The sequence below is a fragment of the Treponema pectinovorum genome (assembly GCF_900497595.1).
In the GTDB taxonomy this organism is placed as follows: domain Bacteria; phylum Spirochaetota; class Spirochaetia; order Treponematales; family Treponemataceae; genus Treponema_D; species Treponema_D pectinovorum.
Genome location: NZ_UFQO01000006.1, coordinates 1 through 94061 on the forward strand (window position 1 = coordinate 1; position 94061 = coordinate 94061).

General features: G+C 38.1%; 79 protein-coding genes and 5 tRNA genes. 22 read left to right on the forward strand and 62 right to left on the reverse strand.

What is annotated here, in order from left to right:
- Positions 1-181 precede the first annotated feature (181 nt).
- The gene (locus tag FXX65_RS08595) at positions 182-2752 is read left to right on the forward strand and encodes a penicillin-binding protein 1A (RefSeq protein ID WP_147615929.1); all 2571 of its coding nucleotides are present in this window, start codon (positions 182-184) and stop codon (positions 2750-2752) included.
- Between the two features lie 228 nt (positions 2753-2980).
- Here the strand turns inward: FXX65_RS08595 and tyrS are convergent, their stop codons facing one another.
- Positions 2981-4225: a tyrosine--tRNA ligase gene (gene tyrS, locus FXX65_RS08600; protein ID WP_147615930.1), complete on the reverse strand. Its 1245-nt coding sequence runs from the start codon at positions 4223-4225 to the stop codon at positions 2981-2983.
- Positions 4226-4443: 218 nt separating this feature from the next.
- Here tyrS and rlmJ point away from each other — a divergent pair, with 218 nt between their 5' ends.
- A complete protein-coding gene (gene rlmJ / locus FXX65_RS08605) occupies positions 4444-5304 on the forward strand; it encodes a 23S rRNA (adenine(2030)-N(6))-methyltransferase RlmJ (protein ID WP_147615931.1) in 861 nt (286 codons plus the stop codon).
- A 2-nt stretch (positions 5305-5306) separates the two neighbouring features.
- On the opposite strand, the gene FXX65_RS08610 is transcribed toward rlmJ, so the two are convergent.
- From FXX65_RS08610 to FXX65_RS08660, 11 genes are all read right to left on the reverse strand, one after another.
- A complete protein-coding gene (locus tag FXX65_RS08610; protein ID WP_147615932.1) occupies positions 5307-5804 on the reverse strand; it encodes a hypothetical protein in 498 nt (165 codons plus the stop codon).
- 19 nt (positions 5805-5823) lie between these two features.
- Positions 5824-8412, reverse strand: a complete 2589-nt coding sequence (gene clpB / locus FXX65_RS08615) for an ATP-dependent chaperone ClpB (protein ID WP_147615933.1) — start codon at positions 8410-8412, stop codon at positions 5824-5826.
- 85 nt (positions 8413-8497) lie between these two features.
- Positions 8498-9667, reverse strand: a complete 1170-nt coding sequence (locus FXX65_RS08620) for a hypothetical protein (protein WP_147615934.1) — start codon at positions 9665-9667, stop codon at positions 8498-8500.
- 72 nt (positions 9668-9739) lie between these two features.
- The gene (locus FXX65_RS08625) at positions 9740-9958 is read right to left on the reverse strand and encodes a hypothetical protein (RefSeq protein ID WP_147612716.1); all 219 of its coding nucleotides are present in this window, start codon (positions 9956-9958) and stop codon (positions 9740-9742) included.
- Between the two features lie 44 nt (positions 9959-10002).
- Positions 10003-13053: an insulinase family protein gene (locus FXX65_RS08630; RefSeq protein WP_187116249.1), complete on the reverse strand. Its 3051-nt coding sequence runs from the start codon at positions 13051-13053 to the stop codon at positions 10003-10005.
- Positions 13034-14251: a flagellar motor switch protein FliG gene (locus tag FXX65_RS08635; RefSeq protein ID WP_147615936.1), complete on the reverse strand. Its 1218-nt coding sequence runs from the start codon at positions 14249-14251 to the stop codon at positions 13034-13036. The genes FXX65_RS08630 and FXX65_RS08635 overlap by 20 nt, the downstream gene beginning before the upstream one ends.
- Complete coding sequence (locus tag FXX65_RS08640) at positions 14248-14964, reverse strand: ABC transporter ATP-binding protein (RefSeq protein ID WP_147615937.1); 717 nt, start codon at positions 14962-14964, stop codon at positions 14248-14250. Before FXX65_RS08640 ends, FXX65_RS08635 begins: the two co-directional genes overlap by 4 nt.
- A complete protein-coding gene (locus FXX65_RS08645; protein WP_147615938.1) occupies positions 14958-15806 on the reverse strand; it encodes an ABC transporter ATP-binding protein in 849 nt (282 codons plus the stop codon). The genes FXX65_RS08640 and FXX65_RS08645 overlap by 7 nt, the downstream gene beginning before the upstream one ends.
- Positions 15796-16926, reverse strand: a complete 1131-nt coding sequence (locus tag FXX65_RS08650) for a branched-chain amino acid ABC transporter permease (protein ID WP_147615939.1) — start codon at positions 16924-16926, stop codon at positions 15796-15798. The genes FXX65_RS08645 and FXX65_RS08650 overlap by 11 nt, the downstream gene beginning before the upstream one ends.
- A gap of 8 nt (positions 16927-16934) precedes the next feature.
- Positions 16935-17819, reverse strand: a complete 885-nt coding sequence (locus tag FXX65_RS08655) for a branched-chain amino acid ABC transporter permease (protein WP_147615940.1) — start codon at positions 17817-17819, stop codon at positions 16935-16937.
- A gap of 61 nt (positions 17820-17880) precedes the next feature.
- Positions 17881-19053 carry an ABC transporter substrate-binding protein gene (locus tag FXX65_RS08660; RefSeq protein ID WP_147615941.1) on the reverse strand — a complete coding sequence of 391 codons (1173 nt, stop codon included), beginning with the start codon at positions 19051-19053 and terminating at the stop codon, positions 17881-17883.
- 307 nt (positions 19054-19360) lie between these two features.
- Between FXX65_RS08660 and FXX65_RS08665 the strand changes: the two genes are divergently transcribed.
- Positions 19361-21361 carry a S1 family peptidase gene (locus tag FXX65_RS08665; protein WP_187116250.1) on the forward strand — a complete coding sequence of 667 codons (2001 nt, stop codon included), beginning with the start codon at positions 19361-19363 and terminating at the stop codon, positions 21359-21361.
- 161 nt (positions 21362-21522) lie between these two features.
- On the opposite strand, the gene FXX65_RS09660 is transcribed toward FXX65_RS08665, so the two are convergent.
- The 13 genes from FXX65_RS09660 to FXX65_RS08725 all read right to left on the reverse strand — a co-directional run bounded on the left by FXX65_RS09660 (position 21523) and on the right by FXX65_RS08725 (position 35841).
- Positions 21523-21663 (reverse strand): hypothetical protein, encoded by a 141-nt coding sequence (locus FXX65_RS09660; RefSeq protein ID WP_187116251.1) that lies wholly within the window; start codon positions 21661-21663, stop codon positions 21523-21525.
- A gap of 213 nt (positions 21664-21876) precedes the next feature.
- Positions 21877-22257 (reverse strand): hypothetical protein, encoded by a 381-nt coding sequence (locus FXX65_RS08670; protein WP_147612725.1) that lies wholly within the window; start codon positions 22255-22257, stop codon positions 21877-21879.
- 75 nt (positions 22258-22332) lie between these two features.
- Positions 22333-23805: a sodium ion-translocating decarboxylase subunit beta gene (locus FXX65_RS08675; RefSeq protein WP_147615943.1), complete on the reverse strand. Its 1473-nt coding sequence runs from the start codon at positions 23803-23805 to the stop codon at positions 22333-22335.
- A 73-nt stretch (positions 23806-23878) separates the two neighbouring features.
- Positions 23879-25933: a sodium-extruding oxaloacetate decarboxylase subunit alpha gene (oadA, locus tag FXX65_RS08680; RefSeq protein WP_147615944.1), complete on the reverse strand. Its 2055-nt coding sequence runs from the start codon at positions 25931-25933 to the stop codon at positions 23879-23881.
- Positions 25934-25953: 20 nt separating this feature from the next.
- Positions 25954-26196, reverse strand: a complete 243-nt coding sequence (locus FXX65_RS08685) for an OadG family protein (protein WP_147612728.1) — start codon at positions 26194-26196, stop codon at positions 25954-25956.
- Positions 26197-26403: 207 nt separating this feature from the next.
- Entirely contained in the window at positions 26404-27183 is a 780-nt protein-coding gene (gene dapB / locus FXX65_RS08690) for a 4-hydroxy-tetrahydrodipicolinate reductase (protein ID WP_147615945.1), read from the reverse strand.
- A gap of 172 nt (positions 27184-27355) precedes the next feature.
- Positions 27356-28684: an aspartate kinase gene (locus FXX65_RS08695; RefSeq protein WP_147615946.1), complete on the reverse strand. Its 1329-nt coding sequence runs from the start codon at positions 28682-28684 to the stop codon at positions 27356-27358.
- 63 nt (positions 28685-28747) lie between these two features.
- Complete coding sequence (locus FXX65_RS08700; RefSeq protein WP_147615947.1) at positions 28748-30679, reverse strand: ribonuclease catalytic domain-containing protein; 1932 nt, start codon at positions 30677-30679, stop codon at positions 28748-28750.
- Between the two features lie 127 nt (positions 30680-30806).
- Complete coding sequence (locus tag FXX65_RS08705) at positions 30807-31925, reverse strand: ABC transporter ATP-binding protein (RefSeq protein ID WP_147615948.1); 1119 nt, start codon at positions 31923-31925, stop codon at positions 30807-30809.
- 66 nt (positions 31926-31991) lie between these two features.
- The gene (locus tag FXX65_RS08710) at positions 31992-32792 is read right to left on the reverse strand and encodes a DUF554 domain-containing protein (RefSeq protein WP_147615949.1); all 801 of its coding nucleotides are present in this window, start codon (positions 32790-32792) and stop codon (positions 31992-31994) included.
- Between the two features lie 64 nt (positions 32793-32856).
- A tRNA-Leu gene (locus FXX65_RS08715) sits at positions 32857-32938 on the reverse strand.
- Between the two features lie 101 nt (positions 32939-33039).
- A complete protein-coding gene (gene fusA / locus FXX65_RS08720) occupies positions 33040-35106 on the reverse strand; it encodes an elongation factor G (RefSeq protein WP_147615950.1) in 2067 nt (688 codons plus the stop codon).
- Between the two features lie 54 nt (positions 35107-35160).
- The gene (locus FXX65_RS08725) at positions 35161-35841 is read right to left on the reverse strand and encodes an HAD family hydrolase (RefSeq protein ID WP_147615951.1); all 681 of its coding nucleotides are present in this window, start codon (positions 35839-35841) and stop codon (positions 35161-35163) included.
- An 87-nt stretch (positions 35842-35928) separates the two neighbouring features.
- On the opposite strand from FXX65_RS08725, the gene FXX65_RS08730 reads away from it, so the two are divergent.
- The 6 genes from FXX65_RS08730 to FXX65_RS08755 all read left to right on the forward strand — a co-directional run bounded on the left by FXX65_RS08730 (position 35929) and on the right by FXX65_RS08755 (position 42405).
- Positions 35929-35999, forward strand: a tRNA-Gln gene (locus tag FXX65_RS08730).
- 35 nt (positions 36000-36034) lie between these two features.
- Positions 36035-36107 (forward strand) — tRNA-Glu (locus FXX65_RS08735).
- A gap of 435 nt (positions 36108-36542) precedes the next feature.
- Complete coding sequence (gene rsgA / locus FXX65_RS08740; RefSeq protein WP_147615952.1) at positions 36543-37529, forward strand: ribosome small subunit-dependent GTPase A; 987 nt, start codon at positions 36543-36545, stop codon at positions 37527-37529.
- A 3-nt stretch (positions 37530-37532) separates the two neighbouring features.
- Positions 37533-40106, forward strand: coding sequence for an endonuclease MutS2 (locus FXX65_RS08745; RefSeq protein WP_147615953.1), 2574 nt, complete (start codon positions 37533-37535; stop codon positions 40104-40106).
- A gap of 167 nt (positions 40107-40273) precedes the next feature.
- The gene (argR, locus tag FXX65_RS08750) at positions 40274-40744 is read left to right on the forward strand and encodes an arginine repressor (RefSeq protein ID WP_147613696.1); all 471 of its coding nucleotides are present in this window, start codon (positions 40274-40276) and stop codon (positions 40742-40744) included.
- A 20-nt stretch (positions 40745-40764) separates the two neighbouring features.
- The gene (locus FXX65_RS08755) at positions 40765-42405 is read left to right on the forward strand and encodes a nucleoside kinase (protein WP_147615954.1); all 1641 of its coding nucleotides are present in this window, start codon (positions 40765-40767) and stop codon (positions 42403-42405) included.
- Positions 42406-42441: 36 nt separating this feature from the next.
- On the opposite strand, the gene fliJ is transcribed toward FXX65_RS08755, so the two are convergent.
- The 10 genes from fliJ to ilvD all read right to left on the reverse strand — a co-directional run bounded on the left by fliJ (position 42442) and on the right by ilvD (position 52684).
- On the reverse strand, positions 42442-42870 hold the full coding sequence (fliJ, locus tag FXX65_RS08760) for a flagellar export protein FliJ (protein ID WP_147615955.1): 429 nt from the start codon (positions 42868-42870) through the stop codon (positions 42442-42444).
- Positions 42871-42882: 12 nt separating this feature from the next.
- The gene (locus FXX65_RS08765; RefSeq protein ID WP_147615956.1) at positions 42883-44406 is read right to left on the reverse strand and encodes a FliI/YscN family ATPase; all 1524 of its coding nucleotides are present in this window, start codon (positions 44404-44406) and stop codon (positions 42883-42885) included.
- Between the two features lie 23 nt (positions 44407-44429).
- Entirely contained in the window at positions 44430-45356 is a 927-nt protein-coding gene (fliH, locus tag FXX65_RS08770) for a flagellar assembly protein FliH (RefSeq protein WP_147615957.1), read from the reverse strand.
- Positions 45357-45388: 32 nt separating this feature from the next.
- The gene (fliG, locus tag FXX65_RS08775; protein ID WP_147612742.1) at positions 45389-46483 is read right to left on the reverse strand and encodes a flagellar motor switch protein FliG; all 1095 of its coding nucleotides are present in this window, start codon (positions 46481-46483) and stop codon (positions 45389-45391) included.
- Positions 46484-46487: 4 nt separating this feature from the next.
- Positions 46488-48269 carry a flagellar basal-body MS-ring/collar protein FliF gene (gene fliF, locus FXX65_RS08780; protein WP_147612743.1) on the reverse strand — a complete coding sequence of 594 codons (1782 nt, stop codon included), beginning with the start codon at positions 48267-48269 and terminating at the stop codon, positions 46488-46490.
- A 205-nt stretch (positions 48270-48474) separates the two neighbouring features.
- On the reverse strand, positions 48475-48819 hold the full coding sequence (gene fliE, locus FXX65_RS08785) for a flagellar hook-basal body complex protein FliE (protein WP_246104370.1): 345 nt from the start codon (positions 48817-48819) through the stop codon (positions 48475-48477).
- Positions 48820-48906: 87 nt separating this feature from the next.
- A complete protein-coding gene (gene flgC / locus FXX65_RS08790; protein WP_147615958.1) occupies positions 48907-49368 on the reverse strand; it encodes a flagellar basal body rod protein FlgC in 462 nt (153 codons plus the stop codon).
- 52 nt (positions 49369-49420) lie between these two features.
- Complete coding sequence (gene flgB, locus FXX65_RS08795) at positions 49421-49837, reverse strand: flagellar basal body rod protein FlgB (protein WP_147612745.1); 417 nt, start codon at positions 49835-49837, stop codon at positions 49421-49423.
- 233 nt (positions 49838-50070) lie between these two features.
- Positions 50071-50940, reverse strand: a complete 870-nt coding sequence (locus FXX65_RS08800; RefSeq protein ID WP_147615959.1) for a YitT family protein — start codon at positions 50938-50940, stop codon at positions 50071-50073.
- Positions 50941-50992: 52 nt separating this feature from the next.
- Positions 50993-52684: a dihydroxy-acid dehydratase gene (gene ilvD, locus FXX65_RS08805; protein ID WP_147615960.1), complete on the reverse strand. Its 1692-nt coding sequence runs from the start codon at positions 52682-52684 to the stop codon at positions 50993-50995.
- A gap of 495 nt (positions 52685-53179) precedes the next feature.
- Here ilvD and ilvB point away from each other — a divergent pair, with 495 nt between their 5' ends.
- A complete protein-coding gene (ilvB, locus tag FXX65_RS08810; RefSeq protein ID WP_147615961.1) occupies positions 53180-54940 on the forward strand; it encodes a biosynthetic-type acetolactate synthase large subunit in 1761 nt (586 codons plus the stop codon).
- A 26-nt stretch (positions 54941-54966) separates the two neighbouring features.
- Here the strand turns inward: ilvB and hslU are convergent, their stop codons facing one another.
- The 15 genes from hslU to mraZ all read right to left on the reverse strand — a co-directional run bounded on the left by hslU (position 54967) and on the right by mraZ (position 70643).
- Positions 54967-56364: an ATP-dependent protease ATPase subunit HslU gene (gene hslU, locus FXX65_RS08815; protein ID WP_147615962.1), complete on the reverse strand. Its 1398-nt coding sequence runs from the start codon at positions 56362-56364 to the stop codon at positions 54967-54969.
- Positions 56365-56379: 15 nt separating this feature from the next.
- Positions 56380-56922: an ATP-dependent protease subunit HslV gene (hslV, locus tag FXX65_RS08820; protein ID WP_147612750.1), complete on the reverse strand. Its 543-nt coding sequence runs from the start codon at positions 56920-56922 to the stop codon at positions 56380-56382.
- Between the two features lie 43 nt (positions 56923-56965).
- The gene (locus tag FXX65_RS08825) at positions 56966-57883 is read right to left on the reverse strand and encodes a tyrosine-type recombinase/integrase (RefSeq protein ID WP_246104371.1); all 918 of its coding nucleotides are present in this window, start codon (positions 57881-57883) and stop codon (positions 56966-56968) included.
- 2 nt (positions 57884-57885) lie between these two features.
- Positions 57886-60024 (reverse strand): type I DNA topoisomerase, encoded by a 2139-nt coding sequence (gene topA / locus FXX65_RS08830; protein WP_147615964.1) that lies wholly within the window; start codon positions 60022-60024, stop codon positions 57886-57888.
- Positions 60025-60038: 14 nt separating this feature from the next.
- A complete protein-coding gene (gene dprA, locus FXX65_RS08835) occupies positions 60039-61019 on the reverse strand; it encodes a DNA-processing protein DprA (protein ID WP_187116252.1) in 981 nt (326 codons plus the stop codon).
- A gap of 10 nt (positions 61020-61029) precedes the next feature.
- Positions 61030-61785, reverse strand: a complete 756-nt coding sequence (locus tag FXX65_RS08840; RefSeq protein ID WP_147615966.1) for a tetratricopeptide repeat protein — start codon at positions 61783-61785, stop codon at positions 61030-61032.
- Between the two features lie 26 nt (positions 61786-61811).
- Positions 61812-62702, reverse strand: coding sequence for a tyrosine-type recombinase/integrase (locus tag FXX65_RS08845; RefSeq protein ID WP_147615967.1), 891 nt, complete (start codon positions 62700-62702; stop codon positions 61812-61814).
- Between the two features lie 6 nt (positions 62703-62708).
- The gene (gene ftsZ / locus FXX65_RS08850; protein ID WP_147615968.1) at positions 62709-64052 is read right to left on the reverse strand and encodes a cell division protein FtsZ; all 1344 of its coding nucleotides are present in this window, start codon (positions 64050-64052) and stop codon (positions 62709-62711) included.
- Positions 64053-64114: 62 nt separating this feature from the next.
- Entirely contained in the window at positions 64115-65365 is a 1251-nt protein-coding gene (gene ftsA, locus FXX65_RS08855; RefSeq protein WP_147615969.1) for a cell division protein FtsA, read from the reverse strand.
- The gene (locus FXX65_RS08860) at positions 65358-66212 is read right to left on the reverse strand and encodes a cell division protein FtsQ/DivIB (RefSeq protein ID WP_147615970.1); all 855 of its coding nucleotides are present in this window, start codon (positions 66210-66212) and stop codon (positions 65358-65360) included. Before FXX65_RS08860 ends, ftsA begins: the two co-directional genes overlap by 8 nt.
- On the reverse strand, positions 66209-67378 hold the full coding sequence (locus FXX65_RS08865) for an FtsW/RodA/SpoVE family cell cycle protein (RefSeq protein ID WP_147615971.1): 1170 nt from the start codon (positions 67376-67378) through the stop codon (positions 66209-66211). Before FXX65_RS08865 ends, FXX65_RS08860 begins: the two co-directional genes overlap by 4 nt.
- The gene (locus tag FXX65_RS08870) at positions 67371-68846 is read right to left on the reverse strand and encodes a UDP-N-acetylmuramoyl-tripeptide--D-alanyl-D-alanine ligase (RefSeq protein WP_147615972.1); all 1476 of its coding nucleotides are present in this window, start codon (positions 68844-68846) and stop codon (positions 67371-67373) included. Before FXX65_RS08870 ends, FXX65_RS08865 begins: the two co-directional genes overlap by 8 nt.
- 8 nt (positions 68847-68854) lie before the next feature.
- The gene (gene ftsL / locus FXX65_RS08875; protein WP_147615973.1) at positions 68855-69151 is read right to left on the reverse strand and encodes a cell division protein FtsL; all 297 of its coding nucleotides are present in this window, start codon (positions 69149-69151) and stop codon (positions 68855-68857) included.
- Positions 69152-69163: 12 nt separating this feature from the next.
- Positions 69164-70144 carry a 16S rRNA (cytosine(1402)-N(4))-methyltransferase RsmH gene (gene rsmH / locus FXX65_RS08880; RefSeq protein WP_147615974.1) on the reverse strand — a complete coding sequence of 327 codons (981 nt, stop codon included), beginning with the start codon at positions 70142-70144 and terminating at the stop codon, positions 69164-69166.
- A gap of 43 nt (positions 70145-70187) precedes the next feature.
- On the reverse strand, positions 70188-70643 hold the full coding sequence (mraZ, locus tag FXX65_RS08885; protein ID WP_147612763.1) for a division/cell wall cluster transcriptional repressor MraZ: 456 nt from the start codon (positions 70641-70643) through the stop codon (positions 70188-70190).
- A gap of 189 nt (positions 70644-70832) precedes the next feature.
- On the opposite strand from mraZ, the gene FXX65_RS08890 reads away from it, so the two are divergent.
- Positions 70833-71594 (forward strand): hypothetical protein, encoded by a 762-nt coding sequence (locus tag FXX65_RS08890; protein WP_147615975.1) that lies wholly within the window; start codon positions 70833-70835, stop codon positions 71592-71594.
- A 57-nt stretch (positions 71595-71651) separates the two neighbouring features.
- A complete protein-coding gene (gene pyk / locus FXX65_RS08895; RefSeq protein ID WP_147615976.1) occupies positions 71652-73478 on the forward strand; it encodes a pyruvate kinase in 1827 nt (608 codons plus the stop codon).
- Between the two features lie 142 nt (positions 73479-73620).
- Here the strand turns inward: pyk and FXX65_RS08900 are convergent, their stop codons facing one another.
- Both FXX65_RS08900 and FXX65_RS08905 read right to left on the reverse strand, forming a co-directional pair.
- Entirely contained in the window at positions 73621-74334 is a 714-nt protein-coding gene (locus tag FXX65_RS08900) for a flagellar filament outer layer protein FlaA (protein WP_147615977.1), read from the reverse strand.
- A complete protein-coding gene (locus tag FXX65_RS08905; RefSeq protein ID WP_147612767.1) occupies positions 74334-75104 on the reverse strand; it encodes a flagellar filament outer layer protein FlaA in 771 nt (256 codons plus the stop codon). Before FXX65_RS08905 ends, FXX65_RS08900 begins: the two co-directional genes overlap by 1 nt.
- A gap of 454 nt (positions 75105-75558) precedes the next feature.
- Between FXX65_RS08905 and FXX65_RS08910 the strand changes: the two genes are divergently transcribed.
- Positions 75559-76551, forward strand: coding sequence for a class II fructose-bisphosphate aldolase (locus FXX65_RS08910; protein ID WP_147612768.1), 993 nt, complete (start codon positions 75559-75561; stop codon positions 76549-76551).
- A 366-nt stretch (positions 76552-76917) separates the two neighbouring features.
- Here the strand turns inward: FXX65_RS08910 and FXX65_RS08915 are convergent, their stop codons facing one another.
- Complete coding sequence (locus FXX65_RS08915; protein WP_147615978.1) at positions 76918-77511, reverse strand: hypothetical protein; 594 nt, start codon at positions 77509-77511, stop codon at positions 76918-76920.
- Between the two features lie 343 nt (positions 77512-77854).
- Here FXX65_RS08915 and infC point away from each other — a divergent pair, with 343 nt between their 5' ends.
- From infC to FXX65_RS08945, 6 genes are read left to right on the forward strand one after another with little or no spacing between them, the layout of a single operon-like run.
- On the forward strand, positions 77855-78388 hold the full coding sequence (gene infC, locus FXX65_RS08920) for a translation initiation factor IF-3 (protein WP_147612770.1): 534 nt from the start codon (positions 77855-77857) through the stop codon (positions 78386-78388).
- A gap of 10 nt (positions 78389-78398) precedes the next feature.
- A complete protein-coding gene (gene rpmI / locus FXX65_RS08925; RefSeq protein ID WP_147612771.1) occupies positions 78399-78599 on the forward strand; it encodes a 50S ribosomal protein L35 in 201 nt (66 codons plus the stop codon).
- Between the two features lie 25 nt (positions 78600-78624).
- Complete coding sequence (gene rplT / locus FXX65_RS08930; protein ID WP_147612772.1) at positions 78625-78984, forward strand: 50S ribosomal protein L20; 360 nt, start codon at positions 78625-78627, stop codon at positions 78982-78984.
- A 17-nt stretch (positions 78985-79001) separates the two neighbouring features.
- Positions 79002-79460 (forward strand): cell division protein ZapB, encoded by a 459-nt coding sequence (locus FXX65_RS08935; RefSeq protein ID WP_147615979.1) that lies wholly within the window; start codon positions 79002-79004, stop codon positions 79458-79460.
- 20 nt (positions 79461-79480) lie between these two features.
- A complete protein-coding gene (locus FXX65_RS08940) occupies positions 79481-79786 on the forward strand; it encodes a cell division protein ZapA (protein WP_147612774.1) in 306 nt (101 codons plus the stop codon).
- Positions 79787-79789: 3 nt separating this feature from the next.
- Positions 79790-80272, forward strand: a complete 483-nt coding sequence (locus tag FXX65_RS08945) for a DUF188 domain-containing protein (RefSeq protein WP_147615980.1) — start codon at positions 79790-79792, stop codon at positions 80270-80272.
- 111 nt (positions 80273-80383) lie between these two features.
- Here FXX65_RS08945 and FXX65_RS08950 read toward each other — a convergent pair whose 3' ends face one another.
- The 5 genes from FXX65_RS08950 to FXX65_RS08970 all read right to left on the reverse strand — a co-directional run bounded on the left by FXX65_RS08950 (position 80384) and on the right by FXX65_RS08970 (position 86406).
- On the reverse strand, positions 80384-81625 hold the full coding sequence (locus tag FXX65_RS08950) for an HD domain-containing phosphohydrolase (RefSeq protein WP_147615981.1): 1242 nt from the start codon (positions 81623-81625) through the stop codon (positions 80384-80386).
- Between the two features lie 65 nt (positions 81626-81690).
- The gene (locus FXX65_RS08955; protein WP_246104372.1) at positions 81691-82521 is read right to left on the reverse strand and encodes an RsmB/NOP family class I SAM-dependent RNA methyltransferase; all 831 of its coding nucleotides are present in this window, start codon (positions 82519-82521) and stop codon (positions 81691-81693) included.
- Positions 82518-83834 carry a glycoside hydrolase family 3 N-terminal domain-containing protein gene (locus FXX65_RS08960; RefSeq protein ID WP_147615982.1) on the reverse strand — a complete coding sequence of 439 codons (1317 nt, stop codon included), beginning with the start codon at positions 83832-83834 and terminating at the stop codon, positions 82518-82520. The genes FXX65_RS08955 and FXX65_RS08960 overlap by 4 nt, the downstream gene beginning before the upstream one ends.
- 135 nt (positions 83835-83969) lie before the next feature.
- Positions 83970-86000, reverse strand: coding sequence for a methyl-accepting chemotaxis protein (locus FXX65_RS08965; RefSeq protein WP_147615983.1), 2031 nt, complete (start codon positions 85998-86000; stop codon positions 83970-83972).
- An 85-nt stretch (positions 86001-86085) separates the two neighbouring features.
- Positions 86086-86406, reverse strand: coding sequence for a glutaredoxin domain-containing protein (locus tag FXX65_RS08970; RefSeq protein ID WP_147615984.1), 321 nt, complete (start codon positions 86404-86406; stop codon positions 86086-86088).
- A 191-nt stretch (positions 86407-86597) separates the two neighbouring features.
- Here FXX65_RS08970 and FXX65_RS08975 point away from each other — a divergent pair, with 191 nt between their 5' ends.
- A complete protein-coding gene (locus tag FXX65_RS08975; RefSeq protein ID WP_147612780.1) occupies positions 86598-86948 on the forward strand; it encodes a metal-sensing transcriptional repressor in 351 nt (116 codons plus the stop codon).
- A 33-nt stretch (positions 86949-86981) separates the two neighbouring features.
- A complete protein-coding gene (locus FXX65_RS08980) occupies positions 86982-89564 on the forward strand; it encodes a heavy metal translocating P-type ATPase (RefSeq protein ID WP_147615985.1) in 2583 nt (860 codons plus the stop codon).
- A 78-nt stretch (positions 89565-89642) separates the two neighbouring features.
- Here the strand turns inward: FXX65_RS08980 and FXX65_RS08985 are convergent, their stop codons facing one another.
- Positions 89643-90032 (reverse strand): C-GCAxxG-C-C family protein, encoded by a 390-nt coding sequence (locus tag FXX65_RS08985; protein ID WP_147615986.1) that lies wholly within the window; start codon positions 90030-90032, stop codon positions 89643-89645.
- A gap of 369 nt (positions 90033-90401) precedes the next feature.
- Here FXX65_RS08985 and FXX65_RS08990 point away from each other — a divergent pair, with 369 nt between their 5' ends.
- A complete protein-coding gene (locus FXX65_RS08990; protein ID WP_147615987.1) occupies positions 90402-91865 on the forward strand; it encodes a nicotinate phosphoribosyltransferase in 1464 nt (487 codons plus the stop codon).
- 81 nt (positions 91866-91946) lie between these two features.
- Here FXX65_RS08990 and FXX65_RS08995 read toward each other — a convergent pair whose 3' ends face one another.
- The 3 genes from FXX65_RS08995 to FXX65_RS09005 all read right to left on the reverse strand — a co-directional run bounded on the left by FXX65_RS08995 (position 91947) and on the right by FXX65_RS09005 (position 93896).
- Positions 91947-92669 (reverse strand): helix-turn-helix domain-containing protein, encoded by a 723-nt coding sequence (locus tag FXX65_RS08995; protein WP_147615988.1) that lies wholly within the window; start codon positions 92667-92669, stop codon positions 91947-91949.
- Positions 92670-93715: 1046 nt separating this feature from the next.
- Positions 93716-93788 (reverse strand) — tRNA-Pro (locus tag FXX65_RS09000).
- 34 nt (positions 93789-93822) lie between these two features.
- Positions 93823-93896 (reverse strand) — tRNA-Asp (locus tag FXX65_RS09005).
- Positions 93897-94061: the final 165 nt, after the last annotated feature.

The following is a 94061-nucleotide window of genomic DNA, read 5'->3' on the forward strand; positions in this document are numbered from 1 at the left end:
TTATAATGTCGGGCGTTCAATTATCCCCTCCCACCCATTGGCGCCCGATTGCCTGATGGGCATAGACCGGTGCAAGCCGGTCTTTTTTTTTGTAATTGTATTTTTTCCCGACACAAACACTCATAAATCAAAAATACAAAACATTGACTTAAAGCCCTTAATTTTTTATTCTGTAAAGAATATGAATAAAATCAAAAAGTCTACCCGCGTCGCTGTTTACAGCCTTTTTTTATGTGCGGTTTTATTTGGAGCAGGGCTTGGACTTGCACTTGCAAGCACAAAATTCATAATAGATAACGAACAATTTACTCAATTCAACACCGCTTTACCAACAAAACTTCTCGATATAAATGGCGAATTGATTACAGAACTCGCCTCGGAAGAAAAAAGAGAGATAATAAGCATCAAAGAACTTCCTCAATGTATGCTAGATGCGCTTATATCGCGAGAAGACAGGCTCTTCTATGAGCACAGGGGATATTCGACAAAGGCAGTTTTTCGCGCTGTTGTAGGAAAATTGACAGGAATGTCGCTTGGTGGCGGCTCAACTTTAACACAGCAGATTGCAGGAACTCTTTATTGTGACCGCTCTGATATGTCTATAAAAAGAAAGTTAAAAGAGCTTTGGTGGGCAATCCAGATGGAACGACGCTACACAAAGGATGAAATTCTTGAACTTTATTTGAACAAAATTTACTTTGGTGGCGGAACTTATGGAGTAAACGCTGCATCAAAATACTATTTTAATCACGATGCAAGGGCGATTACACCGGCAGAAGCGGCTATTCTGGTTATTCAACTTTCAAACCCAGCATTTTACAATCCTTTTGAATATCCAAATCGTGCAATGGACAGGCAAAAAGATGTTTTAAACACGATGGTAAGCTCTGGCTACATAACTAGAGAACAGGCAGATGAAAGTTTCGATTCCTACTGGGCGAATTTTGACTACACCCGAACTTCAAACGCAACAGTATTCAATCAAGATGATAAAGCCCCTTGGTTTTCTGAATACGTAAGACGTGAACTTGGAAAATTGGTATACGGAACAGAAGACATCTACACTTCTGGTTTTACTGTAAACACAACTTTAAATTTGAAAAATCAGCTTGCAGCACAAGATGTTATGGACCGCTACATAAGCTACGCAAACAGGACTTACCAGCGTTCTACAGGAGAGCGCACGAATCAGGCATTTTCTGTTTACACTCCAATGACAGAACTTTTAGCGTTGACTTTTAACCTTGGCGGTTTAAAGGTTAGCGAACAGAGAAACGAAGCGATTTCTAAAGCAACATACACAAGCCAGTTAAACCCAGTTTTAGACGTTATGTCGTTGATGTTTTCGATGGACGAATTAAAACTTGCCGCAATAAACAAGGCAAATCAGCAGGCAAAAGTAAAAGTCAGCAAAACAACAATCGAAGGCACAATGGTTGCCCTAGAAAACGAAACTGGCTATATAACCGCACTAGTCGGTGGAAGCAAATTCGACAGCGAAAATCAATTTATTCGCGCAGTGCAGGCAAAAATTCAACCTGGCTCCTCGTTTAAACCTCTATATTATTCTGCCGCAATAGATTCCAGGAATTTTACACCTACTACAATAATTTCAGATACACCTGTGGTTTTCCACACGGCAGACGGAAAACCATACATTCCGCAAAATTTCCGTGGGGAATGGAAAGGCGATGTTCAACTTTGGTATGCACTCGCACACTCAATGAACGTTCCTTCTCTAAAAGTTTTAGACGGAATTGGATTCGATGCTGCCATAAACCGAGCAATTTCGCTTTTGGGAATTCCAAAAGATGAAGTTCCAAGCAGAGGCTTTGTTCCAGGCTATCCTATAGGGCTTGGAGTTTGTTCAGTGCGTCCTATAGAAATGGCACGCGCATATTCTGTTTTTGCAGGAGGCGGAAAAGAAGTAACGCCAATCGCGATTCGCTCTGTAGAAGACAGAAATGGAAATGTTTTCTTAAATCCAGAAAAAGAAGTTAGAGCAGCTCAACAGCAAAAAGGAAGGCAAGCACAAGTTATTTCAGAGCAAAATGCTTTTGTTATGACAGAATTGCTCAAAAACACAGTAAAATCTGGAACTTTGGCAGGACCAAGTGCAAACGGAACTAAATTTCGCTATACAGATTCAAAAGGAAAGCAATATCAAATTCCAGCTGCTGGGAAAACTGGAACAACACAAAACTGGGCAGACGCTTGGACTGTTGGATTCACACCTTATTACACTTCTGCGTTTTGGTTTGGGTTTGACAAGCCAGGTCAGTCATTAGGGCTTCAATTAACAGGCTCAACGCTTGCAGGTTACGCTTGGACGGACTTTATGAGAAAAGTACACACAGGTCTTGCAATGAAAGAGTTTCCAAAACCGGCAACAGGTGTAATTCAAGCGACAGTATGCTCTGTAAGCGGCGGAATTTTAACAGAAGAATGTGGAAATCATAAAGTTACAGCGTGGTATTTGGAAGGAACTCAGCCAACAGAAGTCTGCACAGTTCATTCAAGAACAAATTCCAGCCGCACGATTGGAATGTATCGCCTCGAAAAAGAGCTTTACGGTGCAGGTTTTGCAAGCGATTTGATAATCCGTGAAAACACAAATGCACCTTTGACCTTTGACCTTACAAAAACTCAGCAGGCAAATGACCGCAATAGTTTTGACAATTTTGCAGATTACCAAAACGACACCTTAGATGAAAATGGCACAGCTCCAGCCTACAACTATTTAATGGACTAAAAAAAATGCCTTCGTTTTATTGAAGGCATTTTAACATTCATATTTTTTTATGATTTTATGGGCGGCTTTTTGCTCCACTTGCGTTTCGCAAAAAACGGGCTTTGCGCCCTTCGCTAACGCTCATCGTCCTCGTCGCTTTGCTCCTGCGGTCGACGGCTTCGCCGCCACTCCAGGCCCTGCCGCATTGTCGCACAAGGATATACAACCTACAAGCAGTGTCGGCTGTTTTTATTTAAACAAAACTCTGCAAAACTTTTTCTTTCCTGCGCGCAAAACGAGTTCTCCGTCCGCATCCAAATCCTTTGAAGTTACAGTGTATTTTACGTCTGTTATAAGATTTGAGTTTACAGAAGCCCCATTTTGCTGAACAAGCCTTCTCGCATCCGCATTTGAAGCTGTCAATTTTACAGTTGTAAAGAGATTTAAAAGTCCTATGCCATTTTCCAAATCCGCTTTTAAAAGTTCCACTGTTGGCATCTGATTTTTATCACCTTCGCCACTAAAAGCCGCTTTTGCGCCAGCAAGTGCTTTATCCGCTTCGTCTTTTCCATGAATCAAAGCGGTTACTTCATAAGCAAGCCTCTGTTTTGCCTCGTTTATATCGAGCGAACAGATTTTTGAAATTTCACCGAGTGGAAGGAAAGTAAACAATTTAAAGAATTTTTCAACATCTGGGTCTGCAACATTTCTCCAATACTGGAAAAAGTCGAATACAGATGTAAGCTGTGGATCCAAAAAAATTGCACCCTTTTCTGTCTTACCCATTTTCTTTCCGTCTGAGCGAGTTATAAGAGGAAAAGTAAGACCGTAAACCTGATGTTCAGCATTCAATTCTGTTGTGCCGCCGAGTTTTCGCCTTATCAAATCAACTCCAGCAGTTATATTTCCCCACTGGTCATCGCCACCAATCTGCAAAGCACAGCCATGCCTTTGGTGAAGCATATAAAAATCGTAAGCCTGCAAAAGCTGATAGTTAAATTCAATGAACGAAAGCCCCTTTTCAAGACGCTGTTTGTATGCTTCAAAAGTGAGCATTTTATTTACAGAAAAACACGAACCAATATCACGCAAAAAATCTATATAGTTCAAGTCCGCAAGCCAGTTTTTATTGTTATCGCTAAATGCAGTTTTTTCGTCAAAACCGATAAACCTGTCGAGTTGTGCCTTTATCTTTTCCACATTTGAATCTATTTGCTCGTAGGTTATCATCTTGCGCATTTCAGTTTTCCCTGACGGATCGCCAATTCTTGCAGTTCCGCCACCAATCAATGCAATTCCGTGGTGTCCTGCATCTCTTAAATGACGGAGCGCAAAAAACGGAACCATGTGCCCAATATGAAGCGAAGGACCCGTCGGATCGCAACCTACATAAAAAGTTATAGAACCTTTATCCATCAAATCTGAAAGCCCCTGCACATCCGTGCATTGAGCAAAAAATCCTCTCTCTTTTAGAGTTTCAAGTGCTTTGTTCATATTTTATTCCCCTTAAAAATTTCGATACGATATAAAATTGATATACAAAATAGATGTTCGCAATAAAAAATTGCACAAAATGAATGCAATTCAATCTTTAAAATTGTAGATTTTTCTGTAGCAAATCTGATAATCCAATTTATTCATGCTTTAATTTTACTGAAAAAATAGAGGCTATTCAATTACGAGCATTTTTGCAGTATCATTGAAAAAGAAATATGCTAAGTTATATACACGCCTACCACGCAGGAAATTTTGCAGACATCTTAAAGCACACGGTATTTGCATACACATTGGAACACCTGCTAAAAAAAGAAAAACCTTTTACAGTTATAGATTGCCACAGCGCTTCAGGAAAATACGCTTTTGATGATGACAGGCTTGAAAAAACTGGAGAAGCAAAAAACGGAATAAAAAAACTTCTCAACAAAAACGAAAAAAATCTTCAAACGATGTTTGGAAATTCTTTTTCGAAAATTCTCGTTTCGTATGCAGAAAAAGGATTTTATCCTGGAAGTCCAGAAATCGCCCGCTGTTATTTAAGAAAAAATGATCAACTTATTTTAAATGAACTTCACCCAAAGATAAAAATTGAACTTGAAAAAAATTTAAGTCAAAAAATTCTGATTCAAAAAGATGAACTGCCCCACATTCAAGTTCTTTCAAAAGATGCGGCAAAAATGTTGAATGCTGTTTTGCCACCAAAAATAAAACGAGGATGCGTTATTATTGACCCAAGTTACGAAGATTCTGACGATTTTTATTCAACAGCGCAGTATTTTATCGCCTCGTATAAAAAATGGATGACAGGAACTTTTTTGCTTTGGTATCCTCTTTTAAAAGACAGAGAAAACGAAGCGGAATTTTTAAAACAGACGATTTATTCAAATGTAGAAAAACAAAATAAAACAGATGACGAAAAATGTATTTTTTTTGAATTGCAAGCAAAAAATGCGGAAGATGTGGAAGGGTTTTCTAAAATGTATGGTTCTGGAATGCTGGTAGTAAATCCGCCCTTTGATTTAAAAGAGCGGATTCAATTTTCTCTCAACGCAATGGAAGATGCATTAAAGGAATAAAACTATCTAAACCACCAGCGAGCACCTAATTCGATAGGAAAGTGGAATGGGCGAATCATCGCACTCACTCCATTTCTATCCTCGACCCCAAGATATGGATTCCACGACATCTGCCAATAAAGTTCGAGTTGTCGTTTCTTGAGTAAAAATAAATCAAGGCCAGCTCCCAACCTCGGTCCTGCGGCAATCGCAAATTTGTTGAACCCAAGCCTTGCACTCACTCCCCAAAATAAAAAATACCTTAAAGGAGCGGACAGAGTTTTGTTTACAACCCAATTATCAGCATTTGCAACAAATTGCGAATCAAATGGGAAGAAATTCACAGAAAAGCACCAAGGAATTTCATTACTTCGGAAAGTTGCACTTACAAAGCCTCTTGAATAAGGCTTATAAAATACATCGCTTTCAAAACCCAATTCTGCACCCAAGCCAATATCTGCACTTGCAGAAAAAATCGTGAATGCAAAGAATGCACATACAATCAATATTTTCTTTTTCATAGGACTATACTACTGTTTTTTAGGCGAAATGTAAGCCTGTTTTATCTCCTGTAACTACAATTTTTGAATTTTCACCAAATTTTCCAGCAAGGATTTCCTTTGCAAGCGGATTTTCAAGATAATTCTGAATTGCGCGCTTTACAGGTCTTGCACCAAAATTAGGGTCGTAGCCAATATCCGAAAGGAAATCGATTGCACTTTTTTCAAATGTAAGCGTGATTCTCCTGCCTTCCAAACGTTTTTGAACGCGTTCAAGTTGATTTTTAACTATTCCGCCAATCACATCTTTTGAAAGCCTGTTAAACATGACGATTTCATCAATTCTGTTTAAAAACTCAGGTCTAAAAGTTGATTTTAAAAGCGAATTCAACTCCCCTTTTAATTTTTTTAAATCAAAATTCTTATCATCGCCAGCAGCAAGAATCAAATCGCTTCCAATGTTAGAAGTCATTATTATTATCGTATTTTTAAAATCGACAACTCTTCCCTGCCCATCTGTAAGTCTTCCGTCATCCAAAACCTGTAACAAAACATTGAATACATCTGGATGCGCTTTTTCAACTTCATCAAAAAGGATTACGCTGTAAGGTCTTCTTCTAACCGCTTCTGTAAGCTGACCTCCCTCGTCGTAACCAACATATCCTGGAGGCGCTCCAATAAGACGCGATACGCTATATTTTTCCATATACTCGGACATATCGATTCTCGTAAGAGCTTTTTCATCGTTAAAAAGAAAATCTGCAAGCGTTTTTGCTAATTCCGTCTTTCCAACTCCTGTAGGCCCAATAAACATAAAACTACCCAAAGGTCTGTTTGGATCATTTAAACCTGCTTTATTTCGCCTTATCGCATCGCTTACAACCTTTACCGCTTCGTCTTGGCCGATAACACGCTTGTGCAATACGCTTTCCAGCTCAATATATTTTTGTTTTTCGCTTGTCATCATTTTGCTTACAGGAATTCCTGTCCAAACGCTTACGACGCGAGCGATGTCTTCTTCTGTAACTTCCTGTCGCAAAAGAGATTGAACATCTTCGTTGAGATTTTTCTGATTTGAAGCTTCGCTTGCAGCAAGGCTTTTTTCCAATTCAGGAATTATTGAATACTTGTATTCTGCTGCCTTTGCAAGATTGCCTTCTCGGCTGAATTTTTCCTGTTCAAATCGTGCATTTTCAAGCTGTTCCTTTAACTTTCGCGATTTGTCGATTTTGGCTTTTTCGTTTTGCCATTCCATCTTCATCGCATCGCGGCTCGCAGTTATTTCTGCAAGCTCTTGTTCCAGTTTTTTTAAACGTTCAAGGCTTGCCTTATCGTCTTCTTTTGAAAGAGACTGCTTTTCAATTTGAAGTTGAAGAATTTTTCTTTCAAGTTGATCCAAGGCTGTAGGCTCGCTTTCAATTTCCATCTTGAGTCTGCTTGCCGCTTCATCGACCAGGTCAATCGCCTTGTCGGGCAAAAATCTATTTGTGATATATCGATTTGAAAGTTCAGCCGCACTTACCAGAGCTTCGTCGTTTATCTTTACACCGTGATGAATTTCGTATTTATCGCGCAAGCCACGCAAAATCGCAATCGTGTCTTCAACCGTAGGCTCTGCACACAAAACCTGCTGAAAACGCCTTTCCAATGCAGAATCCTTTTCGATATATTTGCGATATTCGTTTAGAGTTGTCGCTCCTATAACATGCAATTCGCCCCTTGAAAGAGCAGGCTTTAAAAGGTTCGAAGCGTCCATGCTGCCTTCGCTTGCACCTGCACCTACAATAGTATGCAATTCATCGATGAATAAAATTATCTGACCTTCGCTTTTTGAAACTTCGGTTATAACGCCCTTGAGCCTTTCTTCAAATTCGCCTCTAAATTTTGCACCTGCAACGAGGCTTCCCATGTCAAGACTTAAAAGCCGCTTGTTTTTTAAGCTCTCTGGAACATCGCCACTTGCAATACGACGCGCAAGTCCTTCGACAATCGCTGTTTTTCCAACTCCTGGCTCACCAATTAAAACAGGATTGTTCTTTGTGCGACGAACCAAAACCTGCATAACACGCCTGATTTCTTCATCACGACCGATTACAGGATCGATTTTATCCTGTCTTGCCCTTGCAGTTAAATCTGTACAATATTTTTCCAACGAACGCATTTTGCTTTCTGGATCTTGGCTATCGACAGTTTGATTTCCCCGAACCATTTTAATGCTTTCAAGAATTGCTTCGCGTGTTATTCCATTTTTTCTCAGGAGTTCACCGATTTTATCTTCGCTTTCGCTCATGGCAAGAAGCAAATGTTCAACAGAAACATACTGGTCTTTTAGAAAAGCCATCTCTTTTTCTGCACGTGCCAAAACTTTTTGCGCAGAAGATGAAAGAGTTAAATTCACGTTTCCAGAAACCTTAACTTCACCCTGCAAAATGTCGTTTACACTTCGAATCAAATCCTGCACATTTACTCCAATCCTTTCTACGATTGGGCGAACAAGACCGTCTTCTTGCTGGAGCAAAGCGATTAAAATATGACCAACAGAAATTTCAGAATTATCGTTTTGAGATGCTAGCGAGGAAGCTTCCTGCAACGCATCTTGAGATTTTAATGTAAATCGTTCTAAATTCATTTTTTACCTCTCTTTCCACTCTATAAATTCAAGATAATCACAAAAAAAGAAAAGGTAAAATTTAATCAAACAATTTTAATGATTTTTATTCGTCGCCTTTGTCAACAGAACCGTATTCGCAAATGCAATCCAGAACATTTGCGTGCTCAATGAGTTCAAGGTTTTTTTTGACTTTTCTGAAAATCTTAATTTCGCCAAAACCACTTCCGCCGCCTAAAACCTTTAACAAAGACCTTTCGCCCTGAGGAATTTCATAATCGCGGACAAACATTTCGGAAGTTTTGCAGTAGAGGTCTAAATCGATTACATATTTTTTTCTGTGAATGCTGATTGTCCAATGCAATTTTTCGCCGTCAGCATCAACAGGCATCTGCGACCAGGTGTGGATTTCAGAATATTTATCAAAAAATGAATTTGCATTTAAAGCGATTCTCTGCCCTTCAAATTTTATAAAAACGCTGAGTTTTTTATCAAATTCTCCTTCAAGCGAAAAACAAGATTTTGTCAAAGGCTTGCCAGAAATCAAACTCGTAAGATTTGAAGAAGAAAGATGATAAAACGGATTTGCAGGGCTCACACCCCAGGATTTATCTATGTAGCCTGAAGAATTCCGTGGAACAACAGAATATTCTTGACCGTCAAGCTCTACAGTTCCAGCAAAAACGGTTTTTGCACCAATAGGAATCCAAAAATTTGTTTTATTAGCGCAAAGTGGCGGAGATTCAATATTTTTTTCAAAGTGAAGATTCCATTTCATCCTACCAGAAGCACAAAGGTATTCAGGATGCTCCCTTACTTCTTGTGGCAAAAGTTCAACTTCGCCCAGTAATACATCTGCTCCAAAGATACAAGAGCCAACTTTAAAATTTTTTTCATTTTTTTGATGCACAAGCGAAGAAGCTGGATTAAAAGAATTGAATTGTCTTCCGTCTTTTCCGTATGCACCGGCTTTTACAAGTGCATAACTTGGAAGCAAAGCGACTTCTTGAGATACATTTTCAGCAGAAATAGTGCCTGCCAAAGCGTATTGCAAATCCGAATCTGAAATTTTTAATTGAGATTTTTGAGAAAGCACAGGTTCTTTTGGAGAAACAAGCGGGTTTACATAATAGAGTTCTACAAAAAAGGCTCGCTGTTCTCCTGTTGATTTATTTATTCCTGTAAAAACATATCGCCAGTGTTCAAATCCGTTGCGCTTTAATTTTCCTTTTAACAAATAAGTATCAAAGCGATTATATTTTTTTGATGATAACATCAACGCATCCCACCTTGCCAGATAAAAATCCCTCTCGTATGATTTTCGGCATACGGTGGATTTCTTTAAACATTATCTGAACATCCCATTAAGAGTTTTATCAAAATCTTCCTTCTCTCCAGGGAAATTTTCATCAAGGTATTCAAAACAGTCAACTGCCGCTTTTTGAACATGCTCATACCAAATTTTATAGAGCTCGAGTTCAAATTGTTCACTTGGATAAGGAGCTCCCTGTATATCGGAAACAAGTTGTCTCATCATCTTTACACATGTATCAATTTTCTTGTTCATAATATCGCTTCCTTGTCAAAACTAAAACATTATAGCGTAGATAATTATAGTGGCAAATATATTTTTTTTCCACTTACTCCATCTTTTTCAGAGCCTATTATAACACGATATTTCCTTTGCATAGAGAAATCAGAGAGTTTTTTTAAGGTTGATTTAAAGTCTTCGTTTGAGCAATTCAAAATTTCAAAGAGTTTATTTTCCCTATCTCGCTCATCAATCGCATATAGAGTTCTTAAAAGTTCGATATATCCCCTTGCTTGCGGAGTTTTAGGCGCTACAAACTGAGAATAAGTTCCCATCACCGCTTTTTCAACCTCGCTTTGGGAAAATTCCATTTGAGAAGCATCTTTTAAACAGGAATCAAAAACATCGTTTGATTTTTCTGGCGAAGGATCTCTATAAGTTGCAAAAAGAATTCTTCCAGAGATTGAGTCCGTTTCACAATATGCCCCATAAGCACCACCAACTGTGCGAATTCTTTCCCACAAAAGAATATTTGAAAGCCAATGAGTGCATACGTCGATTACGGCATTCCCTTTTTGCCCATAAGCAATTCCTGAAAACGCTTGCGCTGCAAAACCGATTTGTCCTGGAATTACAAAATATTCATCGCCTTCAAAATCGCCAACACCTTGGATTTCTGTAAGCGAAACAAAGTCTTCCAAAGTTGATTTTTTCGCCTCTTTAAGTTTTGTAAGCGAAATATCTTTTACAAATTTTTTTATGAGTGGCTCAACTTTTTTTAAAGTTTGCTCTTCTGCTGTTATGTGAACAAAGCCTCCACCTTGTTTTATTTCCTTAAATATTCTATTAAATATTTGCGCATTTTGTGTTTGAGAATTTTCCGCCTGAGTGTGCAGATTATAAAAAAGCGTAAGTCCATTCCAAATTTCATCGACGGCCGCAACTTTTGAAAATTTTCTTGCAGCTCTTAAAATCGCATACTGGTGTCCGCCGGGAATTATGCTTGAATCGATATCGTTTCTTGCTTCAATTGCAATATCTTTTAGGCGTTTTGTGTCTTTAAAATCCACCAAATTTATGTTATCACTCAATAATTTTAGACCTTGTTCGATTTTTTCATCTATAACTTTCAATTTAAAAACAAGCCAATCGCGACCGCAAAAATTATGTTCGTTTATAAACGAAAGTGAATTTTGAGTTTTGCAAAGTTCACCTGGTAAAAGATTTGCCGAAATTCCGCCTGTATTTAACGCCGTTATGGACGCCGCTTTTATCCAATCCAAATTTCCCCAACCACAATCTGTAATTGTATCTGCTAAAAGCGGAAGCCAGACGTAATCTTTTGCATCCAAAACATCAACTGGAAAACCAACTTCAAAATAAGTTATTCCATTTGTATTTTCTGAACTCACAAAAAAATCGACAGGTTTTGAATCGCTTCCTTCAAGAGTTTTTATCTTTAAAGCGTAATTGTCAGAAAGTCGTTTTCCGTCCTTTATAAAATCTTGTGGTTTTAAATGAGGCAAACAGGAAGAATCATCTTTTTTTGTTTGAAATGATTTAAGAGCGGCATTTTGTTCTTTTATTTTTTCTACAGAAGTTTTTTTGAGCAAGTTTTCTATCAATTTTTTTTCACATTTTTCTCGATTTCGATTGTATTTTTTTGAAGGAATAACTTCTGTAATGATGTAATTATCGTTATTCAAAAAAAATTTATTTATCAGTTGCTCAAGATAGCCTTTTTCAGACTGAATTTTTATCCTTACTTCTTCAATAATGCTTCTAAGCCTAAAACTTTTTTCTATATCATTTCCAAAAGCCCAAGCGTTGATTGGCGACTGCATAAGCGAAATCGCATAAGGTCCATGACTTCGCCGTATTTCTCGGTGCGAAAATTCTAAGGCCATCAAGGTTGAATCTATATCGTCTTTTTCTATTCCTTTTTCAACGATTTCCCTTAGAGTTTTAAAAACGACATCTTTAACTTTTTCTACCGCATTTTTTTTGACACCGCGTAAGCCAACAGTAAACAAGACAGAATAAAAAGTATTTAAGCCCATGCCTGGAGCGGTATCTTCTCCAAGACCAGATTCAATCAAAGCTTTTTGCAATGGAGAACCGTCGTGATTTAAAAGAATGCCTGTAACTAAAACTTTTTCCATCGTTTCAAACGCATTACAAGAAGGTCCAAGATTCCATGTAAGTAAAACAGTGCTTCCCTTTTCATTTTCTTCGCCTGAAGGTCCATATTCTTTTACAAACAGTGGAGCTTCCAGATTTTGAGGGGTAACGAATCCAAAATGATTTTTTAATATTTGAGATTTCACATTTGGATTCCATGGGATAAAATCTTTTTTTTGCTGTAAGCGATTCAAAAAATTTTCCTGCAAAAAATCTAATTGCTTTTGAGTGGGAATATTTCCATACAAAAACACAAAGCAATTTTCTGCTCTATACCATTTTTTGTGAAATTCCAGATATTCTTCGTAGGTCAAGGTTGGAATTTCAACAGGGTCTCCTCCAGAATCTTTCTCGTAAATTGTTCCTTTTAAAAGATTTTTTGATGGCACTCCACTTGCAACTTCTTCAAAAGACGAATAGACCCCTTTCATTTCGTTGTATACAACGCCTTGTATAGATGGCTTTTTTTCATCTGCAAAATCCAATCTATACGCTTCTTGTGCAAAAATCTCTGGAGAAAGTTTTGGAAAAAATACTGCGTCTCCATAAACGCTCATCAGGTTAAAATAATCTGCTTCGACAGTTGAACTTGCAGGATAAACCGTCTTGTCTGCATAGGTAGCAGCGTTTAAATAGGTTTTTACGCTTTGGTTTGAAAGTTGAGTAAACGGGTCTTTTAACGGATATTTTTCTGAGCCGCAAAGAACAGAATGTTCCATTATGTGAGCAAGTCCGTTTCCTTTAAAATTTGGAGTTCTAAACGAAAATGAAAAAAGATTTTCAGTTTCGTCATTCAATAGATGCAAAACCTCTAAGCCTGTTTTTTCGTGCCTAAGATAAAAAGCCGTTGAATGAAAATCGTTCAATTCAAATACATTCAAAACGCTAAATCCGTTATAAGTGCTCCCCTTTTGTAAAATTTTATTTTTTTCAGACATAAACTTCGTCATTCCTTCCATTTATAATGAGTTTCCCTTCTTCAAAAGCATGACGGAGTTTAGAAAAAAACAACGCGGTAACTTTTTCACACTCCTGTTTGCTCAAAGGTTTTCGATTTTCTTCTTCATCGATTATCATATTTTTTCGATTCATAGAAACGTTTTTTAAAATTTTATTGCGGAACTCTTCTTTTTTTCCAAAAATCAAATATGCGATTTCTTTTGTTTCCATCTTTGAAAGCATAGTTTGAATGAATCTGTCATCTGCAAAAATCACATCGTCCAAAGTGAATAAGCGCTCTCGTAAATCTACGCTCAAATCTGGCTCTTTTTCCGCAATCCTATTTAAAAGCTCTTCTTCTGTTTTTCCGTCCATGCATTTAAGGATATGCGCAAGGATATTTTTGCCGTCTATCGAATCCGATTTTTGAATCACTAGAGAGTTCATTTTTTTTTGAATAGCCTCATCGGTCTTTGCTACTATAAATGGATTCATCTCTTTTAATTTTGCAAGTCGAAGTACGAGTTCTTTTTTTTCATTTTCTGGCAAATTTTGCATAAAAAAAGCCGCTTTTTTTGGTGGCAGATGAGAGCATACCAATGCACGAACAGGCGCAGATTCGTCTTTTAAAAGAGCAAAAATCTTTTCGTTTTCTGCATCTGCAAGATATTCAAAAGGTTTCCCGTTTTTAAAAGGAACCGCTTTTTCTAAAACTTCGTTTGCTTTATCTTTTCCAAACGCTTTTTCCAAGATATTTTTTGCTGTGCTTACTCCGCCGTTTTCGCGGGCTTTTGCAGTAAGATTTTTAAATTCTTCAAGAATCTGGCTTGCTTCTTCGCTATCTATAGAAGTGATTTTTGCAAATTCTGGGATTATCTTTTCTGTCTGCACTTCGCTAAGGTGAGGAAGAATTTTTGCCGCTTCTTCAACTCCTATGAGCATTAAAAATTTTGCAACACGCCTGTAAACGCTGTCCTGACTAACCTGCTTTTTTAAACCTGCTGTATTTTTTTCAACAGGATAAGGAACTTTTAAAAGCCCCTGATTTTTTAGCGAAGATGCAACAGCAGAAGAAGATGATAGTAATGATGATGAAGGTTTAGCGCTAGAAAAAACTGCGTCCGCAGAATCTTCGCTTTGACTGGAAGATTTGGAAAGAGGTTCCTGAGATTTTTTATAAGCATTTAAAGTAAAATCTGTAAACTTCATTTAACGCTTTTCTTTCCCAAATACGCTTCTTTTACAGTGTCGTTTTCCAAAAGGTCTTTTCCGCTTCCGCTTAGCACTATTGAACCGGTTTCCAATACATAAGCCTGATTGCAAATCTTTAAAGCGAGGTTAGCATTTTGTTCAATCAAAAGAATTGTAACACCCGCTTTATTTATTTCGCCGATTATGTCAAAAATTTGCTGAACTATCAGAGGCGCAAGTCCCAAAGAAGGCTCGTCGAGCATTAAAAGTTTGGGGCGGCTCATCAAAGCCCTTCCAACCGCAAGCATCTGCTGCTCTCCACCAGATAATGTTCCTGCATATTGCCAGCTTCGCTCTTTTAATCGAGGAAAAAGTTCATAAACCCAATGCAAGTCTTTTTCTATCTGAACTTTATCTTTACGTAAATAGGCACCTATCCGCAAATTTTCAACAACTGTCAAATCCGCAAAAACTTTCCTACCCTCTGGGCTTAACGCTATAGCATGCTCACATATTTTGTTTACAGAAAGTCCCAAAAGTTCTTTTCCATCAAAGATGACTGAACCGCTTTCTGCCTTTACAAGTCCGCTTATTGTCCTTAAAAGTGTGGATTTTCCAGCACCATTTGCACCAATCAAAGTTATGATTTTTCCATCTGGAACTTCAAAATCAATTCCGCGCAGAGCCTTTATTCCGTCATAAGAAACAGTTAAATTTTTTACAACTAGCAATTTTCATCCTCCGTTTCTCCAAGATATGCACTTATGACTTCTGGATTGTTTTGAATTTCTGCTGGAGTTCCACTTGCAATCAGCGAACCAAAATTTAAAACATAAATTCTATCAGAAATATCCATAACTAAATCCATGTGGTGCTCTATCATAAGAACTGTAAGCGAAAAATCTTTTTGAATCTGCTTTATAAAAGAAGTAAGTTCAAGAGTTTCCTGAGGATTCATTCCTGCAGCAGGCTCATCGAGCAAAAGGAGTGAGGGTTTTGTTGCAAGCGCACGCGCAATTTCCAACCTGCGTTGCAAACCATACGGAAGCGAAGTGCAAATTTCGTCCTTTACCTCATATAAACCTAAAATTTTTAAAAGCCGTTCAACTTCTTGAATTTGCTTTTTCTCTTCTTCAAAATTCAGTCTAAATGTTGCCGTAAAGATGTTGCTCGTTCTTCTCAAGTGCATCGCCGTTAAAACATTAAAAAAAACAGACTGGCTCTTCCAAAGCCTTATGTTCTGAAAAGTACGCGCAATACCGAGTTTTGTTATCTTGTCTGGAGACGGCTCTAAATGCTTTGAATAAAGATTTGCCTCACCTCCGCCGTAAAGTTTTTTCATCTTACCACGAGGATGATTTTCTACAATTTTTTCACCGTTAAAAAACACCCTTCCGTTTGTTGGCGAATAGACGCCAGTTATAACGTTGAACGCTGTAGTTTTTCCTGCTCCATTTGGACCTATCAAAGAAACGATTTCTCCTTTGAAAACTTCCAAAGAAAGAGATTTAACAGCCACAACACCGCCAAACTGCATCGTTATGTTTTCAAGTTCTAAAACCTTATTTGCCATCAGTTTGCTCCAAAGATTTTTTGCTTTTTTTAGCATGGAAAAGCGAGTTAAAGAATTTTATTATCGATTTTATATTGAATTCTTTGTCGCCCATAATTCCTCTTTGCCAATAAAGAACGATGCACATTATCGCAATCGAAAAAACAACTTTCCTAAAGCCCGGCCGCAAAAGTGGAACGGTGAACGAGCCTATGGTAAAAGTCCTGTCCAAAAATCTAAGCCACCATTCCGAGCAGGCGATAAACAAAAATGAAGAAATACAACTGCCTGTAATTGAACCCATGCCACCAATCACAACGATAAGCAAAATCTCGTAAGTCAGGCTCGACTTAAACTGGCTTGCCTGTATTGTCGTCTGGAACATAGCAAGCATCGCTCCGGAAATTCCTGCAAAAAATGAACTTATAACAAACGAAAGCTGTTTGGTTTTAGAAAGATTGATTCCCATCGCTTCGGCTGCAATTTCATCATCCCTAACTGCAATAAAAGCCCTTCCATAAGTCGAATTTAAAAGCAGGACAATCAAAGCAATGCACAGCGCAGAAAGTGCAAAATAAAAGATGCAGGTTTGAAAAACCGGATACTTTCTTAAAAGATTTGAACCATTCGTTATTGCGCCAAGTTTATCCCACTGAAAAATCGCCCTTATTATTTCTGCAAAGCCCAAGGTTGCAATCGCAAGGTAGTCGGATTTTAAATGGAGAACGGGAAGTGCTATAAGATATGCAAAAGCACAGGCTACAAGTCCAGAAAGTATTAAAGCCACAGGAACAGGAAGCGCAAATTGAATAAGACCGCCATTAAAATACTGATACACTTGAGCGCGTGCTTCGACTGGAATCGTAAAAATTCCATAGGTATAGGCACCCAAAAGCATAAAGCCCGCCTGCCCCAAGCTAAAAAGCCCGGTAAAGCCGTTTAATAAGTTCATGCTTACAGCAACAAGGGAATAGATTGCTCCCTTTTTTAAAACTGTAAACAAGATAGAAGTTTTTGGCAAAATTGCTTCTAAAACAACAATCAAAATAAAAATGAATGCCAAAAGGCAAAAAAGCGAAATAAGATTTTTTCGTTTAGATATGTCTGTGTTTTTTAATTTATTTTCAATTTTTGTATTCATAAAAAATCCTAAACTTTATCGGTCTGTTTTTCACCAAAAAGACCTGTAGGCATAAACATCAGCACTATTATCAACAGGAAAAAAGTAAAGGCATCGCTAAAAGTTGTCCAGCCAATTCCTTTTATTAGATTTTCACAAATTCCAATTATAAATGCACCAATCACCGCTCCTGGAATAGAGCCAATTCCTCCAAAAACTGCAGCAACAAAAGCCTTTAATCCAGGCATTCCCCCAACGGTTGGAGTAACTCCAGGATAGTTTGAAAAAAACAGGATTGAACCTATAGCAGCCAAAAACGAACCGATTATAAAAGTTGAACTTATAACCGAATCGATTTTTATGCCCATAAGTTGAGCGGTCTCAAAATCTTTAGAAACGGCTCGCATAGCCATGCCAATTTTTGTCTTTTTTATCAGCAAAACCAAAGCAAAAACCAATACCAAAGTCAAAACAGGAGTTATAAGAGTAACGCGTTTTGTTATCGCTCTACAAATCGAAACAGAATCAGAAATCCAAGGAATTGTAGGATATTTTTTTAGCAAGCCGCCTGTAACATACAGCGCAAAATTCTGCAAAAGATACGACATTCCAATCGCAGAAATCATTATAGACATTCTAGGTGCGCTTCTAAGAGGCTTGTAAGCAAATCTTTCTACAGCAAAGCCTAACAGAACCGTAAGTATTATCGTAAGTGCAACAGAAATCCAAAGCGGCATTACAGTATAACTGTAAATCATTATAAGCCCAGAAGCCATAAAGACATCTCCGTGGGCAAAGTTTATAAGGCGAAGGATGCCATAAACCATCGTGTAACCAATGGCAATGAGCGCATATTGACCGCCAGTCGATACTCCAGCCAAAATGTACGGCAGATTCCCCTGTAAAAAATTCATCAAAGTCCCTTTTAAAGAAAGCAGACACTTCTATAAAAAGTGCCTGTTTCTTCATATCGTTTTATTTTACAGACTGCTGGGCAACAAATTCCCATTTTCCAGTCTTAGTGTCAACTTTTTTTATAAAAGCAACATCTCTAATCGCATCGCCAGTTTTGTCAAAAGCAATGCTACCAGAAACGCCATTTATAGATGTAGATGGAAGAGCGGCTTTTACAGCTTCAGGCTTGGTAGAACCAGCATTTTTTAGCGCTTCAAGTGCAGTGTAATAAGCGTCAAAGCCCATAGCAGACATAGCAGAAATTTCATCATCGCCACCGTTGTTGGTTTTTGCAGTAGAGTTTGTATTCAAATAGTTTTTAAAGCCGTTTACAAATTCCAAAACTTTAGGATCAGAAGAACCTTCAACAAAGAAAGTTGTAACATAAATTCCAAGATTTGTGTTTTTTGCAGAAGCAAGAATTACATTAGAATCCCAGGTGTCAGAAGAAAGGATAGGAATAGAAAGCCCCTGAGTATTTGCCTGCTCAATAATCAAAGCGGCAGCCTCAGTAGAAGAAGGCGCAAAGAAAACATCTGCACCACTGTTTTTGGCATTCGCAACATAAGCCGCAAAATCGCTGGTTCCGTCTGGGAAAGTTTCGTAAACAACATCTATTCCAAGTTTTTTTGCCGCTTCGATAAAATAATTGCAAAGACCAACAGAATAGTCATCGCCTAGTTTTGCCAAGGCATAAGCTTTTTTAGCATGAAAATAATCTTTTGCAAGGTTTGCGTGAACAGAACCCTGAAACGGATCCAAAAAGCAGATTCTAAAATAGTGGTCGTTGCCAGCGGTAACCTGAGGATTTGTGCATGTAACACCGATAACACTAAGGTTTGCCGCAGCAAAAGTGTCAGAAGCGGCAATAGAAACACCAGAGCCGTAAGAACCCAAAACAACAGAAACACCTTTGGAAATAAGTTCAGAGGCAGCGCTTACAGCCTTGTCGTTAGAAGACTCGTTGTCAACAATTTCAAGTTTTACCTTGTATTCAGTGCCGCCAATATTAACGGTAGGCGTTACAGTGTTGGCATATTGAGTTCCAAGAGTTTCCTGTTTACCGCCAGCACCGTTATCACCAGAAGCGGGCTGAAAAACACCAATTTTTACAGTAGGAGATTTATCTCCACAACTAACAAAAGCTAACGATGACAAAAATAACGCCATCACCAAAGGAAAAGATTTTTTCATTTATCCTTAAACCTCGCAATAAAAAAATTAACACACTATTATACAACTCTTTATAAAACCATTCAAATACAATATCGAATACAATATTATTGATAAAATTTTAAAACTGGGGCTTCCCCGCTAACGCGGGTCGGGCTACTACAGGTTGCGCTTACGCTCCAGCCTCCTCGCCTCTTTGCTCGACTGCGGTGGCCAAGCCTTTCGTACCCCTAAGCCTATAAAAAAATAACAGTATGCTATCCTTTTTTGTAATGTTATAAATGTTATACTTATAATAGAATAACTAAAAAACTCGATGGGAGAAATTATGAAGAAAATCATCACAAGCCTATTCTTAGCAGCATTTTGCATTCTTGCATCTTTTGCTCAAATTTCATTAGACAGCAAGATATATTCAAAAGTTCTTGGCAGCGTATTTGAAGTTGTAGTAGACAAAATAGAACAAGACGAAGTAACTTACGAAAAAGATTTGCCTTTGGAACGCCTGCCTTTTACTATCAGAAATGATAAATTCATTCCAATCGGAACAGCATTTCTCCTAGAAGACGGCAATTTTTATACAGCGGCACACGTTGTAACACTTTACGGCGACACAATATACAAAAACTTTTACATACGAGACCAGGAACAAAACACATACAAGATAGAAAACATAGAAAAGTTTTCAACTTCAAGAGATTTCATAAGGTTTTCAGTTCCATCATACAAAATAGACAAAACAAAAGGGCTTAAAATTCAAAAAGATATAGAAGTAAACACAACAGTATTTTCTGTCGGCAACGCCCTTGGCGAAGGAATAATAATCCGCACAGGAACATACACAAGTTCAACTTTCGAAGAAAAAGATGGAGCGTGGAAGTGGCTCAGGTTTTCAGCTGCAGCAAGCCCGGGAAATTCAGGTGGACCGCTGATAACAGCAAATGGCGATGTTGTTGGCATAGTTGCAATGAAAAGTGCAAACGAAAACCTAAACTATGCGCTTCCAATTCAAGAAGCACTGGATTCGCCACAAAACAAAGGAATAGTCGATTCTCGCTACTATTACACAATTCCAAATATAACAACAGAAAGATTTTACACAGAATGGAAGTACGAATGTGAACTTCCAAAACCTCTTTCTCAACTTCACAATGAACTTACACAGCTTTACAAAAAAAATATTCAAGACAGAGTCGAGCAAATTCGCGAAGAATACAATCCTTTTGGCAAAAAAGGACTTACAAATTTAAAAGGCAAAGCAGAAATCATGTATCAAGCGTATGGAGCACCTTTTCCGCTCACTTTCTATCTAAAAGATTCTGGAACTTGGGATTACGCACAGCCAAAAACGCAGCGCGTTCAACTGGAAAATAACGGATTTGTAGAGATTGGCCAGATGATGAACTATTATCTTTGCCGCATACACCGTCCAGATGATGTAACTATAGAAGACTTGGTAAAAAATCCAAAAGTCGTTACAGATTATTGCTTAAAAGCCTCAGGTCTTTATAGAACAGTTGCAAACGAAAACATAAAAATAACCTCACTTGGCAATCCAGTAAGAAGCGATACCCACAAAGACGTTTGGGGGCGCACTTGGCTCGTAAATTATTACAGAATCGATTTTTATGACGGCACTCTAGTAACCTACGCCCTGCCAATCCCAACAGGAATTTACGTAATGATGATGGCAAGTTCAAGCAGTTCTATCTACTCAGCCGACTATCTCGACTTAAATTTCGTAACAGACCATGTATACATCCGCTATGGCGGAAAAGTTAAAGACTGGAAACTCTACACAAAAGCCACAAAAGCTCTACAAGAATTAAAAAGCGAAAACGAAAAAGAGTTTAAAATTGCAGAAGAGTCAAAAAAACTAACTTTCAATTCAGCAGTGGCAGAATTTGAACTACCTTCAAAACTCATAAAATGGGACGACGAAACGCAGATAGTTGCAATTCAAGGCTTTGTAAAAAATCAAAATGGAATCGACTTAAAGACAGTAGCAACAGGAATATACACCGACGCAAAAAAGGGCGACTATCGCGGAATCTACGTACGAAAGATGTTCGCTCCACAAGAGGACGCACTCGAAGAAACAAAATCGGCTTGGAACAGCATAGTAAATGCAGTCGCTCCTTTTGACGGCACTCCATATAACGAAGAAAAACTCACCTACATCGACACAAGAGAATTTGCACAAGGATCTTCTCAACAAGATCCAAAAGAGTTGTATCTTTGGGCAGTAGAAGTAGAAGGTCAAAACAAATTTAAAGAAGCACAAAATTTCATCACAAAAATAAAAAAGAGCATAAAATTAAAATCATAAGGCGGCTCCCCTGCGGGTCGGGCTACTACAGGTTGCGCTATCGCTACAGCCTCCTCGCTCGCTTTGCTCGACTGCGGTGGCCAAGCCTTCCGTATCCCTAGCCGTAAAAAAAGGGTTTGCCACAACGACAAACCCTTGAATCTTTATATGAATAAATAAAACTAAGCTGCCTTAGTTTTGTCGCGATTTTTATCCATTGCGTCAATTATAAAATCTGTGGCGCTATCGATTTTTACACCAAGCCAAGAAAAAACAACACATCCAACTAAAATACAAGCAACTGTAATCAAACCTAATATCATATTTATCTCCAAAAAAAAATTCAGTATTTAAACTTAAAATTCTATAAATCTCACCGTTTTTATTTATCATTAAAAATTTTCAAAATCTTATCTAAATAAAACAATACAAACCACGGTGGACACAACAAAAATAGCTATAACAATACCAAAAGCCATTTTTCACTCCTGTATGCGATAATTTTAAAGATTGTCTGTGATTTTTTTTAAGAGAATCTAAGCAAAAGTTTGCTCAGTTATTAAAAAGGTTAGAAATTTATTTAAAGATAGGGGAATAAAAGAATCAAATTTTTTAATTCCAATAAAAATTGAATTTTTAGTAAAAGATTTTTCTTTTAAAGAAATAAAATCGGGAATGTTGTCCCAAGAGCGAAAATTCTGTCGGTCAACTATTTTTGTGTCTTTTATAGTCGGCAAAATCAAAAGAGTTTCATCATTTTCGGGAACACTCACAAGCTGAACATAATTATCGCTTGTAATTTTTGCAGTTTTCTTTACAGAACTGTCAAAACAAGCAAAGAGCAATAAGAGCGAACAAAAAATATGAAAAAAAACAGTCTTTCGCATAAAATTTCGGCAGACATAAAAGTCTGCCATTTTCTATTTATAAAATAACAAGTTATCGCAACGCAAATTTTAAATGCACACGATAACTTGCCTTTGTGGATACGACTAGCGTAATCCTCCGTAAGTTGCAATGAATACACCTGCGGCAATCGCAGTTCCAATTACACCTGCAACATTTGGTCCCATCGCATTCATAAGGATGAAGTTGCTTGGATCTTCGCTCTGTGCAACTCTATGCGCAACGCGAGCAGCCATTGGAACAGCAGAAACGCCTGCGGAACCGATGAGTGGATTGATTTTCTTTGATTTTGGCAAAAAGAGATTCATCAAATGAGCCATGCAAACACCGCCAGCAGTAGCAACGGTAAACGCAATAAGTCCCAAAAGGATTATACCAAGAGATTCTCCGCGGATTATCTTTTCTGGAGTCATCTGAGAACCAACACCCAAAGAAAGCAAGATAGAAACTATGTTCATCAATTCGTTTTCCATTGTTTTAGAAAGACGAGTTACAACACCAGATTCTTTTACAAAGTTTCCAAATGCAAGCATACCGATTAAAGGAGCAGCAGGAGGAAGCAAGAGGATAGTTATCAAAAGCAAAAGCATTGGGAACAGAACTTTTTCTGTTTTAGAAGGAGTCCTTGGATTTGGCATGTGAATCATTCTCTGCTTTTTTGTTGTGAGTAACTTCATAACAGGAGGCTGAATCATAGGAACAAGTGCCATGTAAGAGTATGCGGCAACAGCGATAACTGCCATCAATTCTGGGGCAAGTTTTCCAGAAACATAGATAGAAGTTGGACCGTCTGCTCCACCAATGATTGCAATAGCACAAGCCTGCATCATGTTGTAGTTAAGCCCCAAGAGATTCAAAACAGCAACACCAAAGAGTGTAAAGAATACACCAAACTGTGCAGCACCACCTAAAAGAGCTGTTTTAGGATTTGCGATAAGCGGACCAAAGTCTGTCATCGCGCCAATGCCCATAAATATCAGCATTGGGAAAAATTCGTTTCCAACACCAGCTTTATAGATTATTGCAAGCATTCCGTCGGGTAGATTACCCATTCCAGCACCTACGGCATTTACCAAAACAGTACCCATTCCAATCGGAATAAGCAAAAGAGGCTCAAATCCTCGGCCTGCACCTAAGTATATGATAAGGAAACCTACACACATCATCAGGAATGACTGCCAGCCAGGAGAAGTTCCCCAATTTGTGTTATTTGAATGTGCTACAGCATGTTCAAGTTCTTTTGCGTTGGCATTTTCAGCCATCACATCTTCTTCACTCTCAATGAACATTTTGTAAAAGCCAGTTGATTTTCCAATATTCTGTATAAACTGAATCGGATTTATGTTGAATTCGTCACCCCAAGTTTCAGTTCCTTTTATAATACGGTCAAGACCTTCACCTTCATGAGAATTAGTTGGTAAAACAGATGTTGTTTTTTCCTGAGCAACTTTTGTCTGAGCCAAAACCTTAGTTCCGGCACTCAAAACAAAGGCAACTGCAAAAATTGCAAGGCAAACGCTCATCACCTGTTTTCTATAATTTTTATTCAAATCAATCATTTTAACATTTCCTAAAAAGATTTAAGCAAGGAGAAATCCGTCTGAAAAACATTTTGATTTCTCCTCATTTTGCTTACTGGATAGAAGCAACTGCCTGTCCGTTAGAAACTTGAGTTCCTGTTGGAACAGTAAAGTGAACTTTACCCTGTGCACCAGCTTTTATTTCAAGTTCCATCTTCATAGATTCTATGATGATGATTGTTGTTTCAGCTGTTACAGTTGCACCTTCAGCTACTGCATATTTGAGCAAAGTACCTGCAACAGGAGCAGTTACAGTCTTTCCACCAGAAACCGCTACGGCAGGAGCAGCAGAAGCACTAGGTGCAGGAGAAGGAGCTGGAGCTGCCTTAACAACACCGCCAATAGTTGCAATAACCTGTCCGTTAGCAATTTGAGTTCCTGTAGGAACTGTATATGTTATTGTTCCGTCTGCTGGCGATTTTACTTCAAGTTCCATCTTCATAGATTCAACTATTATTATAGTCTGACCTTTAGAAACTTTTGTTCCGTTTGCAAAGCAATGTTTAAGAAGAGTTCCTGCAACTGGAGCTTTTACATCTTCTCCGCCAACGCTAGGAGCGGGAGCGGCAGCAGGTGCAGCGGCATTTGCACTAGCAGCACCAAAAGAAACATTGTAAGGAACACCGTCAACAGTAACAGAGTCTCCGTTAGAAACTACATTGTAAGCCTGGCCGTTTACTGTAACAGTGTATGAACCGTTAGAAGAAGCAGCGGCTTTTGGAGTTTCTTTAAGACCAAAAGTCTTTTCTGCATCAACAGGACCATTTGCCCTTGTTTCAAAGAATTTAGTAGCAACCTTAGGGAACATAGCATAAGTGAGTGTATCTTCAACAGAGCCGTTTCCACCGTTTTTCTTTGATTCTTCAACCATTTTATCCCATTCAGGTTCAATCAAATCTGCTGGGCGACATTCAACAGCTTTATCCATCTTATTGAGTTCAAGAGCCTTTTTAACGAGATCTGGATTTGGAGCTGCTGGAACTTTACCGTATCTTCCTGTAAGGAGATCGCGGAATTCGCCAGTCATATTGTTGTAACGTCCAAACAAAACATTAAATACAGCCTGAGTACCTACAATCTGAGATGTTGGTGTTACAAGTGGAACATAACCAACGTCTTTTTGAACAAGCGGAATCTCTTTTAAAACTTCGTCCATCTTGTCAGAAGCACCCTGCTGTTTTAACTGACTTTCAAGGTTAGAAAGCATACCGCCAGGAACTTGAGATTTTAAAATGCGTGTATCTGCTCCAAGGAATTTAGATTCCAAAGAAGCATAGTGATGACGAATCTCGCGGAAATATGCGGCAATTTCAAGCAAAGCAGAAATATCAAGGCCAGTATCAAACTCTGTTCCCTTGAGCATTTCTACAACAGTTTCTGTAGGAGAGTGAGAAGTTCCCATCGCCATAGAAGAAATTGCAGTATCAAGAACGTCAGCGCCAGCTTCAGCAGACTTCAATAAAGTTGCAACAGAAAGACCAGTTGTTGCATGAGAGTGAATTTCAACAGGAAGGTCAACTTTCGCTTTAATCGCTTTTACAAGGTCATAAGCTTCAAATGGTTTTAAAAGGCCAGACATATCTTTAATACAGATAGAATCAGCACCAAAATCAGCATAAGTTTTTGCAAGGTCTGCATAAATTTCTTTTGTGTGATATGGAGTTGTCGCATAAGAGATTGCCATCTGAACGTGTTTGCCAGTTTTTTTTGCAGCTTTAGTAGCGCGTTCAAGGTTACGAGGGTCGTTGCAAGCATCAAAAATTCTAAAAACATCAACGCCGTTTTTAGAAGCAGCCTCTACGAATTTATCAACAACGTCGTCTGCATAGTGGCGGTAACCAAGCAGGTTCTGTCCACGCAAGAGCATCATGATTTTTGTATTTGGCATTGCCGCATGGAGCTTTCTAAGGCGCTCCCAAGGGTCTTCATTCAAAAAGCGGATACAAGAGTCATAAGTTGCTCCACCCCACGCTTCCGCAGCCCAATAGCCGATTTTGTCAATTTTAGGAGCGATTGGCAACATATCTGCCAAAGTCATACGAGTTGCATGAAGCGATTGAGTTGCATCACGCAGTACGAGTTCAGAAATTCCTATTTTCTTAGCCATTTTATTTTTCCTTTTTGCTTTTAGTTTTTATTGTGCAAGGCAGTTGCAATAGCAGCAACCACAGCCTTTTGATCTGTTGCAACAGAAGTAGCAGGCGCTGCAACAGTTTCTGTTTTTGTTTCTTCTTTATCAAGGTTAAAAGCACGAACTGCAATTCTAAGCAAATTCATGCATCCAATCATGATAATGAGAAAACCGAAAACGACACACATCCCAAGCAGAGTAAGAATTGCACTCTGACTTAGCATAGAACCAATTGTCATATTTCCCCCATGAAAAATGAAATTCAAATAAATATAATTTGAACGATTATAAATAAATAAAGGGCTTTATTCAATATGACAAAAAGGAGCAAACAGTTTGATATATTTTATCTTTAAGAGAAATTACAATGGCTTGCTCGCCGTAAAAACTAAAAAATCGCGACGAATCGAAAAAAAATTGCGTCAAATCCGCCAGCAAAACAATCGCTAAAAAAGGTCTTGCATTCCGTAGAGTTTACCTTTTAAAAGTTCACCGCTTTTCAATTTTGCAACGAGCTTTTCCAAAGCAACAACACTCCCCTTTGCAAAACCTTCGCGATTTCTCGCCCTGTGCGTAAGTTCAATTTCATCAGCAGGAGAATCAAAAAATACAGTGTGCGTTCCTGGCACAAATCCCACTCGAGTTGAACTTACATGCAGTTCTTCAACCTTTGGCCGCTCGTGAAAAGCGTCAAAAACCATTTTTGTCTTTGTTTTATTGCCGGTCATTATGCGCCTTGCAACTTCGAGCGCAGTTCCAGAAGGGCTGTCTGCTTTTTGATTGTGGTGCGCTTCCCAAACCGCAACATCATATTCGCTGTATTCGGCCATAATTTTTGCAGCCTCTTCCACAATCTTATAAAACATATTGACACCAATCGAAAAATTAGAGGACCTCATAACAGTGCCTTCATTTTTTGCACATAAATCAGCGATATAATCTTCTTTTTCAGCCCAGCCAGTAGTTCCAACAACAACAGGAAGTCCCAGCGGAATCAAAGCCTCTAAATTGCCGATAACGCTCAACGGATGCGAAAATTCAATAATGCCCTCGGCTCCACTTTTTTTTACAGCTTCAAAAACCGCCCTGCCGTCGCCCATGCCAACAATACAAGAAGCATCCTTTGCAGAAATGTCGACAGTAGCAACAATCTCGTTTCCGCTTTCCAAAGCACATTTTTCAATCATGTGCCCCATTTTTCCGTATCCAACAAGTGCAATTTTCATAACAAAACTCCCTAAAATGAATGCTCATTATATTTTTAATTTGGGCAATCCGGCAGAAAATCTGCCGTCGCGCTCTTCGCACTTACGCGCATAAAGCGCTTCATTCGACGCGCTTTTTTCAAAGTCGCTTACGAACGCAAAGCGGTGCTACGATCGCTATTGCGTTTTATATCTACAAGTCAAAAAGAGCAGAATGCAAAATCTGCACAACCTGATTCGACTGACTCGTGTCAACCAAAAAACTTATATTAACTTTGCTCGCCCCCTGAGAAATCATCTGCACATTGATTTTTGCTTTGTTCAACGCGGTAAAGGTATCTTCAAGTATGGAACTGGAATTTGAAGCATCGCAGATTATCGTAACAATAGCCTTATCTTTTTTTACAGTTACAGCAGCAGCATTTTTTAAATCTTCGACAAGTCCTGTAAGATCACAACTTCCGTTTACAGTAAGAGAAACAGAAACTTCAGAAGTTGCAATTACATCAACACTTACATTCCATTTTAAAAACTGGTTGAACACGTGTGCCAAAAATCCTGAAGCTCCAAACATATTGTTAGACTGAATATCGATTAAGTTTACGTTTTTAACGCTTGTTATAGCGATAACCCTAGGAGTTTTTCCTGTATGTTTTTCTAAAATAACAGAGCCGGAACTTTTTATGTTGTAAGAGTTTTTTACTCGTACAGGAATTTTACTCTTTGCACATGGCACCATAGAGCGTGGATGCAAAACCTGAGCTCCAAACATTGCAAGTTCCTGCGCTTCTTCGTAAGTTACTTCCGGAACAGTGCGAGCCTCTTTTACGATGCGAGGATCAGTGGTCAATATACCATCAACATCTTTCCAGGTTTGAATTTCATCAACGCCCAAAGCAGAGCCAAGCATTGTTGCAGAAAGATCGGAGCCTCCGCGCCCTAAAGTTGTTATAACGCCGTTTTTATCTTTTGCTATAAAACCCGTAACAATAGGAATTTCTTTTTGAATGCCTTTTTTGTAATCGCTAAATTTTTGAGGAATCGTCTGCCAAACATCGCTTAAAAGCTCCGCATTCATAAAATTGGAATCGCTTACAAAACCAACATCCCACGCATCATAAAATTTTGCAGGAACTTTTAAAGTGTTTAGATACGAAGCCATCATACGAACAGACATTCTCTCGCCAAAACTCACAAGATAATCCCTTGAGCGTTTTGAAAGTTCATGCAACATGCTTATACCAGTAAGCAGGGTTTTAAGTTCAGTTAAAAGTTCTTTTATTTCAGAAACATCTATGCCGAGTATAGAGGCAGTTTCAAAATGCAGTTTTTCAATCTTATCGATGTCGACTTTCCCATTTACAGCAAAATCCGCCGCTTCCAGAAGATAATCTGTTGTATCGCCCATAGCACTTAAAATGACTAAAGGCCTCTCGTCTTTGTATTCACTAATTATAGAAGCAACGTGCTTTATTCTTTGCGCATCGGCAACGCTAGAGCCGCCAAATTTCATTACAATCATAGTCGAAAATTATAACGAAATGTTCACACCTGCTCAACTTAAAAATTAAGACGTGAAAAAAAGTTAAGACTCTTCACAAGAAGTAAAAACCACTTCCAATTTTGGAAGGTCTATCTTCTGAACTTTTACGCTTATTTCGCCGTTTAATTCGCACTTAATTCCTGCTATCGAAGTTTCTATCCCCAATTCTTTTATAAAAAATACAGTCTGCTTTGGTTCTATAGAAAGGCAAACCGCGGTTCCTTTCCAAGTGGGATTTTGCAGGAGATAAACAAGAGTCCAATGGAGATTGCTATTGCGTTCCGCCTGTTTTGCAGCTCTTGCCGCAGCGTCTCCTGCACTTACCCTGAGCAAAACTTCATCCTTATCGAGCAATTTTTCTCCCTTTATAAACGCCCTTAACTGTTCGTGAACAAGCAAATCCCCATAGCGTCTTAAGGGTGAAGTAACCTGAGTGTACATACTCAATCCTAAAGCGGCATGAGAAGAAGGCGTTACTCCAACATTTCGTTTTCGCATGCACCTTCTAAGGCGATACTGCCCGGCAAGCCCAGAAGGAATATCCGATGGAATGTCGCTAGAATCCTGGCTTATAAAAGGAATCGGAATGGAATTTTTAAAAGCGAAAAGGCTCGCTCCTTCTCCTGCGAGAATCATCGCTTCGCGAACAACTTCTCCGCTTTCGTAGTGCACAACTTCTTCAAGGCTAACTTTTTTGGTTTGGCTATCAACGCTCACATGGATCTCTGGCATATTCACGCTCATTGCACCTTTTTTTGCCCTGCGCTGTGCATTTTTTTTTGCAATCTCAAAAAGTGGCTTTAATTCTGGACTATCCTTTAGTTCATCTGCTTTTTGATAGGTGAGGCGTTTTACATTTACTATTGTTCTAAGCACCGTGCAATCTTGAATTTCACAATTTTCGTCTAACTTTATCTTAAAACTTAAAGCAAGGCTTTTTTCTTTTAAACCCAAAGCGTAATCTTCTATGCTATCTTCGCAAAGCATGCGGGCTGCTCCTTCAGGAAGATACAAAGTTGCACCTCTGTTGCGGGCAGATTTTTCGATAGGGCTGTCTGGAAAAACCGTGCTTGCAGGATCTGCAATGTGAATCCACAAAAACTCACCGTCAAAACCTATAGCGTCGTCTGGATCTGTAGACCATGGGCTGTCTATCGCATAACTAAAGCCTGGAACTGTAAACCTTTCTTCTTCTGGCGGAGTTTTTAATGTTATATCCGCACTCTTAGCACTCAAGCCCCACCTTAACGGATAAGGATTACGAGTTATATCCCAGATTTTTGTTTTTAATAGGATTTCATGAGCTTTTTCTGGAGTTTCTTTAAATCCCGCTTCTTTTAGGACTTTGCATTTGTCGCTCATTCCAAGAGCAAAGGCTTCAACTTCGCCCATAAAACGAGAATCTGAAGGTAAATCCAAAGAAAAATTTCTAAGGCGCTTTATAAAAAGTTCCCTCAACTCTTGCGAGTGCTCTTTTTCAAAAAGTTTATTTTTAATCTCTTCAATTTTTTCCAGCGAACGTGGAACAAAACTGATTTTTACATTATTTACGTCCGTAGAATCAAGTTTTTCTTCAAAAAGCAAACTTTCTTTTGCGGCACGATACACACCCCAAGATTCATCTGGCTTTTTTGTTCCTCTCAAAAGTTCAAAAAAATCATCAAATCCTATAGGCGAAGACGAAGTATCTTCTTCGCTCAAAAGCAATTCGTGAAGTTCTTCAAGCTGCTTAAAAACTTCACCTTCTTTTTTTAAAGCGAGTTCTTCAAAATCAAGGCAAGAGTCAAGGCTTGTCGCAGAATCTTCGCTCAAAACTACGACATCGCGGCTCCTAACTTTTTGACTTGCAAAAACGACTTTTTTTCCAGTTTGGCAGGCTCGGCTTACGCACCAAGTTACGCTAAATTTTTCACCTTCAAAATCCCCAACAAGCGAACAAGCATTTTTATATATTACAACGGAATTTTTTTTCATACGCCCCACTTTCAAGCGAGGATTTTACAGGATAAATTCAGCTTTTTCAATTCAAAATACAAAGACAAAAAAAATCCCCGCCACAAACGCAACGGGGATTTACTTAAAAATCAATTAAAGGTGCAAATTACCACTTCTTTTCGATTTCTGGTTCGCAGATGTTTATCTCTGTATCCATTGCAAAGAACTTTGCCTTTTCCATATTTGGAGTAAAGTTTACAGTGTCGCCAAGGCTTGGATTTACATTAGATTCACAGCGGGCAACGATGTTCACATTTTGAATCTGAACAAATACGTGAGTTTCTGCTCCGAGTGGTTCTTTGTTTGTAACTTTTACAGACATATTGTTTTCTGAAGCAGGAGCTGCGTGATATTCGAGGTCTTCTGGGCGAACACCAAACCAGACATCTTTTCCAACGTATGCTTTTAAATGCTTCTGCTGAGTTTCTGTTGGAACGAGAGAGAATGTTCCTTCATCTGCTACAACTTTGCCGTTCTTTTCTGCAATCTTTACTTTAAAGAAGTTCATTGGAGGGGTTCCGATAAAGCCTGCAACAAATTTGTTGATTGGATGATTGTAAAGATACAATGGCTCGCCAATCTGCTGGATGCGTCTGTCTGACATTACAACGATTTTTGTGCCCATCGTCATCGCTTCAATCTGATCGTGTGTAACGTAAATCATTGTAGCCTGCAAGCGATGATGTAAATCTGCGATTTCTGCACGCATTGAAACTCTCAACTTTGCGTCGAGGTTAGAAAGAGGTTCGTCAAACAAGAATACTTTTGGTGAGCGCACTATTGCTCGTCCTACTGCAACGCGCTGTCTTTGTCCACCAGAAAGAGCCTTTGGCTTACGAGTTAAATAATTGTCCAAATCGAGAATGCGAGATGCTTCTCGAACACGGCGTTCAATTTCTGCCTTGTCTACCTTGCGGATTTTTAGACCAAAAGCCATGTTATCGTAAACAGTCATGTGCGGATAAAGCGCATAATTCTGGAATACCATCGCAATGTTGCGGTCTTTTGGCGGAATATCGTTCATCAACTCGCCGTCGATGTAAAGTTCACCACCAGTGATGTCTTCCAAACCTGCAATCATGCGGAGTGTTGTAGATTTTCCACAACCAGATGGACCTACGAATACACAAAATTCGCGGTCTTCGATAGTTACATTTGATTTTTCTACAGCAAGAACATTGCCGTCGTAAATTTTTGTAACGCCTTTAAGTTCAACCTTTGCCATTTAGTTTCCTCCTCGTGGCAATAAGAAAGCAAACGCTCTCTAAGGGATTATATTATGAATGTCATCTTAAAAAAAATGATGGATTTTTTCAATAGAAGAAATAACGATAGGCTCAAGTGCGACAAAAATCACAGAAAACAAAACGGCAGGAATGTAGTTTGCAGTTTTTATCTTTTTTATTCCCATCAAGTTTAGTCCGATAAAAAATACCAGTATTCCACCGCTACCTGTAAGCTCTGCAATCAATTTTTCGCTTACAAAAGGTTCAATCAAAACAGAAAGCGCCGTCAAAGCTCCCTGATATAACAAAATTGAAACAGCACTAAAAACAGTTCCAACTCCCATTGCAACAGCGATTCCAATCGAAATAAAACCGTCCAATACGGATTTTAACAAAAGTATTGAATAATCTTTTTCTATGCCTGCTTTAAGAGAACCCACTATGGCCATTGCACCAACGCAAAACAAAACAGAAGAATTTAAAAAAGCATACGCAAAGTTTTTTTTAGGTTTACCTTCTGCAAATTCTGTAAGTCCACGATTTATCTCTCCAGAAGTTTGAATTTTTGCATCTTCATTTGTATCTTCACTTTCCTGTTTAAATATGCGAGCCAAAGCTTTTCCAACTTTTAAAACCTTCCCATCTATGTCGAGCGCAGTGCCTAAAATTCCGCCCAAAACCATAGAAAGAGCAAGATAGACAACATTTCGATATTTAAAAGCCATCTGGATTCCCATAACAATAGTAACTCCACCACAAGCAAGTTGAATTGAATCCGTTATTTTTTGAGCAATGCGTTTTGAAAAAAGAATTCCAATCAAAGAACCTAAAGCAATAGAAAAACAGTTTATAAAAACAGCAATCATAAAAACTCCGATACAGTCAGACTAAAATAAAAAAGGACTGCTCAAAATGAACAGTCCCTAAAATTGCGGAGAAGCTGACTTGAACAGCCACGACTTGCGTCACCAGCACCTCAAGCTGGCGTGTCTACCAATTCCACCATCCCCGCAGGTGAATGACATATTAGCCAATCACTTAAAATTGGTCAATATAAAAAATTGCTTTTTTTTACAAATTTACTTTTATAAAATTTAAAAAATAAAACTTTTATCAAAAAGAAGAATTATCAAGTCCTCCCTGTTTTATCTGGAAATGCGAAAATTCCATGCTAAAACTTGCCCTTCCTTGAGTTACTGAACGCAGATTTGTTGAAAATCCAAACATCTTTGCCATGGGAGCAGTACAGTGCACTATTTCTCCAGACGATTTTGAATCTTGACCGCTTATAATTCCTCCTCGCTGTGTAATCTGGCTTATCGCTTCGCCAACAAACTCAACAGGACAAGTTATGTCGACGCTCATAACAGGCTCTAAAACTTGAGGATTTGCCTTGCGTGCGGCTTCGTCAAAGGCTTGCGCTGCACAGGCAGTAAATGCAAAAGGAGTTCCAGAAATTTCGTTATAGTCGATTTTTGTAACCTTTACGCCAACATCTGCACAAGGATAGCCATAGCGAATTCCTGCTGCAAATGAATTTTCTATTCCGGCTTTTACTGCATCAAAAATTTCTTCTGGAATGTTTTGATTTCTTGCAACAGCACATTCGTAAGTGTTTCCTGTTCCTTGAGGATTTTGATTTATAGTTAAAGTAAGGGATGCGGTATTTTCTTTTCCTGCAAGCACCTTTTCCCAAACGCAGGATTCTTCTGCCTGTGTACTTACGGATTCTCGATAAGTAACTTGAGGAGCGCCAACATGTGCTTTTACTCCAAAATCGTCTTTCATCCTCGTAACTAGAACGTCGAGATGAAGTTCGCCCATACCGCTTATTATAAGCTGACCTGTTTCTGCATCTTCATGGCTTGTAAAAGTTGGATCTTCGCGACTCATGATGGCAAGAGTTTCTGTCAACTTATCTTTATCCGAAAGAGTTTCTGGTTCTATCGCGATAGAAATTACAGGCTCCGGAAATTTTAGATTTTCGAGCATCACTGGCATTCCTTCTGAACCTAAAGTGTCGCCAGTTGAAGCGAGTTTTAATCCTACAAAAACTGCAATATCGCCAGCACTAACGCTATCCATCTGCTCCATTCGGTTTGCATTTACACGCAAAATTCTGTTTACGCGCTCGCGTTTTTTCTTTGCGACATTTAAATATTGGCTTCCTGCTGTGAATTTTCCTGAATATACGCGAACAAAACACAAAGGTCCCATTTCCCTGTCCTGCTGAATCTTAAAGACAAGTCCTAAAGGCATCTTTTTTTCGTCGCAGAAAACTTCAACTTCTTCCTCTTTGTCTTTTTTGATGTGAATCCCTTTTGCAGGCGGAACATCGGTTGGACAAGGCAAATAGTCGATGACACAGTCTATTAAAGGCTGAACTCCCTTATCGCGTCGGGCAGAGCCCAAAACGCAAGGAACGATAGAGCGATTGATAGTTGAGCGCCTTATTGCCGCTTTTAGCATTTCATTAGAAATTTCCTTTCCTTCAAGATATACATTCCCAAGTTCGTCATCGCTTGAAGCAACATCATCTATGAGTTTTTCGCGCCATTTGTTTGCATCTGCAAGTCTTTCATCAGCAATATCTGTTTCTGTAAAAGTTTCGCCTTCATCTTCCTGATTCCAGCGGATTTCTTTCATTTTTATTAAGTCGATAAGGCCTTCAAAATTTTCTCCCTGCCCGATAGGAAGCTGCAAGGCAACGGTATTTGCTCCAAATTTTTCTTTTACATCGTTTATCGAATAGAAAAAATCTGCACCAACTCTGTCCATCTTGTTTACAAAACAAAGGCGAGGAACGTTAAATTTGTCCGCCTGGTGCCAGACTGTTTCTGTCTGTGGCTGAACTCCGTCAACCGCACATATAACCGCAATCGCACCGTCCAAAACTCTAAGCGAGCGTTCAACTTCTGCGGTAAAATCCACGTGCCCCGGAGTGTCGATTATATTTATCGTGTAGCCTTTCCACTGTGTCGTTATGGCAGCAGAAGCTATCGTTATGCCTCGTTCTTGTTCCTGCTTCATAAAATCCATAGTTGCAGCGCCATCGTCAATTTCGCCAATCTTGTGAATTTTTCCAGTGTAAAAAAGTATTCGTTCTGTTGTTGTAGTTTTTCCAGCATCTATGTGCGCCATGATTCCGATATTGCGCATCTTTGAAAAATCTTGTGCCATCTTCTTTAATCCTAAAAATAAAATGTGAAACGAGTATATCGAAAAAAAAATGTCCTAACAATAAGGATCTAAAAACGAAGGAAGTAAATCTATTGAAGGTAAAATTGAAAAACACATCTTTGAAATTTCTTCTGTGGGTTTTATTAAATCTGGAATCATCACAACTTTCATTCCTGCCCCAAATGCAGAGCGAACGCCGTTTGGACTGTCTTCTACCGCAAGGCAGTTTTTTGGCTCTACAGAAATTGAATTGCACGCTTTTATGTAGATTTCTGGGTCTGGTTTTGAGTGAGCAACGCTGTCGCCGCAGGTAAAAGTCTTAAAATAATCGAAAAGCTCTGCTTCTTTTAACTGCCTTAAAACCGTTTTTCTTCTTGTAGAACTTGCTACAGCCAAAGGAATTCCTGTTGAAAACAGACTTTTTAAACAGGAATCTACACCTTTCATCTTTGGAATTCCGTCTGTTTTTTCTACTTCTTTAAAAAGTTCTACAGAAGAAAGATAAAAATCTTCTGCATCAAAATTTTTGTCTTGTGGCGAAAAAAAATCCGTAAGCGTTGACAGCGTATCCTGCCTAGCCTGACCTACGCACTTGTAGTAAACTTCGTCAACATTTTTTAAACCGCGCTTATCTGCTTCAATTTGCCAGCATTTTTTACAGATGCTTTCCGTATCCAAAAGAACGCCGTCCATGTCAAAGATAACAGCTTTTAAGTTAAAACCGATTTGTTTCATAGTGGAAGATTTTAGAAAAATCTCTTTTTTACTTCAAGAACAGTTGACACAAAATACCTGTTTTTATATATTGATAAAACCTTGCATTCCCCGATTGTGTAATGGTAGCACTTCAGATTCTGGTTCTGACTGTGGGGGTTCGAATCCTCCTTGGGGAACTAAAAATGACTGACCGCGAGTCAGTTTTTTTTTCGGCTCCATCGAATATCGGTTTAGTTCATCGCCCTCTCAAGGCGGAGAGACGGGTTCGACTCCCGTTGGAGCTATTAAATTTCTTTTCTATCAAGACTATTCATAAAACAGATAACTTTTTATAAACAAAAATTGGCAAGTCGCACCGCGAAGTGAGCGCCGATGCGGCAGGGTCTACTTGTAGCCCCGCTACCCACCTGCGAGCTTCCATCGGCAAGGGATTGGCATCAAAGAAAAACCTCCGTATTTTTCTTTGATGGACAGTTTTTGCAAAACTGTCAACATTGCTTGTAAGTCGCACCTCCGTGTGCGACGATGCGGCAGGGATTGGAGTGGCGCGAATGCGGCCACCGCAGCGAGCGTAAGCGAGTGAGGAGGCTGGAGCGCAAGCGAAACCACGCAAAGCCCGATTTTTGCGAAACTCAAGTGGAGCAAAAAGCCGCCCGAAATCTTTGAAAAAACTTCATCTTCTTGCAAAAGCCGCTTTTCTCTCGTAAAATCAAAAAAGTATGAATCTATTGACTGGCACCGTTTTAAACGGTTCTAACAATGTTTTTGAAGTTGAAACTATTTCACAGGAAGATAACGTCGCTTCTGTTCGCGCATGCACCTTAAAAAGCAAAAGGCTTAAATCCGATAAAAAATATTACAATCCGCTCGCTCCAGGGGACATTGTTGAAATTGAAGTTGACAAACTTGAAGATAAAAAGGGACAGATTGTGAATTTGCTGCCTCGAAAAAATACCTTTGTGCGCTGGAATGTAAAAGGCCGCGCTCCTCAACTTTTGGCCTGCAATTTGGATTACATCCTTTTGATAACAACGCCCGAAGAGCCTGATTTTCGACCTCGTTTTATAGACAGAGCACTTGCACAAGCAGAAAAGCAACAAATTGAGCCTGTGATTATCGTAAACAAATGCGATCTTCCTATGGCTCAAGACAAGGATTTTTTAACGCGAATCAATATTTGGCAGGAAATTGGATACAAGGTTATGAAAGTTTCTGCTAGAACTGGCGAAGGTTTTGTTGAACTTTCTGAATTGATATTGAACAAACTTTGTGCCTTGGTCGGGCAATCTGGTGTTGGAAAATCTTCTATGATAAATGTTCTAGACAATTCTGTCGTATTAAAAACTGGGAGCCTTTCTAAAAAATACGGCAAAGGAAGCCACACAACAACAAAAGGCTCTCTTTTACACATTAAATTAAACGAAGCGTTGACTGGTGGAATTCACGGTTCGGTTGCGTCAATTATAGATACTCCTGGTGTAAGGCGCTTTGTTTTGGACGATATTCCTTACGAAGATTTAGCACTGTATTTTAGAGAGATGGCGCCCTTTGTTGGCAAGTGCGATTTTGGAATGAGCTGCACGCACACTTGTGAGCCTGGATGTAAAATCTTAGAAGCGGTTGAGTCGAAAATCATAAGCGAAGAAAGATTTGACAGCTGGAAAAAAATATCGCAAGAGATAAAAACTGGCAGTTGGTCTGATTAAAAAATGTGGCATACAAAAACTCTCGAAGATTTAGCATACTTTAGAATCAGGGATTCGATTGCAGTTTTTTGTGTTGCAAGCGAATCTCAAGAACTTTTTAAACAAAAACTTCCTCTAACAGATTTGTCAAAAATTGAAGAATTAAAGGATTTAAGCAGAGAATGGGAACTCACCCTTACAAAAAATCCTTCGCTTGCTGTAAAACCTTGGGAAAGCATTCATTCTTTTTTTAAAATCTTAAAAGTTCAAGGTGCAACCTTAGACCAAGAACAATTTTATGCGATTTTAACTTTTACGCTTTCTGCATCCTTTTTTGCTTTATCGATAAGCGAAGTTTCAAAAGAATTAAACATAAAAAATTTGCTTTGCCTTTCTCAAAAATTGCCAATTAGCGAAGCAGAGCAAGTTAGAGATGAAATCTTAAAAGTTTTGACAAAAGACGGGAAATTAAAAGACCTTCAAATTCTAAAAGAAATCCGAAATCAAATCGCAGTTTTGCATTCAGAAATTGCTGGTGCGCTAAAAAAATACACGAGCGATTCAAGTCTTTCCCAAGTCCTTGCAAGCTCTGTTCCTGTTTTTAGGGCGGAACGCCAGCTGCTCGCAGTAAAAGCGAATATGAAGTCAAGAATCTCTGGAATCATTCACGAAGTAAGTTCCACTGGACAAACTATTTTTATAGAACCCAATGAAGTTGTACGAAAAAATAACGAACTCATTCAAAAAGAATTTGAACTTCAAATTGAAATCAAAAAAATTTTTACTGAATTAACCCAAAAAATTGCACCGTTTACAGATTCTCTGCGTTCCGCTTTAAAAACTATGACGATTTTAGACCAAACTTGTGCTGTTGCACTTTGGGGAATCAAAAACAACTGCACTTATGCCATTCCATGCTTACAAAATGACAAAACATCACTTCCGCCACAACTCATCGCTGCACGCCATCCGCTTTTAGGAGAAAAAGCAGTTCCCATAGATATGAAATTTCTTGAAGGCAAAAACATCCTTATTATAACAGGACCAAACACCGGTGGAAAAACCGTAAGTTTAAAAACATTTGCTTTGTTTTCGCTTTTAAATCAGACTGGTTTTCCTCTTCCTACTAAAGACGGAACAAGGCTTCCTGTGTTCAAGTCGCTTTTTGCAGATATTGGCGATGAACAATCGATTGACCAAAGCCTTTCAACCTTTTCTGCCCACATGAAAAACATTGCCGCCGCTGTAAAAAATGCGGATTCATCTAGCCTTGTTCTTTTGGATGAACTTGGAAGCGGAACAGACCCTCAGGAAGGTGGCGCAATCGGAATGGCTGTACTGGATCAGCTTATTGAAAAAAAAGCCTTTGTCTTAGTTACGACCCACCATGGAATTTTAAAAAATTATGGATACACAAATGCAGCCTGCATAAATGCGAGCGTAGATTTTGACAACGCAACTTTAAGCCCAACATACAGGCTTTTGATGGGAGTTCCAGGCGAAAGCCATGCCTTAGACATTGCAAAACGCGCAGGACTTCCGTCTTGTACCGTCGAAAAAGCGAAATCTTACATAAACAATGAGCAAGCAGATGTAAGCACCCTGATAAAAGGCTTAACGCAAAAATATGCCCAGATAGCAAAGACAGAAATGGAAATTTCTTCGAGAGAAAGACAGCTTACTGAGAGAGAATTGAAATTTGAACAAAAAAATCTCCAGCTCAAAGAACGAGAAATAGAATTAAAAGAGCGAGAGAAAATTGAATCCAACGATTTTGTTGCCGAAACACACAAGACGCTTGAAAATCTTGTAAGGACACTGCGCGAGGGCGAAATAAATCGAGAAAAAACCTTGAGTGTAAAACATTTTCTGTCTTCACTTTCTAAAAAATTAGAGAACGAAGAACTTGCACTCCAAAATGAAAAACAAAAATGGGAACAGAAAAAAGACGCTTTTGAAGAAAAATTAAAAGAAAATTCAATGCGAAGCGAAAACGGAATTTTAATCTCAAAAGAAAACTCAAAACATTCTTCAAGCAAAAAAACAAAAAAGAAGCTGAGCAACAAAGAAGCTTTAGCCTTTGCAAAAGTGAGCGACATAGAAAATCCTTACGCACAAAAAAATATTGAAGAAAAAATCGCTCCTCTTGTGTTCAAAGAAGGAGCAGAAGTTACTCACCGGCCTACAAAAACAAAAGGAGTTTTGGTGGAAAATGTGCGAAGGGGACTTTGGGCTGTTCAAATCGGCTCTATAAGGATGAACATAAAAGAAAAAGACCTTGAACTTCTGCCGCAGTCAAAAAATAAAGCGAGCGTTAGCATTGAACTTGCAAGCGGCACTTTTGGAAAAGCAAAACCGGAATTTGAGCTTAGACTTTTGGGATTACGCGAAGAAGAGGCGATAAAAGCACTTGAGCGGCAGCTAGACTTGTGTCAAATTCACAATTTTAAAAATTTTTCGATAATTCACGGAAAAGGCAACGGAATTTTGCAACAGGCAGTTCAAGACTATCTAAATCAATATCCTGCTGTAAAAGATTTTCATTATGCAAGCGCAGAAGACGGTGGATTTGGAAAAACTTGGGTTGAATTAGATTAAATAAATTTTAAAATCAGCAATTAAAAACGATAAACGAAAATCTCGTAAAGTCAAAAATTTGCATATAAATCATTTAATAAAAAAAATCGACAAGTTTACCCTTATTTGACAGGGAGTGCATTTTTATACATAATTTATGCATAAATATAAAAAAAAGGAATGCAAGATTGAAAGAACGCACTACAAGGCTAAAATCTATAAGAAAACTCATAAAAAACAACAGGATAAAAAGTCAAGAAGAACTGCTTTCCCTTTTGAATAAGGAAGGTTTTGAAGTTACTCAGGCAACACTTTCGCGCGATTTAAAACTTTTAAAAGTCGGAAAGGTAAGCGACGGCAATTCAGGATATGTGTACAGCCTTGCAAGCGAAGAAGAACGAAGCGAAAACGAATCTCTTTTTGTGCAGGATTTTTTGCGTGGCTATGTGAGCATAGAGTGGAACGAAAGCACTGTTGTAATAAAAACTTTTGGAGGACAAGCAAATTCTGTTGCAAACGCTTTAGATAATCTAAATATGGAAGAAATTTTAGGAACAGTCGCTGGCGATAACTGCATTTTTGCAAGCCTTAGAAAAGGAATTTCTGGCGAACATTTTATAAAGTCTTTAAAAAAACACATCCCAAATCTCGATGACTAAAAATTCAGGAGCACAGTTTTATGATAACACTAACTATTGAAGGCAAAAAAATTGAATGCAAATCAGGAATTTGCGGAAACGAAATCGCTTCTAATTTTAAAGAAAATCCATTTCCTCTAATGGCAATTTTTGTAAACAACGAGATAAATTCACTCACTTCAAGAATAGATGTAAACGCAGAAATAAAGCCTGTTTATCTAAACACAAAAGATGGAGCACTGATATACAGGCGCTCGCTTTGCTTTATACTTGCAGCTGCTTCTCATGCTCTTTTTCCTGAAAAGAGGCTTTTGATTGGTCACAGCCTCGGCTCAAGTTACTACTACACCTTTGACGGCAAGAGCGTTACAGAAAAAGAAATTGCAATGCTCAAAGATAAGATGAACGGAATCATCTCTAAAAACGAAACGATAAAAACTCAAGTTGTTTCCTATGCCGATGCCTGCCGCCTTTTTGAACGGCAAGGGCTTGTTGAAACACGCCACCAACTAGATTTTAAATGCCCGCCAAAAGTTGTAATAAATACGCTTGGAGATTTTTCGGATCTTTATCAAGGACCATTTGCGGAATTTGCAGGACAGATAAAACTTTTTAATCTTATCCCTTATGACGACGGATTTTTGCTTCAATTTCCGGAAGAAAAACATCCCGATGTTTTGGGAGCATTTATCGACAATCCAAAAATTTTTGAAATTTACAAGCGCTACAAAGCGTGGGGAAAACAAGTTGATGTAACTTCGGCTGCAGACATAAACGAATTGATTTTAAAAGGGAAAATCAACGATTTTATCGACATAACAGAAACTTTTCAGGCACAAAACTATGCGCAGGTTGCAAAACAGATAAGCGAGCGAAAAAATGTAAAAGTCGTGCTGATAGCAGGTCCTTCTTCGTCTGGAAAAACAACTTCTGCAAAAAAACTTGCACTTCATCTTCAGGCACTCGGATACAATCCAAAAGTTATAAGTTTAGATAATTATTATGTCGGAAGGACAAAAAATCCAAAGGACGAAAACGGAAATTACGATTATGAATGTTTAGAAGCGTTGGATATTCAGCATTTAAACGAAAATCTTAACGACCTTTTTTCTGGAAAAGAAATAGATGTGCCTTCGTACAATTTTGACATTGGCGAACGATATTACACAGGCGAAAAGATGCGGCTCGAAGACCACGATATTCTGATTATGGAAGGCATTCACGGTCTAAACGATAAATTAACGTCAAAAGTAAAAAATGAATACAAATTTAAAATCTATCTTTCGGCTTTAACTCAGTTAAACTTAAACGATCACAACCGCCTTGCAACAAGCGACAACCGTCTTATAAGAAGAATCGTGCGGGATTCAAATTACAGGGGAAAAAGTGCGGCAGACACGATTGGAATGTGGGAAAGCGTGCAAAAAGGAGAAAAATTACACATCTTTCCGTTCCAAAACAATGCAGATGCAGTTTTAAACACCGCTCTCGACTACGAAATTCCAGTTTTAAAAGTATATGCGAGTCCTCTTTTGAGAGCTGTAAAACCAACACAGGCAGAATACAGCGAAGCATGCAGGCTTTTGCGATTTTTGGATAATTTTGATTTGATTCCAGAAACATATATTCCAAAACAATCGATAATAAGAGAATTCATTGGCGGTTCAAGTTTCCGATATTAGAAAATTAAAACCGTCATTTTTAGTAGATATGAAAATCTAGCTCCGCAAAATCTTTGAATTGTTTATGTCGTCGGTTTCTTTTTCTTCTTTACGTTTGTTTTCTGCTTTCCATTCTTCTTTGCGTGCTTGTTTTAGTTTTTCTAACGCTTTAACTTTCATCATCGCATCTTTCATCACTTCGCGTTTTTGCTGCGTTACAAGTTGCGCCTGTGTTTTTTCCTGCAACAATTTTTCTTTGCGCTGCTCTAATAGATTTAGATACTGATTTGCGGTAAAAAGTTCATTTAAATCAGAAATGCTATCGGCTTCTTTTACCGTAGAAACTTTTTGTCTTGCAACCATTTCGAGAGTGTTGTCGATTGACGCTTCATGACTTATCGCTTTTCCAAGTTCAACTTGAGCCTGTTCCTGTTCAAATTCGCGTAAATCAAGGATTTTTTGCATATTGAAGGAAAATTTTTTCAATTATGAGCCTGCTTAAAGTTTTTCTTGAGGACTTACTCCACCCATCAGTTTTATTGCATTTGCAGTCTGCTCGAGGGAAGAATTTTCTGTAGAGTCGTCGAGTGTTTCTGTCGAAAAAGCATTGGTATTGGAAACATCGTCAATCTTTTTTTCGCGTACTATCTGCGCTGTGGTTTTCTTTCCCTGTGCAACATCTTCTTCGTATTCGCTTTCTGGGATTGGAATTTCTGCAACTGCACTTAAAATCTGCAAAGTATTTTCTATAGTGCAGTGGTCAGTTTTTTGCTGAGTCAAAAGTGCTTCGATTGCAGAATGTTTATCTATCGCTTCGTCAATTTCAGGATTATTTCCCTTCACATAAACACCAGCATTTATCATATCTCTGTTTTCTTCGTATATAGAAATTAAACGACTTACTTTGTTTACGGCTTTTTGAGTTTCGACTCCTGTAACATCGTCCCAAAGGCGACTTATTGATGAAGTTACATCGATTGCAGGAAAATGCCTTTCTTTAAATAGGCGACGGCTTAAAACTATATGGCCATCCAAAGTTCCACGAACTTTATCGCTTACTGGCTCGTTTAAATCATCGCCATCAACCAGAACTGTATAAAATGCCGTTATTGAACCTTTCTCGTTGGTTCCGCTGCGCTCCAGAAGTTTTGGAAGCATATCCCAAACGCTTGCAGGATAGCCGCTTTGGGTTGGAGGCTCGCCGTTGGCAGTTCCAATCTCTCTTTGTGCATGGCAAAAACGAGTAACGCTATCCATCATCAGCATTACGTCTTTGCCCAAATCTCTAAAATATTCGGCAATCGCAGTTGCTGTATACGCTGCACGCAGACGACAGATTGAACTTTGATCACTAGTTGCCACAACGACAACAGAACGCTTCATTCCTTCTGCGCCTAAGTCGTTTTGAATAAAATCCATAACTTCTCGCCCACGCTCGCCTATAAGACCTATGACATTGATATCTGCATTCGTGTTTCGCGCTATCATAGAAAGCAAGGTGGATTTTCCAACTCCAGAGCCTGCAAAAATTCCGATTCGCTGTCCTTTTCCGCAGGTTAAAAGTGAATCTATCGCTCTAACTCCTGTTACTATGCGCCTGTTTATTTCTTTTCTTTTGTAAGGATTAGGAGCTGGTGCAACAGCAGGATAAAATTCGTCGTTTTCTAAAGGACCTTTATCGTCATACGGATGACCCAAGGCATCTATTACGCGCCCTAAAAGACAACTGCCAACAGGAACCCTCAATTCTTTAGCGCTTGCGACAACTTCGCTTCCAACCATTATGCCTTTGGTTTCGCCATAGGACATTAAATTTACAGCGTTTTTTTCTTTGTCAAAACCTACAACTTCTGCAATAACATTCGTACCGTCAGAATTTTTTATAGTGCACAGCTCTCCCACTTTTGAATACGGACCGCAACTTTCAATCATCAAGCCTTTTACGCTTGTAACAGAGCCCGTATATAAAATGGTTTCCGCATCTACAACGGTTTTAAGATATTTTGTAAAAAACTGTTCCATAAAAATTCCCACCCAAAATCTTTTTATGAAAGAGGATCAGGCTTTTGCATGGTCTTTACAGGAGAAATTTCTAATATCTTATTTTCAAGTTCAGAAAGTTGACTAGAAATCCTTGCGTCAATTGCTCCAAAATCGGTTTCTACAATGCAACCGCCCTTATCAACAGAGCCGTCTTCCACAACCGTTATTCCTTTGATATTTTCCACTTGAGCGATAAAATCTTTTATGTGTTCTGTTGTAAGTTTTACATCTTCTATATTTACGCGGATTGTTACATCTCCACGCCCTTTTACCTTTTTTAATGCGGAAAGAACGTTTGCCATTACAACCTGCTTTTGATTATCGGACATTATCTTTACGACTTTTCGGCTCATCAACAAAACCAATTCAACAATCTGCTGTTCAGTTTCGTTTAAAATTTCTTCGCGCCTGTTCATCACCGCTTGGAGAATTTTATGACTCCGCTCGATTAAGCGAGAAACCTCTTCTTTTCCAGAAGCAAAGCCACTTTCTTCGCCGTTTTTATATCCGTCTTCGTAAGCATTTTTGCTGATTTCTTTTTTATCTCCTTCAGCTTTTTTAAGAATCTCACTCGCCTCGTATTGAGCATTCTTTATTATTTCGTCCGCTTTTGTTTGAGCCTCGGTTTTTATAGTTTGAGCTTCATCGGTTTGTCTTTTTACTTCTGCAAAAGCGGCTGTTTTAGCGTTTTCAATTATCGTGCTCGCTTCTTGATTTGCTTCATCGAGCATGCTCTGCTTTTCAAGTTCCCATTTTTCCTTGTAGTCATTAGCCTGTTTTTCAAGCTCTTCAATAGTTGGACCTGTGTATTGTGGAACTTCTTCAACTTCAACTTCTTCGACTGGTGGTTCAAAATTATGCACAAGCGCAAGTTTAAAATCGCCATCTTTGTTTTTTACTTCATTGGGCTGAAACAAGTTTTTATTCATACACTAATCCCTCTACCTAAAAACAACCTTATTTATACGACAAGCTCATCTTCGCCTGAACGTGCAATTACGATTTCGCCTGCATCTTCAAGGCGGCGGATTGTAGATACTATCTTCTGCTGTGCTTCTTCAACATCCTTTAAGCGGACAGGTCCCATAAATTCCATATCTTCTTTTAACATGCTTGCCGCACGCTTTGACATATTTCTGAATATTTTGTCTTGAACTTCTGTATCGACAGATTTGAGCGCCTTTGCCAATTCCTGAGTATCGACTTCGCGAAGAACTTTTTGAATGGCACGGTCGTCGAGCATAACGATATCTTCGAATACGAACATTCTCTTCTTGATTTCTTCTGCCAAGTCAGGGTCATCTTCTTCCAAAGATTCAATGATTGATTTTTCAGAAGAACGATCAACAAGGTTCAAAATTTCTACGATAGATTCAACACCACCGGCAGCAGTGTAGTCTTCTGAAGAAAGTGTTGAAAGTTTTTTCTCCAAAACGCGTTCAACTTCACGCAAAACATCAGGCGAAGTTCTGTCCATCGTTGCAAGACGACGCGAAACTTCCGGTTGAATTTCTGCCGGCAAATTCTGCAAGATAACCGCTGCCTTGCTGGGCTCGAGATACGCCAAGATAAGTGCGATAGTCTGCGGATACTCAGTTTGAATAAAGTTTAAAAGGTGTGCAGGGTCAGTACGGCGGATAAAATCAAAAGGACGAACCTGCAAACTCGAAGTGAGGCGGTTTATTATGTCGATTGCTTTTTGAGAACCAAGCGATTTTTCAAGGAGTTCTCGAGCGTAATCTATACCACCAGTAGAAATAAAGTTTTGCGCATTCATCAAATCCTGGAATTCTTCCAAAACCTGATCTTTAAAATCTGCATCGACAGTTTCAAGCCTTGCAATTTCAAAAGTTAAAGTTTCAACTTCGTCTTCCCTTAAGTGCTTCATAATCTCGGAAGAAACATCGCTACCCAGCGAAACAAGAAAGATTGCCGCTTTCTGACGCCCTGTAAGATTCTTAAAATCTTTCGCTCCGCCTTTTTTAGAAGCACCTGCGGGTTTTAAATTGCCACTTTTTGCAGGCGCTTTACTTGCTGTGGATTTTTCATCTGCCATAACTCTATTCCTCCATCAACCAAGTGCGAATGAGCATTGCAACATCTTCTGGATGTTCTTTTGCCATAGCGATTGCGTTTTCTTGCAATTCTGCACGCTTTCGCTCTTCAACAGACATAGTAACTTCCATTCCTTCCTGTTTTGCATCCCAAAGTGCTTTTTCTCGTTCAGCCTGCTGGCGACGCAAAATCTCTTCTTCGCGCAGACGACGACGCCTTTCCATCTCGCGGCTTATAAATCTAAATATTATAAAGGTTAAAAGAACAACCGCAGTTCCTGCCAATACAAGTAAGATGGTCGTTCTGGTTTGTCGGCTGCGGAAATAATCATCTTCTTCGCTCTCCCATTGAATATCCCTAGGAATTGCAAAACTCGTTATGGTAACGCTGTCGCCTCTTCTCTTATTGTAGCCGATTGCGTCTTGAACAAGAGAAGTAACCTGCTCGATTACAGTTTGCGAAACAGGATGATACACGCGGAAAAAATGCCCAATGCTTAAACGAGAATTTTCAGGAGAAATGTTATTTTGAGTACAGTATTCGCGCCAGCGTTCAAGGTTTTCGTCGCTTATGATAATAGGCTTTCTGTTTTTGTCGAGTTGAGTTTCCCATTTGCCGTCGATATTTGCAGAAGCGGTTATGCGAACCAAAGTTGAATTTTGGTCTGTGTGGCGAACTTCCGTATTTACAACATTATTTTGAGTAACTCCAGTTTCTGTCGATTTGCCTATAACGTTTGACATATCAGAATAAACTGGCGGATTTTGTCCTTCAACACCAGCAGGTCCTTCTGGATTGTAACCTGTTCCAGTCCATTCCTTTGTAACAGTTTGCGAAGATATAGGAAGATAATCCCGTTTTTCAGTAGTATCGTAAGGCTTGTCTGGATCTTGTTCTGTAATTACAACTGGAGTGTAAATAGTCTGGTCGCGGGTAACCTTAGACATGTCCTTTTCAATTTTTATATTTAAATCTCTAACGCGCTCAGCACCGTTAAAGTTTTTCTGCAAAAATTCAAGGACTTTTTTCCGCATTGCGTCTTCTTCAGAAGAAATTTGCTTGTGTTCTTTACGGATATTATCGAGCCTGTCGCTTTCAGCCATTCCTTCAAAATCGTTTAAAGTGTTTCCGTAGTTATCGACAAGCACTAAATTTTCAGCATAAAGTCCAACAACAGAGCGCAAAATCAAATCCTGCAAACCTTTAAGCTGCTTTCTATTTGAAGCCATCTCGCTATTGGGTTTAAAAGTTACGGTTACAGAAGCGGTAACAGGTTTCTGGTCGGAAGCAAATAGCGCTTTTTCAGGAAAAGTTAAAATTACGTTTGCATCTGCAATGTCTTCTATCGCAAGGATATGCTGCCTGACCTGTTTTGTAATCGAACGCTGGAGTTTAACGTTATTGCTAAAATCCGTATCAGTCCAACTTGTTTGGTCAAAAAGATTAAAAGCGTCAACTCCAGAAGGAACAAGCCCTTCCAAAAGCAAAAGGCTTTTCATCTTATCCGCAACTTTTTTATCATCAACGATTATAAGACCGCTTTCGTTAACAGAATAATTAACGCCTTCTTGATCCAATCTCAAAGTTATCGCATCTCTTGCACTTTCGTCGCGGATAGCAGTATTAAAAAGCGGAACTCCAGTAGGAGCTGCAGAAAGTCTAAACATTAATGCAACCGCAACAATTACGGCTACAACGATTGCGATTAGGATAGCCTTTTGAACAGGCTTCCATTTTGTCCACATTTCTTTGAGTTTGGCTGGTAAAGCTTTAAGCCATTCGATCATCTGACCCCTCCCGTGACCGAATTTCTAAAAATAAATTCATATTAGATTAGCACATTTTTTATGTAAAGAAAAGCATATCTTTTTACGGCGTAAAAAATTAACGTTTTACCAGCTGTGCGGGGTTGCGCTTTCGCTCCATTGGCGACAAGTCGCCAACGGCTTACGCCGCCCCTACCATCTGGGCTAAGATATTTAAAAACGCCCACTAACGCGCTGTCTGAATTTCAGACCAACCGCTAACAAGCCTTTCAATCACAGTTTGAGCAAGGGTCAAAGACATCTGAGCCTTAGCCATAGCGGTAGTAACATCGTGAATATCAACAGAATCTGGGTCAGTAATCAATTTCTCCTGAAGTTTACCAACTTCAAGTTGATTTTCATTTACATGATTTACCGCTTCCAAAAGATAAGACTCAAAAATTCCAGGTTTCTTATTTGTATCTCCAATCTGCTCTTGACCTGGAATCATTTTTGTAAGAGGTGCCGTTCCGCTATGAGCAGAATTCGTTCGCGTCATTACAGGAGACGCCATAATCTGCATTGCATTCATAAAAATTTATCCCCCTTTTGTAAATTCCCACTTCAAAATTTTATAATAAAAAATTTGCAGTGTAAAGAAGATAATCAAAAATCAACCTTAATTTCTTCCAATTTCAAGTGCTGCAGAAAACATATCCTTTGCACCCTGCACAACTGTCGAATTTGCCTCGTAAGCGCGGCTTGCAGAAATTAAATCCACCATTTCGTTTACTATATTTACATTTGGATATTCAACATATCCCTTGTTTGGTCCTGATTGAATTGCATCTGGATTTGTAGGCTCGTATACAAGTCTGCCCTGCGTGGTATCTTTTACAATTTCTCTAACTCTAACGCCTTTGCCAGGTCCGTTATCCTGCTGTGCACTTACAAAAGGCATTCTCCAAGTAGGATGAGTAGAAGCGATAGGTTCAATTATAACTGAAGACTTTTTAAAAGCACCGCCTTCTTGAGTTCTTGTTGTAGAAACATTAGCGATATTGTTGGAAATAACATCACTTCTAAGGCGTTCAACGCTCATCCCCGTAGCAGCGATATTTATCGAAGTAAACATACCCATAACAAAAAACCTCCAGTTTTTATTTACAAAAATAAAAGTTAAATTTCAAAAATTACTTACGCATTGCAAGTTTTACTTGGCTAAACTCAAAATTTTGCAATTGTGAAAGAAGTCTGTAATTCATCTGTATTTTTAATATGTTTGTCGCTTCAAATTCCGCATCAACATTGTTGCCATTTGCGTTTGCGGTTGTAGTCCAATCTGTAACACGCCTCGGTTCAACTTCTCTCCAATCGTAAGGCTCTTTTAACTGAATATGTCGATTATCTGTCGTGGTAAGCAAAAAGCGATTTTCAGAATTTGCTTCACTTTCAAATGCGCGTTTTAATTCACTTTCAAAATTAACCTGCTGCCTCTTATAATTTGGAACTTCTGCATTTGCAATATTATTTGCAGAAACCTGATAACGAAGAGAATTAACGTCAAGTGCGCGATGCAATAATTCAACAGAACGTGTAAAAGTATTCATATTAAAATTATCGGAGAAGGATTTTTTATATTTAGAAAAAAATGTGCAATAAAAAAGGAGAGATATGAAATTTTACGAAAACACAGCAGATTCAATATTGTGTAAAAACACAACAATTTAATAAGAGAATCGCACGCTCGTGCAACAAAAAACACAAAAAAAATCTGCAATCTCAATATTCGCGATACACAAATCGCTGTGGAAAAATTTGTATTGCAGATAATATCAGAAAATCAGTCTGGTTGGCGTTTATAAAATTGACCAATTATATCTTTTGATTCAATAACGTTGATAAACGAATTTGGATCTACTATTCTAAGTTCTTTTTCTAAACGGCGAGTTTCTCCAGAGGAAACAACCGTATAAACCATTTTACGAGCCTTTTTTGAAAATTCTCCCCGCCCTTCAAAAACCGTAGCCCCGTGATTCGTCAATTCTTTTATCTTTGAATAAATTTCATCAGATTTATCGGTGATTATCAAAAGCGTTGTCTTAGAATATTTTTTGTACAGAGCGTTTGTAACTTGCGTTGTCGTGTATTGCAAAATTATAGAATAAAGCGCCTTATCCCAACCAAAAAGAAGCCCTGCAATCACCAAAATAAGACTGTTTGCAAAAAATATTGCATTCCAAGCGGATTTTCCAGTTTTTTCAGAAACATATATCACGATAAAATCCGTACCACCAGAAGAACTCTCTGCAAAAAGGCAGCACACAACAGCAATAGAATTTAAGATTCCGCCAAACACAGAACACAAAAGCAAATCATCAGTAAGATGAAGCCAAGCAAAACCGTCAAGCAAATCCGTAAAAATTCCAGAAATGAAAATCATCACGACGCTAAGAAAAGTGAATTTTTTTCCAATATATTTAAAACCAATCCAAACAGGAAAAACATTCAAAACGTAAACTAAGACAGAAAAAGGAATGTTTATGCCAAAATATGTGGAAAATATGTTCTGTAAAAGAAGTGCAATCCCAGAAAGACCTCCAGGAAGCAGAGATGCGGCGCGAACAAAGACAACGATGTTCAGCGCCATCAAAAAACCACCAAGGCTAACCAGTAAAAATCGCTTAAAATCGCGAACAAATGACTTTTTCATATAGACCTCATTATAGCAAATTTTTTCAGCCTGATGGTAATCTTAAAATCGTCTATTGCAGAATTGCACCTTTGTCCGCAGAAGATACGAGTTTTGCATAGCGAGCAAGGTAGCCTGTTTTTACTTTTGGTTCTGGAGCAACCCATTTTTCTCGACGGCGAGCAAGTTCTTCATCAGAAACTTTAAGATTTATCTTGTAGTTATTTATATCAAGTTCAATCAAGTCTCCTTCTTCAACAAGCGCAATAGGACCTCCAACAGCAGCCTCTGGAGAGCAATGCCCCAAAGAAGCACCTCTAGTTGCCCCAGAAAATCTGCCGTCTGTAATCAAAGCGACCTGTTTGTCCAAGCCCTGTCCTGCAAGAGCCGCAGTTACAGCAAGCATTTCTCTCATTCCAGGGCCACCTTTTGGACCTTCGTAGCGAATTACCACAACATCTCCAGGATGAATCTCGGATTTTTGAACCGCTTCCATCGCTCCTGCTTCATCGTCAAAAACTCTGGCAGGACCTGTGTGGTGCATCAATTCTTTTGCACAAGCAGAACGCTTAACAACTGTTCCGTCTGGAGCGAGGTTCCCAAACAAAATTGCAATGCCGCCGTTGTCCGAAAAAGGATTTTCAATCGGACGCAAAATTTCAGGGTCTTTGTTTTTTACACCCTTAATATTTTCTGCAATGGATTTTCCTGTTACGGTGATAAGACTTGTATCTATCAAATTCTTTTTTGCAAGTTCTGCAAGCACTGCCTGAACTCCACCCGCATCGTCCAACTCGCACATAAAATTGTGACCTGCCGGAGCTAAGTGGCAGAGGTTTGGAGTTCTATCTGAAATTTCATTCACTTCGTGCAAATCAATTTCAATTCCTGCTTCGTGCGCAATAGCCGGAACATGCAACATCGTGTTAGAAGAGCAGCCCAAAGCCATATCAGCCGTTAAAGCATTTCTAAAATTTTCTGCTTTCATCATAGAATGAGCAGTGATTCCTCTATTGTACATTTCCATAACCTGCATTCCAGCGTGTTTTGCAAGTGCAATTCTTCTACCAGTTACCGCAGGAATAGTTCCATTTCCTGGAAGGCCAAGCCCCAAAACTTCGGTAAGGCAGTTCATAGAATTTGCGGTAAACATGCCAGAACAAGAACCGCAGCCAGGACAAGCGTAGTGTTCCATTTCCGAAAGTTGTGCTTGTGTAACCTTACCAACTGCAAGCCCTCCAACCGCTTCAAACATATCGGTCAACGAAAGATTTTTTCCAGAATAAGGATTTGTTTTATCATGGCCTGGAAGCCTTCCTGGCATCATAGGTCCGCCAGAAACAAATACGGTAGGCAAATCCAAACGAGCTGCCGCAATCAGCATTCCAGGAACAACTTTATCGCAGTTAGGAATCATTACGATAGCGTCAAACTGATGAGCCTTTGCAACGCATTCAATGCTGTCTGCAATCAACTCTCTGGTTACAAGCGAATATTTCATTCCTTCGTGTCCCATAGCAATACCATCGCAAACCGCAATCGCAGGGAATTCAATAGGAGTTCCACCAGCCATGCGCACACCAGCTTTTACCGCCTCAGAAATTCGGTCAAGTTCAATGTGGCCGGGAATCAATTCATTTTTAGCACAGATAACGCCAACCAAAGGCAAATCCAATTCTTCATCAGTAAATCCCGATGCATAAAAAAGAGAACGGTGAGGAGCACGCGCAGAACCTTTGCACGCATTGTCAGATTTTTTTGCCATAATAACTCCCATAAAAATCAGCACAGGAATTTTCAACTTGCGCTTTGATTTTTACACTGATTTGCAAAAAGCAAAATCAGCCTTGAATAAAAAAGTTTGCAACGCAAACCAGCGAACAAAAACTTCGACAAATTTTCGGGCAAAGTTTTTATTGCATCTCTGAAATTTTATTTTGGAGCAAATCCCTTTACTCCACCGGCTTTTCGTGGTTCCGGCATACGCCTGCATCCTGTTAAGCCTTAAAACAGAATGGCTTAACAGGACTTCGCCACTACAATCCGGGCTAAGATTATTGTTCAAAGTATATAGTTTTGAGTGTCGCCTGTTAACATCAAAATTGTTATTTATTTAATTTTATTAAATATCTTCAGTATAACTAAATGCTTTTGTTGACAAAACAAAATTCACTCTTCATAATTTATCTATGTTATACGCACCTTCGGTCAACAAAATCATTTTCCTCTAAAATAATAAAACTTTACGGAGGCACATCCTATGAAAATGACTGGAGCAAAGATAATCACAACTTTATTAGAAAAACATGGAATAAAAATAGTAGCAGGAATTCCAGGTGGCTCAATATTGCCACTCTACGATGAACTTTCAAAAAGTTCTATAAAACACATACTTGTGCGGCAGGAACAGGCAGCAGGCTTTATTGCACAGGGAATGGCACGCACCACAGGCAAACCTGCTGTATGCATGGCAACTTCAGGGCCTGGAGCGATGAACCTTTTAACAGCGATTGCAGATGCTAGATGCGACTCAATTCCAATCGTCGCTATAACAGGTCAAGTAAACACATCTTTAATCGGAACAGACGCTTTTCAAGAAGCAGACACCTTTGGACTTTCGTTTCCAATTTCAAAACATTCAATCGCAGTAAAAGACGCAAAAGAACTGATTTATGCAATTCCTAAAGCATTCAAAATCGCTATGGAAGGTCGACCCGGTCCTGTTTTAATCGATGTTCCGCGCGATGTTCAACTTCAAGAAGTAGAAATAGAAGATGTATTTGAAGGTATGAAAAAAAATGAAAATCAGAAAGTGCGTTTTGAATCTTCAAAACAAGAAATAGAACAAAAAATGAACGAAATAATCAGCCTACTTTCAAATGCTCAAAAGCCAGTCTTGTATATAGGCGGAGGTTGCAATTCCCCAGAAGGTCAAAAATACATAAGGCAATTCAAAGACTTGTACAGACTTCCAGTTGTAACTTCGCTGATGGCGCTTGGTATAGTTCCATTTTACGACAGGGATAACGCAGGCATGGTTGGAATGCATGGCTCTTATGCTGCGAACTTTGCAATGTACGAAAGCGACCTTGTATTTGCGCTTGGAGTGCGCTTTGATGACAGGGCGACCGGTGTTGTGCAAAAATTCTGCCCTTTAGCAAAGATAATCCATATAGACATAGACGCCGCAGAGATAAATAAAATTTTAAGTGCAAGCGTAAGCATAGTTTCCAAGATGGAAGAAGTTTTACCTGCCGTAACAAAAGCGTTAAAAGAAAATTTTACAAAACAGGAAATCCCTTTTAAAAAAGAACGAGAAATTTGGGCAGAAACGATTTTTAAAACAAAAGAGGAAAATTTTTCTTTTGAATGCGGCGCTCCCAAAATCGAAGAAAAACGACACGGCTTTTCAAATTCTATAAATCCGCGCAATTTTTTGTCGCAACTTCCTTCTTTGGCAAAAGAAGTTGGAGTTTCAGAAAGCGATATGATTTTAACGACAGATGTAGGTCAGCACCAGATGTTTACTGCTCAATATTATCCTTTTACAGAGGCTAGAACATTTTTAACTTCGGCAAGTCTTGGCACAATGGGCTTTGGACTTCCTGCGGCAATCGGTGCTGCTCTTGCAAACGATAAAAAACGAATCGTCTGCATATCTGGCGACGGCTCAATTTTGATGAACATTCAAGAACTTGCGACCTTGAGCGAAAATAATCTTGCCGTAACCGTAATTTTATTTGTGAATAAAACGCTGGGAATGGTTTACCAGCAGCAAAAATTCCTGTTTCAAAAAAATTACTCAGCAAGCACTTTCTCTTTAAATCCAGATTTTCTAAAAATTGCAGAAGGATTTGGAATCGAAGGAACAGATGCAAACACCGATAAAGACTGGTACAAAAAAGCATTCGATTCAAAACGAAAAAACAAACCTTATTTCGTAACAGTCCAAATAGACCCAGAAGAAAATGTTTTACCTTTTGTTCCGGGCGGCAAAGCAAACGTCGAATCTATAAGATAGAGCAACATTTGCCTTTTTATTAAGCTCTAAAGGATGTAGCGAGAAATATCTACATCTTTTATAACACCATTAAGTTTTTCATCAACAAAGGCAGAATCTATCTTTAATACTTCTCCTGAATGTTCATCCGCGCTAAAACTTACATCTTCTAAAACTTTTTCCATTATAGTGTGCAAGCGGCGAGCTCCAATATTTTCGCTTCGGCTATTAACATCTTCTGCAAGCAAACTCATTCTCTCAATAGCATCCGCAGTAAACTCTATATTCAAACCTTCTGTAGACAGGAGAGCGGTATATTGTTTTGTCAAAGCATTTTTTGGCTCCAGCAAAATTCTCTTGAAATCATCTTTTTTAAGGCTTTCAAGTTCAACCCTAAGCGGAAACCTTCCCTGCAATTCTGGAATAAGATCGCTTGGCGCACTCATGCTAAAAGCCCCTGCCGCAATAAAAAGTATATGCGTCGTATCAACAACACCCCACTTTGTGTTCACCTTGGAACCTTCAACTATTGGAAGAATGTCTCGCTGAACACCTTCGCGGCTGACCTGCCCAGATGAATTTTGATTTTTAGAAGCAATCTTATCGATTTCATCAATAAAAATGATTCCACTCTGTTCAACCCTGTCTTTTGCAATGTCGCCAACTTTATCTGGATCAATCATAGAATCCAGAATTTCTTCTTGAAGGATTTTTCTTGCTTCTTTTACGGTTACAGCCCTTTTTTTGTTGTTCCGCCCCATAAGCATATTTTGCAAATCCTGCATTCCGCTTTGAAGGTCGTCCAAACTTCCGCCAGCAATTATTTCCATGCTAGGACCGCGCATCTGCCTTTTTACATTAACTTCAACTTCGCGCTCTTCCAGCTTGCCTTCGCGTAGCATTTGACGGAATTTTTCACGAGTGGAGTTTTCATCGCTTTCGGCAGGTTTTAAACTTGCAGGAATTATCAAAGCCCCTTCAGGAATCGCTTTATCTTTTTTTTCAGATTCAACTTTTTTTTCTGTTCCTGGCAGAAGCAAATCGAGCAATCGCTCTTCAACTTTAGGAAGACTCGACTCCTTCATCTGCTCTTCCATCTCTGATTTTACATTGTTGTAACCAACGGCCATTAAATCGCGTATCATCGACTCAACATCGCGACCAACATAGCCAACTTCTGTGTACTTTGTCGCTTCAACCTTTATAAACGGTGCATTTACGAGCTTTGCAAGCCTGCGTGCAATTTCTGTTTTTCCTGAACCTGTAGGTCCAATCATCAAAATATTTTTAGGAGCAACTTCATCTCTTATATCTTCCGCAAGGTGAATGCGGCGTAAGCGGTTTCGTAAGGCAACGGCAACCGCTTTTTTTGCTTTTTCCTGCCCAATTATATATTGATCGAGTTTTTCAACAATCTGTTTTGGTGTAAGTCCTTCAATAGCCATATTTTTTCCTTAAACTTAGTCTAATTCTTCCACTGTTATATTGTGATTTGTATAGATGCATATATTTCCTGCAATGTTTAGAGATTTTTCTGCAATCTGTTTTGCATCGAAATTGCTTGACTCAAGATATGCAAGTGCTGCCGAATAAGCGTAATTTCCGCCAGAGCCAATCGCAATAACGTCGTTTTCTGGTTCAATAACGTTTCCATCTCCGCTTATCAATAGGATTTTTGATTTATCAGCAACAATCAGCATCGCTTCCAGTTTTTGAAGCATTCGCTCTGTTCTCCACATTTTTGCAAGTTCCACTGCGGAGCGAGTTAAATCTCCATCAAATTCTTTTATCTTTTCTTCAAATTTATCAAGCAAGGTAAGGGCATCGGCTACACTACCTGCAAAACCTGTTAAAATTTTACCATTGTAGATTTTCCTGACTTTGCGCGCATTGCCTTTACAAACTGTATTTCCTAATGTAACCTGACCGTCGCCAGCCATAGCAACTTTTCCATCTTTTTTAACAGCGATAACCGTTGTACTTCGTATTTCGACCTTTTCCATATTTTTTAATATAAGAAAAAAAAATTAAACGGGCAAGTTTTTTTTATTTTTTGTCGCCACCGTGCGGATGAGCTAAATTATACATATAGATAAGGTGAGCTGTAGAAATATGAGTGTAACGTTGAGTCGTGCTGATTGAAGAATGCCCTAAAAGTTCTTGAACATGCCTTATATCCGCTCCGCGTAAAACCAGACCAGTCGCAAAAGTATGTCGCAAAGAATGAGGATTTACATGGCGTTTTGTTCCAAAAATTCCTGAATACATTGAAAGTATAAAACTTATTCCATGGCTGGTTAAATGATTCCCTCTCTGGTTTACAAAAACATAATCGAGCGGATTTTTTACCTGCCTGTCTGGAAAACGAGAATTTCTGTCTAAAAGATATGCTTTTAAAGCCTTTTTTGCATCCTCTTGAAAGTACACAATCCTGTATTTGTTGCCCTTACCTCTAACCTGTGCAGCAGAAAAATCGCTAAAAAAATCTTTTACTTTTAAATTTTCAAGTTCTGAAAGGCGGCAACCAGACGAATACAACGCTTCAAAAATCGCTTTATCGCGAGTTTCCCACAAAAGAGGATTTTTATCCGGCTCTGCACAAAACTCGTCAACTTCTTCTTGCGTTAAAAATCTAGGTAAAACTTTTTCACTTTTTACAGACTTTACCTCTGGGGCAGGATTCGTTTTTATGTAGTTGAATTTTAGGCAATATGAAAACAGACTTCTAACAGCAGACAAAAATCGATTTATAGACGAGGATTTTCGTTTTTGAACGGAAAGGTTTCCTATGCAAAGCCTTATATCTTCTTCTGTTATTTCTTGAATTTCGCGATTTTGGCCTATGTGCTTCATATTAGCGAAAATTTCAAAATCGCTCCTGTAAGCACCTACAGTTTTTGGCGAAAAGCCCCGCACAGATTCTATGTATATTAAAAATTCTTCGGATACTTGTTTTACAGTCAATTTTATTCTTTAGGAGTAGAATCCACCTCTGCAAAATCTTCCTCGCCAGCGGAATGCAAATAGTCGCAGGCAGGATTTATGCAGGATTTGTAATTGCCGTTTTTCTTATCAAATTTTTCGACCAAAAACCAGCCGCATTTTGGACAGGTTGCATCAATCGGTTTAAAATGACTTATAAAACTGCACTTTGGATAATTTGTACAGCCGTAAAAAGATTTTCCTCGGCCTTTAGATTTTCTTTCTACAATATCGCCGTTGCAACCTTCTATAGGACATTTTGCAAGCGGAATAGATTTTGTGTTGTAGCACTCTGGGAATCCTGAGCAGGCAAGAAAAAATCCAAATCGTCCGAGTTTTTTAACCATCGGTTTGCCGCATTTTTCGCAGATGATATCAGTTTTTTCGTCCAAAAATCCTTTTACGCTTTGAGCCGTTTTTTCTACTTCATCAACCTTCTTTTTAAAAGGTTCATAAAAGTTTCTAATCATTTCGTTCCAGACAACTTTTTTCTGCTCAACAGCATCCAATTCGTTTTCAACATCCGCGGTAAATTCTTCGTTTATAACTTCTGGGAAAGACTCAACTAAGATTTTAGAAATCATCTTACCCAAAACCGTTGGCATTAACTGTCTGTTGTTTCTCGTAACATAATATCTGTCTAAAAGAACGGATATGATTGGTGCATAAGTTGAAGGGCGACCAATTCCTTTTTCTTCGAGCATTTTTACGATGGAAGCGTCTGTGTATCGTGCAGGGCCTGAAGTAAAATGCTGCTCCGGATAGAATTTATGTGCACTATCCAAAACCTCGCCTTCTTTGAGCGTTGGAATATTTCCTGTAACCTCTTCTTTTGAAGACAAAACTTTCATCACGCTGTAAAAACCTTTTTCTACAAGTTTTGATGCGCTAACTCTAAAAATTGCTTCTCCTGCTTCTATATCAACGCTTGTCGTTCTAGTTTTTGCATTGTTCATCTGGCAGGAAAAAAATCTTTCCCAGATTATTGAATAAAGCCTTAATTGGTCGCGAGTTAAATATTCCTTTATCGAATCTGGAGTGTATTCTACATAGGTTGGGCGAATACATTCGTGTGCATCTTGAGCACTCTTTCCAACGGAGTAGACAATCGGTTTTTCTGGCAGTTGCTCTGGATAATTTTTTAATATCCACGCACGGACGTCGTCCAAAGCGCTTTGTGCAATTCTTACGGAGTCGGTTCGCATATAGGTTATAAGACCAACGCGACTGTTGCCGATTGAAACTCCTTCGTAAAGCTGTTGCGCAACCTGCATCGTTTTTCGTGAAGTAAAGCCAAGCCTGTTTGCAGCATCCTGTTGAAGTTTGCTCGTTGTATACGGTGGCTTAGGGCGGACGGTTTTATCGCTTGTTTTTATTTCTTTTACTGTACAAGTAGAATTTTTTAATTCTTCGATGATTTTATTCACTTCGGCTTCGTTTTTAAGCTCTGGTTTTACGCCCTTATATTTTACAAGCTGAGCGGTGAATTGAGTTTTTCCTTTTGAAAAATCAGCTTCCAAAGTCCAATACTCTTCTGGAATAAAATCTTCAACTTCTTTTTCGCGCTCGCATATCAATCTAAGAGCAACAGATTGAACTCTTCCTGCGGAAAGTCCATTCTTCACTTTTTCCCAAAGCAAAGGACTCAAATTGTACCCTACGAGTCTGTCTAAAACCCTGCGTGCTTTTTGTGCATTTACAAGGTTTTCATGAATTTCGCGAGGATTTTTTACAGCCTCTTTTATCGCATTTGGTGTAATTTCGTTAAAGACAACTCGTTTTATATCGGCATCTGTTTTATCTTTTATCGCATTGTTTAAATGCCAGGCAATCGCCTCTCCTTCGCGGTCTGGGTCGGACGCAAGAAAAACATGGTCGCTTTTTTTTGCATCTTTTTGAAGTTCCTTTAAAAGTTTTGCTCGCCCTCTAACTGTTATGTATTCTGGTTCAAAATTATTATCAATTTGAATTGCCATTCGGCTCTTTGGCAAGTCTATCAGATGTCCCATGCTTGCCTTGACTGTATAACCCGAGCCCAAGTATTTTTCGATAGTTTTTGCCTTAGCTGGAGATTCCACAATTACGAGGGTGGTTTCTTTTTTTGACTTCTTCTTCGATATCATATATTCCTCTAAAATTAATCGGTAAACAACTCACGTTGCTCGCCGTGTCGTACTATCTTTTTTTCACAAGAGTCCTGCCGCATAAGATAACGGTATTCTTCATAATCATTTACGATTGGAGCACCGTCTTCCACATAAGTTGCAGGAGAATTCTGCATTTTATTTTTAAATCCTTGTTTATCTAATTTTTTTTCATTTGCTGCGTCTAGAAGTTTTGACTCTTCATTAAAACAGACCTGACTGAAAAAAACATATCTGTTGTAATCCAGCGCGAGAGAGACTGTTATCATCGCCCCACTACCGCGTGGTGCTTGAATTACGACTGTTGCAGGACTTAAAGCTGCTATTATCCTGTTCCGTTGAACAAAGCGAAATTTCATTGCAGGAGTTGAAGGCGTATATTCACTCAACAAAAGTCCACCTTGTTCTATAATTTGACTGGCAACTTTTGTATGCGAATAAGGAACAATCGTATCGATTCCGCTCGGCAAAACCGCAACAGTTTTTCCGTCTTTGACGCTAACCGCCCCTCTATGTGCACAGATATCTATTCCAAATGCAAGCCCCGAAACAACAGTTTCGCCACAAAGGCAGGCCGATTTTGCAAAATCAAACGCAGCCTTTTTTGCAGTGTAAGTCGCTCGCCTTGTTCCTACAACCGATACACAAGTGTTTTTAAGGCAATCCAAATTTCCGCGATAAAAAAGCGCATACGGTGAATCTCGCATTTCTTTTAACATCTGAGGATAATCTTCAAAATCAAAGAAAGTTGTTCCAATTCCAAGTTTTTCCAACAGATGTAATGAAACCTTCGCTTTTTTTATTGCAGAATCGGCATTCCATTTTACTCTGGATAAATTTCTTCCTATGATAGAAGAAATCTCAGATACTGACATTAACGCAAGGTCATTAAAACTGTCAAGATTTTTTTGAAGGAGGAGTTTTTCGGCTGTAGTAAAAAATGAAGCGTCCGCTAAAACCAAACGCTTTAACATTTGTTTTTCATCAATTTGCATAGGAAGTATCAAGGACAATCTTTTTATTTGCCTGTGCTTCTTTCTTTTTCTGCTCCGATTTTGAAGTAGAAATTATCGTGTCGTAAAGTTGCACCGCTCTGTCATAATCGCCTTCAACATAGCAGGCTCGTGCAAGCACAAACATTATATCGGTATTTCTGGTTTCTATGGAAAGGGCTGTTTCCAGATAACCGATTGCCTTGTCGCACTGGTCAAGTTCAAAAACATACAAAACGCCCAAACCGTACAAAGCGCGAACATATCTGGGTTCAAGTTCTATCGCGCGCAAGTATGCGCTTTCTGCAAGTTTTAAATAATTAAATTTTTGAGATGAAGTTGAACCTGTCGCGTTGTAATCCAAAGAAGCTTTTGCCATGTAGCCGGCACAAACTCCAACATAATAAAAAAGATTTTGATTTGAAGGATAATATTCAATCGCTTTTTGAAAATTAGTTAAAGCTTTTCCATACATTTTTGCATCAAGATAGCGTGTTGCAAGTATCTTGTACCAAATTCCAATCTGTGCATCCGCAATTTGAATATCTGCAATTCTATTTTCATATTTTTTTATCGCTTCTTTTAATTCTTCTTCTGTAGTTGGAGAATGAACTCCTGTTTCTAATTTTTGCATTCTGATTATAGTTTTGCTAGAAGCTCCCGAACAACTTGAAAAAATTAAACATATAAAAATGAATGCTGTAAACGAATAAAAAAAGTTTTTTTGCTTTAAATAAAAATCTTTCATAAAAATCCCCCAATTTTATGTTAGCACTATTTTTTGTGTCCCGGAAAATATTTTTTATGTGCTTCTTTTAATGTTGAATTTTCAACATGAGTATACACGGTTGTCGTTGCAAGGTCAGAATGCCCTAAAAGCTCTTGAACCGAACGCAAATCCATTCCTCCTGCAAGAAGATGCGTGGCAAAACTATGTCGCAAAGTATGGACTTTTGCATCAATTCCACTTAATTTCTCATATTTACAAAAGTTTTTCCATATTCCTTTGCGTGTTAAAGGCTTTCCTGCATAATTTAAAAAGACTTCATCGACAATTTTATCACCAACCAAAAGAGGACGAACTTCTTCAATATAAACTTTCAACCTATCTCTAGCAACTTCTCCAAAAGGAATCATCCTTTCTTTTCCACCTTTGCCTTGAACTATTAGCCAGCGCTCTTTTAAATGCACAGAAGAAATTTTTAATGATGATGCTTCGCTTATGCGAAGGCCGCAACTATATATAAGTTCAAACAATGCTCTGTCGCGCCTTCCAAGCGGAGTAGACAAATCTATTACCGCTAAAAAAGAATCCACTTCTTGAACGCTTAAAACCTTTGGCAGGGGAGATTCAAACTTGGGCTTGTCAAGCAAAAGGCATTTATTATTCTCCCAAACACCTTTTCTTTTTAAATATGAACCAAAAGAACGCAGTGCCGATATATCTTTTGAAATAGTACGCTCATCAGTTCCATTTGTCTTTCGCCAGACAAAATAATAAACGAGATTTTTTGTATCAACTTCTTCCAGCTTTATTTTTTTTTGATCAAGCCAATCGAAAAAAAGGCAAACGCTGTCTTTGTAAGTGTAAGCCGAATTTTCACTAAGCCTTCCAACAGTGCGCAAATCGCTATAAAAGCGTTCAAGCAACAAGTCTTTGTCCATCTTAAATTATTTTTTAGTTAAATCGATGGATTTAGGAAGATTTCTCCAGCACGCAGGTTGATTTATATCGCCTGTGTTTTTAAAATTTGGTGGAGGTTGAATGGCAGCCGAAGCTCTTGAACTGGAATCCATTGCTGAAGAATAATTCTCGTTTTTTTGAACACCTGCAATCGCCGCCGCAGCAGAAATTGAAGGAAGAACTTTTTGAGAACCGTTATTTCTGGAATCTTCGCTCATTCCAGTTTTTTCATTTTGAGAAGATGAAAATCCTCCATTTAATACTTTTTCAAAAGAACCTACATCCAAAAAGTCAGAATTTGCAGCTTCTTTTTCTTCTATATGGGGCTCATCAAAATTTTCGAGCACTGCATTAGGGGAATTAAAACCTGTGGCAACTACGGTTACGCTTATCTTATCGCCCAATTCTGGTTCTATATAAAGTCCCCAAAGGAGTTTTACACCTTTTGCAGCACTTGCTGTTATTCCGTCTACAATTTCGTTACATTCTTCCAAACCTATATTTTCGTTTCCGCTTATCTTTATGAGGATATTTTTTGCACCGTCGATATGAGTATCTGCCAAAAGATTGTTGTTTATAGCTTTGTTTGCAGCATCAATCGCGCGGTTTTCACCTTCTGCAACTCCAATTCCAAGGAGCGCATCTCCCTGTCCCTTCATTACGGTTTCTACATCTTTAAAATCGCGGTTTACCAAACCTGTTTTTGTGATTATTTCAGAAATTCCTTGAACTCCCTGACGCAAGATGTCGTCGATAATTTTAAATGCCTGTGGAACAGATGGTTTTTTGTCTGGACCTTCAAAAACACGCTGATTTGGAATTACGATTAGAGAATCGACTTCTTTTCTTAGTTTTTTAATACCTTCGCTGGCAAATTCCGCACGAACATCACCTTCAAAATCAAAAGGAGTTGTAACAACAGCAACTGTTAAAATTCCCAATTCTTTTGCAATGTTTGCAACCACAGGAGCAGAACCAGTTCCAGTTCCGCCTCCCATTCCAGCGGTGATAAAAACCATATCGGTGCCTTCGAGCAATTTTTTTATGGTTTCCAATTCCTCTTTAGCGGCTTCTTCGCCAATTTCTGGATGCATTCCAGCTCCAAGCCCGCCTGTTATTTTTTTCCCGATTTGGATTTTATAGTCTGCTTTTGAAACAGAAAGGTGCTGTAAATCTGTATTCAATGCGATAAACTGAACGCCTTGTATTCCAGCGTCAACCATGTTGTTTACAGCATTTCCGCCACAGCCGCCACAACCTACGACCTTAATTTTTGTGGGACTTACAATTTTTTCATTACCTTCATCATTTACATCTAGAATTTCAAGCATATATTCCTCCCGCCCTTATAAAAGCGAATCCCCTTTCGCCTTTTTCGTAAAGTTTTATAAAACTAAAAAAATTTTTTAAGCAATTTTTTCCCAAAGCTTTCTTTTTGACCGCCAATGCTTTCTTTCTTTTTTTTACTTCGACCCGACTCTTCTTGATTCATCTGCCCTTCAACAAAACCTTGCACAAGTCCTACCGCAGTTGCAAAATCCGGTCTTTTGTAGTCTTCTTGAATTCCACCTAAATCTTTTGGAACGCCAACCCTTACAGAACTTGTACCAAAAACGTCTGAAGCAAGTTGAATTGCACCACTCATAAACGCTCCACCACCTGTTAAAATGATATTGCCAGAAAGTTTTAGATTCGCTTTGTTCATGATTTCGTCACGAACCATTGTAAAAATTTCTCTCATTCTAGGTTCAATTATCCCAAGACAAATTTCTGAGCGTGGACAAATTTCAGGGGCACGTCCGCCAGCACCTGGAATTATAACTTCGCTGTCGCCATCCATAGCTCCTGCCCAACAGCAACCGTTTTCGATTTTTATCTTTTCCGCAGTTGCAGTTGAAACTCCTTTTACGATTGCAATATCGTTTGTAACCAAATTTCCGCCAACAGGAACAGAAACAGTACAAATTGGAGCGTCATTGTTGATTACTATAGCATCTGTAGTTCCGCCGCCCAAATCTATTATTATAGACCCCAATTCCCTTTCATCTTGAGCCATAACCGAATACATACAAGCCAAAGTTTTTAACATAACGCCGTCAAGCGTGTAGCCTGAACGCTCTATGCACTGCGTCATATTTGCAATAGCAGTTTGAGACGCTAGAACGAGATGAACTTCCGCAGCAAGCCTAACTGCAAGGTTTCCTTTTGGATTTTTGCATTCTGCTGTTTCGTCTATTATGTATTTTTGAGGAATTACATGGAGCAGTTTGCGTCCCATTTGAATATATATCGCATTTGCAGAGTCTAAAACCCTGTCTATGTCGTCTTGATTTATCTCTCTTGGACCTTTGCCGTGGGTTGCAATCGCAACTTCTCCACGAGAATTGCGGCTTTCTATCTGCATTCCGCCTATTCCGCATACACAAGAATAAACTTCATAACCAGCCTTTTGCTCCGCTTCTTCTATGCAAGCTTTTATGCATTCTTTTGCACTTTCGCGATTTACAATGATTCCATTGCGTAAGCCTAGCGAGGGTCTTTGAGCAGTTCCTATTATTTCTATCCTTCCCTCGCCAACATCTTCGGCAATCACGGCGCGAACAAAACTTGTACCAAGGTCAAGACCGACTATAATGTTATTCAAACAAAACTCCTGTATTAACTCCCCTCGAATGATAAGAAACAGAACCGTATCGAAGATCAATCACATCGACATTTGGGTCAAGCCCCTTTACAACATCCAAGGTTACCATCATTTTCTGAAGTGTTTCTTCGTTTAGAATTCGGTCTGCAAGAACTTTTAAATGCGCCTTTACAGGAATAAGCACGAGTTCAAAGTTGCCGTATTCTCTTGGAACAACCCGAATTTCAGAGACTGCTGCAAAATATTTTCTGTTTACAGATTGAATTTTATAAATCTGATCTAGCAGAAGGTGATATTTTGAAGGAAGCCTCATGCCTTCAGGAATGTTTTCTACAGGAATCCCAGAAATAATTGGAACAGAGCCATCGCTTGGGATAAATGCAGATTTTAAAGGGAATAATACCCCATTTCTGTCTATTTGAATAGGGATTGTGCGCTCACTATCGTTTATAAAAGTTACGGCCACAGCTTGTCTTTCTTCAATATCTATAAAAACTCTATTCGGGAATCGCAGTTTTATGCTTACGTTTTCAATTCCTGCAACGCTTGAAATTAAAGATTTTATTTTAATCTTATCGATTTTGAAATAATTTTTTTCAAGTTCTCCACCGCACGCTTTTACTACTTCTTGCTGAGAGAAATTTTTAAGTCCGCTAAAAGTGATTTTTACAGTTTCAAAACTAGGAAACGCAAAAAAGTAGAGAAACATTTCTACAAATAAAATACAAATCAAAATTGAAACGAGAATAACGAGGGCTTTTCCTTTTAAATCTGTTTTTCGTTTTTTTGATTTTGATTTTGTAATCCCTTCAAAATTTCCAAACCTGTCAAAGATAACATCACTCATAACTCAATTCTCTCTACGATATAATTTTCACTTTCATAATCTTGTTCTATTCTCGACGCATTTATCATAAAACCGCACATCGCAAGCGTGAATACTATTGAAGAACCTCCCGAACTAAAAAATGGAAGAGGAATTCCTGTTGAAGGAAGAACGCCGCCAACAACCGCTACATTTAAAATTGACTGGCAAACAATGCTCGAACCAAAACCAAAACTTGCAATCGAAGCAAATCTGTTACCACAATACATAGAAATTTTAAAAATTCTGTATATGAAAAATCCCAAAAGGATAAAATATATTGCAACTCCCAAAAGCCCCATAGCTTCGCTCCAGCCTGCAAAAATGTAGTCCGATTGAATTTCTGGGACGCTGATTAATTTTGAAAGTCCAGTGCCAATTCCTTTTCCCCAAAATCCACCATCGCTTATTGCAGTTTTTGCATTGTTTATCTGCCAGTTAAAAGTTTGTTGATAGGAATCTTGGGCAAAAAATCCAACCAAACGATTTACGCGATATGGTTTTAACAAAATCATCAAAGCTGCAAAAGGAATTCCGAGCGACGAAAACGGAATAAACCAGCTCAATTTTGCACCTGTCACAAAAAAAAGAATCAATCCAATTACAAAAACAAAAAGCCCAGTGCTAAAATCCTGCTGAGCAAAGATTATCAACGTAAAAATTAAGAGCCCGACAAATGCTGGTAAAACAGATTTCTCTTCTTCAGGAAGCTTTTCTTGCTTATCAAATAGATTTGCAAGATACAAAACCATGGCAAATTTTATCGCTTCTGAAGGTTGAAAAGTCGAAAAATATGGAAGTTTTATCCAGCGTCTTGCACCGTTTCTTTCAATTCCAATTCCTGGAACAAAAGTAAAAATACATAAAACGATTGAGCCCAAAACGATTATAGGAAGCAACTTTCGCAATTTTTCAACATCGATACAAGCTAAAAATGTCATAAAAATAAAACCAATCGCAGAACTCACAAGTTGTCTTTGTACAAAATAAAAAGGATTTCCAAAAAATTTTTCGGCATAATTTGTTGAACAAAAATAAAGACTCACGATGCCAATTCCCCAAAAGAGCAAAACCAAAACAATCAATACAGAGTCGCTTTTTTTGTATGAAGAAATTTGTCTTTCTGCAAAAAAATTAAAGCTATGCATGCTTGCCCTCCGTCTGCGCATCGTGCAAAAGAGGAACAAGCCGCTCGAGTGCAATGCTGTGGCTTCCTTTTAAAAGTATAAAACTGCCATCTGGTGCAGAATTTTTTATCTTTAAAGCGATTGCGTTCATCACTTCGTCATCAGTTTTTTCAAAATAATTAAGATGAATATTTTTCCCAGCACAAGCGATTTTTGCCTCTTCGTAAGCGAAAACCATCTCTTTGCCGACAAAAAATATTTCATCTGATCCGCATTGAACTGCTTTTTTCCCGACAGCACAGTGAGCATTAAAAGATTCGCTTCCAAGTTCAAGCATTGAACCTAAAACAAAAATCTTTTTTCCGCTGATTTTTACATCTTTTGCAAACTCTAAAGCCTTTTCCATAGAATCTGGATTTGCATTGTAGCAGTCTTCCAGTATCGAATATTTGCCTTTTACGATTTTGCTTCGTCCGTCTAAAGCCTTAACTTTTTCAATGCCGTCTTTTATCTGTTTTACAGACAAACCTAAGGCTCGTCCAATTTCTATTGCCAAAAGCGCATTTGAATAATTGTAAATTCCAGGGATTGCAAGGTGAACTTCTTGGCCTTCAATCTTAAAAAAAGTGCCATCGATTCCTGCATCTTTTACAAACTCAATTCCGTTCCCTTTTACATTTTTACCGTAATAGACGATTTTTGCGTTTACACCTTGCGAAAGAAAATCCGCATAATCATCATCTTTTGGAATTATAGCAACACCGTTTTGCGAAAGATGATTGAAAATTTTTTTCTTTTCCTCTGCAATTTTTTCTCTGCTTCCGAGTTTTCCTATGTGAGCAGTGCCGATATTTGTTATTCCTGCATATTGCGGTTTAAAAACTTCGCACAATTCGCCAATTTCACCTTCGCGGTTCATTCCCATCTCTAAAAGTGCAACTTCATCGCCAGGTCGAATTTCAAAGCAAGAAAGCGGGAGCCCTGTTTCGCTGTTGAAATTTCCTTTGTTGCAACGCACCTTGTATTTTTCTTTTAAAATTGAATAAGCGATCTCTTTTGTTGTGGTTTTTCCGCTCGAGCCTGTTATAGAAACCCTTATCAAATCTGGAAATTTTTGAACATATCGTTCTGCCGCTTTTTGAAGCGCATATAAAGTGTTTTCTACCATTATGAAAAATACACAAGGATTTTCTTTTGCAATTTTTTTATAAAAATCTTCTTTTTCGTTAAAGGATTTGCGACAGACAAAAATTACAGTGGCGCCTTTTTTAATTGCCTGCTCAATATAAGAATGTCCATCCTGAAATTCTCCAATCAGAGGGATAAAAAGGCTTTTTTCAACAACATTTCTGCTGTCCGTGCAAACGCTGGTAAAGCAAAACATAGATTCGTCAGCATTTTCGTTTAGCAAAGTGCCACAAACACAAGGCAAAATTTCATTTAGATTGAGCAGAGAAGAAAAATTTTTATTTTCAAGTCGTTCACACATATTGTATTTTAATTTTCTCCCTTAATTTCTACACGAACGATGTCGCCAGTTCCAGCTTTATGCATTCCTAGTTCGTCTTTTGCAATTTTTTCTATTCTGTCGGAACTTGAAAGAACACTTATGTCCGAAATCAATTTTCTGTTCTGGTCTACGAGTTCAACCTGTTTTTTTTCTAAGGCACGAATTTCGTTCATCAATTTTTTATAGCGATAGGATTGAAAAGCCTGCAAAACTAAAAGCAGTGGAATTAAAATTGCAATGAGATACGCTAAAACTTTTGTCTTGGTTCCATTTTTTTTGCTCATTTTTAATTTTCCTTACTCTATTGCAACGAGATGGGCCTTTGTCGCATCTTTTATCTTTCTGACCACGCGCAATTTTGCACTTCTGCTTGGTGAATTGATTTTTATTTCGTCTTGAGTCGGCTCTACAGGCTTACGAGTTAAAATCTCTGCACACGGACTTCCCCCACAAGAGCAGATTGCCTGCTCGGGTGGACAAACGCAACTTTTTCCGAGATTTCTAAAATAATTTTTTACAATTCTGTCTTCCAGCGAATGAAACGTTATAACGCCCATTTTTCCACCATTTTTTAAAACATTAAAAGCGCAGTGTAGTGCTTTTGGAAGATGCGAAAGTTCATTATTTACGGCAATCCGCAACGCTTGAAAAGTCCTTGTTGCAGGATGAATTTGAGCGTATCTGTAATTTGAGGGAACTGCATCCCAAATTATATCAGAGAGCGCTTTTGAAGAAGTAATTTTCCCAAGATTCCTTGCGTTGACGATTGCCTTTGCAATGCGGCGGCTCATTTTTTCGTCGCTGTAAAGGTAAATAAGATTTGCAAGCTCTTCTTCGCCTTTTGTATTTACGATATCCGCAGCAGTTTCGCCCTCAGCAGTATTCAGACGCATATCGAGTTTTTCATCATAACGAAACGAAAATCCTCTTCCACTTTGTTCATAATGATAAACGCTTATTCCTAAATCAAAGAGTATTAAATCCGGCCTTCTCTGTGATAAATCGTAATTTTCATAAAAATCGTTGAACCAGCCGTTAAAAAACTTCATCCGCTCGCCAAAAGGTGCAAGGCGAATTTTTGCTTTTTGCTGAATATTTTTATCGGCATCCAAACCGATAATTTTTAAGTTTGGAAATTTAGACAGAAAGGCATAAGAATGCCCACCTTCGCCAAGCGTCGAGTCAATCATAAAAGCATCGTCTTCAAAAGGCTCGCCAATGGGACTTAAATAATTTAAGCACTCATTTAAAAGCACTGGAGTATGAACAATTTCCAAAATTAAAATCCTTCAATCCGCCAAAAATGGCAGGATAACAAAGCTACAAACTTATAGAACGCAAATCTTCCGCCGCATCCTTAAGATTTTCATCATTTTCGTTAAGATACTCTGCGTAAGTTTGTGCGTCCCAAAGTTCCATATATCTGTTAATTCCAAGAATCACACATTCTTTTGTCAAATTTGCATATTCACGCAAACTCTGTGGGATTGAAAGCCTACCGCTTTTGTCTAGTTCAACTTCTTGAGCAGGAGCAATAAGGGTGCGAAGAACAAGTCTATTTTGACGACTAAAAGGAGAAGCCGTTTCCATGATTTTGGAAGAAAGGTTTTTCCATTCATCGAGAGTATAAAGCCACAAGCAACGGTCAAAAGATTGCGTAACGATGAGAATATTCTTTTCTGTTTCCGTGAAAAGTTCATTTCTAAGCTTTGAAGGAAAAAGAATTCGCCCTTTTTCATCCAAAGTATTTCGGTACTCACCAGTTAGCAATTCCATACCATTTTTTACCACAAAACTCCACTTTTTCCCACTTGTCTATAATTTTAATCAATAAATTCATAAAGTCAACCCACATTTTTCCGACAATATAAGTTATTTCAATTATGGGAATACGCAAAAATTAAAATCTCCAAAAAATCTATGGATAAAAACTTTTAAAAAAGCGAAAATCGATGAAGAGCAAAAATGACAAAAATAAACACTTACAACGAAACCTCACTTCATAAAACTCTAAAACAGATGTATGCAGAAAGTTCAAACGGAAAAACCGAACAGAAAATAGGAAATTTTATCTGCGACATAGTGGCCGAAAGCGAAGGCGTGATCGAAATTCAAACTTCAAATATTTCATCGTTAAGAAAGAAAATTGAATTTATTCTGGCGTCGGACACAAACATAAAAATCGTTCATCCTGTAATCCGAAACAAAATTATAGAAACATATTCCAGCGATGGCATCCTGCTAGCCAGACGAAAAAGTCCAAAAAAAGAAAGCATCTATTCAATGCTGAGGCAACTGACAGGAATATACGATTTACTGACGAAAAACAGGTTTTCACTTGAAGTTCTTGAAGTGAGTGCGACAGAGATTCGCATAAAATTTGACAAAAAAATGCAAACCCAAAATAAAAGCCGCCGTCATCTAAAAGATTGGATTTCTAAAGAGAAAAAATTGGATTTTATTCATTCAAAAAAAACTTTCCGAACAAAAGACGATTATCTTTCTCTCCTGCCGCAAACACTTCCAAAAATCTTTACCCTTGCAAATTTAAAAAACGAAATTTTAAAAATTGATTTTGGAGAAGATTTTACAAAAGCCAATAGACAAGACGCTGCAAATAAATGCAAGCTTTTGCTCTGGCTGCTTGAAAAAATGGAAATCGTAAAACGGACTGGCAAAAAAGACGGAAGAAGCATTCTGTATCAAATAAATTTAACAAATTCTTAAAATGCTAAAGCTCAAAATTCCATTGTAAAAACAAATCAAAGTAAATATATTGAAAGTATGATTTTACAAAAGACAAAAATTGTATGTTCAATAGGACCTTCTTCTAACCAAGACGAAACGATTAGAAAGATGATTCAGGCAGGGATGAATATCGCACGCTTTAATTTTTCGCACGGCGAACACAGCTGGCACAAAGAAGCGATGGATAGGGTAAAAAAAATCGCTGCTCAAGAAAAAAGACTAGTCGCAATCTTACTAGATACAAAAGGGCCAGAGATTAGAACAGGAAAAACTCTCGACGACAAGGACATTTCAATAAAATCCGGAGATATTTTTGAAGTAACTGCTGACGACAGCCCTTGTTACGCAGCAGAAAATTCTGGCAATCTCAAAAAAAACGGACATCTTTCGCTTACCTGGAAAGAAGCTACACAAAAACTCAAGGCCGGAAATAAAATTTTAGTTGCGGACGGACTTATCGAATTTTCAGTTGAAAATATAGAAAAGGATAAAGTCATCTGCAAAGCTTTAAACAATGGAACTATCGGCAGCCGAAAGAATGTAAATCTTGTGGGAGTTCACGCAGGACTTCCAATAATGTCCGCTCAGGATAAAGATGATATTGCTTTTGGCGTAGAACAAAATATCGATTTTATTGCAGCAAGTTTTGTAAGTTTTCCAGAAGAAGTTGTAGAGATTCGAAAATATTTAAAATCGCTCGGAAGCAATGCAAAAATAATCGCAAAGATAGAAAACGAAGAAGGCTTGAATAATATAGATCGCATAATTGAAGAAGCAGACGGAATAATGGTTGCTAGAGGAGATTTAGGAGTTCAAGTTCCAACAGAAAGAATCCCGCTTGCTCAAAAGAAGATTATACGAAAGTGCAGACAAGCCGCTAAAACTGTAATAACAGCAACTCAAATGCTAGATTCTATGGTTGTAAATCCACGCCCAACTCGTGCTGAACTTACAGACGTTGCAAACGCAGTCATCGACGGAACAGACGCTGTAATGCTTTCTGGAGAAACAGCAGGAGGAAAATATCCTGTAGAAGCGGTAGAAACAATGTCGCGCATAGTAAGGACGACAGAATCGTCCGACGAATACAGGCTTAGGATGAGAACTCTCTATATCGAAGAAGAAAAAAATTATTCTTCGCAGCCGGATAAAAACATCGGAAAAACAGTTGCCAGCACCGCTTATAACCTGGCATTAAACATAAGCGCAAAAGCGATAATCTCTCCAACTCTGCATGGAAATACCTCAAAAATGATAAGCAGTTTTAGGCCTGAGCAGATAGTGATTGCGGTAACTCCAGACGAACAGGTTGCAAGACAACTCATGCTAAATTGGGGAGTAAATCCAATACTGTGCGAAAAAGTTTACGACTCAGAGACGATGATTCAAAATTCTATAAAAGTTGCCTTAGACGAAAATTCTGTTGCCATGAGCGACAGCGTAGTTATGATTGCATCAATTCCTTTGCACAGTCCTCTTATGGCAAACACTATAAAAGTAATCGTAGTTGGCAATGTTTTAGCACGAGGAAAAAATCACGGATATTCAAACAAAAAATCACCGTTGGCATTTGGAAGAATCGTAAATGTGGAAAAGCCAGACGAGGCGATTGAATTTATAAGGAATTCCAAAAATACAATCCTAGTCTGCAATCGCCTTACAAATGAGTTTATTCCTCTTTTGAGGTTGGTAAACGGAGTTATAGCAGAAAGTGGAAGCGACCTTTCCGCAGAAACTTTGACTTCATGCAGCAAAAATCTAGTTTGGCTAACAGATTCGCCTTGTGTTACAGCCTCTCTTGAAACAGGACTTTCCGTAACTATCGACGGTCAAAAAGGGCTTGTATACGAAGGATTTATCTAAAATAAAAAAAACATTGCACAAAAATTCGTAAAAAAATGCAGCAAATTAAAATTTTTGATGCAAAATAAAACGGCAAAACTTTAAAATGCAAAAAAAAACGCCCCTCATCAGTCGAAGGGCGTTTTATTTTACAACTTAACTACTACCAGTCATCCATGATGTCATCTTCATCACGGTTTTCAAGGTCGTAAAGATCTGTAACCGCGCGCAAATCATCAAAGTAAACATAATACTGACCACGAGCCAAAGCTGGATCGCAATCAATTCTGAAGCCTAAAACTTTAAGACCAGGTCTTACACCATTGTAAGCACTCTGCTGAATAATTCCATGCTCTCCATCTGGAGTAGGAGGAACTGCAACAGTAAGTTTTTTCCAGCCAGAAAATCCAAGATTTCCAAGATAAAGTTCAAAATTGTTTCCGAAATAATCCTGAACTAAAACAAAAATTTCGTGATCCATATTGCGTCCAGCAACCCACATAGAGATTGTCTTTGTAACACCTTCGATTGGAATAGGACGAGCGGAGCGGATAAAGAAAGAATTTATTCCACGACGGAAAAATTCAACCTTAACGCCCAAAACTTTTGTATCAGGAGAATTTTCTTCGCTAGACAAAGGCTCTTTCATTGCAGGACTTCCATCAAAAAGTCTTGAAGCAATAACGCCATAATCTGGAGAAATAGAAGCGTTCCAAGAACCTTCAACTTCAAATTTATCAACTGAAACTTCACGGAGCGCCTGCTTTGCTGAATCAGCGCCTATGATTGTTGGATCAGGTTCTGAAAGGCTTGAATTTTGTGCAAATGCAAAGCCTGCAACAGTCATTGCACAAAGAACTGTAAGTAACTTTTTCATTATTTAGCCTCACTTGTTGATGAACTACCAGATGAAGATCCACCAAAATCTATATCTTTTAATTCATAACCGTCAAATATATTGCTCAAAGTATTAGTTGTATACTTTAACTGATCTAGGAAAATATTGAAATCGTCAACATATTCATCAGGATCTGTTCGAATGCGGAAACCAACAAAAGTCATTGTAGTAGGACCACTGCGAAGTCTTGAACGCTGACGTATAGAGCCAGGAACAGAAACAACTACATTCTTCCATCCGTTAAATGAAAGGGTTCCTGCAGGTAAAGTATGAACGCGACCTTCAGCATCTCTAACCAAAAGATCTATGTAATACAGATAATTCGCACCCCAAACCCAAAAATCAATCTGAGTACAAGTTCCTACAAACGGAATCTCGTAAGGCTTCCCGTTTACTTCTGGATAAATTTCGAACCAGTTTTCACCCTTTCGCAAAAAACTTGTCTTTACTCCCAATACTTTTGGTTGCGCATCTTTGTCTTTGTTTAAAGCTTTGAGCGAATTCGGCTGACCATCAAAATAACCAAACTTAGGAAAACCTGCATCTTTATTGATGTTACGGCTAGTTTGAACAGCCCAAGTCCACTGGTCTAAATCGACCATAGTTTGGTACAAATTTTTTTCTCCCTTATTGTCAAAATCGTCAACAATAAAAGTTTCCACTGCCCTACTGCTTGGCTGTGCAATTAGTGGAGCACAGAATCCAAAAAGAAGAGCAAGACTCGCTAAAGCAATAACGCTTTTTTTCATCTAAAAACTCCTTCGCTCGCGTTCATTTAAAACACGACCATTTAGTTATCGGTATTATTCACTAAAATAATTATATTTTTACAATAACATTTTGATTATATTTTTCTCTAAGACCTTTGTCAAACTCTTTTACGCTAGATAATTTGAACTGACAAAATCATTAACTTGATTTTCTGCATATCCCATTGCATAATTGAGCATCTTAAGTAGACTGATTTTAAATTTGTTTTGGATTTTTTTACAAGACAAAAACGAATTAAAAAATAATTATTATAAATGCGAACAAAAATCACAGATTTCGATTGAGAATTCTGATGAATATTGTAAACAGTCAAAATTTGCGTTGCAAATTTAAAAATATAGCCGCTCTCAATTATAAAAAGTTTGTGAACGGAAGGTAAAAACTTTTTGGAAAAACATAAAATTACTCCAAAAGTTTTGTAGGAGACGATGTATGGTAAGTTACAAAGATTTAGGGCTTGTAAACACAAGAGAGATGTTTGCAAAGGCTGTAAAAGGCGGATATGCCATTCCAGCATACAATTTTAGCAATATGGAGCAACTACAGGCGATAATTCAGGCCTGTGTAGAGACAAAATCTCCTGTAATACTTCAAGTTTCAAAAGGCGCTCGCTCTTATGCAAGCCCTATTTTATTGCGATGGATGGCTCGAGGTGCGGTTGAGTATGCTCACGAATTGGGCTGCGATATTCCGATTGCTTTGCACCTTGACCACGGTGGAGATTTTGAAATTGCAAAAGACTGCATAGATAACGGTTTTTCTTCTATAATGATAGATGGCTCTGCACTTCCTTACGACGAAAATGTAGCACTCACAAAAAAAGTTGTAGAATATGCGCATAAATTTGACGTAACGGTAGAAGGCGAACTTGGAGTTTTGGCGGGAGTTGAAGACGAAGTTTCTGCAGAACAAAGCCACTACACAAAACCTGAAGAAGTTCAGGATTTTGTTCAAAAGACAGGAGTAGATTCGCTTGCAATATCGATTGGAACTTCGCACGGAAGAATGAAGTTTACACCAGAGCAGTGCACAAGGAATGCAGACGGAGTTTTAATTCCTCCTCCATTGGCTTTTGACATTCTCCACGAGATAGAAAAAAAACTTCCAGGATTTCCAATCGTTCTACATGGCTCATCTTCTGTCCCAGTTGAATATGTAAGGATGATAGAACAGTACGGAGGAAAAATTCCAGACTCTGTAGGAATTCCAGAAGAGCAGTTGAGAGAAGCTGCAAAATCTGCGGTTTGTAAAATAAATATAGATTCTGACGGAAGACTTGCGATGACTGCTTTGGTCAGAAAAGTTCTTACAGAACATCCTGATGAATTCGACCCAAGAAAATATCTTGGACCTGCTCGTGAAGAATTAAAAAAGATGTACGCACATAAAAACAAAGACGTTTTGGGTTCAGCAGGAAAAGCATAAGACGATTTTGTAGATTTACAAAAAAAATGAAGGCGAAGTTTAGGATATGATTTTAAACATATTCTCTTCGCTTTTTTATTTTACAAAAAAAATGTAGATGCCGGTTATAACGCATACCCCTGTGCTGTTTAAGAATAACATCCGTGTTTTTCTTAAACGACAGTTTCTTGCAAAACTGTCAGCATTTAATTCTTGGTCGCACCTCCTGTGCGACAGACATCAGTTTGCGGCAGGGATTGGAGTGGCGGCAAAGCTGTCGACCGCAGGAGCATAGCGACGAGGACGATGAGCGTTAGCGAACCACGCAAAGCCCGTTTTTTGCGAAACGCAAGTGGAGCAAAAAGCCGCCCATATAAAAAAAATAGTCTAACTGTTAATTTTTGTTCGTTTTACAAAATTTATTGCACAGTTGGCAAATCCTAACTGCGCATAAAAAGCACAAAAAAGCACATATAAAAATGAAAGTGCTACCCAAATAAAAATTGGATAGTCAAAATGCCAAAGCAGATAGATAATTGTGGGCAAAGAACTTTCGGCAAGGATAAAGAGCGCATTTTTTATGATTTTGCTAGGATTTTTTAAGGATTTTTCAAAGATTGAATCGACTTCTTTGCGCAATGGAAAAATCATAAACAAAAAAAGCACAGGCTCAAAAAAAAGTGTAAAAAATGAATTTTCATTCCTTGTAGAAAAGCATAAAAAAGGCAGGTAAATCGCATAAAAACTCATCATAAAATAAAAAAAGTTCTGGATTCGCTCGCTCCACCCATCTTTTGACCACAAAACATATAAAACATAAAAAAGCGATGGCAAAACAAACGAAAGCAGCCAATTCAAAAGAAAAAATACGATTTTTGACTGCCCATGATACTGTGGCAAAAAAATGAAATATTCAAACAAAACGCTCAAAAAAACAGCACAGCAAAGCGAAAAAAAGCAGGGAAGAAATTTATTTTTCAAAAAAGCAAAGCCACCGGCATTGCTAAAATCTTTGTATATAAAAAAAGCGAATACCACAGGAAAAAGTAAAAACGAAAACAAATACATACAAAAAAAATATCAAATATTCTTTTCAATTTCAACAAAGTTTAATTTTGATGCAGCAAGGCACTAATTTTCGCCTAAAAAGGCAAAAATGAAAAAATCAAGCGAAGGTGTTTTTAATATTAAAACTTGATTGCAAGACTTTTGCGTCTGGCTTGTGTACTGGCGAAAAATCGCTTATAACTAGACAAAAACTATTGATTTTTGATAGTATTACAAAACTTATAGATAAAGTGTTTTACAGACACTAGGAGGAACGTTGTCAGACATAAAAGGTTTAAGAATTAACGAGCAGATTCGTGTTCGTGAGGTTCGTTTGATTGATGATGAAGGGGACAAAAGCGAAGCAAAGATAATTTCAACTCACGAGGCCCTGGAATTAGCGAAAGAGAGAAATCTCGACCTTGTAGAAGTGTCACCTAATGCAAATCCACCGGTTTGTAAGATTCTTAATTTTGGTAAGTACAGGTACGAGCAGGAAAAAAGACTCCGTGATTCCCGCAAGAACCAAAAAGTCCTTAAACTTAAGGAAATTCGCATGCAGCCAAAAATTGGTTCAGGCGACCTTGATACTAAGGCAAAGCATGTTCAGGAATTTCTTGACGCTGGCGACAAGGTTAAAGTTACGATTCGTTTCCGCGGTCGTGAACTTGCTCACACAGAGTTGGGATACGATGTCCTGAAAGAAGTTGAAAAAAGGCTTAGAGAGGGCTCATACGGCATTGAAAAAGCTCCAGCAATCGAAGGACGTTTTATGTCGATGACCTTAAATTCTAAAGTCAAACAAGGATGAGGTTGATAAGATGCCTAAAATGAAGACAAAGAAAGCCTCCGCAAAGAGATTTACTCTTACAGGAACAGGCAAAGTTAAGTACAAGAAGATGAATCTTCGTCATATTTTGACAAAGAAATCATCAAAAAGAAAGATGCACCTTCGTGCGTCAGGAATTCTTTCTGAGGATTCAGCAGCAAAAATCAGAAAACAGCAACTTCCGTATGGCTAAGAGCCACTTAAATTAGGAGAATAAAATGTCTAGAGCAATAGATGGTACAAAAAGAAATAACCGTCGCGCAAAGATTTTAAAGCTTGCAAGCGGTTTTACAGGACGTCGCGGAACTAACTACAAAGCAGCAAAAGACGCTGTTGTAAAGGCGCTCCGCCATGCTTATGTTGACCGCCGCGATAGAAAGGGAGATTTCCGCCAGTTGTGGATTGCGCGTATCAATGCAGCAGTTCGCGATGAAGGTCTTTCTTATTCAAGATTTATCGATGGTCTTACAAAGGCTGGAGTAACGCTCAACCGTAAGGCACTTTCAAATATGGCAATCGAAGATCAGGCAGCTTTTAAGGCTGTTGTTGAAGTAGCAAAAAAAGCACTTGCCAAATAAGTAGGGAGTCCTAAGGTATGATTTCACTCGATCAGGTTCTTCTTCTTGAACAAAAAGTTGAAAACGCTGTTGAAAAGATTCAGCAGCTTAATGCGGAAAATGCTGCTTTGCGTAGAAAATGCACAGAGCTCACAAATGCACTTTCGGCAAAAACGGAGCAGTTTTCTTCTTTTCAGTTGGATCAGAACAGGATCGAGGAAGGAGTCTTAAAAGCCTTGGAACGACTAAGCGCTGTAGAAAATGCAGTGCATTCTGTATCTTTTGAAACTGATAATTCATCAATTCAAAAAGATAATCAAATCCATTCACAGCAAGAAGTTCAAAACTCAAAAGAACAAATTCCTAATAATGCTGTAGAACAGAACTTTAAACAGGTTTCTCTCAATACTTTTGACAATGCTGAACCTATTCAAAACGAAAACCAAAATAATAACGAAAAAACTGATAATTCCCAGCCTACTTTTGATATCTTCTAAATAAAAACGGAGGTATAAAAATGGGAACTTTGCAGATAGATCTCTTGGGAACTTCCTTTTCAATTAAAGCCACAGAAGACGACGAATATCTGAAAAAACTCTTCGGCTACTATAAGAGCATAACAGAAGAAATCCAAAAAACTGGAATGATGAAAAACAACACTCACATAGCAATCCTTGCAGGAATAATGCTTTGCGATGAGTTATATAAAGAAAAATCAAAAAATGTAACTTCTGCTGCAATTCAAGATAACACAGAAAGCAAAGAAGCTGAAAAACACACCCAACAGATGATTGAAAAATTGAAGTCGGTTTTAGGTGAATAAAAAGTGTATTCATTTGTAATCTGGATAGATGCGGATTCCTGCCCTCTTTTAGTAAGAAATTATGTTATTGATTGTGCAAAATCAAAATCGATGAATGTGAGTTTTGTCGCAAACAGAGAAATTCCTTTTCCTAAAGACAATCCGCTTTTCAAGATGTGCATAACAGAAAAAAAAACTGGCTCTGCCGACGACTTTATATTTGAAAACGCAAAAGGAGCAGACGTAGTAATAACGCGCGATATTGTATTTGCGGCAAGACTCGTAGAAAAAAAAATCTGCGTGATGAACGACAGAGGAACAATTTTTACAAAAGACAACATAAAAGAGCGCTTGCTGGAACGAAATTTTTATCTGAATATGGCAGAACTTGGATTTGGTTCAAACGATAACAGATACGGTCAAAAAGAACTTAAAAAATTTGAAACAACTTTTGAAAAGGTAACTGCTCAACTACGAGTGAACGAAACTTTTTCTCGAAAAAAATAAAATCGACAGACAAGCATTTTTATTGAGCAACGAACATTTTTACGTTTAATGTAGAGATTTTTATTTTACACAATGCTTTGCTAACAAGACAAAATCGTCGTTTTTTAGATTTTAGGCTTCGTGTGTTTTCCAAGTTTCGTTTATCGCTATTATTCTGTCTTTTACCTGCATAAATGCTTTTACAAGGTCTGGGTCAAATTGAATTCCAGACAAGTCTTGAACTTCTTTAAAAGAATCTTCCAAAGACCAAGCAGTTTTATACGAACGTTTGTGACTTAAAGCATCAAAAACATCAGCGATGGCAACAATCCTAGCGGCAAGCGGAATTTCTTCGCCTTTGAGTGGTTCTGAATTTCCAACTGGTTGACCAGGTTCATATTTTAAATAATCAATTTTTCCGGGATAGCCTTTTGGACTTCCGTTCCAATATTCATGGTGCCTGAGGGCAACATCTCTGCACATAATATCTAATGAAGAATCCGCATCTGCAAATAAAAGTCCGCCAACACAAGTGTGCCCTTTCATCACAGCTCGCTCTTCGTCTGTAAGCCTCGGAGAAACTTTTTTTAGGATAGAATCTGGAATTCCGATTTTTCCAAAATCATGGCACTTTGCAGCGATTTTTAAGTTATCGCGGAATTTCTGTTGCTCGTCCAAATCTATATTGTTGTTAACAGCCCAACGGTCATAAATTTCAATGGCAAAAGACGAAACTCTCTCTACATGCTGATACGTTTCTTTAGGGTCACGATATTGCGCCATTTTCTGCATTCGCTTTATCATATTTACCGTAAGATACGCATGTTCAAGAGCTTGAGTTGCACTGGATGCAAAATGTTTTACAAAAAGCTCTTCATCTTCGCCAAAATAAGTGATATTTCCGATTCTATCCTTTGCATTTATTATTTGAAGAACTCCCAAAGTCCTTCCGTTAGCCATTTTTAAAGGGATGCAAAGCATGGAAACGGTTTTATATCCTGTTGCTAAATCTGTTTCGATATTAAAAGAGTAAGGAGCCTCTGGAGGAATGTGATATGCATCCTTTAAATTTACGATTTGTCCAGAAACAACAGTATAACCTGCAATAGACTTTTCGCTTATAGGGAAAGAAAAAGCAACATACGGGAGTTTTGAACCTTTTGGCAATTTTTTTAATTGTGTGCTATTTTGTGCATATTTTATTTTTAATCTGTCGTCTTCTACAACATAAATTGAACCTGCGTCAGCTCTAACCATTCTTCGAGCTTCAGTAAGGATGCGCTCTAAAAGAACATCAAAATCCTGAATTTCGCCAAGCAAACGTTCAATTTTTATGATGGTTTGAAGTTTTTTTCCTTTCGTCGATGAACGCATAAAAACACTCTTCCCTTATTATAATTTTCTGGATTTTATCACACAAGTAAAAAATCCGCTAGATTTTAAATATTTTTTTTATGTAAAAGAGAAAAATAAATCGGTCCCGAATTTTCGCAAATGTCAGGAAGAATTTGAACGCCAAATTCTGTTTTTTCTCCTTGCGGCAAATCTTTTGAACAAAATGAACTAACATCAATTGCTATCTCTGGCGAAAAAATTTGAACATCATCAAATTTCTTTAAAAGACGCTCGATAACACAATCGTTTTCATCTTGATTCATCGCACAAGTCGAATAAAGAAGATAGCCGTTTTGATTTAACATTCGCCATGCAGACGACAGAAGCGTCCATTGTGCAAATGAAAGTTTTTTTACGCGCGATGGCGACCAATCTTTTAGATAATTTTCATCTTGAAGAACATGCCGCTCAGACGAGCAAGGCGCATCCAACAAAATTCTGTCAAAACGATTTTCTTTTGAAAGGCACAAAAGTCCGCCATCTTTCCCAATCACAGTGATTCGATTTTGCACTTCTTCTGGCAAACAATTTTGAATATTATGAACCAATCGTAGCCTGCGCTCAGCAGAACGCTCGTTGCATAGAAGACTTGCATCTTTTTCCATAGACGCCGCTAAAATCAAAGACTTACCACCAGGAGCGGCACACATATCCAAAATAGATTTTGCATTATCAAGCGGAAGGGAACATACAGCTCTAACTGATGCCCTATCTAAAAAATAACTTTCGTTTCCACCTGCATTAAATTCACTTTGGTTTACGCTATCTAAAAGTGCAGCTTTTAAAATAGGCCAGCGTTCTTTATATATTGATGAATAATAAGATTCAAATCCTTCTGAACCCATTTTTTTTTGAATTCTGTCTTTTTGCTTCAATCTAAATCCTCCGAAATTGAATCTAAAAACTTTTTAGCGATTTTAACCTTAAAAATTGACTTTGATTTTTGTTTTTGGTTCAGAGAATCTTCGACCTCTTCAAATTCTAACAGGCCAGCTTTTATCTTGTATTCAATAACGCGCTCTACTGCCCTATCAATTTTTAGAGCAAAATCCGAGGACGACGCGGCTTTTTGCAACAGGAGTTTTGCAACTTCGCCATAACGTTTTTCGCTGAGCATGATTATATCCGTTCCGCTTTCTATAGCTTTTATTGCAGCCTCGTCTGGAGGAAAACCATTTAAAGCAAGTGCACCCATAAAAATATCATCGCTTATTACAAGCCCCGCAAACGAAAAATGTTTCCGCAAAACCTCGCCAACCCAAAAATTTGAAAGGCAAGCAGGTTCTCCTTTAAAAGTTTTTGAATGCAAAAATAAATCCTTATCAAAATCTGACGCATTTTCTTCAATATCAGATTGCACAAGACAAAGGCGTGCATGGCTCATCAAAACCGCAGATGAAAATGGGAGAAGTTCTTTAAACGGCAAAAGATATGTTTCGTTTAGCGTTTTTAAATCGAGTTTAATTTCTGGCAAACCTGTATGAGGATCTGTATTTGTGTTTCCCGGAAAATGTTTTAAAACTGTTAAAACTTTTTGATTTTCAAATGCATTTATTTCAAGCGGAGCGTATTCTAAAACTTTTTGGAGACTTCCAAACGAGCGAGTTCCTAAAAATTTAAAATTTTCAGGAGTTTCAACTTCAACAACTGGAGCAAGATTCATATTAAAACCCAAATTACAAAGTTCATCTGCCTGCTCTTTGTAAAGTTTTGCCGCTTGTTCTAAAGTCATTTTCGAAGCGACAGTTTTATTTGAAGGAAAAATATTCGTCAACGATTTTAATCGGTTCACATCGCCACCTTCCTGGTCAACAGCGATAAAAGGAGGTGGATTTTGATTTTTTAGATAAAAATCGTGAATCGATTTTATAAAGGTTTGAACTTCGTCTTTTGTTTTTGCAATGTTATAACCAAAAAATAGGCAGCCGCCTGCAAGAAGTGGCGTTTGTTTTTTTTGCTCGGAAAAAATTTTGCAAGTTTCAACTGGAATAAATTTCTGATTTCCTTCGATGTTGACCAAAAAAAGCTGAGAAATTTTTACTTCGCTTTGTAAATTCCTTACAAAATCTTTTATCGCTTCGTCTTTCGCCTCTGAAATTTTGGACGAAGATTTTTCATCATTATTGCAAGCCAAAAAACTAAATAAAGCAAAAATAAAAAAGATGCTAAAAAAATAAAATCGCTTCATAAAAATATATTTCGTCTAATATAGCAAAAATCTAAAGTCGATTTTACTTCAAAACAATAAATCATCAGCAATCGCAAAATGATATTCCAAATGCAGCGATGATTTTTACAAATATAATTGCAATCAATCTTGTGATTAAACTTTAAATTTGCCTATCAAATTATCTATAGTTTCCACAGCCACTTTTGTTTTTAGCGCAAGGTCTTTTACCATATTTGTCGCTTGATTTATCTGTTCGGAGTCGGTTGCCATCTTATCCATACTTGTCAAAATTGTATTTGAAATATGACTTACCGACTGCATATATTGAGCGACAGTTCCCATCGCAGTTGAAAGTTGATTTGAACTTTCGTCAACAAGTGTTGATTCGTCTTTCATATTTGTAAGCGCTTCTAATATTTGCGAAGAACCTGCATTTTGCTCTGCCATTGCATTTGAAATTTGAAGAACCAATGGCTCAACAATATTTACTTGATTGTCTATCGTATTAAAACTTTGCTGCGAAGATTCAGAAAGCCTTCCACCTTCATTTATGAGATTTGTTATATCCTTTACATTTTCTTCGATCGATTTTGCTTGATTGCCTGAATTTTCAGCGAGTTTTCTAATTTCATCTGCTACAACAGCAAAGCCTTTCCCTGCTTCTCCAGCATGGGCGGATTCAATCATCGCATTCATTGCAAGAAGGTTTGTCTGTGCAGAAATCGATTTTATGATGTTGTTTGCTTCCGTAAGAAGTTTAGATTTATCTTCAACCTGCTTCATTACATCGCTGGTTGCCCTTACATTTTGTGCGCCATCTTTTATGAGTTTTGTTAAATCTTTAAACGAAGACGACATCATATCTATGGACGCAGTAACAGCCTTTATGTTCCCAAGCATCTGCTCAATGGCAGCCGACGATTCTGTTAAATCTGAAGACTGCGCGACTATGTTTTCCTTTAATTTTTGCATTGAAAGTCCAGATTTCGAAATTATATCGTTTGTATGAGTTACGGCCTTTACTTGATTTTCTGTGCGGCCTTTTACAAATTCGATATTCGACATTATTTGAGAAGTTGCAGTTGCTGTCTGCTGAGAATTTGAGCCTAATTCCTGCACAACATTTTGAATTTCAAAGGATTTTGAATACAGTTCTTTTACTAAATCCTGCAATAAAGATACAAACGAATTTACACCACTTGCTAAATCCTGCAATTCATCTTTGCCTTTTTCTGGCAAGCGATAAGTTAAATCCGTTTCGCCACTTGAAAGCTCCACTACGGCTTTGTTCGTCATCTTTAACGGCTTACGAACAACAAAATAAACAAAAATTACAAAAGAAACTATTATCAGAAGGCTCGCAATTAACTGGGCAACAAAAATAATGGTCTTTAACTGATTTGAAAGTCTACTTATGGAAATAGAACTCTTTGCAACCAAAAATATGCAGTCGTTTATACCTTTGCCATTCCAGTATTGCCCCAAATAAGTCGCACCAGCAATTTCCACCGTTTCAATCAATTTTTTTTCTTTTTTTAATCTGCTTTGCACTTCAGCAGAAATTGAAGTATTCATCAAATTTTTTGCGGAAGAAGCGATAACCTTGCCACCGTGAATTATAGCAAAGTGGCAACCAACGCTTTCTGGCATTCTGTCCATAAATTCTGGAGTATTAATTTTTTGTGCAACCTCTATTGCACCTTTAATCTCTTCTTCCACTTTTAAAGGAAAAAGCGAATACGCTAAAAACGAACCATTATTTGCAAGTTTTAAGCCAGAAAAAGATTTCCCTTTTAACGCGTCTTTTAATTTTTCTGTGGCAGAATTTTTTGAGCCTATGGAAGAATAAAGCAAATTTTCATCCACATCAAAAATTTTTATGTATTCTAGGTCAAAATTTTCTATCTGTTTTTTGCAAATAGACTCTATTGATTTTTTGTCATCCCAAAAATCGCAGACTAGTTCCGAAGAATATTTTGCTAAACAATGAACATTCCAAATTTCTTGATCTATCAAGTCTTCTACAACAAATTTGGCATTTGTTATACCTGCTTTTTCGTTTTCAAATAATCTTGCTTCAATAAGCTTGCTAAGCCCAAAAACAAGCGAAACTGTAGAAATTAAAAGCACCACAGCAATAGGTAAAATCAACTTTATAAAAATGGACTTTAGTCTTAAGCGCATATCATTCCTTCCTCGTGGAAAAACGAGTTTATTATAGTAAAAAAATCAAAGTCGAAAATAAATTGATATATAGTATTCGTTATTGCTAACAACCTTTTCTGTCCAGACTGCACGCTTGAACAGTTACGCCCTCTTCCGTAAGAACTTTTAAACCTTTTTCTTTTAAAAATGACTCCCAGTCTGTAAAAATTTTTCCATCATCTCCAACGCACGCTGGAAGACCTATATCGTGAATCGCCTTTAAACGGTCAAAAATTTTATCGCTATCTCTGTAGATTAAAAATTGCTTTAAGTTTTTTAAACTTTCAGTTACGTCCAGATATTCGTATTCAATTCCGTAATTTTTAAAATTGAATTCACACGCCCTGCAATCAGGACACATTTTGCTTCCGTAGATTTTTATCATAAGTTTCTCCTTATAGATTATTTGCGATTTCTGTATAAAAACAGCAAATCGTTATTTTGTAATTTTTTTTAATTTAAGTTTTTTTGAGCCAGGACTCCTTAATATTGACCTGTACTTCAATAAGATATAATATTCGGAGCAAAGAGTTCAATACCCCCTAGGGGTAAAATATCGGAGAGAGATATATATTTATGAAATCCTTAACAAAAAATTACTGCAAAGATGAACAGTCGCTTGAAAGCGTAAACGATTGTTGCTGTTCAAAAAGAAAAACGCAAAGAGGTTATGACGAATACAAAAATCTTACCAACAGGCTATGCAGGATAGAAGGACAGATAAAAGGAATTAAGCGAATGCTGGAAAATAATTGCTACTGTCCCGACATCTTGATTCAAGTTTCTGCGGTAAATTCTGCCTTAAACTCTTTTAACAAAGTTTTGCTTGCAAGCCATCTGCGCACCTGCGTCATAGACGACATAAAAAATGACAAGGAAGGGATAATAGATGAACTTGTTGCAACTTTGCAAAAGCTCATGAAATAAAATACACAAATCATTCTTATCGGAGGTGATTTTATGGATAAATATGAAGTTTCTGGAATGTCGTGTGCCGCCTGCGTCGCGAGAGTCGAAAAAGCAGTTTCAAAAGTAGAAGGTGTTTCTTCGTGCACGGTAAGCTTGCTTACAAATTCCATGGGTGTAGAAGGAAATGCAAACGGAAACGAAATAATCCAAGCTGTAAAAAATGCAGGCTACGATGCAAAGCCTCTAAACGATAGCGAAAAAAAATCAACTTCATCTTCTTCTTTAAACCAAACAGAGAAATTGCTAGAAAATAAAGAAACCCCAATCCTCGTAAAAAGGCTCATCTATTCTAGCGTGCTGCTTTTGGCACTTATGTATGTGAGCATGGGACGAGCGATGCTGAATTTTCCGCTTCCGTCGTGGTTTACAAAAGGTGGAACAAACTATGTTGCAATAGGACTTTTGCAGATGATTTTATCCGCAGTGATAATGCTGATAAATAAAAAATTTTTTGTAAGCGGTTTTAAAAGTCTCGTTCACGCTTCTCCAAATATGGATAGCCTTGTTGCAATGGGTTCTGGAGTTTCGTTCGTATATAGCACGATAATGCTCTTTGGAATGAGCGCAGCTGTCATGAACGGCGACAATGAAAAAATTCTTCATTATATGAAAAATCTTTATTTTGAAAGTGCCGCTATGATTGTAACGCTGATCACAATAGGAAAACTTTTAGAATCCGTTTCAAAAGGCCGCACAACTTCCGCTTTAAAAAGCCTGATGAAACTCGCACCAAAAACAGCAACTGTCATACGAGATGGCAACGAAGTTGAAATTCAAATTGAAGATGTTCGAAAAGAGGATATTTTTGTCGTTCGCCCAGGAGAAAATATTCCAGTCGACGGAATAATAATTGAAGGCAATACAGCGATAAATGAATCCGCCTTGACAGGAGAGTCGATTCCTGTTGATAAAAAAGAAGGCGATGAAGTTTCTGCCGCAACGACAAATCAGACAGGTTTTATAAAATGCAGGGCAAGCAGAGTTGGAGAAGATACAACGCTTTCACAAATAATACGCATGGTAAGCGATGCCGCAGCGACTAAAGCACCGATAGCAAAAATTGCAGACAAGGTTTCTGGAGTTTTTGTTCCTGTTGTGATTTTAATTGCAACTATTACCTTTATAATTTGGCTTTTTGTCGGAGCAGAATTTTCGTTTGCACTTAGGCACGCAATCGCCGTTCTGGTTGTTTCTTGTCCGTGTGCACTAGGACTTGCAACTCCTGTAGCAATAATGGTCGGAAGCGGAGTTGCAGCAAAAAACGGAATTCTTTTTAAGACATCCTCTTCGCTTGAGCAGGCAGGAAGAACAAAGATTGTCGCTCTGGATAAAACTGGAACTCTCACAAAAGGTGAACCTGTCGTAACAGACATAGTTTTAAATGAAAATTCAAAAGATTCGAATATAGAAACATTCTTAAAAAAAGCGGCAAGCCTTGAATCAAAAAGTGAGCATCCGCTTGCAAAGGCCATCATTCAAAAAGCAAAAGACGAAAAAATCGAATTAAAAGAAGTAAAAGATTTTATCGCCCTTCCAGGATACGGTTTGAGTGCAACCTTAGACGGTAAAAAAATCGCTGGCGGAAATTTTGAATACATTTCAAAAGTCTGCTCAAATTCGATTGAAAATGAAATGCAAAAAAAAGCGGAAGAGCTTTCTTCACAAGGAAAAACTCCTCTGTTTTTTGTTGAGGATGAAAAACTGCTTGGAATAATTGCAGTTGCAGATGTTCTAAAGGAAGATAGCGTTCAGGCAGTTCAAGAATTAAAAGGCTTGGGTCTGAATGTAGTTCTTCTAACAGGCGACAACCAAAGGACAGCACTTGCAATAGCAAAAAATGCTCAGATAGAAGAAGTTATTGCAGGCGTTCTGCCAGACGGCAAGGAAAAAGTGATAAGAGCACTCAAAGAAAAAGGAAGCGTTTGCATGGTTGGCGACGGAATAAACGATGCTCCAGCGCTTACGCTTGCAGATACAGGCATGGCAATAGGAGCTGGAACTGATGTTGCCTTAGACGCTGCGGATGTGGTTCTTGTAAAAAGCCAGCTTACCGACGTTGCAACTTCTATCAGGTTGAGCCGAAAAACTCTGACGAATATTCATCAAAATTTGTTTTGGGCATTTTTTTACAACATAATACTCATTCCAATCGCAGCAGGTGCCTATCATCATCTTTTCAACCTGGATATGAATCCTATGTTTGGAGCGGCCGCAATGAGCCTTTCAAGTTTTTGTGTTGTCATGAATGCTCTACGATTAAATTTTTTTAGAGTAAAAAATATAAAACATTATAAAAGCATAAAAAATCCTGAACCAAAAAGTTTTATAATTGAAAACAACAAAGATAAAAACAATACAAAGGAGTCCACAATGGAAAAAACATTAAAAATCGAAGGCATGATGTGCCAGAATTGCGAAAGGCATGTAAAAGAAGCCTTGGAAAAAATCGACGGAGTTGAATCTGCAACAACAAGCCACGAAAAAAAGAGTGCAGTTGTAAAACTTTCAAAAGAAGTTTCGGATTCACAATTTGAAAAAGCGATTACGGATGCAGGCTACAAACTTGTAAAATAAAACTGAAAAAAAAATCGATTTATGCTCCAGCTGCTTTTGTCAGGGCAAAACTGGAGCATTTTTATGCATTTTTACATTTTAGATATTTGTTACTTCGCAAAGGCTTATAACCGCATTTTTAACACAGTCGCCACAGTCGCAAAGCACCTTTCCTGTTCCAACGCCTTTTAAATTTTTACAAATTGAATCGCCACATTTTTCTACAAAGGCGCGATGAATCTTCGCCGCTTCTCTGGGGCTTGCTTTTTCTCCGCCAATTACACCCAAAGCGATAACAGCCCCAATCAAAGCGCCACAAGTGCTTTCTAAGCAACCCATTCCGCCTGCAAAACCGCGAGCCATTGCAAGCAAAGTTTTTTCATCAACAGGAATTTCATCTTTAAAAACTTTTAAAACAGCCTGAGTGCAGTTGCATTCTCCAGATTTTTTTAAATTTGCAGCGAGTTCCGCCCTTTCTTGAATATCCATAATTTGTACCTCACAAAGCAAGTATACGATAAAATAAAAAAGAATTTGAAGATTACGAGATATACTCCGCTTTCGCTGCTGCCATAAACGATTAAATAAAAATCAGAGATTTATAAAGGTTTTCAATTTTGCTTGAGCAATTTTTATAGAGTTTCAAACTCGCAATCACAATGTTTCAAGATTTTTACCAGAATTATGAAATTCAGTTTTACTTTATATCTAAAAAAAACACTTTATCTTTGACTAAAAAAGGTTTAATACCGTACAATTATTAAAATTTGAAAGCTGGTTTTTATCACTTATGAAGTTGGTAAACGCTGAAGAACACTTTCATCTATAAAACCAAACTTATCTTTTTGGAGAATTAAAATGAAAGAAAGAATTGAAAACGGCAATATTAAAAATGCACTCTTTACCGACTTTTACGAACTTACAATGGCACAAGGCTACTGGAAAAATGAAATGGATCATGACGTTGTCTTTGATATGTTTTTCAGAAGGCAGGCGTTTAACGGTGGTTTTTCAGTTTTTGCAGGCTTAGACACTCTCTTGGATGCGATAACAGATTTTTCGTTCACAGAAGATGACATCGAATATCTAAAATCGCAGGGAATTTTTGAACAAGGATTTTTAGACTATTTAAAAGATTTTCGCTTTACAGGCGATATGTATGCGTTTAAAGAAGGTTCAGTTATTTTTCCGCAAGAGCCAATAATACGCATTCACGCAAAGCTCATAGAAGCACAAATTGTAGAAGGACTCATCCTAAACCAGATAAATTTTCAAAGTTTAATAGCAACAAAAACCACAAGAATTTGGCTCGCAAGCAAAAAAGGCTCAATAATGGAATTTGGGTTAAGGCGTGCGCAAGGTTTTGACGGAGCGATGAGCGCAACAAGGGCAAGTTTTATAGGAGGGGCATCAGGAACATCCAACACTCTGGCAGGTAAAATCTATGGAATTCCAGTTATGGGAACAATGGCACACTCTTGGATTATGGCTTTCCCTTCAGAATTAGAAGCCTTTAATGCTTATGCAAAAATTTATCCTTCCAAATCAGTTTTTTTAATAGATACATACGACACCCTTCGATCGGGAATAAAAAATGCTATAAAAGCAGGCGCAAAACTCGTTGAACAAGGATATAACTTTGGCGTAAGGCTTGACTCTGGAGATATTTCTTATTTAACCCAAGAAGTTAGAAAGGAATTAGATAGAGCAGGATTTCCTCAGGCAAAAATTACAGTTTCAAACGAACTTACAGAAGAGATAATAGAAACCTTAGTTCAAGATAAAACTCCAATCGACAGTTGGGGCGTGGGAACTCACATGGTAACAGGCGGAAATGAAGCAAGTTTTACAGGAGTTTACAAACTTGCTGCAAGGTTCGATAAAACGACAGGGAAAAATATTCCTGCAATGAAATTTTCAGATAATCCGGAAAAAAATACAAACCCAGGTGTAAAAAATGTCTACAGGCTCTACGATGAACAAGGAAACGCAAAGGCAGACATAATCGCACTGGAAAATGAAAAAATCGAAGTGGGAAAAGAATACAGATATTTTCATCCTATGGTAGATTACAGGCAGTTCTCTTTTAAAGCGGCAAAGGTTGAACCTCTGCTTCACAAAGTCGTACAAAACGGCAACAGAATTGTTCCAAAGCAAAATCCAGAAATAGAATTGAAAAAAGCACAACAACTTTTACATCAACAAATAGAAACTTTAGATGCTTCTTACAAGAGAATTTTAAATCCTCATATCTATAAGGTAAGTCTTACGGAAAACCTAAAAAATCTAAAACTGGACTTTATAGAAAAACTAAGAAAATAAGCAGATTTATGCAGACAGAATTCGACAGTATAAAAATCATTCTACAAAGTGCTATTTTTCGATTTTTGAAAAACTAAAAACTCAATATAAAATCATTTGATAAGAACCTTTGTCGCAACGGATTATGTCGATTTTTACAAAAGAATCATTTTCAATCGACTTGCGCAATCGAGAGATATACGAATAAACGGAAGATTTTCGATCAAAAAAATCGAATTTTCCTCCAAATACAGCTCGTTCAATTCTTTTTATAGAAAGTTCTTTGGAGCGATTTTTATACATAAAAACAAAAAGCCTAAAAAGCGAAGGACTCAAGGAATTTCGTATTCTAAACTGATTGAGGTCAATTTCCCTACACTCTGTGCCTTGCTTAAAAGTTTTAAATCCAACAGGAACAGCAGGCTGCATGAGAGCGATATGCCTTTTAATAGACGGATCGCTTACAATTTTGTTCAAGGAGTTTAAGATATCAAGATATACAGATTCAAATTTGGAAGAATAGCAAAGCTCATTTTGGCTAATCCAGTGTTCAATTCGCTCAGCATCACTCGGCAAAGGATCGTTATAGTAGATTACAGGAATTTTTTTGCCCATTTCTGCAATAACTTCAAAAAGATTAAAATAAGCACACCCCATCACCTGAAAATCGCAAATAATCATATCGATGCTGCATTTGTACGATTGCAAACTCTTGTAAAGATAAATCCAATCGTCTTGCATATAACAGTGGCAGTCTTTTGATTCCAGCCTATCCATTATAAGACGGCAAACATTTTTCTCCTTAGTTAAAAAACAAAGCTCCATTCTACATAACTCCTTCTAAAAGGTTATTTGAAGTAAAACCGTGTTGTGCAACTGATTAAATTTTCGTGCAAAAAGATAAAAAAATACACCTTTTTAATAACAATAAGTTATAACTTTTCTCAATTTTACCACTTTTGTTCGTTCAGAGTGGAGATTTTAGAGAAAAAAAATCGATTATAAGGTATTTTTTATCTTATGGGCGGCTTTTTGTTCCACTTGCGTTTCGCAAAAACCGGGCTTTGCGTGGTTCCGCTATCGCTCCATCGTCCTCGTCACTACGCTCCTGCGGTCGACGGCTTCGCCGCCACTCCAATCCCTGTCGCAGTCGCACAGGAGGTGCGACCTAAAAATAATTTTCTATCTCAAATCATTCATTTCTTATTGCAAATACTTTTTCAAAACTGCAAATCTTGGTTATTTCAAATTTCTCGCCTCTGATTTGACGGTTCGAATCCATTTTTTTGTTTATATAAGATTTTTTGCCAGAAATTCATATTTTTTTTTATTTCAAATTCTCGGGTATGGCGGATTCTGCCTTTCAAATCATTCATCGCTTATCGCAAATACATTATCAAAGCCACAAATTTTTATTGTTTCAAATTTCTCGTCTCTGATTTGACGGTTCGAATCCATTTTTTTGTTTATATAAGATTTTTTGTCAGAAATTCATATTTTTTTTATTTCAAATTCTCGGGTATGGCGGATTCTGCCTTTCAAATCATTCATCGCTTATCGCAAATACTTTTTCAAAACTGCAAATCTTGGTTATTTCAAATTTCTCGTCTCTGATTTGACGGTTCGAATCCATTTTTTTTGTTTACATTACAATTTTTTGTCAGGAATTCATATTTTTTTTTATTTCAAATTCTCGGGTATGGCGGATTCTGCCTTTCAAATCATTCATCGCTTATTGCAAATACATTATCAAAGCCACAAATCTTTATTGTTTCAAATTTCTCGTCTCTGATTTGACGGTTCGAATCCATTTTTTTTGTTTACATTACAATTTTTTGTCGGAATTCATTTGATTTTTTATAAAGAAATCTTCGGGTATGGCGGATTCGAACCGCCGACTCCTAACTCCCGAAGCTAGTGCGCTACCAGCTGCGCTAATACCCGTGGACATAAAAAAAGCCCTCTAAAAAGAGGGCTACGCGAGCAGCGGGGCTCGAACCCGCGATCTCCGGCGTGACAGGCCAGCGCGATAACCAGCTTCGCTATGCCCGCGTGATGTTGCCATACTATCAAAAAATACTTATTTTGGTCAATAGGGAAATTTAAAAAATATATTTTTTTTCGAGTTTTATTTAAACATTTTACAAGGCACAGATGTTTAATTGACACCACTACAGTCAGAATGATAAAATTAAATATTATATCTATAATAAGGGG

Bases quoted from the DNA above. Each gene is read 5' to 3' on its own strand.
- FXX65_RS08595 (WP_147615929.1), top strand. From the start codon at position 182: ATGAATAAAATCAAAAAGTCTACCCGCGTCGCTGTTTACAGCCTTTTT.
- tyrS (WP_147615930.1), bottom strand. From the start codon at position 4,225: ATGAACAAAGCACTTGAAACTCTAAAAGAGAGAGGATTTTTTGCTCAA.
- rlmJ (WP_147615931.1), top strand. From the start codon at position 4,444: ATGCTAAGTTATATACACGCCTACCACGCAGGAAATTTTGCAGACATC.
- FXX65_RS08610 (WP_147615932.1), bottom strand. From the start codon at position 5,804: ATGAAAAAGAAAATATTGATTGTATGTGCATTCTTTGCATTCACGATT.
- clpB (WP_147615933.1), bottom strand. From the start codon at position 8,412: ATGAATTTAGAACGATTTACATTAAAATCTCAAGATGCGTTGCAGGAA.
- FXX65_RS08620 (WP_147615934.1), bottom strand. From the start codon at position 9,667: ATGTTATCATCAAAAAAATATAATCGCTTTGATACTTATTTGTTAAAA.
- FXX65_RS08625 (WP_147612716.1), bottom strand. From the start codon at position 9,958: ATGAACAAGAAAATTGATACATGTGTAAAGATGATGAGACAACTTGTT.
- FXX65_RS08630 (WP_187116249.1), bottom strand. From the start codon at position 13,053: ATGACGAAGTTTATGTCTGAAAAAAATAAAATTTTACAAAAGGGGAGC.
- FXX65_RS08635 (WP_147615936.1), bottom strand. From the start codon at position 14,251: ATGAAGTTTACAGATTTTACTTTAAATGCTTATAAAAAATCTCAGGAA.
- FXX65_RS08645 (WP_147615938.1), bottom strand. From the start codon at position 15,806: ATGGCAAATAAGGTTTTAGAACTTGAAAACATAACGATGCAGTTTGGC.
- FXX65_RS08650 (WP_147615939.1), bottom strand. From the start codon at position 16,926: ATGAATACAAAAATTGAAAATAAATTAAAAAACACAGACATATCTAAA.
- FXX65_RS08655 (WP_147615940.1), bottom strand. From the start codon at position 17,819: ATGAATTTTTTACAGGGGAATCTGCCGTACATTTTGGCTGGAGTATCG.
- FXX65_RS08660 (WP_147615941.1), bottom strand. From the start codon at position 19,053: ATGAAAAAATCTTTTCCTTTGGTGATGGCGTTATTTTTGTCATCGTTA.
- FXX65_RS08665 (WP_187116250.1), top strand. From the start codon at position 19,361: ATGAAGAAAATCATCACAAGCCTATTCTTAGCAGCATTTTGCATTCTT.
- FXX65_RS09660 (WP_187116251.1), bottom strand. From the start codon at position 21,663: ATGATATTAGGTTTGATTACAGTTGCTTGTATTTTAGTTGGATGTGTT.
- FXX65_RS08670 (WP_147612725.1), bottom strand. From the start codon at position 22,257: ATGGCAGACTTTTATGTCTGCCGAAATTTTATGCGAAAGACTGTTTTT.
- FXX65_RS08675 (WP_147615943.1), bottom strand. From the start codon at position 23,805: ATGATTGATTTGAATAAAAATTATAGAAAACAGGTGATGAGCGTTTGC.
- oadA (WP_147615944.1), bottom strand. From the start codon at position 25,933: ATGGCTAAGAAAATAGGAATTTCTGAACTCGTACTGCGTGATGCAACT.
- FXX65_RS08685 (WP_147612728.1), bottom strand. From the start codon at position 26,196: ATGACAATTGGTTCTATGCTAAGTCAGAGTGCAATTCTTACTCTGCTT.
- dapB (WP_147615945.1), bottom strand. From the start codon at position 27,183: ATGAAAATTGCACTTGTTGGATACGGAAAAATGGGGCACATGATTGAA.
- FXX65_RS08695 (WP_147615946.1), bottom strand. From the start codon at position 28,684: ATGATTGTAATGAAATTTGGCGGCTCTAGCGTTGCCGATGCGCAAAGA.
- FXX65_RS08700 (WP_147615947.1), bottom strand. From the start codon at position 30,679: ATGAAAAAAAATTCCGTTGTAATATATAAAAATGCTTGTTCGCTTGTT.
- FXX65_RS08705 (WP_147615948.1), bottom strand. From the start codon at position 31,925: ATGGCAAAGGTTGAACTTAAAGGCGTTACAAAAATTTACGACGGCAAT.
- FXX65_RS08710 (WP_147615949.1), bottom strand. From the start codon at position 32,792: ATGATTGCTGTTTTTATAAACTGTTTTTCTATTGCTTTAGGTTCTTTG.
- fusA (WP_147615950.1), bottom strand. From the start codon at position 35,106: ATGGCACAAGATTTTTCAAAGATGCGCAATATCGGAATCATGGCGCAC.
- FXX65_RS08725 (WP_147615951.1), bottom strand. From the start codon at position 35,841: ATGAAACAAATCGGTTTTAACTTAAAAGCTGTTATCTTTGACATGGAC.
- rsgA (WP_147615952.1), top strand. From the start codon at position 36,543: ATGAATCTATTGACTGGCACCGTTTTAAACGGTTCTAACAATGTTTTT.
- FXX65_RS08745 (WP_147615953.1), top strand. From the start codon at position 37,533: ATGTGGCATACAAAAACTCTCGAAGATTTAGCATACTTTAGAATCAGG.
- FXX65_RS08755 (WP_147615954.1), top strand. From the start codon at position 40,765: ATGATAACACTAACTATTGAAGGCAAAAAAATTGAATGCAAATCAGGA.
- FXX65_RS08765 (WP_147615956.1), bottom strand. From the start codon at position 44,406: ATGGAACAGTTTTTTACAAAATATCTTAAAACCGTTGTAGATGCGGAA.
- fliH (WP_147615957.1), bottom strand. From the start codon at position 45,356: ATGAATAAAAACTTGTTTCAGCCCAATGAAGTAAAAAACAAAGATGGC.
- fliG (WP_147612742.1), bottom strand. From the start codon at position 46,483: ATGGCAGATGAAAAATCCACAGCAAGTAAAGCGCCTGCAAAAAGTGGC.
- fliF (WP_147612743.1), bottom strand. From the start codon at position 48,269: ATGATCGAATGGCTTAAAGCTTTACCAGCCAAACTCAAAGAAATGTGG.
- fliE (WP_246104370.1), bottom strand. From the start codon at position 48,819: ATGAATGCAATGCAGATTATGGCGTCTCCTGTAATGACGCGAACGAAT.
- flgC (WP_147615958.1), bottom strand. From the start codon at position 49,368: ATGGGTATGTTTACTTCGATAAATATCGCTGCTACGGGGATGAGCGTT.
- flgB (WP_147612745.1), bottom strand. From the start codon at position 49,837: ATGAATACTTTTACACGTTCTGTTGAATTATTGCATCGCGCACTTGAC.
- FXX65_RS08800 (WP_147615959.1), bottom strand. From the start codon at position 50,940: ATGAAAAAGTCATTTGTTCGCGATTTTAAGCGATTTTTACTGGTTAGC.
- ilvD (WP_147615960.1), bottom strand. From the start codon at position 52,684: ATGGCAAAAAAATCTGACAATGCGTGCAAAGGTTCTGCGCGTGCTCCT.
- ilvB (WP_147615961.1), top strand. From the start codon at position 53,180: ATGAAAATGACTGGAGCAAAGATAATCACAACTTTATTAGAAAAACAT.
- hslU (WP_147615962.1), bottom strand. From the start codon at position 56,364: ATGGCTATTGAAGGACTTACACCAAAACAGATTGTTGAAAAACTCGAT.
- hslV (WP_147612750.1), bottom strand. From the start codon at position 56,922: ATGGAAAAGGTCGAAATACGAAGTACAACGGTTATCGCTGTTAAAAAA.
- topA (WP_147615964.1), bottom strand. From the start codon at position 60,024: ATGATATCGAAGAAGAAGTCAAAAAAAGAAACCACCCTCGTAATTGTG.
- dprA (WP_187116252.1), bottom strand. From the start codon at position 61,019: ATGTTAAAGCGTTTGGTTTTAGCGGACGCTTCATTTTTTACTACAGCC.
- FXX65_RS08840 (WP_147615966.1), bottom strand. From the start codon at position 61,785: ATGAAAGATTTTTATTTAAAGCAAAAAAACTTTTTTTATTCGTTTACA.
- FXX65_RS08845 (WP_147615967.1), bottom strand. From the start codon at position 62,702: ATGGACAAAGACTTGTTGCTTGAACGCTTTTATAGCGATTTGCGCACT.
- ftsZ (WP_147615968.1), bottom strand. From the start codon at position 64,052: ATGCTTGAAATTCTAGATGTAAATGATGAAGGTAATGAAAAAATTGTA.
- FXX65_RS08860 (WP_147615970.1), bottom strand. From the start codon at position 66,212: ATGAGTGATGTTATCTTTGACAGGTTTGGAAATTTTGAAGGGATTACA.
- FXX65_RS08865 (WP_147615971.1), bottom strand. From the start codon at position 67,378: ATGCATAGCTTTAATTTTTTTGCAGAAAGACAAATTTCTTCATACAAA.
- FXX65_RS08870 (WP_147615972.1), bottom strand. From the start codon at position 68,846: ATGTGTGAACGACTTGAAAATAAAAATTTTTCTTCTCTGCTCAATCTA.
- ftsL (WP_147615973.1), bottom strand. From the start codon at position 69,151: ATGAGCAAAAAAAATGGAACCAAGACAAAAGTTTTAGCGTATCTCATT.
- mraZ (WP_147612763.1), bottom strand. From the start codon at position 70,643: ATGGAATTGCTAACTGGTGAGTACCGAAATACTTTGGATGAAAAAGGG.
- FXX65_RS08890 (WP_147615975.1), top strand. From the start codon at position 70,833: ATGACAAAAATAAACACTTACAACGAAACCTCACTTCATAAAACTCTA.
- pyk (WP_147615976.1), top strand. From the start codon at position 71,652: ATGATTTTACAAAAGACAAAAATTGTATGTTCAATAGGACCTTCTTCT.
- FXX65_RS08900 (WP_147615977.1), bottom strand. From the start codon at position 74,334: ATGAAAAAGTTACTTACAGTTCTTTGTGCAATGACTGTTGCAGGCTTT.
- FXX65_RS08905 (WP_147612767.1), bottom strand. From the start codon at position 75,104: ATGAAAAAAAGCGTTATTGCTTTAGCGAGTCTTGCTCTTCTTTTTGGA.
- FXX65_RS08910 (WP_147612768.1), top strand. From the start codon at position 75,559: ATGGTAAGTTACAAAGATTTAGGGCTTGTAAACACAAGAGAGATGTTT.
- rpmI (WP_147612771.1), top strand. From the start codon at position 78,399: ATGCCTAAAATGAAGACAAAGAAAGCCTCCGCAAAGAGATTTACTCTT.
- rplT (WP_147612772.1), top strand. From the start codon at position 78,625: ATGTCTAGAGCAATAGATGGTACAAAAAGAAATAACCGTCGCGCAAAG.
- FXX65_RS08935 (WP_147615979.1), top strand. From the start codon at position 79,002: ATGATTTCACTCGATCAGGTTCTTCTTCTTGAACAAAAAGTTGAAAAC.
- FXX65_RS08940 (WP_147612774.1), top strand. From the start codon at position 79,481: ATGGGAACTTTGCAGATAGATCTCTTGGGAACTTCCTTTTCAATTAAA.
- FXX65_RS08950 (WP_147615981.1), bottom strand. From the start codon at position 81,625: ATGCGTTCATCGACGAAAGGAAAAAAACTTCAAACCATCATAAAAATT.
- FXX65_RS08960 (WP_147615982.1), bottom strand. From the start codon at position 83,834: ATGAAGCGATTTTATTTTTTTAGCATCTTTTTTATTTTTGCTTTATTT.
- FXX65_RS08965 (WP_147615983.1), bottom strand. From the start codon at position 86,000: ATGCGCTTAAGACTAAAGTCCATTTTTATAAAGTTGATTTTACCTATT.
- FXX65_RS08970 (WP_147615984.1), bottom strand. From the start codon at position 86,406: ATGATAAAAATCTACGGAAGCAAAATGTGTCCTGATTGCAGGGCGTGT.
- FXX65_RS08975 (WP_147612780.1), top strand. From the start codon at position 86,598: ATGAAATCCTTAACAAAAAATTACTGCAAAGATGAACAGTCGCTTGAA.
- FXX65_RS08980 (WP_147615985.1), top strand. From the start codon at position 86,982: ATGGATAAATATGAAGTTTCTGGAATGTCGTGTGCCGCCTGCGTCGCG.
- FXX65_RS08985 (WP_147615986.1), bottom strand. From the start codon at position 90,032: ATGGATATTCAAGAAAGGGCGGAACTCGCTGCAAATTTAAAAAAATCT.
- FXX65_RS08990 (WP_147615987.1), top strand. From the start codon at position 90,402: ATGAAAGAAAGAATTGAAAACGGCAATATTAAAAATGCACTCTTTACC.
- FXX65_RS08995 (WP_147615988.1), bottom strand. From the start codon at position 92,669: ATGGAGCTTTGTTTTTTAACTAAGGAGAAAAATGTTTGCCGTCTTATA.